This is a genomic window from Parasphingorhabdus pacifica (genome assembly GCF_054779195.1).
The window spans coordinates 1-114,560 of sequence record NZ_BAAGYS010000010.1 but is presented as its reverse complement, the minus strand read 5'-3'; the positions used below and the strand labels follow the sequence as shown (position 1 = coordinate 114,560).

At 65.8% G+C, this 114,560-nt stretch carries 103 protein-coding genes and 4 pseudogenes; 44 read left to right on the top strand and 63 right to left on the bottom strand.

The window, feature by feature from the left end; translation table 11 throughout:
* Positions 1-391: 391 nt before the first annotated feature.
* The 14 genes from ACYVAN_RS15850 to ACYVAN_RS15785 form a co-directional block, all read right to left on the bottom strand.
* Positions 392-532 (bottom strand): hypothetical protein, encoded by a 141-nt coding sequence (locus ACYVAN_RS15850; RefSeq protein WP_460960297.1) that lies wholly within the window; start codon positions 530-532, stop codon positions 392-394.
* Positions 533-794: 262 nt separating this feature from the next.
* A complete protein-coding gene (locus tag ACYVAN_RS15845; protein WP_460960296.1) occupies positions 795-2,009 on the bottom strand; it encodes an NAD(P)/FAD-dependent oxidoreductase in 1,215 nt (404 codons plus the stop codon).
* Positions 2,006-5,530: a molybdopterin-dependent oxidoreductase gene (locus ACYVAN_RS15840; protein ID WP_460960295.1), complete on the bottom strand. Its 3,525-nt coding sequence runs from the start codon at positions 5,528-5,530 to the stop codon at positions 2,006-2,008. The genes ACYVAN_RS15845 and ACYVAN_RS15840 overlap by 4 nt, the downstream gene beginning before the upstream one ends.
* Before the next feature lie 557 nt (positions 5,531-6,087).
* On the bottom strand, positions 6,088-7,677 hold the full coding sequence (locus ACYVAN_RS15835) for a tryptophan halogenase family protein (protein ID WP_460960293.1): 1,590 nt from the start codon (positions 7,675-7,677) through the stop codon (positions 6,088-6,090).
* Positions 7,678-7,702: 25 nt separating this feature from the next.
* Positions 7,703-8,920 carry a cytochrome P450 gene (locus ACYVAN_RS15830; RefSeq protein WP_460960291.1) on the bottom strand — a complete coding sequence of 406 codons (1,218 nt, stop codon included), beginning with the start codon at positions 8,918-8,920 and terminating at the stop codon, positions 7,703-7,705.
* Positions 8,917-9,684 carry a thioesterase II family protein gene (locus ACYVAN_RS15825; RefSeq protein ID WP_460960289.1) on the bottom strand — a complete coding sequence of 256 codons (768 nt, stop codon included), beginning with the start codon at positions 9,682-9,684 and terminating at the stop codon, positions 8,917-8,919. The genes ACYVAN_RS15830 and ACYVAN_RS15825 overlap by 4 nt, the downstream gene beginning before the upstream one ends.
* On the bottom strand, positions 9,684-11,468 hold the full coding sequence (locus tag ACYVAN_RS15820; protein ID WP_460960287.1) for a non-ribosomal peptide synthetase: 1,785 nt from the start codon (positions 11,466-11,468) through the stop codon (positions 9,684-9,686). The genes ACYVAN_RS15825 and ACYVAN_RS15820 overlap by 1 nt, the downstream gene beginning before the upstream one ends.
* Before the next feature lie 279 nt (positions 11,469-11,747).
* Entirely contained in the window at positions 11,748-12,338 is a 591-nt protein-coding gene (locus tag ACYVAN_RS15815; RefSeq protein WP_460960286.1) for a TIGR03086 family metal-binding protein, read from the bottom strand.
* 41 nt (positions 12,339-12,379) lie between these two features.
* On the bottom strand, positions 12,380-14,038 hold the full coding sequence (locus tag ACYVAN_RS15810) for a class I adenylate-forming enzyme family protein (RefSeq protein ID WP_460960284.1): 1,659 nt from the start codon (positions 14,036-14,038) through the stop codon (positions 12,380-12,382).
* Positions 14,039-14,203: 165 nt separating this feature from the next.
* A complete protein-coding gene (locus tag ACYVAN_RS15805) occupies positions 14,204-15,688 on the bottom strand; it encodes an aldehyde dehydrogenase family protein (RefSeq protein ID WP_460960281.1) in 1,485 nt (494 codons plus the stop codon).
* Positions 15,689-16,087: 399 nt separating this feature from the next.
* Complete coding sequence (locus ACYVAN_RS15800; RefSeq protein ID WP_460960279.1) at positions 16,088-17,758, bottom strand: NAD(P)/FAD-dependent oxidoreductase; 1,671 nt, start codon at positions 17,756-17,758, stop codon at positions 16,088-16,090.
* Between the two features lie 68 nt (positions 17,759-17,826).
* Entirely contained in the window at positions 17,827-18,432 is a 606-nt protein-coding gene (locus ACYVAN_RS15795) for a flavin reductase family protein (protein ID WP_460960277.1), read from the bottom strand.
* Between the two features lie 521 nt (positions 18,433-18,953).
* On the bottom strand, positions 18,954-20,141 hold the full coding sequence (locus tag ACYVAN_RS15790) for an acyl-CoA dehydrogenase family protein (protein ID WP_460960275.1): 1,188 nt from the start codon (positions 20,139-20,141) through the stop codon (positions 18,954-18,956).
* Between the two features lie 273 nt (positions 20,142-20,414).
* The gene (locus ACYVAN_RS15785) at positions 20,415-20,849 is read right to left on the bottom strand and encodes a hypothetical protein (protein WP_460960273.1); all 435 of its coding nucleotides are present in this window, start codon (positions 20,847-20,849) and stop codon (positions 20,415-20,417) included.
* Between the two features lie 143 nt (positions 20,850-20,992).
* Between ACYVAN_RS15785 and ACYVAN_RS15780 the strand changes: the two genes are divergently transcribed.
* A complete protein-coding gene (locus ACYVAN_RS15780) occupies positions 20,993-21,169 on the top strand; it encodes a hypothetical protein (protein WP_460960271.1) in 177 nt (58 codons plus the stop codon).
* Positions 21,170-21,329: 160 nt separating this feature from the next.
* Here ACYVAN_RS15780 and ACYVAN_RS15775 read toward each other — a convergent pair whose 3' ends face one another.
* Both ACYVAN_RS15775 and ACYVAN_RS15770 read right to left on the bottom strand, forming a co-directional pair.
* On the bottom strand, positions 21,330-21,527 hold the full coding sequence (locus ACYVAN_RS15775) for a hypothetical protein (protein WP_460960269.1): 198 nt from the start codon (positions 21,525-21,527) through the stop codon (positions 21,330-21,332).
* A gap of 87 nt (positions 21,528-21,614) precedes the next feature.
* The gene (locus ACYVAN_RS15770) at positions 21,615-22,469 is read right to left on the bottom strand and encodes an NAD(P)H-binding protein (protein WP_460960267.1); all 855 of its coding nucleotides are present in this window, start codon (positions 22,467-22,469) and stop codon (positions 21,615-21,617) included.
* Positions 22,470-22,552: 83 nt separating this feature from the next.
* Between ACYVAN_RS15770 and ACYVAN_RS15765 the strand changes: the two genes are divergently transcribed.
* A complete protein-coding gene (locus ACYVAN_RS15765; protein ID WP_460960265.1) occupies positions 22,553-23,509 on the top strand; it encodes an AraC family transcriptional regulator in 957 nt (318 codons plus the stop codon).
* 593 nt (positions 23,510-24,102) lie between these two features.
* Here ACYVAN_RS15765 and ACYVAN_RS15760 read toward each other — a convergent pair.
* Both ACYVAN_RS15760 and ACYVAN_RS15755 read right to left on the bottom strand, forming a co-directional pair.
* Entirely contained in the window at positions 24,103-25,266 is a 1,164-nt protein-coding gene (locus tag ACYVAN_RS15760) for a DUF711 family protein (protein ID WP_460960263.1), read from the bottom strand.
* Positions 25,267-25,345: 79 nt separating this feature from the next.
* On the bottom strand, positions 25,346-26,383 hold the full coding sequence (locus tag ACYVAN_RS15755; protein ID WP_460960261.1) for a hypothetical protein: 1,038 nt from the start codon (positions 26,381-26,383) through the stop codon (positions 25,346-25,348).
* Between the two features lie 822 nt (positions 26,384-27,205).
* On the opposite strand from ACYVAN_RS15755, the gene ACYVAN_RS15750 reads away from it, so the two are divergent.
* Positions 27,206-28,426, top strand: coding sequence for a cation:proton antiporter (locus tag ACYVAN_RS15750; RefSeq protein WP_460960259.1), 1,221 nt, complete (start codon positions 27,206-27,208; stop codon positions 28,424-28,426).
* Here ACYVAN_RS15750 and ACYVAN_RS15745 read toward each other — a convergent pair.
* A complete protein-coding gene (locus ACYVAN_RS15745; protein WP_460960257.1) occupies positions 28,380-28,961 on the bottom strand; it encodes a hypothetical protein in 582 nt (193 codons plus the stop codon). The genes ACYVAN_RS15750 and ACYVAN_RS15745 overlap by 47 nt on opposite strands.
* A 633-nt stretch (positions 28,962-29,594) precedes the next feature.
* A complete protein-coding gene (locus ACYVAN_RS15740; RefSeq protein ID WP_460960255.1) occupies positions 29,595-30,257 on the bottom strand; it encodes a dihydrofolate reductase family protein in 663 nt (220 codons plus the stop codon).
* Positions 30,258-30,610: 353 nt separating this feature from the next.
* On the opposite strand from ACYVAN_RS15740, the gene ACYVAN_RS15735 reads away from it, so the two are divergent.
* Positions 30,611-30,790, top strand: coding sequence for a DUF6346 domain-containing protein (locus ACYVAN_RS15735; RefSeq protein ID WP_460960681.1), 180 nt, complete (start codon positions 30,611-30,613; stop codon positions 30,788-30,790).
* A 7-nt stretch (positions 30,791-30,797) separates the two neighbouring features.
* Here ACYVAN_RS15735 and ACYVAN_RS15730 read toward each other — a convergent pair whose 3' ends face one another.
* From ACYVAN_RS15730 to ACYVAN_RS15720, 3 genes are read right to left on the bottom strand one after another with little or no spacing between them, the layout of a single operon-like run.
* Positions 30,798-31,109, bottom strand: a complete 312-nt coding sequence (locus tag ACYVAN_RS15730) for a 3,4-dihydroxy-2-butanone-4-phosphate synthase (protein WP_460960679.1) — start codon at positions 31,107-31,109, stop codon at positions 30,798-30,800.
* A gap of 19 nt (positions 31,110-31,128) precedes the next feature.
* Complete coding sequence (locus tag ACYVAN_RS15725) at positions 31,129-32,400, bottom strand: ATP-grasp domain-containing protein (RefSeq protein ID WP_460960253.1); 1,272 nt, start codon at positions 32,398-32,400, stop codon at positions 31,129-31,131.
* A 49-nt stretch (positions 32,401-32,449) separates the two neighbouring features.
* On the bottom strand, positions 32,450-32,644 hold the full coding sequence (locus tag ACYVAN_RS15720; RefSeq protein WP_460960251.1) for a hypothetical protein: 195 nt from the start codon (positions 32,642-32,644) through the stop codon (positions 32,450-32,452).
* Between the two features lie 639 nt (positions 32,645-33,283).
* On the opposite strand from ACYVAN_RS15720, the gene ACYVAN_RS15715 reads away from it, so the two are divergent.
* Entirely contained in the window at positions 33,284-33,805 is a 522-nt protein-coding gene (locus ACYVAN_RS15715; RefSeq protein ID WP_460960249.1) for a VanZ family protein, read from the top strand.
* A gap of 156 nt (positions 33,806-33,961) precedes the next feature.
* Here the strand turns inward: ACYVAN_RS15715 and ACYVAN_RS15710 are convergent, their stop codons facing one another.
* From ACYVAN_RS15710 to ACYVAN_RS15655, 12 genes are all read right to left on the bottom strand, one after another.
* Positions 33,962-34,474, bottom strand: a complete 513-nt coding sequence (locus ACYVAN_RS15710; protein WP_460960247.1) for an STAS domain-containing protein — start codon at positions 34,472-34,474, stop codon at positions 33,962-33,964.
* Between the two features lie 172 nt (positions 34,475-34,646).
* Positions 34,647-34,988, bottom strand: a complete 342-nt coding sequence (locus ACYVAN_RS15705) for a hypothetical protein (protein ID WP_460960245.1) — start codon at positions 34,986-34,988, stop codon at positions 34,647-34,649.
* A gap of 190 nt (positions 34,989-35,178) precedes the next feature.
* Positions 35,179-35,889, bottom strand: a complete 711-nt coding sequence (locus tag ACYVAN_RS15700) for a YqjF family protein (RefSeq protein WP_460960243.1) — start codon at positions 35,887-35,889, stop codon at positions 35,179-35,181.
* 364 nt (positions 35,890-36,253) lie between these two features.
* Entirely contained in the window at positions 36,254-36,589 is a 336-nt protein-coding gene (locus tag ACYVAN_RS15695) for a gas vesicle protein K (protein ID WP_460960241.1), read from the bottom strand.
* The gene (locus ACYVAN_RS15690; RefSeq protein WP_460960239.1) at positions 36,582-36,809 is read right to left on the bottom strand and encodes a gas vesicle protein; all 228 of its coding nucleotides are present in this window, start codon (positions 36,807-36,809) and stop codon (positions 36,582-36,584) included. Before ACYVAN_RS15690 ends, ACYVAN_RS15695 begins: the two co-directional genes overlap by 8 nt.
* Positions 36,806-37,582: a GvpL/GvpF family gas vesicle protein gene (locus ACYVAN_RS15685; protein ID WP_460960237.1), complete on the bottom strand. Its 777-nt coding sequence runs from the start codon at positions 37,580-37,582 to the stop codon at positions 36,806-36,808. The genes ACYVAN_RS15690 and ACYVAN_RS15685 overlap by 4 nt, the downstream gene beginning before the upstream one ends.
* Positions 37,575-37,952: a gas vesicle protein gene (locus ACYVAN_RS15680; RefSeq protein WP_460960235.1), complete on the bottom strand. Its 378-nt coding sequence runs from the start codon at positions 37,950-37,952 to the stop codon at positions 37,575-37,577. The genes ACYVAN_RS15685 and ACYVAN_RS15680 overlap by 8 nt, the downstream gene beginning before the upstream one ends.
* Complete coding sequence (locus ACYVAN_RS15675) at positions 37,949-38,359, bottom strand: gas vesicle protein GvpO (protein WP_460960234.1); 411 nt, start codon at positions 38,357-38,359, stop codon at positions 37,949-37,951. Before ACYVAN_RS15675 ends, ACYVAN_RS15680 begins: the two co-directional genes overlap by 4 nt.
* A gap of 5 nt (positions 38,360-38,364) precedes the next feature.
* The gene (locus tag ACYVAN_RS15670) at positions 38,365-38,616 is read right to left on the bottom strand and encodes a gas vesicle protein GvpG (protein WP_460960232.1); all 252 of its coding nucleotides are present in this window, start codon (positions 38,614-38,616) and stop codon (positions 38,365-38,367) included.
* A 1-nt stretch (position 38,617) separates the two neighbouring features.
* On the bottom strand, positions 38,618-39,400 hold the full coding sequence (locus ACYVAN_RS15665) for a GvpL/GvpF family gas vesicle protein (protein WP_460960230.1): 783 nt from the start codon (positions 39,398-39,400) through the stop codon (positions 38,618-38,620).
* The gene (gvpJ, locus tag ACYVAN_RS15660) at positions 39,397-39,960 is read right to left on the bottom strand and encodes a gas vesicle protein GvpJ (protein ID WP_460960228.1); all 564 of its coding nucleotides are present in this window, start codon (positions 39,958-39,960) and stop codon (positions 39,397-39,399) included. The genes ACYVAN_RS15665 and gvpJ overlap by 4 nt, the downstream gene beginning before the upstream one ends.
* Positions 39,961-40,103: 143 nt before the next feature.
* Entirely contained in the window at positions 40,104-40,490 is a 387-nt protein-coding gene (locus ACYVAN_RS15655) for a hypothetical protein (protein WP_460960226.1), read from the bottom strand.
* 1,042 nt (positions 40,491-41,532) lie between these two features.
* Between ACYVAN_RS15655 and ACYVAN_RS15650 the strand changes: the two genes are divergently transcribed.
* Together ACYVAN_RS15650 and ACYVAN_RS15645 are read left to right on the top strand one after the other, a co-directional pair.
* Positions 41,533-43,002 (top strand): alanine/glycine:cation symporter family protein, encoded by a 1,470-nt coding sequence (locus ACYVAN_RS15650; RefSeq protein ID WP_460960224.1) that lies wholly within the window; start codon positions 41,533-41,535, stop codon positions 43,000-43,002.
* Between the two features lie 54 nt (positions 43,003-43,056).
* A complete protein-coding gene (locus ACYVAN_RS15645) occupies positions 43,057-43,740 on the top strand; it encodes a GntR family transcriptional regulator (protein WP_460960222.1) in 684 nt (227 codons plus the stop codon).
* Between the two features lie 606 nt (positions 43,741-44,346).
* On the opposite strand, the gene ACYVAN_RS15640 is transcribed toward ACYVAN_RS15645, so the two are convergent.
* From ACYVAN_RS15640 to ACYVAN_RS15630, 3 genes are all read right to left on the bottom strand, one after another.
* Positions 44,347-45,855, bottom strand: coding sequence for an aminobutyraldehyde dehydrogenase (locus ACYVAN_RS15640; protein WP_460960220.1), 1,509 nt, complete (start codon positions 45,853-45,855; stop codon positions 44,347-44,349).
* Positions 45,856-46,066: 211 nt separating this feature from the next.
* Entirely contained in the window at positions 46,067-46,948 is an 882-nt protein-coding gene (gene dapA / locus ACYVAN_RS15635; RefSeq protein WP_460960218.1) for a 4-hydroxy-tetrahydrodipicolinate synthase, read from the bottom strand.
* Between the two features lie 90 nt (positions 46,949-47,038).
* Positions 47,039-48,415, bottom strand: a complete 1,377-nt coding sequence (locus ACYVAN_RS15630) for a protoporphyrinogen/coproporphyrinogen oxidase (protein WP_460960216.1) — start codon at positions 48,413-48,415, stop codon at positions 47,039-47,041.
* 301 nt (positions 48,416-48,716) lie between these two features.
* Between ACYVAN_RS15630 and ACYVAN_RS15625 the strand changes: the two genes are divergently transcribed.
* Entirely contained in the window at positions 48,717-50,558 is a 1,842-nt protein-coding gene (locus ACYVAN_RS15625; protein ID WP_460960214.1) for a helix-turn-helix domain-containing protein, read from the top strand.
* 153 nt (positions 50,559-50,711) lie between these two features.
* On the top strand, positions 50,712-50,966 hold the full coding sequence (locus ACYVAN_RS15620) for a hypothetical protein (RefSeq protein ID WP_460960212.1): 255 nt from the start codon (positions 50,712-50,714) through the stop codon (positions 50,964-50,966).
* A gap of 238 nt (positions 50,967-51,204) precedes the next feature.
* Here the strand turns inward: ACYVAN_RS15620 and ACYVAN_RS15615 are convergent, their stop codons facing one another.
* Together ACYVAN_RS15615 and ACYVAN_RS15610 are read right to left on the bottom strand one after the other, a co-directional pair.
* Positions 51,205-52,092 carry an intradiol ring-cleavage dioxygenase gene (locus tag ACYVAN_RS15615; protein WP_460960211.1) on the bottom strand — a complete coding sequence of 296 codons (888 nt, stop codon included), beginning with the start codon at positions 52,090-52,092 and terminating at the stop codon, positions 51,205-51,207.
* Entirely contained in the window at positions 52,089-53,144 is a 1,056-nt protein-coding gene (locus tag ACYVAN_RS15610) for a maleylacetate reductase (protein WP_460960209.1), read from the bottom strand. The genes ACYVAN_RS15615 and ACYVAN_RS15610 overlap by 4 nt, the downstream gene beginning before the upstream one ends.
* A gap of 148 nt (positions 53,145-53,292) precedes the next feature.
* On the opposite strand from ACYVAN_RS15610, the gene ACYVAN_RS15605 reads away from it, so the two are divergent.
* From ACYVAN_RS15605 to ACYVAN_RS15590, 4 genes are all read left to right on the top strand, one after another.
* Positions 53,293-54,732, top strand: coding sequence for an APC family permease (locus tag ACYVAN_RS15605; protein ID WP_460960207.1), 1,440 nt, complete (start codon positions 53,293-53,295; stop codon positions 54,730-54,732).
* A gap of 258 nt (positions 54,733-54,990) precedes the next feature.
* The gene (locus tag ACYVAN_RS15600) at positions 54,991-56,442 is read left to right on the top strand and encodes an aldehyde dehydrogenase family protein (RefSeq protein WP_460960205.1); all 1,452 of its coding nucleotides are present in this window, start codon (positions 54,991-54,993) and stop codon (positions 56,440-56,442) included.
* 11 nt (positions 56,443-56,453) lie between these two features.
* A complete protein-coding gene (locus ACYVAN_RS15595) occupies positions 56,454-57,008 on the top strand; it encodes a nuclear transport factor 2 family protein (RefSeq protein ID WP_460960203.1) in 555 nt (184 codons plus the stop codon).
* Entirely contained in the window at positions 57,005-57,619 is a 615-nt protein-coding gene (locus ACYVAN_RS15590; RefSeq protein ID WP_460960201.1) for a response regulator transcription factor, read from the top strand. The genes ACYVAN_RS15595 and ACYVAN_RS15590 overlap by 4 nt, the downstream gene beginning before the upstream one ends.
* Positions 57,620-57,728: 109 nt before the next feature.
* Here the strand turns inward: ACYVAN_RS15590 and ACYVAN_RS15585 are convergent, their stop codons facing one another.
* The 4 genes from ACYVAN_RS15585 to ACYVAN_RS15570 all read right to left on the bottom strand — a co-directional run bounded on the left by ACYVAN_RS15585 (position 57,729) and on the right by ACYVAN_RS15570 (position 61,476).
* On the bottom strand, positions 57,729-59,012 hold the full coding sequence (locus tag ACYVAN_RS15585) for an amidase (RefSeq protein WP_460960199.1): 1,284 nt from the start codon (positions 59,010-59,012) through the stop codon (positions 57,729-57,731).
* Positions 59,009-59,290, bottom strand: coding sequence for a hypothetical protein (locus tag ACYVAN_RS15580; protein WP_460960197.1), 282 nt, complete (start codon positions 59,288-59,290; stop codon positions 59,009-59,011). The genes ACYVAN_RS15585 and ACYVAN_RS15580 overlap by 4 nt, the downstream gene beginning before the upstream one ends.
* Positions 59,291-59,319: 29 nt before the next feature.
* Positions 59,320-59,826, bottom strand: a complete 507-nt coding sequence (locus ACYVAN_RS15575; protein ID WP_460960195.1) for a flavin reductase — start codon at positions 59,824-59,826, stop codon at positions 59,320-59,322.
* Between the two features lie 132 nt (positions 59,827-59,958).
* Positions 59,959-61,476, bottom strand: coding sequence for a PAS domain-containing sensor histidine kinase (locus ACYVAN_RS15570; protein WP_460960193.1), 1,518 nt, complete (start codon positions 61,474-61,476; stop codon positions 59,959-59,961).
* Between the two features lie 156 nt (positions 61,477-61,632).
* Here ACYVAN_RS15570 and ACYVAN_RS15565 point away from each other — a divergent pair, with 156 nt between their 5' ends.
* The 6 genes from ACYVAN_RS15565 to ACYVAN_RS15540 are packed head-to-tail and all read left to right on the top strand — an operon-like array spanning position 61,633 to position 66,771.
* A complete protein-coding gene (locus ACYVAN_RS15565; RefSeq protein ID WP_460960191.1) occupies positions 61,633-62,811 on the top strand; it encodes an acyl-CoA dehydrogenase family protein in 1,179 nt (392 codons plus the stop codon).
* A 39-nt stretch (positions 62,812-62,850) separates the two neighbouring features.
* Positions 62,851-63,231 (top strand): hypothetical protein, encoded by a 381-nt coding sequence (locus tag ACYVAN_RS15560; RefSeq protein WP_460960189.1) that lies wholly within the window; start codon positions 62,851-62,853, stop codon positions 63,229-63,231.
* 20 nt (positions 63,232-63,251) lie between these two features.
* Positions 63,252-64,529 carry an aromatic ring-hydroxylating oxygenase subunit alpha gene (locus ACYVAN_RS15555; protein ID WP_460960187.1) on the top strand — a complete coding sequence of 426 codons (1,278 nt, stop codon included), beginning with the start codon at positions 63,252-63,254 and terminating at the stop codon, positions 64,527-64,529.
* Positions 64,522-65,055, top strand: coding sequence for an aromatic-ring-hydroxylating dioxygenase subunit beta (locus ACYVAN_RS15550; protein ID WP_460960185.1), 534 nt, complete (start codon positions 64,522-64,524; stop codon positions 65,053-65,055). The genes ACYVAN_RS15555 and ACYVAN_RS15550 overlap by 8 nt, the downstream gene beginning before the upstream one ends.
* Entirely contained in the window at positions 65,052-65,798 is a 747-nt protein-coding gene (locus tag ACYVAN_RS15545) for an SDR family NAD(P)-dependent oxidoreductase (protein ID WP_460960183.1), read from the top strand. Before ACYVAN_RS15550 ends, ACYVAN_RS15545 begins: the two co-directional genes overlap by 4 nt.
* A gap of 16 nt (positions 65,799-65,814) precedes the next feature.
* Complete coding sequence (locus tag ACYVAN_RS15540) at positions 65,815-66,771, top strand: PDR/VanB family oxidoreductase (RefSeq protein ID WP_460960181.1); 957 nt, start codon at positions 65,815-65,817, stop codon at positions 66,769-66,771.
* Positions 66,772-67,434: 663 nt separating this feature from the next.
* On the opposite strand, the gene ACYVAN_RS15535 is transcribed toward ACYVAN_RS15540, so the two are convergent.
* Positions 67,435-67,614, bottom strand: a complete 180-nt coding sequence (locus ACYVAN_RS15535) for a transposase (protein WP_460960179.1) — start codon at positions 67,612-67,614, stop codon at positions 67,435-67,437.
* Between the two features lie 30 nt (positions 67,615-67,644).
* Between ACYVAN_RS15535 and ACYVAN_RS15530 the strand changes: the two are divergent.
* The 4 genes and pseudogenes from ACYVAN_RS15530 to ACYVAN_RS15515 form a co-directional block, all read left to right on the top strand.
* Positions 67,645-67,761 (top strand): annotated as a pseudogene (locus ACYVAN_RS15530) (IS5/IS1182 family transposase); the annotation flags it as partial.
* Positions 67,762-67,779: 18 nt separating this feature from the next.
* A pseudogene (locus ACYVAN_RS15525) lies at positions 67,780-68,007 on the top strand (transposase); the annotation flags it as partial.
* A pseudogene (locus ACYVAN_RS15520) lies at positions 68,001-68,691 on the top strand (integrase core domain-containing protein); the annotation flags it as partial. The pseudogenes ACYVAN_RS15525 and ACYVAN_RS15520, both read left to right, overlap by 7 nt.
* Positions 68,692-68,737: 46 nt before the next feature.
* Entirely contained in the window at positions 68,738-69,301 is a 564-nt protein-coding gene (locus ACYVAN_RS15515) for a TetR/AcrR family transcriptional regulator (protein ID WP_460960177.1), read from the top strand.
* 600 nt (positions 69,302-69,901) lie between these two features.
* On the opposite strand, the gene ACYVAN_RS15510 is transcribed toward ACYVAN_RS15515, so the two are convergent.
* From ACYVAN_RS15510 to ACYVAN_RS15480, 7 genes are all read right to left on the bottom strand, one after another.
* Entirely contained in the window at positions 69,902-71,344 is a 1,443-nt protein-coding gene (locus ACYVAN_RS15510; RefSeq protein WP_460960175.1) for an aminotransferase class III-fold pyridoxal phosphate-dependent enzyme, read from the bottom strand.
* A gap of 91 nt (positions 71,345-71,435) precedes the next feature.
* Complete coding sequence (locus tag ACYVAN_RS15505) at positions 71,436-71,561, bottom strand: hypothetical protein (protein ID WP_460960174.1); 126 nt, start codon at positions 71,559-71,561, stop codon at positions 71,436-71,438.
* A 577-nt stretch (positions 71,562-72,138) separates the two neighbouring features.
* Positions 72,139-73,347 carry a cytochrome P450 gene (locus tag ACYVAN_RS15500; protein WP_460960172.1) on the bottom strand — a complete coding sequence of 403 codons (1,209 nt, stop codon included), beginning with the start codon at positions 73,345-73,347 and terminating at the stop codon, positions 72,139-72,141.
* Positions 73,348-73,362: 15 nt separating this feature from the next.
* Positions 73,363-74,337, bottom strand: a complete 975-nt coding sequence (locus tag ACYVAN_RS15495) for a PDR/VanB family oxidoreductase (RefSeq protein WP_460960170.1) — start codon at positions 74,335-74,337, stop codon at positions 73,363-73,365.
* A gap of 13 nt (positions 74,338-74,350) precedes the next feature.
* The gene (locus ACYVAN_RS15490) at positions 74,351-74,581 is read right to left on the bottom strand and encodes a hypothetical protein (protein ID WP_460960168.1); all 231 of its coding nucleotides are present in this window, start codon (positions 74,579-74,581) and stop codon (positions 74,351-74,353) included.
* Between the two features lie 8 nt (positions 74,582-74,589).
* Positions 74,590-75,642, bottom strand: coding sequence for a Rieske 2Fe-2S domain-containing protein (locus ACYVAN_RS15485; RefSeq protein ID WP_460960166.1), 1,053 nt, complete (start codon positions 75,640-75,642; stop codon positions 74,590-74,592).
* A gap of 256 nt (positions 75,643-75,898) precedes the next feature.
* The gene (locus ACYVAN_RS15480; protein ID WP_460960164.1) at positions 75,899-76,666 is read right to left on the bottom strand and encodes an IclR family transcriptional regulator; all 768 of its coding nucleotides are present in this window, start codon (positions 76,664-76,666) and stop codon (positions 75,899-75,901) included.
* Positions 76,667-77,010: 344 nt separating this feature from the next.
* Between ACYVAN_RS15480 and ACYVAN_RS15475 the strand changes: the two genes are divergently transcribed.
* The 4 genes from ACYVAN_RS15475 (at position 77,011) to ACYVAN_RS15460 (ending at position 82,200) form a co-directional block, all read left to right on the top strand.
* Positions 77,011-78,321 carry an MFS transporter gene (locus tag ACYVAN_RS15475; RefSeq protein WP_460960163.1) on the top strand — a complete coding sequence of 437 codons (1,311 nt, stop codon included), beginning with the start codon at positions 77,011-77,013 and terminating at the stop codon, positions 78,319-78,321.
* 147 nt (positions 78,322-78,468) lie between these two features.
* Complete coding sequence (locus ACYVAN_RS15470; protein ID WP_460960161.1) at positions 78,469-79,227, top strand: Type 1 glutamine amidotransferase-like domain-containing protein; 759 nt, start codon at positions 78,469-78,471, stop codon at positions 79,225-79,227.
* 534 nt (positions 79,228-79,761) lie between these two features.
* Entirely contained in the window at positions 79,762-81,102 is a 1,341-nt protein-coding gene (locus ACYVAN_RS15465; protein ID WP_460960159.1) for an NAD(P)/FAD-dependent oxidoreductase, read from the top strand.
* Between the two features lie 42 nt (positions 81,103-81,144).
* Positions 81,145-82,200, top strand: coding sequence for a 2,3-butanediol dehydrogenase (locus ACYVAN_RS15460; protein ID WP_460960158.1), 1,056 nt, complete (start codon positions 81,145-81,147; stop codon positions 82,198-82,200).
* Positions 82,201-82,337: 137 nt separating this feature from the next.
* Here the strand turns inward: ACYVAN_RS15460 and ACYVAN_RS15455 are convergent, their stop codons facing one another.
* Positions 82,338-84,017, bottom strand: coding sequence for a phospholipase D family protein (locus ACYVAN_RS15455; protein ID WP_460960156.1), 1,680 nt, complete (start codon positions 84,015-84,017; stop codon positions 82,338-82,340).
* Positions 84,018-84,351: 334 nt separating this feature from the next.
* Between ACYVAN_RS15455 and ACYVAN_RS15450 the strand changes: the two genes are divergently transcribed.
* The 3 genes from ACYVAN_RS15450 to ACYVAN_RS15440 all read left to right on the top strand — a co-directional run bounded on the left by ACYVAN_RS15450 (position 84,352) and on the right by ACYVAN_RS15440 (position 86,261).
* Entirely contained in the window at positions 84,352-84,933 is a 582-nt protein-coding gene (locus ACYVAN_RS15450; protein ID WP_460960154.1) for a TetR/AcrR family transcriptional regulator, read from the top strand.
* A gap of 182 nt (positions 84,934-85,115) precedes the next feature.
* Positions 85,116-85,334: a DUF2267 domain-containing protein gene (locus ACYVAN_RS15445; protein ID WP_460960152.1), complete on the top strand. Its 219-nt coding sequence runs from the start codon at positions 85,116-85,118 to the stop codon at positions 85,332-85,334.
* 603 nt (positions 85,335-85,937) lie between these two features.
* Positions 85,938-86,261 carry an antibiotic biosynthesis monooxygenase family protein gene (locus ACYVAN_RS15440; RefSeq protein WP_460960150.1) on the top strand — a complete coding sequence of 108 codons (324 nt, stop codon included), beginning with the start codon at positions 85,938-85,940 and terminating at the stop codon, positions 86,259-86,261.
* An 839-nt stretch (positions 86,262-87,100) separates the two neighbouring features.
* On the opposite strand, the gene ACYVAN_RS15435 is transcribed toward ACYVAN_RS15440, so the two are convergent.
* From ACYVAN_RS15435 to ACYVAN_RS15425, 3 genes are all read right to left on the bottom strand, one after another.
* A complete protein-coding gene (locus ACYVAN_RS15435) occupies positions 87,101-87,937 on the bottom strand; it encodes a hypothetical protein (RefSeq protein ID WP_460960148.1) in 837 nt (278 codons plus the stop codon).
* A 532-nt stretch (positions 87,938-88,469) separates the two neighbouring features.
* On the bottom strand, positions 88,470-89,807 hold the full coding sequence (locus ACYVAN_RS15430; protein WP_460960146.1) for a flavin monoamine oxidase family protein: 1,338 nt from the start codon (positions 89,805-89,807) through the stop codon (positions 88,470-88,472).
* Between the two features lie 735 nt (positions 89,808-90,542).
* Positions 90,543-90,809: a hypothetical protein gene (locus ACYVAN_RS15425; RefSeq protein ID WP_460960144.1), complete on the bottom strand. Its 267-nt coding sequence runs from the start codon at positions 90,807-90,809 to the stop codon at positions 90,543-90,545.
* Position 90,810: 1 nt separating this feature from the next.
* On the opposite strand from ACYVAN_RS15425, the gene ACYVAN_RS15420 reads away from it, so the two are divergent.
* Positions 90,811-91,071 carry a hypothetical protein gene (locus tag ACYVAN_RS15420; RefSeq protein WP_460960142.1) on the top strand — a complete coding sequence of 87 codons (261 nt, stop codon included), beginning with the start codon at positions 90,811-90,813 and terminating at the stop codon, positions 91,069-91,071.
* 150 nt (positions 91,072-91,221) lie between these two features.
* Here ACYVAN_RS15420 and ACYVAN_RS15415 read toward each other — a convergent pair whose 3' ends face one another.
* The 4 genes from ACYVAN_RS15415 to ACYVAN_RS15400 form a co-directional block, all read right to left on the bottom strand.
* Entirely contained in the window at positions 91,222-91,521 is a 300-nt protein-coding gene (locus ACYVAN_RS15415) for a MoaD/ThiS family protein (protein ID WP_460960140.1), read from the bottom strand.
* A gap of 40 nt (positions 91,522-91,561) precedes the next feature.
* Entirely contained in the window at positions 91,562-92,677 is a 1,116-nt protein-coding gene (locus ACYVAN_RS15410) for a WD40/YVTN/BNR-like repeat-containing protein (protein ID WP_460960139.1), read from the bottom strand.
* Between the two features lie 58 nt (positions 92,678-92,735).
* Positions 92,736-93,527 (bottom strand): helix-turn-helix transcriptional regulator, encoded by a 792-nt coding sequence (locus ACYVAN_RS15405; protein WP_460960137.1) that lies wholly within the window; start codon positions 93,525-93,527, stop codon positions 92,736-92,738.
* A 222-nt stretch (positions 93,528-93,749) separates the two neighbouring features.
* The gene (locus ACYVAN_RS15400; protein ID WP_460960135.1) at positions 93,750-94,529 is read right to left on the bottom strand and encodes an IclR family transcriptional regulator; all 780 of its coding nucleotides are present in this window, start codon (positions 94,527-94,529) and stop codon (positions 93,750-93,752) included.
* Between the two features lie 145 nt (positions 94,530-94,674).
* Between ACYVAN_RS15400 and ACYVAN_RS15395 the strand changes: the two genes are divergently transcribed.
* The 10 genes from ACYVAN_RS15395 to ACYVAN_RS15350 all read left to right on the top strand — a co-directional run bounded on the left by ACYVAN_RS15395 (position 94,675) and on the right by ACYVAN_RS15350 (position 106,451).
* Entirely contained in the window at positions 94,675-96,096 is a 1,422-nt protein-coding gene (locus ACYVAN_RS15395) for a malic enzyme-like NAD(P)-binding protein (protein WP_460960133.1), read from the top strand.
* A gap of 59 nt (positions 96,097-96,155) precedes the next feature.
* Positions 96,156-97,406: a DUF6986 family protein gene (locus ACYVAN_RS15390; RefSeq protein WP_460960131.1), complete on the top strand. Its 1,251-nt coding sequence runs from the start codon at positions 96,156-96,158 to the stop codon at positions 97,404-97,406.
* Positions 97,407-97,776: 370 nt separating this feature from the next.
* Positions 97,777-97,920 carry a hypothetical protein gene (locus tag ACYVAN_RS15385; RefSeq protein ID WP_460960129.1) on the top strand — a complete coding sequence of 48 codons (144 nt, stop codon included), beginning with the start codon at positions 97,777-97,779 and terminating at the stop codon, positions 97,918-97,920.
* A gap of 262 nt (positions 97,921-98,182) precedes the next feature.
* Complete coding sequence (pucL, locus tag ACYVAN_RS15380) at positions 98,183-99,088, top strand: factor-independent urate hydroxylase (protein ID WP_460960127.1); 906 nt, start codon at positions 98,183-98,185, stop codon at positions 99,086-99,088.
* Between the two features lie 14 nt (positions 99,089-99,102).
* Positions 99,103-100,566 carry a nucleobase:cation symporter-2 family protein gene (locus ACYVAN_RS15375; RefSeq protein WP_460960125.1) on the top strand — a complete coding sequence of 488 codons (1,464 nt, stop codon included), beginning with the start codon at positions 99,103-99,105 and terminating at the stop codon, positions 100,564-100,566.
* An 81-nt stretch (positions 100,567-100,647) separates the two neighbouring features.
* Positions 100,648-101,481: a hydroxypyruvate isomerase family protein gene (locus ACYVAN_RS15370; RefSeq protein ID WP_460960123.1), complete on the top strand. Its 834-nt coding sequence runs from the start codon at positions 100,648-100,650 to the stop codon at positions 101,479-101,481.
* Between the two features lie 41 nt (positions 101,482-101,522).
* Positions 101,523-102,434, top strand: coding sequence for a 2-hydroxy-3-oxopropionate reductase (locus ACYVAN_RS15365; protein ID WP_460960121.1), 912 nt, complete (start codon positions 101,523-101,525; stop codon positions 102,432-102,434).
* Between the two features lie 40 nt (positions 102,435-102,474).
* Positions 102,475-104,250, top strand: coding sequence for a glyoxylate carboligase (gene gcl, locus ACYVAN_RS15360; protein WP_460960119.1), 1,776 nt, complete (start codon positions 102,475-102,477; stop codon positions 104,248-104,250).
* A 10-nt stretch (positions 104,251-104,260) separates the two neighbouring features.
* On the top strand, positions 104,261-105,403 hold the full coding sequence (locus ACYVAN_RS15355; RefSeq protein WP_460960117.1) for a glycerate kinase: 1,143 nt from the start codon (positions 104,261-104,263) through the stop codon (positions 105,401-105,403).
* A gap of 175 nt (positions 105,404-105,578) precedes the next feature.
* Positions 105,579-106,451 (top strand): fumarylacetoacetate hydrolase family protein, encoded by an 873-nt coding sequence (locus tag ACYVAN_RS15350; protein ID WP_460960115.1) that lies wholly within the window; start codon positions 105,579-105,581, stop codon positions 106,449-106,451.
* 162 nt (positions 106,452-106,613) lie between these two features.
* Here the strand turns inward: ACYVAN_RS15350 and ACYVAN_RS15345 are convergent, their stop codons facing one another.
* Positions 106,614-107,732 carry a 5-methyltetrahydropteroyltriglutamate--homocysteine S-methyltransferase gene (locus ACYVAN_RS15345; protein ID WP_460960114.1) on the bottom strand — a complete coding sequence of 373 codons (1,119 nt, stop codon included), beginning with the start codon at positions 107,730-107,732 and terminating at the stop codon, positions 106,614-106,616.
* 283 nt (positions 107,733-108,015) lie between these two features.
* On the opposite strand from ACYVAN_RS15345, the gene ACYVAN_RS15340 reads away from it, so the two are divergent.
* The 3 genes from ACYVAN_RS15340 (at position 108,016) to ACYVAN_RS15330 (ending at position 112,965) form a co-directional block, all read left to right on the top strand.
* Positions 108,016-108,795 (top strand): IclR family transcriptional regulator, encoded by a 780-nt coding sequence (locus tag ACYVAN_RS15340; protein ID WP_460960112.1) that lies wholly within the window; start codon positions 108,016-108,018, stop codon positions 108,793-108,795.
* Between the two features lie 266 nt (positions 108,796-109,061).
* Positions 109,062-110,348, top strand: a complete 1,287-nt coding sequence (locus ACYVAN_RS15335; RefSeq protein ID WP_460960110.1) for an Nramp family divalent metal transporter — start codon at positions 109,062-109,064, stop codon at positions 110,346-110,348.
* A gap of 166 nt (positions 110,349-110,514) precedes the next feature.
* Positions 110,515-112,965, top strand: coding sequence for a beta-glucosidase family protein (locus tag ACYVAN_RS15330; RefSeq protein ID WP_460960108.1), 2,451 nt, complete (start codon positions 110,515-110,517; stop codon positions 112,963-112,965).
* Positions 112,966-113,039: 74 nt separating this feature from the next.
* Here the strand turns inward: ACYVAN_RS15330 and ACYVAN_RS15325 are convergent, their stop codons facing one another.
* Positions 113,040-114,053 (bottom strand): GlxA family transcriptional regulator, encoded by a 1,014-nt coding sequence (locus ACYVAN_RS15325; RefSeq protein WP_460960106.1) that lies wholly within the window; start codon positions 114,051-114,053, stop codon positions 113,040-113,042.
* A 169-nt stretch (positions 114,054-114,222) separates the two neighbouring features.
* Positions 114,223-114,560: pseudogene (locus ACYVAN_RS15320) on the bottom strand (hypothetical protein); the annotation flags it as partial.

Genomic DNA, 114,560 nt, shown 5'->3' with positions numbered 1-114,560 from the left:
CACGAAACGTGTCCTGAGTCACACTTAATGTGACTCCAGACGCTACGTAGCCGGTGGCGGACTTCCTACGTCCCGCGGAGACGAACTTCCCGTCAGGAGTTGTACGTTATGCACAAAGCGGGCCGAGGGACGTGGAGGAAGGGCAACGATCCCCAGGTCAAGTGTTCTGACTTGGGGATTTTCACATGAAGCACAGGTTCGCCGTACTCGGTCACATACGCCGCGCCCACCTTGATCCGCACTCGGGCGGCTGGCCACACGACCGGCACCCATGCGGTGATCCGGTAAACCCGGCTCGGCTACACCGGGATCGACCGCGCGTATGAGTCGAGCGTCTGAATGTAGGGGCCGACACCGCGCGAGCGCATGAGGTGCTGGAACGCCGCCACGCTCACCCGCCCCGTCCGGCGTCAGCGACGAAGCGCCGGACGCAGTCCCTGGCGCAGGGCAACGGGCTTCGGTCCGGGGGCAGGACACCGAGGACGAGCCGGGTGTCGTCGGCATCGATGTCGTCCGGTGCCGCCCGTTTCACCAGGAGGCTACGCGGCAGCTACTACGGCCTGGAAGCCCAGAAGGCCGTCGCGTTGGCCACCGTCGCCGAACTAGCCCTGATCTTTCAGGGGGCTGATGTGTTGGCGATTGGCTGTTTGGTGATCTTGAAGGTGTGTATGGCTGGCGCTGGGCGTGTTGGGGCTGCCGGTCACGATTTTTCCGGATCGTCCACTGTGGTCTTTCGCATAGTCGGCGGAGTGGACGTGCGCCACTCCGATCGCGCCGGGCCCGTCTGTTCCGGGTCACAGGACCGACCGCAGCAGCATGTTTCTTAGCGGTTTGGGGATTTCGCGGCCGATCAGGGGTACCAGGGTCGAGTAAGCGCTCGCATCGCCGACGAGCACACCGCCGAGCAGGATCCGGGCATCGTCAGAGAGCACCAGCTTGGCGTAGGTGCCGGCGGCGTTGTCGGCGTGGACGACCTCCATCGCACCCTCCGTGGTGCTGTGGGCGTCGCCGAAGCTGGCGACGTCGACGCCGACCAGTTTGAGCTTGGTGGACAGGTCGGCTCCGGGGAAGCGACCCTCGCCCTGTCCGAGGAGCTGGTCGGCCACTCCCTCGGCCATGCGGTAGCCGGGGGTGACCAGCCCGTGGCAGCGGCCTTCGACGGCGGCGCACTCGCCGACGGCGTGGATGCGCGGATCGCTGGTGCGGCAGCGGTCGTCGACGAGGAACCCGCCGCGCTCGCTGCGTTCCAGCCCGGCGGGTTCGGCCAGCTCGTCCTGGGGTCGGACCCCGGCGGAGAACACGACGAGGTCGGCTTCTACCACGGTGCCGTCGGCGAGGGTCACGCCGCGGACCCGGCTGGAGTCGCCGGCGTCGACGGAGCGCATGGCCGATCCGCAGTGGACGACGAGGCCGAGGTCGGTGACAAGCCGGTTGAGGACGCTTCCGCCGCCCTCGTCGACCTGGAGCGGCATCAGGTGCGGGGCCACCTCGACCACGTGCGCGGTCATGCCGAGCAGGCGCAGCGCGTTGGCGGCTTCCAGGCCGAGCAGGCCGCCGCCGACCACCACGCCGTGGCCGCCCTGGGTGGCGGAGGCACGGATCGCGTCGAGGTCGTCGATGGTGCGGTAGACGAAGCAGCCCTCCAGGCCGTGCCCGGGCACCGACGGGACGAAGGGGCGGGAGCCGGTGGCCAGGACGAGCGCGTCGTAGACGAACACGTCTCCGTCCGGTGTGGACACCGCGCCTGCGGTCCGGTCGATGTCGGTCGCCGGCGTGCCTAACCGTAGGTCTACCCGTGGGTCGCTCAGGAACTCGTGGCTGACCAGACCGAGGTCCTCGGTGCTCCTTCCGTCCAAACAGGACGACAGTGCGACGCGGTCGTAGGCTGGGCGGGATTCCTCAGCGAGGACGGTGATCCGCCAGGTTCCGGCTTTGTCGCGGGAGCGCAGCTCTTCCACGAAGCGGTGGCCGACCATGCCGTGGCCGACGACGACAAGCGAGTGGGTCACGCGGTGCTCTCCTGCGCTGCCGCTCCGTTGAGCGACTCGCTGAGGCGCCGCACGTCGTCGGCGCACGCGCCGCAGCCGGTCGTTGCCCGGGTCGCCGCGACGAGTTCGCCGACTGTGCACGCCCCGCGCCGATTGGCGGCGGCGAGAGCTTTCTTGGTGACGTTGTTGCAGCGGCAGACCACCGTGTCCTCGGGCAGCTCGACTGGGTCGCGGTGGACCGCTGGTGGGGTACCGAGCAGCAACGCGAGCCGGTCGCCAGGCACCGGCAGGTCGCGGTCGTGCAGTTGCGTGATCGAGGCGATGGCCTGTGGGAAGCCGAGAAGCACCGCGCCGGTGATGCGCTTCCCGCGCAGCGCGAGCTTGGCGTAGCGGCCGCGCGCAGGGTCGGATAGCGCGACGGTCTCGGCCTCGGGGCCGGTGAGCTCGTCCAGTGAGCCGAGCGAGACCAGGTCGATGTCGCGGGCCCTCAGGCGCGCGGCGGTGCGCGCACCCTGGTAGCGCGCAGTGCCGCCGGTGAGCCGCTGTGCCAGCGTGTCGGCCTGCTCCCACGCGGCTGCGGCCAGGCCAGGGGTGTCGCCGCCGTGTTCGGCGCAGTCGCCGATGGCGAAGATCCGCGGGTCGCTGGTGCGGAGCTGTTCGTCGACGACGACGCCGTGCCGGACGGCGAGACCGGCCCGCACGGCGAGCCCGGTCGCGGGTCGCGCTCCGGTGCAGACCACGACCAGGTCGGCGCCCACGACATCGCTGTTGTCCAGGACCAGCTGGCCGGGCCGGTAGGTGGTGGGGCGGCGGCCGAGCCGGAGATCGACACCGAGCCCGTCGAGCCGGTCGGCCAGCAGGCGGCCCCCGGTCGCGTCGAGCCGGCGGTCCATCGGGTGGGGGCGTGGGTGTACGAGCGTGACGCCGGGACCTCTGCTCAGCAGTGCACGAGCGGTCTCGACCCCGAGGATCCCGCCGCCCAGCACGGCGATCGGCCCTGTCACGGTGGCGATGCGCTGGCAGTCGGCGAGCGTGCGCGGCGTCCGGACGTGATCCCCGTTCAGGCCCGGGATCTCGGGGACCAGCGGCCGAGCGCCGGTGGCCAGCACCAACACGTCGTATCGGTGGTGGGCACCGTTGTCGGTGTGTACCACCTGCTGGCGGCGGTCGATCCCGGTCGCGGTCACGCCCAGGTGCACCTCGGCGTCCACGGCAGGCAGCGTCACGGCTTCCGCGGTCAACGTGCCGTCGAACACCGAACCCAGCAGGGCCCGGTTGTACGCCGGACGGTGTTCCTCTCCCAGCACGGTGATCGGACCATCGTGCCCCAGCTCGCGCAACCGCGCCACGAGCCGGTGCGCGGCCAGGCCGTTGCCGACCAGGACGACGCGTGTCGTCTCTGCGCGCCGCCGCGGGGAAGGCAGGTTGCGTGGGGTGCCGCTCGGGGCGGCGTTCTCGGCGGGTTCGATGCGCACGGCGCTGACCTTGAATTCGGGCATCTGGCTGCGGGGGTCGAGCGCGCCGTTGGTGAGCAGGTTGGCCCGGGCCCGTCCGGGGAAGTGGAAGGGCAGGAAGACCGTGTCGGTGCGCAGTGCGGGCACCAGCCGCACGCGCGCGACCGTGCTGCCGCGCGGGGAGGTGACGCGGGCGAGGTCGCCCTCGGTCACGCCGTGGCGTTCGGCGGTGTCCGGAGCAACCTCGACGAACGCCTCGCCCGCTGCCTCGGTGAGTTCGGGGACCCGGCGGGTCTGGGCGCCGGACTGGTAATGGGCTGGCACCCGGCCGGTGGTGGCGGTCAGGGGGAAGGGCTCCTGCGGGGTCTCTGCCGCGTCGCGGTGCTCGACCGTTGCGAATCGGGCCCGCCCGTCGGAGTGGGCGAAACCGTCGAGGAACAGCCGCGGCGTTCCCGGGTGGCCGGTGTCCGGGCACGGCCAGTGCAGCGCCTCGCCGGACTCCAGGCGCTCGTAGCTGATGCCGGAGTAGTCCGCCTTGCCGCCGGCGGAGGCGCGGCGCAGTTCCTCGAACACCTCGCGCGGCGTGGTGGGGTAACGGTGGCCGGCTTCGCCGAGCCGAACCGCCAGGCCGTGCAGCACCTCCAGGTCGCTGCGGGCGTGTCCGGGCGGCTCCCGCAGGCGACGGCGCCGCAGGACGCGCCCTTCGAGATTGGTCATTGTGCCGTCCTCTTCGGCCCACTGCGTGACCGGGAGGACGACGTCGGCCATCTGCGCGCTCTCCGAGGGCACGAAGTCCGCGACCACGAGCATGTCCAAAGAGGACAGCCGTTGGGTGACGTGTTCGGAGTTGGGCGCCGAGACGACCGGATTGGAGCCGAAGACGAGCAGCGCCTTCGGGCCGTCCTCGGTGCCGAGCGCGTCGAGGAGCTCGTAGGCGCTGCGGCCCGAGCCGGGCAGTGCGGCGGGATCGAGCCCCCATACGTCGGCGACGTGGGCCCGGTCGGCAGGGTTGGTAATCAGGCGGTAGCCCGGCAACTGGTCGGCTTTCTGGCCGTGCTCGCGGCCGCCCTGGCCGTTGCCCTGTCCGGTCAGGCAGCCGTACCCGCTGCCGACGCGCCCCGGCAAGCCGAGGGCGAGCGCGAGGTTGATGAACCCGGCGGCGGTGTCGGACCCCTTGCTGTGCTGCTCGACGCCGCGGCCGGTGAGCACGTACGCGCTGCCGGCCTCGGCGAGCATGCGCACCGCGGTTCGCATGCTGGCCACCGGCACGCCTGTGACGCGTTCGGTGTGTTCGGGCCACCACGCCAGGGCGCACCGCCACGCGGCGTCAAAACCTGTGGTGCGCTCGGCGACGTAGTTGGTGTCGACCAGGCCGTCGACCACCGCGGCATGCAGCAGACCCAGTACCAGGGCCAGGTCCGTGCCCGGTGCTGGCTGCAGGTGCAGGGCGGCGCGCTCGGCCGTCGCGGTGCGCCGCGGATCGATCACGATGAGGTCGCCGGTCAGGTGTTGCATCAGCGGCGGCATCGTCTCTGCCGGATTGGCCCCGGCCAGTAGCACCACGTCCGCGCCGTCGAGGTCGGCGACCGGGAACGGCAGCCCCCGGTCGACACCGAACGCGGCGATACCCGCGACGGCGGCCGAGGACATGCAGAAGCGGCCGTTGTAGTCGATCTGGGACGTTCCTATCGCCGCGCGTGCGAACTTGCCCAGCAGGTAAGCCTTCTCGTTGGTCAGCCCACCGCCGCCGAACACCCCCACCGCGTCCGCACCGTGCTCGGCCCGCAACGCTGCGATCCGCTTGGCCACCGTGTCGAGCGCCGTGTCCCAGTCCACCGGCACCAACCCACCTGCCCGGCGCACCATCGGATCCATCAACCGGTCGGCGGCGTCCAGCACCTCCGGAGCGGTCCAGCCCTTCTGGCACAGCCCACCCCGATTGACCGGGAAGTCGAGCGGTCGCACCGACACCCCATGGGGTTCGCGAGTGAGCCGGGTGCCGCACTGCAAAGCGCAGTACGGGCAGTGGGTCGCGACCGTTCCTGGGCGCTCCGGGTTCCACGCCTCGGTCCCACGGCCTGCGAACATCGAACAGCTCACTCCTTAGTGTCCCTTGGAGTCGGCCCGGTGCGCTTGCATCGCCGCCACCTCCCGCACAGCGCGCTGTGACTCCTCCAGTGATGAGCGCCGCGGCCACGAAAAACTCGACAACGGCGAGCACGGGTGAAAAAGCAGTGATAGCTACCGTTGGCCCAGAAGTTGTTGAGTCTCCGCCTCGAAGTTGCCGCAATAACCCCTCTCGTCGGTCAGCGGCGGGTTCGCGGGCACACGCCCGCTTTGTACATGCCCGCCTTCTCAAGGATTCCATCGGTCAGCGCAAGTTTCATGTTGTCCTACCAGAACGGCGTGCCGGTGCGCGTCGAGTAATCCTGGATGTCGCGGGCGGCGATCAGCGAAGGGCGACGATGTCTCCGGCCAGTCCTGCCCGAAGATCGCAGGAAATGGCCGGGAAACATCGTCGCCGGTGCACCAGGGACTTCGTGGGATCTACCTCGGTGCAATGCTCGGCCAGTGCGGTGATGTGGTCACCGATCCGAGTGAGCTAGTTAGTTCCTGGTGTGGTCTTGAGTGTATGCCACCGGCGGTCACCGTGTGGAGGTAGTCAGATGAATGGTCTCCAGGTACTGCGTCGTGCTGGGAAGGTGTTCGGCGAGGTAGCGCCCTTCTTGGCGAACCTGATCGAACAGTTCCTTGCTCTCCGCGGCACCGTCGCGGTGTGCCAGCGATGGCAAAGGGGCGTCGGGTAGAACGCCGAGTCCAGCAAGGATGCAATAGTAGCTGCCGTTAGTCCAAAAATTCCGAAACTCAGCTTCGAAATTTGTGTAATATGTCCCGACGTCTACTACTGGAGCGTTGACGGGAAGCCCCGCGCGGTAGGTCTCGACCTTCTCTTGGATGTCGCGGCTGAGAACTAGTTCCTTGTTGGCCTTCCAGAACGGCGTGTCCGTACGTGGCGAGAAGTAGTAGTGCGCCTGGAGAAAGTCTTTCGAGTCCTCGAACATCGCCTCGATCTCACGATTGAACGCGTTGATGAGAAGCGGATGGAAGGATTTGTCGGGAAAGTGCTTCGCTAGTTGATAGATAGATGCAGTAATGAAGTATATGCCGCTCGACTCAAGCGGCTCAATGAAGCACGAGGATAGCCCAATAGAGACGCAGTTCTTCACCCACGCCCGCCGATTACGGCCGACGCGAAAGCGCACGTGGTTGAAACTTGATGTCGGATCGAGTCCCCAAAGTCGACTGAACTCTTCGGTTGCTTGGTCCTGGTCGACAAAAGAACTGGAGTATACGTAGCCGGTGCCGAAACGGTCCAACAGCGGGATCTTCCAGGTCCAACCGGAGGGCATCGCGATAGCCGAAGTGTAAGGTTCGACGGCCGTCCCCTCGTGCGGCGCTGCGGTAGCTACCGCACTGTCGCACAACAACTGGTCACTCATGTCGATGAATGGCTCTTCCATCGACTCATTAATGAGCAAGCCGCGGAACCCTGAACAGTCGATAAATAGGTCGCCACTTATTTCCTCGCCAGCCTCGGTCAGCAGTGCGGTAATGTATCCATTCGCATCTTTCTGAACCTGAGACATGACTCCTTCGACGTGCACCACTCCGAGTGTCTCGGTAGAGAAGCGACGCAAGAAATCAGCGACCAAATGGGCATCGAAATGCCAAGCGTAGCTCACGGCGGGATTACCGTCCGGCCAGCAGGGTGCGCAGTTCGCGTCCATGGCTGCGGTCTGCGGGAAACAGGCATAGTCGAATGGCTGGGTCGAAGTGCCGCTGAGTCGATCGCGGACCCAGTAATGCGATAACGGTAGCCGGTCGGACTCCGGAAGAAGTCCGAACGGATGGTAGAAGTGATCAGAGCCGGTCGGGGTCGCCCGCGGATCGGGCTGTCCCGGCCCTGGGGTGCACCAGTTGATGAATTTCACCGCGGTCTTGAAGCTGGCGTTGCACTCGGGCATCCAGTCCTTTTCCTTCAGCCCGAGGAAGTCGAAGAAGACACGTTGCAGGTTGGGGACCGTGGCCTCGCCAACCCCGATGCGGGAAATGGTCGGCGCTTCCAAGACGGTGACTCGTACATCCTCACCGAACGCCTTGGCGAGGTACGACGCAGTCATCCATCCCGCAGTGCCTCCGCCGAGAATCACGACCTTCTGGATCTTGTGGTCCACTTGCTGTCTCCAATCTGCAAGCCTCTCAGGGCACTTTCTGTTTCGGTGCGAGTCGTACTGGTAATTTGCGAAGTCCCCACGTGAAGTTGGAGGCGTTATACTGCGGTTCTCCGCACAGTTCGATCTTTTCGACCCGGTCGAGGAACTCACTGAGGAAAGCGGAGAGCTCCAGCCGTGCCAGCCGGGCACCCAGGCACAGGTGGCGACCGGCGCCGAATGTAATGTGGCGATTGGGCGAGCGATCCACCACGAACCTGTCGGCGTCGGCGAACACGGCCTCGTCCCGGTTGGCCGAGACGTTCCAGATGGTGACTCGGTCGCCGACTTCGAGCGGCTGGCCGCGGATGGTGGCCGGCCGAGTGACGGTACGTAGTGCGTGCACGCCCGGCACCGTCCACCGTAAGATCTCTTCGACGGCGTCCGGGATCGCGGCCGCGCCGCCTGTGCGTAGCTTGCGCCACTGGTCGGGATTTTCCGCCAGCGCGAGCACGCCGCCGGCCGTCGAGTATCGGGTCGTCTCGTTGGCGCCGGCGAGTACGCCGTTGCAGTTGAAGATGATCTCCTCATCGGTGAGCAGCCGGTCCTGTTCGGACACGTCGGTGGCCCGCCGATCGCGCGCTACCCGGCTGATGAAGTCCTCGCCGGAGCCGCCCCGGCGCTGCCGCAGCAGGTCGTCGAAGTAAAGGAAGATTTCGCCGTGAGCGCCGCTGCGGGTCTCCTCGTCCTCGCCCTCGAACGCGTTGGTGGTTGTTCTGCCGACCCAGTCCCAGTCCTCGCGGGGCAGGTCCATCACCGCACACACCACGTAGTTGGGGATCAGCTTGGCCACTTCGAGGAGATCGATCTCGCCCGCCTCAACGGCGTCGGCCACCACCTCGCGCACCACGTCCCGCACCAGTCCTTCCAGCCGGGACATCTCGCTGGCACCGAAGGTTTTGGACAGCACTCGCTTGAGGTGGGTGTGGTCGGGTGGATCGGACACTATGAGCATTCGCTGCGACACCGCGGATACTGCGTCGCCATTGCTGCCGAGTCGCATGCCGAACCGGGAACTGAACGACTCGGCGTCGGCATAGACGGCGGTCACGTCGTCATAGCGGGTGACGACCCAGAAACCGGACCCCTCAGCGTCCGGGTGCCAGTGCACCGGGTCATTGGCCCGCAACCAGGCCAGCACCTCCCAGAACCTGTTGCTGGAGAACAGCTCGGGGTCGGTGAGGTCCACGGTCGGCGCTTCGATCACTGCGTGCTTCCCTTCGTGTCGGTTGGCGACTGACGAGCCATCGAGCACAGCAGTTCCAGAGCGGGAGCAGGCGTCTCCAGGCAGAAGTAGTGGCCACCGGGAAATTGCCGTTCCTTGAACTCACCGCCCGCATAGTCCCGCCAGCCGGCCACGTGCTCGTGCGAGACGGTGAGGTCATCCCGACCACCCCACGCCTCCAGCGGGCAGTCGACCACCGGCTGGTCAGGTTCGGCGAAGCTGAGCGACAACCGGGCGTCCTGCCGAAGGACTTCGAGCATCAACTCCCGGCTGTCCTCATCCATGTCCTCGGCTTTCAGCCCGCGGGCGTCAAGCAGGTTGGTCAGCTCGTCCTCATCGTCGGCCAGGCCGCGGCCCGCGCCGACCCACTCCCTGGGCGGTTTGCACGCCGCCACCACGAGGGCACGCGGCCAGGTTCTCCCTTGCCGCCACAGCGATCTGGCGACCTCGTAGGCAAACAGCCCGCCGAAACTGTGTCCGAAAAGGATGATCGGGTGGTCGGTGGAGACCAGGTCGGTCAGCTCGGCCACCACTGCCCCGACTGCTTCCCCCATCGTGGACGGTTCCGGGTCCGCCCATCGGGTTTCCCGGCCAGGCAGCTGAACCCCGACCACTGAGACGTCGTCGCCCAGCGCGGTTTGCCACGCTCCGAACTGCCTACATCCCGCGCCCGCCGGCGGCATGCATACCAGCAGTGGACGCTCGTCGGGGCGTGGATGCCAGGGCACCAGCCAGGAGCCACCCATCACGAGTCTCCCGACTGGGCCAGCGCGAGCAGATCCAACTCACGGGCTAGAGCGGCGACGGTCGGCTCGGCCAGTAGATGCTTCACCGACACTGGCAGTCCGGTGCGCTGGCGCAGGGCTCCGACCGCACGTGCAGCCAGCAGCGAGTGGCCGCCAAGCTCGAAGAAGTTCGCCGTGACGTCGTGGACGGTATGTGGCAGCAGGCTGCTCCATACCTCGCAGACCTGATGCTCGCGTTCGGTTCCAGGGGCCCGTCCTGTGGTCACCACGCGAGAAGTCCGAGCCAGCTCTGCCCGGTCGATCTTGCCGGTCGGCAGCGCCGGCAGGACGCTGACCACTTCCACCGCCGAAGGCACCATGAAGTCGGGCAACCGGGAGGCGCAATGTTCGCGGATCTGCTTGGTGCACTCGGCTTCATCCGTACCGGGCGCCGTGGTCACGGCCAGGCCCAGACTGTCCCCGGTGGACATCACGTACGCGGCGGCCGCCTGCACGACGTCGATGTCCAGGGCGGTGCTCTCGAGCTCGCCGACCTCGACCCGGAAGCCGCGCACCTTGAACTGCTCGTCGGCCCTGCCACGGAACTCCAGTTGTCCATCGGGTCGTTCCCGCACCAGGTCACCGGTGCGGTACATATGGGCGTCGCCGTCCATGAACGGATCGGGCAGGAACCGCTGTGCGGTCAGGCTGGGACGGTTGCGGTAGCCACGCGCCACCGCGGGGCCGCCAACGTAGAGTTCACCCTCGGTGCCACGCTCGACCGGCCGACCGTTCTCGTCCAACACATAGGCTAGGTAGCCGGGCAGCGCTCGGCCGATGGTCGCCGGGTCGTCGCCATGGGTGCTATCGGCCCAGGTGGCAGCGATCGTCGTCTCGGTGGGGCCGTACACGTTGAGCACGCGAGGGATGTGGGAGAGCCGGGGGAGCAGGCTCGGCGGGCAGGGCTCGCCGGCTACCACGATCACATCCGCGGCGGGAATCCGCTCCAGAGCCGACACCAGGGTCGGGGTGAGGCACACGGTCGTCGGTTCGTGCTCGGCGACGAGCGCGGACAGGTCGCCGGAGCCTTCTACGGCCGCGAAGTCGATGACTGCCATGCCCTGTCCGTGCAGCAGGTACAGCAGCGTGCACCACAGCCAGCCGTCGAACGCGGGGGAGACCGCGTTGACGCCCATGCCGCCTGGCTTGAGTTCGAGGCTCGCAAGTGCGTCGAGGAAAATCCCGAGGTTGCGGTAAGTTACTTCCACCCCCTTGGGCCAGCCCGTGGTGCCCGAGGTATAGACGATGTAGGCGCAGTCCTCCGGATTCGGCGTCACCGGCTCGGCCGGCTGTACACCAGTGATCTCTGAGCTGATCGTGCGGACCCGTCGCGGTGCCGCACCTGCTGGGAGCTGATCGGCAAGCAGCAGCTGTGCGCCGGCGTCGCGCAGCATGAAGTTGATCCGGTCCACCGGGTGCCGCTCGTCGATAAGCACCGCTGTGGCGCCGAGCGACCAGACGGCGAGGAGGGCGGGCAGCCCCACCCGGGATCTGCCCAGGAACAGCCCGACGGATGTCTGCGGGCCAACCCCCTCGGCCGCTAACTTGCCGGTGAGCATCCGCGTCCGATCCTCCAGTTCAGCGAAACTGAGGACCCCGTCGAATGCGCGGACAGCAGTTCGCGCGCCACTGTGTTCTGCCCACTTCGACACCGCATCGGCTAATCGGTCGGTTCCGGACACAACCGAAGAATGTTCTGCAAATTGCGTCATTTGCTCTCCTTGGGCACGCGAGTGCCAGCCCACTAATAAACTCGCACAACCGGAAGAATTCCGCGAGCGGCCAATTGAATATAACCAAACATGCGAGTTAACGCAAACCCGCCAGCGTGGTCCTGGCATCGGTTTCGAACGATCTGATTTAGTCGCGGACAAGGACACGGGTTCGACGCAAGCGCCTTAACAACAATTATTGGATACCCGGCGGGCGTTCACAAGAACCAGGGCGTGTTCAGGTGTGGAAATTCCGGGCTCGGTCAGCGGGAATCCAGCATTCTGCGGGCCGACGCGGACGGACCCGCCACCTCAAGTGACTGGGGCAGCCCAGTACGGGTTGCGGCCGACCAGACACAGCAGCCGATCGAAATCGCTGGCGTTGGAAACGGGCTCGACGACCGGGCTGAATGCTCCCCCGGGACCGCGGGCCTCGTCGGGAATCCGGGATGCCATCCCGAGCGCGGCACCGGAGAGCTCAGCCGGCGGCTGGAACGGTACCCCGATGGACCTTGCCACATCCCAGCCGTGCACCAAGGAATCGGTGAAGTGGAAGCTGATCGCCACCGGCGCGGGTAGCGGTCCCGGCAGTTCCTCCAGCACCATCCGCCGGTCGGCGATGTCCTCGACCAGGTACGCCGCGACGGCCAGGTCAGCGGAATCCCGGTAGGTCGCCGCCGGATCGTCACCGAGCTCGGCGCCGTCCAACGGGCAGGCTGCGTCGGCCTCCTCTCCTCTGGCCGCGGCCGCGAATCGCTTATTCTGACTGATCATGTGGCGCAGCAGGTCGCCCACGGTCCATGCCGAGCACGGCGTGGGCAGGCCGAGTTGTTCCGGCCGGATGGCGGCAATCACCTCACTGGCCAGGGCCAGCGCCCGACGGTTCAAAGGCTGCACATCCATGCGACGTTGAGTCCCCTCATCGTCAGACCGTTTCAGATTACTCACCGTACTTGGTTGTTGACGATGACTTCCTCTCGCAGCAGGCGGGTGAGCTCGCGCCTGCGGATCTTCCGCGTCGCGGTGTAGGGCAGCTGCTCGTGTCGGCACTGCACTACCGGCGCCATCGTCGGCAGGTCTCGGGTCGCTTGCTGCCAACGCTGCTCGTCCAATGGCTGTTCTCCCGTCGTGGCCACCACCGGAACCGGCTGGCCGTGTGCCCCGGCCACAATCACCACTTCGCGCAGTTCGTCCAGCCGGGACATGAGGAGATCCTCGATCTCCAGGTTGCTTTTCATCGACTCGATCTGGTCGGCTTCCCGGTCGCGCAGGTACAGCCGGCCCCATCGATCCAGGTAGCCCATATCGCCCATCCGCCACCAGCCATCGTGCACTTCCCTGGCGTAGCGTTCCTCCTCGCCGAGGTAAGTCAGGATCTCGCTTGGGCCGCGCACCTCGATATGACCGGGTTGGCCGGCGCGCCGCCGACGACCGTCGGGCCCGACAATGCGCATCGAGATGAAGCCGAACAGCGGGAAACCGACGCACTGGCCGATGGCGTTGGGGGCGCTGCGCCGCGTATACCAGTAGCCTGACACCGGACCGATTTCCGACTGGCCATAGAACCGGAAGAACAGTGGTCGGGACCGACGGGATGCATGCAGCATCCGGCTGATCGTCCTCGGGTGGATTGCGTCGAACGCTGCGTTGAAGAAGCGCACACTGGACAGTGGTGCGCCGGGCGCATCGGCGAGTACCTCCCAGTCGACGAAGGTGTTGGGGTGGGTCTCCAGGAATCCCGGCCGGGTCCGTACCAGCAGCGGGCCGATCTTCGCCGGGTCCGGGTCGACGGCCACCAGCATCGAGTTTCCCCGATCGAGGAACATCTCCAGTGCCATGTAGAACCGGGCGTGTACCAGAGTCATGCTCAGTGCAGCCTTCTCCCGGCCGCGGATCGGCCAGGCAATGAGCTTCTGCGGAGCCTGCCGGTGCCAAAAACCCTCCGGGCAGTGCACGGCGAGCTTGGGTAGTCCGGTGGTGCCCGAGCTGTGCGTGATCACCATTGGGTCGCGCGGGCGCTGACGCACCGGCTGACGCCGAGGTGCACCGGCGTGCGAGCTCAGCGAGATCGCGTCCGGCCGCGACGCTCCCGCGGACAGCAGGACCGCCCGAGTGATGTCGGCGACCGGCATCTCCCGCAGCTCACCGTCCAGCGTGTCACCGTCCGTGATCAGCCACGGCTGGTCGATCCGGTCCAGGAGCTTGGCGACCACGTCCCCATCCAGAGCCGGGGAGAGCAAGGCGGGCACGGCACCGATCCGGGCAGCCGCGCAGGCCAGCAGCACGATGTCGAAGTTGTCGGTCTTGTAGATCGCCACCCGCTCGGACGGTCGAACCCCCGCCGCCCCTAGCCGCGCGGCCAGCTCGTCGACCAGCTCGGCCAGCTGCGTGACCGTGAAGTGCAGCCCGTGCTCGGCGAAGCACTGCAGCGGACGGTCGAGCTCCACTTCGGTCCCGGGGTGTTTGCGCGCAGCGTTGCTGAAGATTTCGCCGAGCCAGAGACCTTTTCCGCTGAGAAGCCGCCGAAACGTGGAATGCCACAGTCCACCCAGCCGAATAAATCCGTCGTCGGCGCGGCCAGATCCGTTCTGCTTTAGGTTCATCGCATGTACTCCTCGAAGGCCACAGATATCGTGAAATCCGCCGACAGAGCCGTCGTAACGATCGCGCGGATGGTGCCACACCACCGTCCCGGATGAAACGCGTCCGGCTCCTTCAAAGTTGATCCTGATGAGTTCGGTAGCTGATGCGATCGGTTAGGCGCATGGCTATTTGTCTTCACGCAGGTGCGGACCGACCAGCTTAGCCGAGCGGTCAGGAAACTGGAGTGACTTGAGTTCGCAAAACCCGTCCAATCCCTCGACGCCGCATTCCCGGCCGATGCCAGACTGCTTCATCCCGCCGAATGGTGCCAGGACGTTGAATGCACCGCCGTTGATTTCCAACTGTCCGGTGCGCACCTGCCTGGCCACCCGTTGCGCGCGGTCTAATGCACCTGACCAGATTGAGCCGTGCAGCCCGTACGGAGTGGCGTTCGCGATCCGGATCGCCTCCTTTTCCCCGTCATAGGGCAGTACTGACAGCACCGGCCCGAAGATCTCCTCGCGGGCTATCCTCATCGACTCTGTGACGTCGCCGAACACCGTCGGCCGCACGTAGTAGCCGGCCGGAAGTCCCTCCACCATTTCCGTTCCCCCGGCCACCAGCCGGGCACCTTCCTCGAGGCCGGTACGGATATATCCGCGCACCCGCTCCAGACCGGAGGACGAGACCAACGGGCCAAGGTCGGTGGCGGGATCCCTCGGCGGGCCGACCTTGTACTGACCGGCGATCTCCCCAGCCAGCTCCAGTGCCTGCTGCTGAAGGTGCGACGGCACCAGCAGCCGACTCCATTGCAGGCATGTCTGGCCAGTGTTGAAGCAGACCTGATCCACCGTGGCGCGCACCGCAAGCTCCAGGTCGGCGTCGTCGAGCACGATGCTCGCGCTCTTGCCACCCAGTTCCAGGTGGAGCCGTTTGATCTGCTCCGCGGCCTGTCGGCTGATCTCACGCCCGGCGCGCACCGAACCGGTGAACGACACCAGGTCCACCTCGGGGTGGCCGGCCAGCGCCGCACCCGCCACCGCGCCCTCACCGACCACCAGGTTGAACACCCCCGGCGGCAGGTCACATTCAGCGATGATCTCGGCGAGCAGGTAGGAATTCAACGGGGCAAGCTCGCTGGGCTTGTGCACCACGGTGCAGCCGGCCATCAGCGCGGGCACGATCTTCTGGAGGCTCAGCAGCAACGGTACGTTCCACGGGGTGATCGTCACGACCACGCCGGCCGGTTCGCGCACCACCAAAGAGTTACCGACCCGTCGCTGGAATTCGAACTGCCCGGTGATGTCCGCAAAGGACTCAGCAATTTCGATGGCCAGGCCAACCTGGGCTCGCTGTGCCACCTTAGTGGGCACGCCGGCTTCGGTGATGATCGAATCGGCGAGTTCGTCCGCCCTGGCCTTCAGGCCGGCTACCAACTGTTCCAGGAATCGGATCCGTTCCGTCACAGTGGTTCGCATCCACGAGTCGGCAGCGGCACGGGCCGCTGCCACCGCGTGCCGTGCATCGGTGGTAGTGCCGGCCGGCACTGTCGCCACGGTGCTTTCATCACTCGGGTTGATGACGGGGATTCCGCCGTCGGCGTCGGAGGGCACCCACTCGCCACCAATCCACTGCGAGCTGACGGTTCTGGCAGAGGTGGCCGCGATCATTACGTCCTCCCGGGTAGCGCAGTCAAATCGACTCTGGGCTCAGGGCAGGGTTCCGGGGACAGGAATACGATGGCACCGACGGGCAAACTTTCGGAATACCGTAAACTGTTGTGGGATCGCTACCGCGCCGGGCCATGTGCTCGGAATAAATTAGATCCGTCCGATCCGGCGAGGAGTGGCGACGCGCCGAGGCGCTGGATTTTCCGCTGTGGTGTCCACCGATCTTCTCATGTGGCCGGAGTCTATAACAAAACTCTCCGCGCATCCCGCGAGCGCGCGGGATGCGACGAACTCTTCCTGATCAGCGATTCTGGTGACCCGGAGCGCTTTCAAAAGTGCGAACCAGAGTGATTACATCGTCTTCCGTTGCGGACGATCGGTCATCATCTGCGCAGCGGCTTAGTACAGCTTTTGTCCCTTGACCCGGGCCTTGAGTGCCTCCTTGGCATTGCCGATGGTCAGTTCGCGCAGCTTGGGGTCACCTTCACGCATTGCCCAACGCACCGTCTTGATAAACTGCAGTGGCGTGGGGTTGATGAAGCGCTGTCCCCGTTCAGCGAAACCGAAATGCTTGGGTACAAAGTCGGCCTCGCGCAGTTGGGTGTAGATGTTGTCGGCTGCCTGCCGCGGGCTGAGCATGCCCTGCTCAACCGAGTCACACTGGCTGACCATGGATTCGAAAAACTTGGCGAAACCATCATGGTCTGGCCAGTACAACCCCAGGTGCGCTGGTTCCTCCAAGGCCATGAAGTGTTCGTCGCGGCCGTCCTTGTTGAACTCGGTGATGGCCTTGGACAATCGATAGCTGCCGGCATTCGTACCACTGGCCCAGGCACGAAACACTGCGGTCCACAGGTCGTAGTCGCACCAGGAGATGAAGGCTGCGTTGACGAGCTCGTCGTTGTGGTCGAGCAGGCGCTGCTGCAACCGGTTGACGTACTCGAAGCGTTCGGCGGAGAAGTCGTCGTCTTTGACAGCGCGTATCAGTCGCCAGGACAGGGAGTTTATCGCCTCTGCGGTGTTGGACAGACCGCGAGAGAACAGCGGGTCGATGAAGCCGGCCGCGTGCGCGAGCAGGCACCATCGGTCACCCACGGTGTTGCTTGATGAGTACTGCAGCCGAGGCGTCGAAACCCATTCTCGCGCCGGCTTGGCGCCGTCGAACTGTCGGGCGACATCCGGGAACCGTGCGGCGTGCCGGTAGAAATCCTCTTCGGGCGAGATGTCGGTAGGCTTGGGGTACCGGCGCTCGTCGAGGGTCAAGCCCACGCTACACAGGGGGTTGCTCGACAATTTGTTGTTGTCGAAGGCAATGACCCAGAACCAGCCCCGTTCGAACATATGGTGGACAGTGCCTTCATACCAGGGAACCGGCGGTCGGTGCTCGCGCGGGCGGTCGAGGACTTTGTCCGTTGGTGTGACGTCAAGCATGTGGTTCCACAGGGACCGGGAATGGTGCTTGAACCTGCAGGGGTCCTCCCGTAGCCCGAACTTCTCCGCTAAGGGGGACCGGGATCCGCTGGCGTCCACGAGATAACGGGTGCGGAACTGCTCGCCGTTGACCGTATCGATAGTCACGCCTGAGTCGTCGAATTCCACGTCGGCCACTCGACAGTTCTGCCGGGCCGTGCAGCCATAGCGTATCGCAACGTGGAACAGGTAGGCGTCGGTGTCCTGCCGGTGTAGATGTGCGGCCTCGTGCAGGAGTCCGGGGGTGTTGAACTGGCTGACCTCTCGTGGGTCCTGCGGCTCGTTCTCGTGATGCAGCAGGAAGCCGAAGTGCTTCTTCACCCCGAAGGTGTTACCGATGGTGCGGCTCGCGTCGGTGAAGGTTGCCAACTGTTTGATCTCTGGCACGTCATATCGATCAGCGAGGATCCGCAGGGTGAGCAGAGTGTAGGGAATGGTCGACTCGCCGATCGCGAACCGAGGGTGCTGACCGGCGTCGATAAGCAGTACCTTGGCACCGTGACGGGCCAGAATGGCACCGAGCATCGACCCGCCGATACCAGTGCCGAGAATCGCGACGTCGTAGGGTTCCTTGTTGTTACTGTGGCGTTGTGTGGTCACCGTTTCATTACTCCGTCCGCGATTGTGATGCCCGGCCGAGAAGATGGACTCATTGACGTGCTGTTGGCTTAGGCACTGTTGGTTGATCTTCCCGTAAGCGCTGCGTCCGGCCAATTGGAATAGCCACGGTCCCAATACATGAGCGGACGGCCGGCCAGTGGGGGTACGCCGCCTACGATCATGCCGACGAGGATGGCATGGTCGCCGACCTGGAGGTCGGCCACGATGCGACATTCTGCGTGCACGAGTGCGTCGGTGGTCAGTAACGGGAGTTCGAGCACGGAGCTCGGTTCCCAGAAGACTCCGTCGAACTTGTCAGGGGAGCGGGAAGCGAACGATTGAGACACCCGGCGGCGATCCTCGCGTAGCACATTGACCACAAAGCCACGGCTGCCGCGAAGTGCGTTCAGACTTTCGTTGAGCAGGTTGACGCATACCAGTACCAGCGGTGGGTCCTGGGACAGACTGCAGACCGCGTTACAGGTCAGCCCACGCGGCTCGTTGTCCTGGTCGATCGCACTGACCACACAAACGCCGGTCGGCAGGCTTCCCATAATCGCACGAAAGGTATCGCTGTCGACGGGTGGCATGTCGTTCCCCATCGAGGCGAGCGAGACGGTGCTGGGCTGGACGGGGGTAGCCGGGTGCTCTGACGGATCGTCGAGCATTGGCATGACCTCTCCTCTTCGGTACTAAAGTAAGGGACGGCGGTCAAAGAAGGCACCGGATGTCAGTATTGAGCCACGCTACGACTGTCGTGGGTGTTTCCCTAGCTGTCCTTCATCGCTTCAGGTACCGGCGCATGTTCCCTATGGCACGCGAGCTCTGGTGATGGCAAACAGAAGTTTCCGTGTCGACATACCATTTATGCTGATCGTGGCACAGCCGGTAATGCGATCAACCCAGCACTCGATGGGAATCTAAATTCCTGCATTACATGTCGTCAAGATCGGGCCGACGGAAAGGTTCTCGCTCAGTCGCTCGCTAGCCTTACTCGACCGCGCGGGCTGTGCAACGGCGGCGTTGAGCCGTCCTTGCCTACCTTGCTGGTGGTCGAGTGGGCATTTTGCGCAGTCGACCACTCGACACCTCTTACCGGCGGTCCTTGCTGAAGGGTCGGCGAAAGCGGCGCTCTTCTGGGGTAGATCACAGATCCCTCTCGGTTCTCCATGCTCAGAAGCGAAGCGAGGGACCACTAACCGGCCGGGTCCAATCCCAGAGCGACACGGCCGGTGAAGACGTGCTGACGTTTCTCTTGAAGGGGGTGGTACTGGCTTCCGTGCACGTCGCGCAGCAGGCGCTCCAGTCCAACGCTGCGAAAGTAGGCGCCTCCGCCTGCCACTTCGAGCGCCTTCTCCACAGTTTGGACGCAGGCGTTGGCAGCGATTGTCTTGCGGACCATCGCGGCGTCGGCGGTGGCGACGGTCGGTTCGAACGCGTAGTCGTTGCACAGGTCCACCAAGTTCTGCACCGCGAGCTGCGCCGTCACCAAGCTATTTTCCATCTCGCCAAGCAGGTACGGCAGGTTGGGGTCGTGGCCTGCCTTGCTTTTTTTACGCGCAATGCCGAGCGCCATATTTGAGGCGGTTTCCGCGAGACCGGTGTAAACTGACATGATCAGCGGCTGGGAGATTGCGGCGACGGTGGTGAAGAAGACGTGCCACTGGCCCTTTGGACGGCGCAGCCAGACGTCGCTTTCCTGGACGAAGACATTCTCGAGCACGATGTCGTTGGAGCCGGTAGCGCGCATCCCCATGGTTCGCCAGTTATTCAGTACGGTCATGCCTTCTGTGGCAATAGGTACTGGAAAGTGCAGCGCGGTCGGCCCATCCTCAGGATCCTCATACACCGCACTGGTGAGAAGCAGCGTGCCGGCGGGAGAGCCGCTGCCAAAGAACTTGTGCCCGGTGATGCGGTAACCGCCCTCCACTTTTTTGGCCGTGCCCGAGGAGTCGACCCAGTCTGAAGCCCCGGTGCCGACCAAGACGATCTCGTCTTGAGCGACACGTCGCAGCAACGGCTCCACGGGTTCTCCCTGGCGCCGGCGCCACAGAATCGTGCCGAGGAGGTGGGTGTGCATCGACAGCGCGAGCGCGGTAGAACCGCAGTGACGGGCCAGCTCGCGCAGCATGGCACTCAGCTCCGGGTGTGAGGCACCGCCGCCACCCAACTCAGTCGGCACACCGGCGGAGAAGAAGCGGTGTGCCTTCAGCTCGGCGTAGTTCTCGGCAGCGAATGCATCTCTCTCGTCAAAGTCAACCGCCCGCGCCGCGAACGCTGGCCCGACTTCGCGTGCCAGGGCCACCCAGTCCGTGCGACCCGGCGCCTCCTGCGCTTCGTCCGTAACGCTCGTCGATGAGCTCATAGCATCTCCAGTCAGCATGATCCTCCTTACGGCTCTCCCGTTCCTCACGGCTATGCGTGGACAGTTCGAGAACGCTGAGCAATGAACCACCGGGTCGGTCATCTGAGTTGGGGGTCGGGCTCACGCGCACTCGGCTCGTTCTGCGGGTCTTGGTTTGCCCGGCGCGGGGCGCGAACAGCAACCAGGGAAAGAAAAGAATATCCCGGCGGTTTGCGACTGAGGCAGACACTGACCTGCGTTTGCCATGCCTCGCCTGATGGCGGGCTGGACTACTTCAGAGCGCCCGGCCTGCTACTTGACGTTCAGCTTACCGACGTAGCGCGCTGTACCCTTCATTCCATTCAAATTCCCGGTGGCCTGCAGGTAGCCGGAAGCACCGGCCCATTTCCCGGTGCCACCGGTGATCTCACAGAGGAAGACGAACTCACCATCGACCTCACCATCGCTTCCCGGAGCAGTGTTGAGCAGTGAATCCTCAATGCAGGTAATGTCTCCATGAACGTCGTGAATGACGAAGTTTCCATTGATTAACTTCATGCCCGTCTGTGAAGTCTGCGTAATGCTTTTTCCGACGAACTCGGCCGATCCTTGGAGAGTTCCCTCGAAGGTGGCGACAAAGCATCTGCCAACCGGCGACTTGCACTCAGGCCCAGTGATGGTCTGACTCGTAATCGAGCCGTCAGCCTGGAGGGACTTGGGGCCTGCCCTCGTCTGGTCGGCGACCACACCCGCTCCCAGTACAACAGCAAGAACGGCTGTCAATGACACATATAGAATCGGACGCACCCGGGGATACTTTAATTTTGACATTGCAGGTCACTCTCCGAGGTCCTGGCGTCGGTGATGCAGGGCACTCATGATTTGCCGGCTTGCACGAGAAGGAACGTGATCAGCAAGTCCAGTTGATTGTCGTTCTCGTCATCGTTTCGCGCGATGTAGCCGAACCCGCTGTCGTTCGTCTCGACATAACCATCGATCGCACCAAGGTCTCGATCAAGACCACGACCACGGTTATCGCTCGCTATGCCCCCATTCGGCGGCCCTGACTCCCTCGGTGACGTGATCAACGAGCACGACAAGCAACGTAGTCGGCTGAGAAATGCCTGGTCACGCGTTTGTATCGAGTATTGGGCGGTACAGGGGGTCGATTCGTGGTACGTAGCTGGTGCTACGGGCGGACCGAGTATCCGATGAGAGCTCGGCGCATCACGACTTTGCCGATGACTTGACCCGGGTCGCGCGCTTGAGCGCGTTCGTGACCAAGGGGATCAGTACATAGACCATGGTGGGCACGAGTACGGCGGTCAGGATGAGCGTGCGCAGCGGCAGGGCGAGCTGCGACAAGCCGAAGTGTTCGAAGAGCCACAACGCGAGGGTCAGGGCCGGGTAGATCGACAGCCACATGACGAATACCTGACCCAGGCGGTGAGGACCGTGGCTGCCGGTGGTCATGTCGGGCCTAGCGAGCTGTGCTCCGACGTCCCGAGCACGTCAGGCTCCACGAGAGGACTCAGCAGGGGCATCCCAGACTCCGGTTGCGGCGGTTTCACGGGCATACTCCGTGAAGTCGTGGGGCGGGCGGCCGAGAACACGCTCGACGGTGTCGGTCACGTGGGCCCTGCGGCCGTCGAAGACCTCGACCATGAGGTCGGCCAGTTGCGTCGCGTACTCGGCCGGCACACCTCGTCCGGTCAGCGACGAGATGAACTGCTCGTGCGTGACCGGAAGATAACGAAGCTCCCTGTGGGTCGCCCTCGCTAGCTCGCCGACGGCCTCGGCGAACGTGAGCAGTCGTGGTCCGGTTATTTCGTGGATCTGGCCGGCATGGCCGTTCTCGGTCAGCGCCGCGACGGCGACATCCGCGATGTCCTCTGCGTCGGTGAACGGTTCCGCGACGTCGCCGGCCGGAAGCGCGACCACACCGGCCCGGACCAGATTTGCGAGGAACGCCTCGCTGAAGTTCTGGGTGATGAACCCGACCCGCACGATGGTCCACTCCGCACCCGAGTCCCGCACCGCCTGTTCGCACCGCTCGGCCTCGGCAGAACCGCGGTCAGCAAGCAGGACGAGGTGCCGGACGCCGCAGTTCACCGCGAGGTCTGCGAAGGCACCCACGGTCCTAGCCGCACCGGGGAACGCCGCATCGGGGTAGTAGGCCACATACACTGCGTCCACGCCTCGCAGCGCGGGTTCCCATGTGGTGTCGTCCTCCCAGTCGAACGGCGGGTCAGCACGCCGTGAGCCAACCCGTACCGGCACGTCACGCGCTACGAGCCCGGACACGACCCGGCGTCCGGTCTTGCCTGTCCCCGCGAGGACTAACGTTGTCGGTCCAGTCGCTGTCATGATCCACAATTTACCCGGAGGCCGGGTTACGAGCCCATGGTCGAGGCTCGCAGGCCCATAATGGTGCGTCTTATACTGCGCCGGTGGATCCCTTGTCGATCTTGCTCGACGGAGCCAGGGCCAAGGACGCGTTGGTCCTGCGGTCCATCCTGAACCCACCGTGGTCGGTGCAGGTGCGGGACGGGGCGCCGCTCAACGTAGTTGCCATCCTGCGAGGGACGCCCTGGGTTGTACCCAGCACTGGCGATGCGGTGCGACTGGATGCAGGCGACATCGCGGTGATGCGTGGCCCGGACGCGTTCACCTTCGCCGATGATCCCCGCACGCCGATCCAAGTGGTCGTTGAGCCCGGTCCCCGACGGACGACCGCAGCGGGTGTGGAGCTGCCCGAGGTCGCGGACATGGGTGTGCGCACCTGGGTCAACGGCATGCGAACCTGCGAGGACGGTGCGGACGACTCGTCGGTGCTGCTGATCGGCAAGTGCCGGGGACCGGGCGAGATCGCCACGCGCCTGCTCAGCGCGTTGCCCCCGCTTCTGGTCATCCCCAGGGCCACCCACGGCGAGTCCGCGCTGGTGTCGCTACTCGCCGAGGAGACCGTACGAAACGAGCCGGGTCAAGATCTCGTGCTCGAACGACTTCTGGATCTCCTACTGGTCGCCATCCTCCGCGAATGGTTCACCAGGCCCGATACCGATGCGCCGCCCTGGTACCGAGCCAACGGGGATCCGGTCGTCGGGCCCGTCCTGCGACTCATACACAGCAACCCGGGCCATGCCTGGACGGTGGCCGCGCTCGCCGGGCGGACCGGGGTGTCCCGAGCGACGTTGGCCCGCCGCTTCACCGACCTCGTCGGCATGCCACCAATGGCATACCTCACCGAGTGGCGAATCGACCTGGCCGCCGATCTCCTCAAGAACTCGGACACCACGATTGACTCCATAGCCCGTCAGGTTGGTTATGGCAGCGCATTCGCGTTCAGCGCCGCCTTCAAACGAGTCCGCGGGGTCAGTCCACAACGCCACCGTGTCCGGACATGACCGCCGGCCCTGGGGCGAACTCAAGAGCATCGGCACCACAGGGCGCGTCCGGTGTTCCCACTGCCTCGCCCCCGCGCCTCCAGTGGCACAGGACATGATGAAGTGGCCCCCGTCCAGGGGAAGCCACGGGTCACACTCCCTTAGGTCACAGTCCCTTCGGGAGGAGTTTCCGCACGGGGACGGTGGCCTGCTCCGGCGACAAGCGAACCGGATCGGGACTCGTCGAATATCCGTAACGGGACACGCACCAAGACGGTGGTCTCGGACGCGGTTGGGCGGGGTCGAGATCGCGGTACCGCGAGACCGCGAAAGCGGCAGTGGTGGCACGTCCCGGCTTTGTCAGGGCTGCTCCAAGCCTCCCCGGCACCTCCCGGATCAGCCTGCCCTCAGCTCCTGCCGGATCGCTGCGACGACCCGACGGCGAAGGTCTTCCACCTCCACTCAAACCACAGCACCTCACGGCGCACGAAACCCGGGTTGAACGCATTCGCCAGCAGCTCAGTGACCGCTGGCCGGCCGCTGAAACCTACTGGTCGAACACGCGGGAAACACCTTCCAGTTGCAGGACCGGACCGAAATCGGTCTCTTCGAGGTCACGGCAGACGCAGGTTGATCAGGTACGGCGAAGTGAACGTGGTGTGGTCACCGGATTGCTTGCCGGGCAACGGGAACAGCCGTGCGGACAGCGGCTTGGCTAGCCGGATGGCGAGAGTCGCCGTGTCCAGGAGCAGACCGGCGATGTCGTCGACGGAGGTGTCCCCCGGCAGCGGCACGGTGTCCAAACCGGTTCCGCAGACCGTTGAGTAGGCCAGCAACTGGTGCATCCTGAGGCGACCCTCGGCCCACTCACGCGCCAGTACGGCGTCCTCCATGACCGGTAGCATCAGTCCGTTGTAGCCGCATTTCGGCAGGTTCGTGCTGCGCAGGGCCTCGGTGATCGCTCCCACCACCGCTACTGTGCCGGGAGCACCGAACCTGCCGACGAGGCCGTGTTCTATGGCCGCACCGATGCTGGTGTCGACGGATGGTGCCGGTGAGAGGTCGATGCCACCGAATCGCAGGCCGGACTCCTCAGCCAGTCGCTGGCCGAGTCGCACCACGGGGGTCGCTTCGGTGATCATCGCTTCGCGCACTCGCGCAGTGATCGACGCAGGGTCGAGACCATTACCGTGGGAGAGCGCAGCAGTCACGATTCCGGCTCCCTGCAGGCCGATTGTGAGTGCGTCCGGTCCCTGGTGGTAACTGGCTGGAAAAAATGGGTGGTCGGACGGCACGCAGGCAAGAGCCGCGAACCGGAAGTTGCCTATTCCTTCCTCGGTCCGCTGCGCGATCCGGAGCATCGTGCGGGCCGTCGGCACCACCGCATCGACCAGGATGCCGTGCTGTGCCGTGGCAATCTGGACGGCGCAGTTCAGCGCAGGGAGGTCCGGTATCAGGTCTTCGATCACCGCGATCTGCTCCAGCAGGATATCCCGCCGGGTTGCCTGCGCTGCCCCCAATGAGAAGTGGTCGATTCCGAGGCGATCGAGGTCGGCTTGTAGGCGGCGGGCGTAGGAGATCAGCTCGTCGGGTCGGCCGGGGAAGTCGTCAAACACCGGAGGGGTGGTGATACGGACCGTCTGCACCTCGTAGCCGGCTTGCCGGTAGGCGGCCTCCACCTCCCGCAGCCGGGTGGCAGCGTCCGCGAGTCTAGGCTCGGACAGCGGGTGGGGACCCGTGAGTCCCAATGTGATAGTCCGAATCACCGGCTGACCCATGGCCGCTCCCAAACCCTCTGACCGCTTGCATCGGTGCACGTGAGTAGTGCTAAACGGGCAATCACGAAAACCGGAGGAGTCAACGTTCTTCGAGCTGTTCTGCGAATTCGCTCCACACCCGTGCGTACCCGCGTGCCAGTTTCGCCACCGAGGCCGCGCAGTGGTCGGGGACCATTTCGGCGATCTTGTTGGGTCCCGTCATTTCTACCCGGTTCTGGTCCAACCATCGGAGCAGAAACCGACCCGCCTCTTTGAACCGGAGCGACGGGTCTGCCTTCAGAGTGGCCAGGATGGCGGCAACGTCACAACCACGTGTGGGGCCCGGCTTCTCGGTCGTTTCTCCAGGAGCGCAGATCTCAAGCGGCCGGGGTGTGGCTGGTGATCCTTGGGATCCCTGCCGCTGCAATGTTGGTTCCTGGCCTGCACGCACGCGTTGCCGCACGTTATGCACGGTGGAGTGCGACACACCGGCCTCGTTCGCGATGGCGCGGATCGACGCGGTGGGTTTCTCGGCCAGTAGCTTGGTGACCTTCAGTCTGGCCGCGGAGCTACTGGCAGGCCGTGCTCGGCCGTCTTTACCCACCCTCGTGGTTGACTGGGCATTGTGCGAATTTGAACGCCAGCGCAGCTTACCGACAGTTCCTGCGGAGAGACCAGTAACGGTGGCGATCCTCCGGTTCGACCACTGCGGGTGCAACTGAATAATCCGGGCCGCTGCCGTGGTCCGATCAGCATGGGTCAGCGGCAATCCGTGCGCGATGTTCATCTGCACGGCGAGCAGAAAAGCGTCGCTATCCGTGCCATTATACACTTTTGCTTCGATTTTGTCTTCGCCACGCAGGGTTGCCGCGTGGACCCTGTGTATTCCATCGATGACCCGTCCGGATCGACCGTGTACGATAATGGGGGGTAATCGTTCCTCCGACTCGGAGAGCAGCCTAATGTGCTCGTTATTCGCGCCGGCTCGCCGCGGGGAACCATCCAGCAACAAAGAGTTTATCGACAGAAGGACGGTCCCCGGTTCATCCGACCGAATGGGCTGCGGCTGCCATTCGGTCCGCTCGGCGACATTTTCCCCATGCGAACCTTCGCGGCTCACCGTGGAAACTTCAGACATCCTTGTCCCTTCACGATAACGTATCCCCACTCGGGTGCGCATGGTGGTCGTCTTTCGGTTACGCCCGCGAAAGCGTCGAAATCGGCGCACAAGGCTGCAACGGGATCGACATTGACGGGCCGATGTGCCCGGAACGCTTCATAAAGGTGCACGTCGACATTGTTTTCGCCAAGATGTACGCGGCGGTCGCGGCGGCGGTTCCGGCCCCAATGGCAGCTGCTCTTCCCGTTTACGTTAGCCTTCCGCGGAGGTCGTGATCCGCACTGAAGTCGACGCAAGCAACGTGTCGCCACTCACTGTTCGCTCGCGTGCCCCGGCACTGAAACAGAAAATTGGGAATTTCGGTCGATGGGTGGATCTTAACGCGTCCGGGGTTTACTTATCTGTACTCCAAAAGAATGAAAATTGTCCGAAGTGTGCTGTCGGGTGGCGTGCTTGCGCATAAGCCCGTCAGATTGGCGGACGGAATTCTGAGTAATCTGATCAGTCCAGGAGTGACGTTCGTGTGTTTGAATATGTCGTGACCAGATTGGGGGAGGAGCTCTAAATGCCAGGGAAACCTCCTGGTGATCTGCCGCCGGTGCCACGAGGACATCCAGAAGACGTCGAGGGAGCTATACCGTCGAGTTCGAGGTGCACTCGCTTGACGTCTCCGGCCGCTGTCGCCGCGACCTGGCGGCTGCGCCGCGTGCACCGGTATGGGCGCTGGTGGCCCGATATTTCGCAGGTCCCGACTTCGAAGACGACAGTGCCAAGGTGACCGCGCAGGTTGCGGCTTTCCGTCGAGTTGCCGCGTCGCCCGGCACAACTTAAATACGAGCCATGGCGCAGCCCGGGACGCTCATCTTGATCATGGCCATCGCGGTCCTCGCTCCTGTCTTCGCGTACGGCATCGGCCGCTGGATACCCGTTCCGCTGGTCATCTTCGAGATCCTGCTGGGCGTCCTCATCGGCCCTGACGTGCTCGGCTGGGCCCATCAAGAGCAGTTCATCGACGTCCTCGCCGACCTCGGCCTGACCATGCTGATCTTCCTCGCCGGGTACGAGATCGACTTCGCCGCAGTGCGCGGGGAAACCCTGCGCCGCTCGATCTTCGCTTGGTTGGCCTCGCTCGCTGCCGGGCTCGCGATCGCTTTCGCCCTCACTGGGGGGCGGGTGACCACGAGCTTCGTCATCGGCACCGCGCTCACGAGCACCGCATTGGGCACGGTCATGCCGATACTGCGCGATTCTGGCGATCTGCGCGGTCGCTTCGGCTCGGTGGTCCTCGCGTTCGGGGCGGTCGGTGAGTTCGGCCCGATCATCGCCATGGCTTTGTTGCTCAGCGGTCGAGAGCTCGGCAAGTCCACGGTGCTGCTGATCGGGTTCGCCGCAATCACTGTGGCGGCCGTGTTCTGGGCGCTGCGACCCCGCCCGCCCTGGTTCTCCCGGCTGGTCGCCAAGACCTTGCACAGCAGCGGCCAGTTCGCGGTTCGATACGTGATGCTGGTGCTAGCTGCGATGCTGGGCCTGTCCCACGTCTTCGGTCTCGATATCCTCCTCGGAGCGTTCGCGGCCGGTGTCATCACGCGGTTGGTCCTGCGCGGTGCCGCCCCCGACGACAGCGGCGAGGTGCTCAGCAGGATCGAGGCGATGGGGTTCGGTTTCCTGGTCCCGATCTTCTTCGTCGTCACCGGTATCGAATTCGACCTCGACGCCCTGCTCGGTGACGGCCGCGCTCTCGCTCTGCTCCCGGCCTTCCTGCTCCTCTTCATCCTCGTCCGCGGCCTGCCCCTGTACCTGTTGGCCCCGTCTGACCTGCTCCGCCGCGACCGCACGGCCCTGGCCTGCTACGGATCGACCTGTCTGCCCCTCGTCGTCGCCATCACGACCATCGGCCTCGACGGCAAGGTGATTGGCGCGGGCGAGGCGGCAGCACTGGTCGGCGCAGCCATGGTTTCGGTCCTCACCTTTCCCCTCCTCGCCCTCAAGCTTCGCTCCGCGGGCCGTGAGGAGCTCATCCGGCGGTACCCACGATTCGACGAGAGCTCCGAATCGTGGTGATTCCCGGCAGGCAGGTCATAGCGGATCGGGTCGGCAAGCTGACGGCGCAGGACCGGTTCTCATGCAGTAGCACGAGCAGTGCCGCGTGTTTGGTGGTGCCGCGGCGCAGCAGCGCCGACGGGACGGACAGCAACTCTCGGGTCACCTTGGACAGCAGGGACACGATCACCTGCACATGCTTCCAGCCGGACAAGACCACACCGCTGCCACCAGCGACGATGATTTTTCGAGCGGCACACGGTTCCAACAGTTCATGAGCAGTCGCTTGATCGGCACGGGCGGGTCGACTCACCGGGCGGCGCACCTTTTGTGCTCGCACTGCGATTGAAACGATCGCGATCAAGATGCCCCGGATGGTGAAATCGAAGCGGATGGTTTGCTCCGTCCCTGCTGTGGACCACAGCATCAGCCACAACAGTGAGCAAAAGTAAAGCCCTCTGGCAACCCGGGTGCGCATCGAAGGCATCCGTCGCCACAGCAACAATGAGCGGAATATCGTTCCCAGCGTGGGACGCCCGGCACCGTGCTCGGCCATGACCTCAGCGAACAGGTCATACGCGTGCTCGAAGGATGATGAGCTGCAAAAGCGGCCCATATGCGCTGGGTAGACGGGGATTTGGCGGTGTTTCCCAGCTGTCCCGCGGCCCGGTGTGGGGCACGGTGAGACCCCCTGAAGCTGGGACGGGACACGTACACGGCACCGGTGCTCGCAGCGATCGGGGTATGGCTGCAGGAGACACGCCGGCGTCGCCATCGCGAACAGATCGTCAGCGGTGTGTGGATCACGCTCGGCAACAGGTGGCTTTTATCGAAGGGTGGCTCTCAGCGCGCGAGCGAGTGGGCCACGGCCGATGCTACGGATCAATTCCGAGGTCGGGCTCGATGCGATCTCGACGCCGCCACTCGTCGACAAGTACCCGAGCCCGCCTGAGCGAACCAGCACGGGAACTCCACGAAGCAAACGACGCACTGCGATCACGCCCGCGGTGCGCCGCTTTGTTCTCCGCCCATCGCACTCCACGAACGGCACGTTGAAATCGGTCGTTTGTTGAACACCCGCCGGACTCGCCCCTGGACCGGCCACGCCACGAAGGGCGGAGTCACTGTCCAACAAAGTGTCGAAAAGATCGAGTGTTCAGGATTGCATGCGCTCAACGGCCGCGGGCGGCTATTCCGATGGGAGATTCTCGGCTTCGTCGGTTCCGCGCTCGGCGAGCTGGTCGAGCACTTCGGGCATGGCCCTGGTGGCTGGACGACCCTCGACACGGCTGTAGCGCAGCAACACCGCACCCGCCGGGAAGGCCGTGGCTGGCTCAACCAGTTCGAAGCGCGACGGCACGGTTCCGTCAGGGAAAAGCTTCTGTCCCTGACCGAGCACGATCGGATACACCCACAGGTTCAGCCGGTCGACCAGACCCTCGCGGAGCAGCGTTTGGAGGAGGTCGACGCTGCCCCACAGGTGCATCTGCTTGTGCTCCTCACGCAGCGCCGGGACCTCTGCTGCTACGTCGGTGATCTGGGTGGTTCCGGACCACGACAAGTCCGGATGGCCCCGTGAAGCGACGTACTTCGGCACCCGGTTGAACACGTGCCCGATCTCGTCCGTCGCGCCCGGCCAGGCGCGACGGAAGATGTCGTAGGTTCTGCGGCCCAGCAAGAGCGCGTCGCTCGCCCGCACGTCGGCAATGACCTGGGCTTCGCTTTCCTTGTCGAAGTGCGGTCCCTGCCAGCCGGCGTACTCGAAGTCGGTTTCGTGCTCCGGGGTTGGACCGCCGTTTTCTTCGATGACGCCGTCCAGGGTGGCGTACATGTTCACGTGAATCTCGCCCATCAGACAGACACCTCCTCGCGAGCGCTTGGTCCTTACCGAAACAGACGACCGCTGCATGGAAAACTCATCGGTAGGACCGCGCCCGCGTCACCGATCGGTTCGGCACCACCGAGGAACTTCTGGCCACCATCGATCGCCTGGGTTCCGCTGACGGGCCCGCCACTTCCGAGTGCTGATTCGGATGAATCCCAGCGTCCGACCGGACATGATCGCTGACATGACGTGCGATCTGTGGGTGAACACCGGCAAGTTGGCATCGTCAAAGATCCAGACCTCGGACGCGATGGGGTCGTCAGCACGTTTCCCAAGAGGAGCCGTCAACGTCCCCGAATCGCGTCTGGCGCACCGGCTACATCGCCTCGCAGGTCTTGGTCCGACTGCTCGTGCTCGCTGTGCTCCACACGGTGATGGGCGCGACCGGAACCATGGCCACCGACGGCACGCCGGCCGACCGGGGAACGGCACTGGCTACTCGGCGCGAGAGCGTCGGTCCGGTCAGCATGTCGGGATTGGGCTGGTGGTGGACGTGCTAGGCCACCATCACCTGGAGCGGGCGAGTTCGGCTACCTCGGACCGGCGGGCGGCTCGTCCCACACCCGGCTCGCGGTTAGTGATGAACTCGGCGATCAGACCGACCGGGGGCAACCCCGCGATGCGGCACAGATCCACCGCCGCTTCGGTGTGCCCGCGCCGTTCGAGGACACCACCGGTCCGGGCGCGCAACGGCAGCAGGTGGCCGGGGCGACGCAGACCTTCGGGCGCGGAGGTCGGATCGACCAGCACACGAGCAGTGCAGTCACCACGAGTCTGATTACCCCGGCCGGTGGAGACCTGGAATACGGGGGGCCTTATAAGCAGCGGCCCCGGACGGTTACTCGTCGAACTCGAAGTGCAGCGCTTGCACGGTTCGCTCGTAGGTGTCGATCAGTTCGGCATGGTGGTTGGCGCCGATGAAGATATCGGCGAGTTCGTAGCTGTAGCTGTCCTGGCCGGGCAGGTCGGCCAGCCGGTCGCCGGGTTTGGGCACCACGTCCACGGTGACGTCGGGAATCTCCTGGGACAGGCGCTCGAGCTCCTCGGTGCTGGGGACTCGGCGCACCAGCCCGTCGGCAAACCGGCGTAGGAAGCACTTGCCTGCGATCGCGTAGTCGCCCTGGCGGTAGGGCAATTCCGGGTCCTGGCCCAAGGCCAAGCGCACCATGCACTGGTGGTTGGGGGCGCCGTCGACAGCCTCGAATAGTCGGGCGTGCGACTGTGACAGGCGGGGGTTGACCTCCAGCAGGTTGATCGCGCCGGTTTCGGGGTTCCAGAAATACTCGATGTTGAAGGTGCTGTTGTCCAGCCCGACCTGGGTGAGCACCCGGTGGGAGATGTCGACGAGCCGTTCGCAGACCTCGCCGGGCAGCTGGGAGGGGTACTGGTAGCGCAGGAAGCTGGAGGTTCCCTCGTAGTTGATTGAGTCGATCACCCCTTGGGCACACACCTGCCCGTGGCGAATGTAGCCCTCCACGGTGACCTGTTGGCCGCCGACAGCCTCCTCGGCGAGACAGGCCTGGCCGCCGACCTCGGCGATCTCATCCGGCAAGCCCAGAAATTCCAGTAGGTAGTCGAACGGCTCGCCCACCTTGCCGATGCCGTCGCGGATGGCCGCGACCGCCTCGGCGAACTCGGTGCGGTCGCTGACCTTGAACGCCAAATCGGAGGAAAACGACTTGACCGGCTTGAGCCACATCGGAAAGCGCATGTGCTCCGGTGGCTCGGGCGTGCCTGCAAGGTCGACGATCCCGAACGCGGGGTGGGCGTCGGTGACCTTCTGCTGTTCCAGGCGGCTCCAGTACTTGTGCTCACACTTGGCTACCGCCTGCAGGGAGGTCGTGGGCAGCCCGAGGCGCTCGCACAGGATCGGCACCATCGAACTGACCGGGAAGTCCCAGTAGCCGATGATCGCATCAACGGGTCCGTCGAAGGACTCCAGCTGTCGTTGGGCCTTGGACAGCAGCGCTTCCAGGTTGATCTCGTTGGACTCGGTGAGCTCGGCGACGCTCAACAGCGGGTGAAACCGGTACTGCGACAGATAAGGCATTTCCTGCAGGGACTCGAGATTCAACTCGTCCAGGCCAAGCACGAAAACGTTGGCTGGCATGCAACATCCTTTCTACGGCCATCCGTTCCTCTACCGCGGGCGGCGGGCGTCAGCTACCCGCCTTTGTCCCTGCCCACTCAGCTTGACGTGTCCAACCTGCACTGTGCAGTTCGGTGTCGGCCTCGTCCGGGGTCGCGATGGGGGCAAGCGCCACTTCGGACCTCGCGCCACCGTGCACGTCACGCACCACGACGGCGGGCTCCGGCTGGGTGGTCATGGTCAACAAATGCGCTGTACAGGCCATGGTCCGTCTTCCCTCTCACGCACACCGGGTTCACTCCGGTGATCACAATGGACAAACACTGCACTCTTGTACCCACCGAAGTGGCTCCGTACCCCGGATCGGTTCGGGGGTTCGAGGCGTCGGCGCGTAGCGCCGCCGCTGATTTGAAAGCTAGCGCTCTCGTCGGGCGTGCGAGCGATCTCTCGGGAGGTCTTTACCCGGACCAGAGTCGGGTCAAACGCGTCTTCCTGGCACGGAAATCTCGGACGGAGAGAGGTGGTCGTGGCGAACACCGGAGTGGGCACCCCGGTCGGGATTGATCGTTCGGAGGCTGGGTATTCCTCTTACCGTGATACTGATGAGCCCGCCGGGCGTTTACCGGGTACAGGAGGCAGCCTTGTTGCTGCGCGATGTGCTGCGTCAGCGAGGCCAGGTCGCCGGCCGCTCGATCTCGACGCGACCTGCCTGGACACCGGTAGCACCGTGTTCTTCCCGCCCTGCGTGGAGCGGGCCCTGCGTGCCTCCGAGTTGACCGGGCACTTCGCTACCTACCGGTGCTGGGACCGGCAGTGTCCGAACCAGCCACCCGGGATACGCACATGTTTGCCAGCGGGCCGCGTCCTTTTCGGGCTCGACATCCGAGGTACGGAGGGACACGAAGTGCTGAGTTCAGTGACAGAAGGCGTGCTCGGTCAGCAAAGCGTGCTGATTGTCTTCGTAGTGAGCGCGGTGGTGCTGGGCTCGCTGGGCTGGCTGATGTCTGCCCGGCGAGGCTGGTTTCGGATGCCTGCCATGCTCGCTGGAATAAGCTTGGCACTGGCCGTGTCGGTGACGCAGGGACGCCAACCGTTCCAGTTCGGTGGGCTGAATTTCTCCGAGTGCGTGCTGTTCTCCGCCTCCGGAGTGGCTGAACTGGCCTTGAACGTCGGCATGCTGATGCCATTGGGGCTGTTCGCTTCCTTGGCCACCGGGCGTATCGTCGCGCCCGCTCTGTTCTGCCTCGCCGCCTCGATGGTGTTTGAAGCCGCACAAGGATTGTTCGCTACAGGTTCTTGTGTCGGGCAGGACGTGGCCAGCAACAGCATCGGCGGAGCATGCGCGGCCGTGGCCGGGGGCATGACAGCCCAACGGTGGCGCCGTCAACCTGACCACACCCCCGAAATGCCCGTTACTTCCCGCTGATTCTACCGGACCGCCAGGGGGTTGACTCGTGAACAGGGTGCGAGCGTGCGCCAGCTCGCCGAGCACGCCAGTATCAGTGAGCAGGCAGCCGCCGCGCGCTACGAGAGCGCGCGGCCGAGCTCTGCTACTGACGGGAAGGTATCCGCGGCCGGGACCTCAACCGGTGGGGGCGGTACGTGACGACACTTCCGCCGGAACTGTCTCGAGGGTCGCGGGCGGGGGATGCGGGGTCCTTGGGCGTGCGGGGGCTGCGGTCTGGGCGCGCTCGGACACGGGCTGGTCGGCGTAGGTGAACCGGGTCGTGAGGTCCAGGGCTTGCAGCGGCCGGTCGACGGCGTGGGTATCGGTGATCAGAGTGAGATGTTGACCGGTGGTGCGGGCGTGGCGGTCGGCGTGGAGCAGCTCTTCGATCGCCGCGGCGCCGAGGAAGGTCACACCACTGAGGTCGAGCACGAGCGCGCGCGTGGTGGCGCGTAGGCGTGCGTGCAGTATCTCGGTGAACCGGGCAGTGGTGGCCAGGTCGAGGGGGCCGGCGACCGTGATCACGGCCTTCTCTCGGTGCGGCCGGTGCACCCGCAGGCGGAACGGTCCTTCGCCGGGGGGTGTGCCGCGGCTGGTGGCCGGGGCGGGTTCGGTGGTGCTGTCGTCGAATAGCTCTTCGAAGTTCATGGGCCCTCGCTTGGCGACGAGTCTCTGCTGCCGGCCGCTACAAGTCACGCGGGCGCAGCAGGCGCTGGCGGGGAAGGGCTCGCTACTCAACCCGAACGGGGGAGGAGGCTCTGCTCACTCCGCCGACTTCCACCATAACGCAGCACCGTGTCGTCAGCAGCAAGGCCACTGGTCAGGTCCCCCCGGTGGTGCAGGCCTGGAGCTGTCCGGCGAGCAGGTCGCCGCGGTGCGCGCGGCGCTGGTGCAGGATGCCGACGGTGGCCACGTAGGCCAGGGCCAGGCCCAGCTGGGTGCTGGCCTCGTCGACGGCGACGGGTTCGGTGTTGAGCAGGGTTGGCGCGCCAATGACCTCGCGGCGGGACCGCAGCGGGACCGCGGTGGGGCGCCAGCCACCGCCTTGGTCGGAGAGGATCACCCCGCCCGCGGTCACGTCGAGGAGTTCGGCGGCCCGTTCGGTCAGCAGGGTCAGAAAGTCCAGGATGTCGCCGGAAGCGAACGCGTCAAGGCACGGCACGGCCCCATCCAGCGGCCCACAGGCGTCTCGCAATTCGGTGGCACCCCCGGATCATGCGAGCGACCAGGGGGGACATAGTCATGCCATTCCGGAGGCGACCAGGAGCTCCAGGATCGAAGTCACCAACAAGGTAATGGGGGCTCCGTGGACGGTTGCTCGCGAAGCTGGTGCGTGTTCATTCCGGTAGCGGTCATAGGCACTGTGGGAGTCCGAGCCGTCCGTACGCTACCGGGGCGTAGAGCACGCTGGACGGTGCGGTGGTGGGGGCAGGAAGACCGGCTGCGGTGATGAGTTGGTCGTCCAGTTCGAGCAGCTCGGCGTTGTGCAATGGCCAGCGGTCGTGGGACAGCTGGGTGGTGAGGGTACGGCCGGGCACGCGCAGGTGAAGCCGCCAGCGGGCAGTCAGGAAGTGCTCGAGTGGGCTGCCATCGGTGGGTGGCCCGACCCGAACTTGGATCCGGCTTCTGGGAGTGGGCCGGCCCGGCCAGCGCCGGGCACTGTCGTAGGTAAGGACGTAGGCGTCGCGAACCAGGCTCATCCGCGACCAGGCGCAGGGCAACCACCCCGCACGGGCGGCCAGGATCCAAGGCAGCCGGTCCGACTCGATGCCCAGGAAGACGATTCCACGACGGCCTTTGTGGTCGACCGAGAAGACTCGGACGTTGGTCTCGAGGAAAGGACCGTACGAGCGCATCCGGAAGGCGACCAACCCGACGTAGGTGCGCCCGGCGTACGTGTCGGGCTCGGTGCCTGGGGGAAGCAGCGAAGCGATTTGCTCCCTATCGGCAGACCAGTGCATGAATGTCACGTCGGTGAACGCCATCCTGATCGGCGCGAGCCACGCCTGCGACGGGGGCTCCACGGTGACCGGCTCGGGGTCGGGGCGAGACGCGGACCTCATCTCAACGTCTACCCGAACAGGCACCAACCGAACCAAGACTCATTCGACGAGCATGTCGTCGTCCCAAGGCAGCAACATGACCAGGTGGGGATGCAGCAATGTGACTGCTGGTCAGAAGACCACAGTGTGGTCTGTGATCGACTCGATGAGCACGAGGACGGCGCGGCTCTTTAATGGACCGGTCTGCGTGACCCGCTACCCGAGCAGTCACAGGGATCGGGTGCGCGAGCCGATGCTCCGGTAGAAGCCGAAGGACCTAACACCTGTGTTTCGCGCCTTCTCCGCCATCAGTTCCGCTGATCCATACCGGCTGGCCGCGGGTGGCAGCCCGGGGTCGGACCTCCGGTGGTTGCTGAGTGTTCGGCTACTTTTCGTCTTCCCTGGGCAGGAGTGGCCCCAGCGGGCCCAGGTCGAGGTTGAGGTCGCTGGGGGAGAGTTCGAACCGGTCCTGGAGTTCGGTCATGGCCTCTTCCAGTTTCATCAGTGAGACGCCGAGGTCTTCGACCTGATCCTCGGTGAGGTCTTCCTGATCGATCCGCCGAAGGGCTTGGCGTTCCATGAGCTGGCGCACCAGTTCGATGATCGTCAGAACCAACCTCATGAGGTCCTGTTGGACAGATTCGGAGTCGCTCTCGATGCGCCGCGACAGCCCGCTGGCCTTGTGAGCGTGCGGGACTTCGTCGCCGGTCGGTTCAGTCATCAGTATCGCGCTCCCAGTCTTCCGGGGCCGTGTTGTTCTCCCGGATCGACGTGATGATCGCCCGCAATGAGACGCGAACGAGGTCCACGCCCGCCAGCGAAATGGTGACGTCGCCGGTCAGCACGACTCCGCCGGCCAGCAGGCGGTCGAGCAGGTCGACGAGCGCGACTTCGCGGGAGTCGCGGACGACATCGCGGTCGCCATCGGACGCCAGCGTCATCCGTGTCCCTTCTGGAAGGTGGCGAACGAGTACGCGGGCCAGGGGCCGGTGAGTTCCAAGCGCAACGCGGCGCTGCGCTGACCGAGGTCGTGCACATGGGAGATGAACTCGTCGTTGCGGGAGTTGTCCACCAGGTAGGCCCCGTTGAGCACCATGACGCCCTCGTAGCCCGCGAGCTCACGGTTCTGGGCTGGATGTAGACGGCTCGCCTGGGCAAGACCGACCAGCGCGGCGTGCGCCTCTTGAGCGAGCCGCCACGACTGCTCTTCAGCTTCCGCACGACTCTTGCGCTTTTCGCGCAGCTTGTTCAGGTAGGCCGCACCGGGCCGCTGCTCAGATTCGGACTCGCCCGCCTGTCCGCTGTTGAATGCGCCTAGGTCCGCATACCCTTTGACCCCCCATTCGGTTCGTCCGGTGATCTCGTCAAGTACCTCTGTGAAGGCTGCGGCGCGGTCGGTGAGAGCGTCCCGCACCCGGGAGTCCTGGTAGTAAACGGTCGCCAGGCCCATCGGGGCAACGGCAGAGCGTGACCCGACCTGGTCGACTATCCGGTTGTGCTCGCGCACGGTCTTTTCCAGCCACCGCATGTCCTCGAGGTTCTTGCGCAGCCCCTGTTCGCCGAACTCCTCGGCGTCGACAGTGCTGACCACCGCCGCGATGTCGCCGGAGGTGACCATTCGCACGGCCGAACCTTCGATCCCTTCGAGGTCGCCCAGCGCGCCCGGCGGGAGATCGCGGGTGATCGCGTAGACGTACACCACCGAGTCAGTCATGGCCGTCCTCTTCTCCCCGGTCTTGCCGGTCGGCGCCGGATTCAAGTTCCCCGACCTGCTCGCGAAGACGCTTGTTCTCCTCCACCAGCTCGCGATGTCCGGACGAGAGCGTGGGATCATGCTCCCACCAGTCGATGCCCATCTCGCGGGCTCGGTCGACCGAGGCCACCACGAGCCGGAGCTTGATCGTCAGTAGTTCGATGTCCAGAAGGTTGACCTGGATGTCACCGGCGATGACGATTCCCTTGTCCAAGACGCGTTCCAGGATATCGGCGAGGTTGGCGGATTCCTGGCGCGCCGGCTGGGCGTTCTGCTGTCCGTACCACGCCGGCGGGCGTGCTCCGCTTTCGGTGCCGCCGTCCTGCGTCATCGTTCGTTCCCCCTTCCTCGTGGGTATCGCTCCACACGTCGATACCCGAGGAGTTCGCCGGAGGGGTCCAGGGTGGCTTCGTATACGGCGAGGATGTCGGTGGTGTCGGGGATGCGGTGGCTTTCGACCACTTCGACACCGACCTGCCACCCGTCCTCGTTTCGCTGCACGGAGGTGGCTCCTTCCACGTCTCGACCGGTCAGCTCGTGGATCTCCAGAATGGCCGCTTGTGCGGCTTGGGAGGCTCGTAGCCGAGGTCGAGATTGGCGGGTGTGTCCGGAGTCGGCGTCCTCACGGGAGCGTGCGGGACGCTGTGCACTTGTATCGCTCGTACTGCGCCGGGGGCGTTCACCCCTGCCGGTTCCATCGCCCCGGTCCTTGGCTTCGCCGTCGCGTGCGGTATCCACCCGCGTCACACCTCTCCGGCCCGGCGACGCCGTTGCGCTTCGAAAAGCCGGCCGAGCAGTTGTTCCTGAAGATCGTCACGTTGGGTCTCGGTGAGCTCTCCTGCCTCGTAGGCTTCGTCCACTTCGGCGAGTTCACGTTGGATCACCAGCGGATCGAAGTGCTGTCGCTCGGCCTGATGTCGCACCTGTTCAGCGACCCACACGGCACCGCGTACGGGTGCCAGCGGCAACGTGAGGATTCCTGTGAGTAGACCCATCTCAGCCATCCGGAAGGAAGTCGTACGGCGCCAGCGGGCCGAGCAAGCGAAGCTGGATCCGGTGAGTCCACTTCTGCCCCAACTCGTCGAGAGCGCGTTCGAACTCCGCCTGGTGGCCACGGTCGACGAGGAACGCCATGCTGACCGCGTCCCGTTCACCGCCGACCTCGTGCGTGACAGTCGCGACCGCATGCGGGCTGACAGTGGCGTTCAAGACATCGGCATCGGCCTGGCGTTTGTGCGCCACGGCGTTGTTGACGAGTTCTCCGAGTCTCAATCGCTCGGCATGGCCGGCGTCGTCGGGAATCCCTTGTAGTGCCTCGCGAAGCTCCCGGATTTCCTGCTGTTCAGCGACGATCTCGTGTAGGTGTTCGTCCTCCACATAACGGCCGCGCACCGTGAACTGCACCAGTCCGGCGAGTTCCGACAACACTGACTCGAAATGCTCGTGGTGCGGCTTGAGCAGTTCGTCGACGACAGCGTCTGCATCCTCGACGACCGCCCCGAAACGCATCGGCAGCACGGTACTGTCCGCGGCCAGGGTGTCCAGTACGCGCTCGTGGGCGAGCAGATCGTCTCGCGTGCCGAGCGGTCGACTCAGGTGCACGTCGCTGACCAGGGCGGACAACTGCCCGTATGTGGCAGTGCGGACCTCCTCGTCTGCGTCTCCGACCGAGGGCAGACCTTCCGGCAACGACGCCGGTTCGGGTAGCAGCCCGTACACGTACACGCCCTGGACTACACCGGGCTCTTCCGAAGTCTCTTGTTCTGCCCGGGTGCTCATGATTCACGCTCCCGGTTGCGCGGGCGGCGAGGTCGTGCCGGTTGCTTTTCTCGTTCCTCTTCGTCATCGCCGCCCCGGAACTCGTCGACCTTGTTCTTCGCGGCGTCGAGCACGCCCTTTGTCTTACCCTGGGCTCCGCTCTGCGTCATGCCTTCCATCATTTGCGGGAGGTCCTTGCCGCCCTTTTGGTGTAGGTCCAACCTGTTGGTGGCCTCGGCGAAGCGCAGGTACGTGTCCACACTGGCCACGACGATTCGCGCGTCAATCGTGATCAACTCGATCCCCACCAGTGAGACCCGGACGAAAACGTCGATGACAAGCCCCTTGTCGAGGATCATCTCGACCACATCCGCCAAACTGCCCGACGAACCCCGCTGGACCGGAGACCCCCCACCCTGAGTGTTTGCAACCGTCACGGTTACCTCCTCCTTCCGGTACGGGCAGGCTCGCGGCGTTCGCTCGTCGTAGTAGTCGCCCTCTGCGTCATACTGGTCGCTGTCGTACTGGTCGCCGACCTGAATGTTTGACGCGTACCCGTTGGTGTCAGGAGCGAAACCCAAGATATGGGCCGCACCTTGATCATTTGTTCGTATGCCACGCCACGAGGCCTGGCACAACGCTGCAGGCGCGTGTCCCAACCCATGAGGTGCTGTCCACGGTCTGCGTATTCGATCAAGCAGAACGTTCGCAGTGTGGTCGTTTACTACAGCGGCAGAGGGGGACCGTTCCCGCTTCGGGCGAGCGGACCGTCGTTGACGCCGACACCGCGGCCGACGCCGCGCACCAGAGGGCCGCCGAGGCGGAGTCCGACCGGGGCCAGGCAGTTGCCGACCGGGGTCAGGCCGTCACCGCACAGGAGCGAGCCGAGGCTCTGCTGAAGGACGCGCGGGACCGCGAGAAACGCGCCGAGCGCCGTGCCCACGAGGCCGCCGACCGCGCGGCCGGCGCCGAGAACCGCCTCGCCACGCTCACCTCCGAGCGGGACGTGCTGAGCGAACAGCTCACCGGGCTCCGCGTCGACCTCGATGCGGAACGGGACCGCGCGGCGCAGTCCGCCCGCGAAGCCCAGGGGAAGATCGACGCTCTCCATGGGCGGGCTGGAGGTCGAGCGTGAGCACACTGCCGCCCTGAACCATGGTCGATGGTCTGCGAGGTCCTTCGACACCCCGACCGGGCGTGTAGCGCTGCTCAATGTCGCCGGGCGCGCCGTCGTCCGCTGTGCCTCGTGAGTACGGCGGCGCAGCCCCCACGTCCGCGCGACCGCGCCACGGCAGTCGCGCGGTCGTGGTTGGGAACCCGTTCGGGGCGTCGGGTGACATCGCTCCGCTGCGGCATCTCAATTCGAATTCGTGGCGGAACGAGCAAGAATTCCGTGGTCTTCCGGCGGGAAAGGATTAGGAGATGTAAATTTCGTACATCGAACGAGGCTTGATTGGATACAAGATCGTAACTTCGTTGTGTGGTTGGCCACCATGTCGGTGCTTTCTGGTGGCAGGAACCATTGACGCAAGCAGATGTTTGCGGTTCTGGCGCAGGGTTCTGGCGCAGAGTTCCGGCGCAGACCTGAATCGTTTCTTTTTTGCGGTCATGGCCGATCGAGTGGTTGCTGCGCCGTCGTCGCTTCATCGCTCACGAAATGACGACAAAGCCTGCTGCAGGCGGAGCGAGGTGCCCTGCAGCTCAAGGGGGACAGGCCGCAGGGGGTCGGCCAAGACGCCAAGTTGTCGGAGCCGGCTAGCTTGGCGCGTGGACTGGAGGCCGCATGCGTCCGCCTTGCCGGCGATGGCGCCGTGGTGACTGGCCTCCTCTCATGTCCTGTGTGCTGCCAAAAGTCGGGTGTGCGGATCCTTCGGGGCGGGTGTCAGGTGGTATGGATCTGCACGGCTCTGCGGTCGCCGCTACATGCAGCACTGTAAGATGTGATCACAGATCACACAACCTTGTATGTGATCTGGATCAAAAACTCAGAGGTCCTGCGGGTCGCTTCGAGCGCCTACCGGCGGCGTGGCTCACACGTGGTGCGCGGCCCGAGCGGATGGGGATTTGAAGGTCTGTTTGACTCAGCGAAGATTCCGCGTATAGTTCCGCCAATCTCCGGGGTGGGTGTCACCGAACCGCTGGAGAGTCCCGATATGGAAATGTTGTCCACCATCAGCGGGTGGATCTGGGACCCGATGGCCTACTTCGCTTTGGGGATCGGTGTGTTCTTCACACTGCTAACCAAAGGGGTTCAGTTCCGTCGGCTTCCGGATATGTTGAAGCAGCTCCGGACGAGCAAATCCGGGGACGGTGGGCTGTCCTCGTTCCAGACCTTGGCGTTGACCATGTCGAGCCGGGTCGGGGTCGGCAGCATCGCCGGTGTCGCGACTGCGGTGGCCGCAGGCGGTCCCGGCGCCATCATGTGGATGGCGATCACGGCCCTGGTGGGCTCCACTTGCGCGTACGCCGAGGCCGTGCTGGCGCAGGTCTACAAGCGCCGGGTCCGTGGTGAGGATCGGGGCGGCATGCCGTACTACATCAAGTACGGGCTGCGCGCGCCCTGGTTGGCCGTGATCGTGGCGGTCGTGACGATGATTGGCTACGGCTTCGTCTTCCCCGGTATCCAGGCGAACAACATCGCCTCCAGCGCCCAGCTCGCGTTCGGCCTCGACGCGTGGATGACGGGCCTGTTCATCACCGCGGTGCTCGCGTTCGTGATCGTGGGCGGCACTCGACGAGTCGTGCATGTGGCCCAGGCGGTCGTGCCCTTCATGTCATTGGGGTACATCCTCACCGCGTTCGTGGTTATCGGTCTGAACTTGGATGAGGTGCCGCATGCGCTGCTGGTCATCCTGTACAGCGCCGTGGGGGTCGACCAGGTCTTCGCGGGCGTGCTCGGGTACGCCGTGGCCTGGGGTGTGCGCCGGGCGGTGTTCGCCTCCGCGACCGGGTTGGGCGAGGGAACCTTCGCCGCGGCGGCGGCCCGCACCACCCACCCAGGCAAGCAGGGCATCATCCAGGCCTTCAGCATCTACATCGACATTCTGCTGATCTGCATGGCGACCGGCCTGATGATCGTGATCACGGGTGCATACCACGTGAAGAACCCCGCTGGTGGTTTCATCGTCAACAATGTGCCGGGAGTCGTGGCGGGGCCGAACTTCGTGCAATCGGCGATCGACACCAGTCTGCCGGGATGGGGATCGACCTTCGTCGCACTGGCCGTGCTGCTGTTCGCCTTCACATCGCAGGTGTTCTTCTTCTACGTCGCTTCCACCAACCTGGTGTTCCTGCTCGGCGAACGGCGCAACCGGATGCTGGAGGCGGTGCTGAAGGTCGGCGCGCTGGCGATCTCGTTCTTCGGGGCGGTGGCCAACGCGGACGCCATGTGGGCCGCCGGAGACATCGGCTACGGGCTCATCGGCTGGATGAATATGATCAGCGTTCTGCTGTTGGCCCCCGTCGTGCGCAAGGTCATCAGGGACTACGACGACCAGCGGCGGAGCGGCCTCGACCCGGTCTTCGACCCGCACCGAGTGGGCATCCAGGGCGCGGAATACTGGGAGCGCGAGGTCGCAGCGCAGCGGGCAGGCAGTTCCGGCGCCGACAAGGCAGGCAGGTGAGCCGCCGCTTCACAGGGAGTCGTGCCTGCTGGTACGGGGCCTAAGATGACGTCCATGGTGTTGCGCAGGCTGGAGCCAAGTGCCCGGATGGGAGATCAGGTCTTCGAGGCGATTCACGCGGCGATCCTCAATGGTGAGCTGCCCGCCGGCTACCGGCTGCGCATCCGGGACCTCGCCGATGAGCTCGGCACCAGCGTCATGCCGGTCCGGGAAGCGATCCGACGCCTCCAGGACATTGGTCTGGCCGACTCGGCCCCGTACAAGGGCGCCGTGGTCAAGAGCTTCACCTCTGAGGAGCTGCTGCACGTCTATGCCGTGCGGCGGCTCCTCGAGGTGGACGCCGCGAAGCGCGGCGCGACGGAGGTCTCCGCGAACGGACTGGCGAGGCTGGAGGGGGAGTACCGCAGTATGGAGCGGGCCGTCGCTGAAGGAAGGGTGGTTGAATACCTCGACCACGATGAGGAGTTCCTCAGCTTCATCTACGAGGCATCGGGCAATCCGGTTCTGCTGGAAACGATCCGCACCCTCTGGCACCGCTGCCGTTCCTACAAGATCGTCGGAGCGCAGACCGCCCTCGACTCCGGCGAATCCGAGAGGCTGCTCATGTACCAGAAGAGCCTGCTCAAAGCCTTGACCGCCGGTGATCCGCAGACAGCCGCCGACATGACGCGGGAGTCGTTGGATGTGGCCACCAGCCGAATCCGTGAAGCGCTCCCGGCCACTTCTGCCGAAGACTAGTCGGGCGGTGGCCAGGACGTGGGAGGGCCCTGCTTGGCCGGCCAACAACGCTGCTGAGGCGGTGGATACCGGCACTCCCGGCCGCGCGAACGCGCACGGCCGGGAGTGCCGGTGTTCTTCAGGGCAGGTGAGGCGCGTGGCGTCCCGTCCGGCTGCAGAGCTCGACGAGCAGGTCCGCTTGCCGGGCGAGTGAGTCGACGGGCACGGCCTGCTGCTCACCGGAGCGACTGTCAGGAAGCCGTACGCCCGAGGCGGCCAGGCGGCCGAGGCGTTCCTGGACGCGAGCGGGATGATCGGCCGTGAGTGCACTGTGCGCCACGGCGAGGGCGAACATTCCGATGCCGGGTTGTTCGGATGTTATCCGCAGTTCCCTGAGGTCGTAGTTCCCCGGTGTTGTGGCGTCCGTTACGCACGCATTCCTGCATGACGTGCCAGATGTGCGGCAGTTCGCGGCGCACGGTGGCTTCGTCGCGACTGCTCGGCAACCCGGTCGCCGAGCCGGCTTTTCGCTTCCGCCAACGCAGCGTCCGATGTCGACACTCGCCGTCCACCGAGCCGCGAAACCAATTCGGCAGCCGTCGGTTCCGCGGCTCGGCGGGTCGAAGGTCAACGTTCGTGGTTGTGCATGACGTGCTTGGTGCGGGAGTAGTCATCGAGAGCGTAGATCGACAGATCGCGGCCGTAGCCGGATCCCTTGAACCCGCCCCATGGGACGTCGTTGGCGAGGACGAGGTGTGAGTTGACCCAGACCGTTCCGGCGTCCAAGCGGTCGGCGACCGTGTGGGAACGGCGGGCGTTTTCGGTCCAGACCGACGCGGACAGTCCGTAGGCCACGTTGTTGGCGCGACGGACCGCCTCGTCTTCGTCCCGGAAGGTTTCGACGGTGACGACCGGGCCGAATACTTCTTCACGGGTGATCTCGGCGTCTTCGGGGATGTCGACGAGCACGGTGGGCGCGACGAAGTAGCCGGGGCCGTCGAGCGCGCTGCCGCCGAGCACGGCCCGGCAACCGTCGCGTTGGGCGCGGTCGAGGTAGCCGAGCACGCGGTCGTAGTGGGGTTTGGAGACCACGGGGCCGAGTTCGGCATCGTCGACGGCTGGTTCGCCGGTGACCAAGGTGCCGACTTCCTGCACCAGGTGCTCCACGAACTGGTCAGCGACCGACTCGTGCACCAGTACGCGGCACCCGGCACCGCATTCCTGACCGGAGTTCCAGTACCCGGCGGTTCGCAGGGTGGCGGCAGCGGCGGCCAGATCGGCGTCCTCGAAGATCACCACGGGCGCCTTGCCGCCGAGCTCGAGGTGCACGCGCTTGAGGTCATCTGCGGCGGCGCGCGCGACCGCTCGGCCGCTCGGGACGGACCCGGTGAGCGCGATCAGTGCGATGTCCGGATGCGACGACAGTCGGGCGCCGACCACGTCGCCGCGACCGGTGACGATGTTGAGCACACCGGCGGGGATCAGGTCGGCGACGAGTTCGGCGAACTTCAGCGTGGTGACCGGGGTTTGCTCGGAGGGCTTGAGCACGCAGGTGTTGCCCGCGGCGAGGATCGGAGCGATCTTCCAGGCGGCCATCATCAGCGGGTAGTTCCAGGGCGTGACCACGCCGACGACGCCGACGGGTTCGCGCCGGATGATCGAGAGGTGGTCATCGACGTAGTCGTCGGCGGCCATGGAGGTAGTGGCGCGGACTGCGCCGGCCATGAAGCGGAAGGTGTCGATGGTGCCGGCGACGTCGTCCTGGGAGACGGCAAGGGGCTTGCCGGTGTTGGCGGATTCTAGGCGGGCGAGCAGGTCGCTGTGGCCGGTGACGCGGTCGGCGATGGCGTGCAGCAGGTCGGACCGCTCCTTGGGCACGCGTTTCGCCCAGGATTCCTTGGCCGCCACGGCCGCGGCTACGGCTTGGTCGACGTCCTCGAGCGTCCCGTCGGGTGTGTGGCACAGCACGTTATCGGAACACGGATCCCCCACGTCGAGGACTTGCGTGGAGCTGGAATCGACGTAGCCACCATCGACGAAGTGGCGCGAGGGTGGGAGGTCGGCGGTGGCGAACAGCTGAGCTGCATCAGTCGCTCGGCGAACCGCGGCCGTGGTGGACTGGGCTGAGGTCGTCATGGGGTCGCTTCCTCCATCGGTGCGTCGATCGTGGAAACCCGGGCGGGATTCGGCCGGCAATCTCCTGCGGTCGCGGTGCAGGACCACCGGCACTGTGCGTTCGCGGGGCCGGTATCCTGCTGTCCGTGTGCGGGAGGACCGGAGGACAGGTTCGCGAATCCCGCCCGGGATCGCGCCGCGGCTCGGCCGCGGCGCGGGGTGTCGTGCCGGGTCAGTCCAGTTCCGCGAGCAGCTTCGAGATCGTCTCGGCCGTGGCGGGATCCGTCTCCAGCAGCGGGCTGCGCGGCTTTCCGGCTGGGAACCCGCTGGCGTTGAGCGCTGTCTTGATGGCGGGGATGAAGGGAGCGGACATCATCGCGTCCATGAGCGGGTAGATCCGAGCCCACTCCGAACGTGCGCGCTCGAGCTCGCCGGCCTGCAGGGCCTGCTGGACGGAGACCAGCTCGGCCGGGATCACATTGGCGGTCCCCGCCATGACACCTGCAGCGCCTTCGGTCAGCGCCTGCAGCAGCAGGCTGTCCCACCCGACGAAGGTGGAGATGACGTCGCCGTGGTGGTGGATCAGCTGGCCGACCTGCGACATGTCGGCACTGGTGTCCTTGATGTACTGGATGTTGTCGACCTCGCGGGCGAGCTGGCCGACGATCGACGGCGAGAGGTTGACCCCGGTGGCACCCGGCAGGTTGTAGAGCATCACCGGGATGTCGACCTTGCTGGCCACCGTTCGTAGATAGTGCAGGGTCTCGTCGAGGGTGAGCGGCTCGTAGTACGGGGCGACGACCATCAGAACCGAAGCACCGGCGTCCTGCGCGTGCTGGGAGAGCTCGATGGCATCCGCGGTGCTCACGGCACCAGTCTGAGCCACGACCGGTACGCGCCCGGCCGTTTGCTCGATCACGGTCTCGACGATCAGCCGGCGCTCCTGGTTGCTCATCGCCGCGGACTCGCCGGTGGAGCCGCAGGCGACGACTCCGCCGACACCGCCGTCGATGGTGCGATCGACCAAGCGCCGCAGGTTGTCCACGTCGATCTGCTCGTCGGCGGTGAACGGAGTGGCCAGGGCGGTGAGAACACCGCTCAGTTGGGACTGCATGGTGAAGAAATCTCCTCGAATGGTGATGTGGGCGTGTACCGCCCGATCGCCGTCGGGCGGCCGGTCGGTGCGGTTTCGAATCCGGTGTGGCTATTTGATGTGCGATTCGGTGTGAGTGGACTGGCGCTCGGTGGCCAGCAGGCTCCGCGCTTCCTGGGCGGCGGAAAGTCCTGTTTGGACCGCCGTCTCCGAGTAGAGCGTGCCGAGGTAGTCCCCGGCCAGGAACACCCGCCCGCTGCGCTTGGTCAGCGCCGGTTGCAGCTTTCCGCGACCGGGGAAGCAGTAGGGCGCACCCGTTGGCCACCGCTGCACCTGCGCCTCGACGACCTTGTCGGCCGAGCCGGGTAGTACCTCGTCCAGGTCGGCGAGGTAGATCTTGCGGATCTCGTCGTCGTCGCGCTCGAGAAGATCGCGCGCCAGGCTGCCGGGGGAGAAGGTCATGATGCTGCTGCCGGGGCGGCGTTGCGTCTCGACCGCCCGAGCGGTGCTGGACATGTTCAAGGCGATGTTGAACGAGCGCTTCGGCGTTGCGATGCCGTACGCGCCGTCCCAGGGCTGGGGTTCGGTCTCATTGGTGAGGAACGCGGCGCTCACGTACGGTCCGTAGACCACCTTCGACAGGGCTTCCCGCACGACGGGGTCGAGGTCGCCCGCGATCTGATGGGTGACGGTAGCGGGCGTTGCCAGCACCGCGCACCGGGCTTCGATTTCCTTGTCGACTCCGTCCTGCCGGTAGCGGACGACGACCGAATCCTTCTTGTGCACGATCTCGTTGACGGTCGTATCCAACTCGACACGGTCGGACAGGGCGGCGGCAATGCCTTCGGTGAGCGTGGCAGGCCCGCCGAGGATGTTGTGCGTGAGGCCACTGCCGATGTTCCACACCAGGCTGAAGTACCCGACGCCTGCCCCGGCGGAGAGCTCGTCGATGTCCGCAGCAGAACGGGTCACGGTCGGTTCGAACAGCGCTCGCGTGTCGTCGGGCACGTCGCCGATGAAGTCGGCGAAGCTGCGATCGTTGAGGAAGTTGTAGATCCGCTGCTGTCGCGACGCCTCGTCTTCGCCCGGCCGTCGCCGGACGATTCGCGAGTACCGGGCGACGGACAGACCGACCTTGGCGCCCGCCTTGAGCACTCCGAGACGCGCGGACCAGCTCATCGGGATCCGGAACGGGTAGCTCTCCACCCGACCGTTCAGCAGGAGCTTGCCGTTCATCGACAATCCGGCCAGCGATCCCGGCACTTCCATCGAGTCGGTACCGGTCTCGCCGAGCAACCGGGCGGTCGCCGAGTTCCCAGCGGCGAAGACATGGCCTCCCCAGTTGAGCCAGTAGGGGCCGCGGCGTTCCGATCGAATGCGCCCACCGACGCGCCCTGCGGATTCGAGCAGCACCGAGTCCCAGTGGCGCAGCCGCCACGCGGCCGCCAGTCCGGCGATACCGCCTCCTACGATGACGACGTCTTTCATCGAAATGGCCTTCCTCGAACTTGGTTCTGCTGTACCCACCGTTCCCACCTGCGCTCGACCGAGGCATCGAACACCGGGCTGGAGGGCCGGGCGGCCTCGAATCCGGTGCGTGCGTCGAGCCGTCAAACGGGAGGGCCGGGGGTGGTGGTCGGTGCGAGCTCGTGGGGGTCCTGTGGGTGGCGGCGGGGTGTCCGCCGACTTGCGACGAAGTATGGGAAGAAGCTCGAAGGGCAACAATGTCCGTGCAGCCCATCCCGACCGGCCTCTTGTATTGAGTCGGAAATTCACCTAGGTTCCCAGCATGACCGGACGTCAACCCGTCCCGGTAGCCCTCACCGAAGAGGAACGAGCCACGCTCCTGAGCTGGGCACGAAGCCGCAATTGCTCGCAAGCACTGGCGTTGCGCGCACGGATCCTGCTCGCATGCGACGGAGAGGGGACCAACAAGGCCGCCGCCGAGCAGCTCGGCGTATCCCTGGACATGGTGCGCAAGTGGCGTTCCAGGTTCGCCACTGAAGGACTGGCAGGACTCGCCGAGCGGAGCCGCCCTGGGCGTCCCCCGCGCGTCGGCGACACCGTGGTCACCGAGGTACTGATCCGCCTGCTCGGCCCAGCGCCTTCCGGCCGCCGGTGGTCCACCCGTTCCATGGCGACGGCGGTCGGTGCCAGCCAGGCAACGGTAAGCCGCATCTGGCGCACTTACCGCCTCGTACCGAGTCAGGAAGGGCCCGAGACCGACCGTGCCCTGCTGCCGCATGGGGCGCGCGAGGTGGTCGGACTGTTCATCGACCCGCCGGTACGGGTGCTGGCGGTTGCCGCCGTCGCGGAGTCGGCCTCCTCGCTGGACGGTGGAACTCCGACTGCAGCGACGCCAGCGGTGCGGCGCCGCACCGCGCAAGCCCGCGAAATCTTCGCGGTGGCGGACGCATTCGCACAGGTCAGCGAAAGCACACCAGCCGGCCCTTACATCGACGGCGGCTCGCTGCGAAACTTTCTGGAGCGTCTCGAGCGCAGCGTGCCCGCGAGCATGACCGTTCACCTGCTGGTCGACGGCCTCACCGTGCCGGACGAGCACGTGCTGGCGAACTGGATCGAGACGCACCTCCGGTTTCGGCAGCATGCCGTCGCTTCGCGAGGAGCATGGCTCGATGAGATCGACGTCCTCTTGACCCGCCAGCCGCTGCCCAGCCACGAGAACGTGCTCGGCTTCGCGGCGTCGTTGACGGGCCTGCGAGAGGAGCTCCGCACTTGGTGCAGGGCGTCGAACCCACCGGCACAGCCGTTCACGTGGACCAAGAGTCCTCGCGCCCTGTGGCGCGGCGATCGGGATTACCACGGGCTTATTAATGACTCGAAACAGCGGAATGATGTCCAAACCGGTGCCGCTGGCGCAGCCGAGGACGACACCTCCCAGAGCTCGGGCGCCATCGCCCCGCGGATCGCGGACCGCGTGGCGGAACTCGTCCGCGAGGAACTCACGGGTGGGCGGTTCAAACCCGGCGAGCGCGTCAAGGAAGCACCCTTGGCAGTCAGGCTCGGCGTCTCCCGCGGCCCGGTCCGCGAGGCCCTACGGGTCCTTGCCGAAGAGGGGATGCTTGAGTTGCTCCCCAACCGCGGGGTCGCCGTTCCGCACGTGAACGCCGAGAACATCATCGACCTCTACGCGTTGCGCGCCTCGGTGGGCGGCCTGCTGATGCGCCGCATCGCCATGCGATCCCGCGTCGTGCTGGGCCCGGTGGCCACCGCTTTGGCCGAGGTCCGGTCCGTTGCCCGCAACAGGGACCACGCTCAGATCGGGGAAGCCGACCTCCGCTTCCAGAACGAGATCGCCCGAACAGCGCAGCTGCCGCAAGCAGGAGTGATCTTCGAACGCCTGTCGATGCGCCTGCGCATGTTCAACTCCGTGCTGCAGCTGGACTGGGCCGAAGCCGTCGACCTCATCGCCCGCGAGGACGCGGGCCTCTTCGAGGCGATCCGCAACGCCGATGGCGACGAAGCAGCCCGCCGGTGGCGGGTGAAGGTCGAACGCAGCGTGCGCTACATGGTCGCCCAACTACCCCAGGACCACTTCGACCCTCAACTCTGGGTCACGCTCGCAGGCAAGCCGCCCCTCCGCAGCGGCGACTCTCGCGGAGGCCACTGAACCCGGGGCGTCGGTGTCGGCTGGCGGGCCGTTCTTGGTGGTTTCAACACAGGTGATGTCAAGTTCACGAGGAACGCGGTCACGGCGACATGGGGCAGGGGGTGCCATGACGGTGACCGGCCGATGAGCAGGAATTCCAAGGAGCCGGCGCGGGTGTCAGAAGGATGGCTCGGCTGGCCGCAAGCCGTTTGTTTCCGGGTCGCGGACGCGAGCGAGTTGGTGCGGTCGGAGGAACAGGGACGCCTGACACCGTCGATCTTGTTGAAGAAGCCGCCGATCTTCTGCTGTAGTTCCAGGTGGCCGAGCAGCGCCGCACCCTGGGGCAGTCGTCCGGAAGACCTCGCGGCGCCGCTCATCTTCGGCACTGAGGGGACCGTGGGATCGATCCGCGCCGTGAAGCAGTCCTGATTCTCGACCAGAATACCGGGAGGTTTGAGGACCGAACGTCCGATATATCCCGGTATGAGCGCCAGCCGGACGGAAAGGTCGGCATCGTGTTCAACGGTGGCCGGAGTTACCGGTACGGGCAGGCGCGCGTGCGGATCCTCGGCAATACCAAGCACGTGGCGCGACGGCGCGCCGACGGCGTGAAAGGGCGGCCGTGGCGACCGCCGCACGGTTCACCACGACCGCCGCTGTGGGGAGCCTACCGTCTGGTGGGCGCGAGCACGATGTCGAACCGTGCCCTCGACCAGGTTCCCCCGATCTCCCGACCGTCCGGAGCGGATGTTCCGGCCGCCTGCCGGTTGAAATCCTTGACGAGGGAGTCCTTAACACCGAAGACGCTGTCGTGGCCAAGGAGTTCGTCTCCGCGGACGAATATGTGGGTGACGAGGGTGCGGTGGCCGGGGTGGCGCACCAGGAAGTGCAGGTGCGCGGCGCGCATGGGGGAGCGGCCGACCGCTTCCAGCAGCTGTCCGACGGGGCCGTCGTGCGGGATGGGGTAGGGGGTCGGGGTGATTCCCCAGAAGTAGTAGCGCCCCTGTTCGTCGGTGTGCAGGTGGGCGCGCGCGGCAGTGCGGTTGTCGGTGTACTGCACGTCGTAGAGGCCGTCTTCGTCGGCTTCCCAGATCTCGATCACGGCTCCGGAAAGGGGAATGCCGTCGGTGTCGGTGATCGTGCCCTCCACCCAGCATGGTTCGCCCACTGCGCCGGCGGAGATGTCGCCGCCGAGGGGGACTTCGGGTGAGCCTTCGAGGAAGAACGGGCCGAAGACGGTTGCCTCGGTGGCGTCGCCGTAGGCCTGGTTGTTCACGGTGATTGTCTGCATCGACGCGCCGAGGACGTCGGACAGCAGGATGAACTCTTGGCGCCGGTCGTCGGTGATGTGCCCGCATTGGGTGAGGAACTCGATGGCTGTGTCCCATTCTTCTTCGGTCAGCCGTACCTCGCGGATGAATGCGTGCAGATGACGCACCAGGCTGTGCATGAGTTCGCGCAGTCGCGGGTCCGTGCAGCCGTCGAGGGAGCGTAGGACGCGTTCGACGAGTTCGGCCTCGCGGGCGCTCTGCGTGGCGTGGAGCGAGTCGGTCATCGGGAAAAGTCTCCTTCCCAGGCGGCGCGTACCAGCGCCGTGAGGTTCTCCGTGGTGATGGGGGAGGGGTTTCCGGCGGGGACGGCGGCCAGCACGGCGTCTGCGGCAGGGCCGATCCCGCTCTCGGGCATGCCGTAATCCCGCAGTGCGACCGGAGCTTCGAGCGCACCACGCAGGGCGACGAGTCCCTCTTCCGCTGACGGCGTGTAGAAGGCCGCGGCGATGCGGCGTTCCGCATCGGGCGCGAAGGGGCCGTTGAAGGCCAGTACATGGGGGAGCACCACGGCGTGCGTCTGCGCATGCGGTAGGTCGAACATCCCACCTAGGACATGGCAGATCTTGTGGTGCAGACCGGAGCCGGCCGAGGCGAACGCGACCGCGGACAGATACGCGCCGTAGAGCGCCTGTTCGCGACCGGGGAGTGCGGCGGGGTCGGCTACGACCTTTGGTAGGCCGAGGTTGAGCGCGCGGATCGCCTCACCGGCGAGCGCCGCGTTGATCGGGTTCGCTCGTGGCGCCCACAGCGAGTCGATGCAGTGCGCGAGCGCGTTCAATCCAGAGGCCACCGACATCGGTACCGGCAGGGAGAGCATCAGCGAAGCGTCGTACACGACCGTCCGGGGAAGCACGCGATCATCCGCTCCGGTGGTCTTGCGGTTGTCCTCGGTCAGACCCCACACGTTGGTCGCCTCAGAGCCCGCGTAGGTGGTGGGGACGGCGACGATCGGCAGGCCGGTGGTGAGGGCGACGGCCTTCGCCAGGCCGGTGGTCGAACCACCGCCCACGGGCACGAGAACGTCGACATCGTGGATGGCCGCCACGTCACGCGCTTGCTGGGTAACTTCGAGGGGGACGTGCATGGCGACCTCGTCGTGCCAAACCGCGACCGAGATGTCGGCCGCCACCCGCTGGGCGAGCTCCTTCTCGGGGTCTGCCGCGATCACCATGGCCCGGGAGTAGCCGTGCCTGGAGATTTCTTCGGCCAGTTGCGCCGCCGCGTCCCCGGAGGCGAACCGGATTCGTTGCGGCAGCGTGTCGTGCACGAAGCGCATCGCTGCTCCTCGCTAGGTGAGTGTTGGCGAAGTGAACCTATAACCAGAACTATCCACTTGACAAGTTTGGTTTGTGAGGCGGATTGTTGTCTGCGTTGTCGGCGGTCGCTATCGGCGCCGCCATGCCAGTTCCCGGCGGAGGCGCTCAATGACGAACGCGGAAATCCCCCACCACACCAGCCTGAAGCGGGATGCCTTCGGCGTTCCGGGGATATTGTTCTTCGTGCTTTCGGCCCAGGCGCCGCTTACCAGCATCGTCGGTGCGGCCGCGCTCGCCGTAGCTCTTGGCAATGGCACCGGGGCTCCTGGCGCGTACCTGATCGTCGGTGCCGTGATCGTGTTATTCGCAGTCGGGTTCACCACGATCACTCGCCATCTCGACACACGCGGCGGCTTCTTCGCGGTCATCCGTGCTGGCCTGGGTTTCCGCACAGGGGCTGGAGGCTCCGCACTGGCCATGCTGTCCTACAACGCGGTCCAGGTGGCGATGTACGGACTGTTCGGTTCCAGTTTCGCCGGGCTGCTGTCCCGCCATTTCGGTATCCACACGCCCTGGTGGGTGTGGGTCGCGGTGGCTATCGTGCTTGTGTGGTTCCTCGGATCCCGCAAGATTGAGCTGGGGGCCCGCGTTCTCGCCGTCCTGGTGGCATTCGAACTGCTGCTGTTGATCGCGTTCGCGGTTGGCGTGATCGTGACTAAGGGCTGGTCCGCGCTCGACGTGTCGGCCAGTTTTGGTCCGGATACCGTGCTGGCAGGCGCGCCTGGAGTGGCGATCATGTTCGCGATCGCCTCGATGTTCGGATTCGAGTCGACCGCGATCTACTCAGCCGAGGCCAAGGACCCGCACCGCACCGTGCCGCGGGCGACCTATATCGCGGTCGTGCTGATCGCGGTGTTTCTCGCGTTCGTGAGCTGGATGTTGATCTGCTTCTACGGCGCGACGCGGGCTCAGGACGCGGCGTTGGCGGCGCTGTCCGGTGATCCCGCCACGTTCGCGGTGAACCCGGTCAGCGCTGTGCTGGGCTCGTGGGCCGGAACGGCTGCCGACGTGTTGCTGTCCACGTCGTTGTTCGCCGGGATCCTGGCCTTCCACAACATGATCATCCGGTATTTCCACGCGATGGCGGGCAACAGCCTGTTCCCGCCGATCTTCGAGCGCACAAACCGACACCAGGCGCCCGCGGTCGCGTCGCTGGCCCAGTCGATCCTCGCCGCGTTGGTGATCGCCTTTTTCGCGATCACCGGGATGGACCCGGTCAACCAGCTGTTCAGCTGGTTCAGCGGGCTTGCCGTCGCCGCGCTGATTGTGCTCTACACGCTCACATCAGCGGCCGTGATCGGTTACTTCCGCCGCAACAGGGTGGAGCGCAACATCTGGACGACGCTCCTCGCGCCTGCCCTTTCTGCCGTACTCATGATCGGGGTCCTGATGCAGGTCGTGCTCAACTTCGGCGTGCTCACCGGGGGTAGCGCGGCCACCGTGGCGGTGCTGTTGGCAGTGGTCCCGATCGTGTTCGCCGCCGGTGTGCTGCGCTCCCGCAGCCTGGCCCCGCGCGAGACACCGGTCACCGTCGCCGAACGGGTCTGAGTTTTCCGCGCATTTCGAAAAGAACCGACGAAGGAAGGGCCATGTCGATTCAAGCGCTGCCCGTCGAGTCCACCGAGGGCGGGGGAATGCCGTGCCGCATCCACTGGGAGCCACAGTGGGGCACAGCGCCGCGGCCGACACCCCTCACGCGTCTCTTGCTGTGCTGGCGGTCGTCGAATGCGGCGTGGCCTCCTGTGCGGGTACACGGCGTGCCAACAGAACCGCGTTTCACCTCGAATCAGGATCAAAGGAGAATCCATGGCCGACGTAGCCACCTTGACCACCGATCTGTATCTCGACGGCGCTTGGCGGAAGGGTGGCGCAGACGCGTTCACCACCCTTAATCCCGCCACTGGCGAGCCTCTGGCCGAGATCGCCTCGGCTGACGAAGCTGATGTCGACCGGGCCGTCACGGCGGCCACGCGTGCGCTGCGCGGTGGATGGGCGGCAACCTCGCCGTCCCAGAAGGGCGTCCTGCTCACAAGGTTGGCGGATCTGGCCGAGCGTGACGCGCAGGAGCTGGCGCGGCTCGAGGCGCTCGACATGGGCGCCCCGGTTGCGGTCGCCGAGGGTCTGTTCGTGCCCAACCTGATCGCCTCCCTGCGCTACTACGCGGGCTGGGCCGACAAGGTCAACGGCGAGGTGCTCACCACCGACGGCTACTTCGGTGCGCCGACGCACTCCTACACCCGGCGCGAGCCGGTCGGCGTGATCGCCGCGATCGTGCCCTGGAACGCGCCGTTGATGATTCTGGGCTGGAAGCTCGCGCCCGCGCTGGTTACCGGTAACACGGTGATCGTCAAGCCGGCCGAGGACGCCTCGCTGTCGAGCCTGCACTTGGCGAAGCTCGTGGAGGAAGCAGGTTTTCCGGTCGACACGGTGCAAGTGCTTCCCGGCCTCGGCAGGGTCACCGGCGAGGCGTTGGCGGTCCACCCGGGTGTGAACAAGGTGAGTTTCACCGGCTCTACCGAGGTGGGCCGCCGGATCCTGCGCGACTCCGCGGGCAACTTCAAGCGCACCACGCTCGAGCTGGGCGGGAAGTCGCCGCAGCTCGTCTTCGACGACGCCGACCTGCGGTCCGCGATCCGCGGCCTGGCGACGGGGATCTTCACCAACCAGGGTCAGGTCTGCGCTGCAGGCACCCGGATCTTCGCGCACCGCAAGGTGCTGGACGCCGTGCTCGACGGATTGAAGCAGGCCGCTGAGGCCCAGGTCCTGGGCGACCCGTTCGACTCCGCGACCACAATGGGCCCGTTGATCAACGCGAAGCAGCGCGAAAAGGTTCTGGGATACGTCCACAAAGGACAAGAAGAGGGAGCTGAGTTGGTCGCCGGCGGACGGACTACCGACGGACCCGGCTTCTTCGTCACGCCCACCGTTTTCGCCGGTACCAACGAGCTCACCATCGCTCGTGAGGAGATCTTCGGCCCCGTCGGCACAGTGATTCCGTTCGACGACGACGCAGAGGCGATCGCACTGGCGAACGACAACGACTACGGCCTCGCCGCCACCGTGTGGACCTCCGATGCCAGCCGGGCGCACACCGTCTCGGCGGAACTGGAGGTCGGCGCGGTCGGGGTGAACGGCTGGTCGCCGCTGGCGCCCCAGCTGCCGTGGGGCGGGCTCAAGGCCAGTGGTGTGGGCCGTGAGCTCGGCTACGAAGGAATCCTCGCCAACACCGAGTCCAAGACCGTCACCATCGTGCTGTGAAGGAGATAATGATGACCGAGCCAACCCTGCAAACGCTGGCCCGTCGGGTGGAAGTGCTGGAGGCGGAGGCTGAGATCCGCCGGGTGCAGGCGCGATACATGTTCCTGTGCGATACACCGCAGCCGGAGTTCGGGGTGCGCGATGACGCGCACAGGATCGATCTGATCATGGAGTTGTACACCGAGGATGCGGTGTGGGAAGGCGTGGGCGAGTACTACACCGGGCAGTTCGGGCGCGCGGAGGGCGCAGAGGCCATCCGCAAGCATTTCCAGAAGTTCTGGGGGGAGAAGCAGGATCCGGCTCTGTTACTCAACGCGCACTACCTGACCTCGGAGCAAATTCATGTGGAGGGCGACGAGGCGACGGGGCAGTGGATTCACATGCAGCCGTGGTTGTTCTCCGATGGTAAGTCCCTGTTGCGGTCCAGCCGTCTGAACAACGCCTTCCGCAAGACCGACCAGGGATGGAAGGTCACCCGGACCCGCACTGAGAACGTGTTTGTCGCCCCCTTGTCGAGCAACTTCGCCAGCGACTACCCCATGGCCTCGGTACTTATGAAGCCATGACCGAGGACGCCGTCGTCCATATCGTCGACGACGATGACGACCTCCGGAACTCCCTCGCCTTTCTGTTGGGAAGCGTGGGCATCCAGGCGCTGACCTACCCGGATGCCCCCGCCTTCCTGGCGGAGTTCGACCCGGACGAGCCGGCGGTCGTCATCGTCGACGTGCGCATGCCCGGTATGAGCGGGTTCGGGTTGCAGGAGGCGTTGACCGAGCGCGGGTATCCCGCGCCGGTCATCTTCTGTTCGGCACATGGAGACATCCCGATGTCGGTGCGGGCGCTCAGTCAGGGGGCGGTGAACTTCCTGGAAAAGCCGTACGAGCCGCAGCGGATTATCGAGGTGGTGCAACAGCAACAGCACGAGGCGCGCAGGCGGTTCGCCGAGCACACCGCACGGCAGGAGGTCGTGCGGCGGCTCGACGGGCTCACCCAGCGGGAGCGCGAGGTGCTCCGGCTCGTCATCGAAGGTTTGCCCAGCCAGATGGTCGCCCACTGGCTGGGCACCAGTGTGAAGACCATCGACGTGCACCGCGCGCGGATCAAGGCCAAGACCGGGGCGGAAAGTCTCGGCACGCTGGTGCGTGACATCCTCGCGTATCGCGTCGAAGTCTGACGCGATACGCGAGGAAGTTTTGGTCCGGCAGGTCACCGCTGGTGGCGTGGGTCCTGGTGACCCCTGCTCGACGGGGCACCGGCCGGGAAGCGGTTCCGATGTGGCGTGTTCAGTCGCGGTCTCGTCCCGCCAGCGCCGCTTCTGTCCAGCAGCCGGTGCCGAGCAGCGCGGTTTCTCCGCGGCGGCGCCCGATAAGCTGCAAACCCAGCGGAAGACCGTTCGGTGTGGACAACCCTGGCACGGCGACCGCCGGGACGCCGAGCGCCTGCCATGGGCGGCTGAGCACCGGGTCGCCGGTCGCATGCAGCCCGACGGGCGCCGGTCCTGGCGCAGCTGGGCCGAGGATCGCGTCGTAGGAGTCCAGCAACGCGGTGACCCGCTCGCCCGCCTCTCGCATGATGCGTTGTGCCGCCGAGTAATCCTCATCCGGCGTATCGGCCCCGGTCCGGAGCAGATTCGCCAGGGGAGCGCTCAGCCGCGACGCCTGCGCCAGCTCCGTGGCCCGTTCCCGCGCCGCTTCATAGCCCATCACTACCGGATGCGCCGCCGCCACTTCGGCGGCCAGACGCTCGGCCGGGAATTCATCGATGACCGCGCCCGCGGTCGACAGGCGTTCGCGGGCTGTGCCGAGGGCGGCGCGCATCTCCGGCTCGACGACTTCGAGCGGTGCCGCGCGCCACAGGAGCAGCCGGGGCGGCCGCACCAGGGTGCCCCCGGCATCCGGTTCACCTGTGAGCGCAGAGAAAGCCACCGCGAGATCGGAGACGCGGGCGGCGAAGACGCCGTGGCTGTCCAGGCTGGAGCTGAGCCCGGTGACCCCGTCGACGGGGAAGCGTCCCTGGCTCACCACCAGCGAAGCGACGCCGCAGTACGACGCGGGTCGGGTCACCGAGCCCGCGGTCTGTGAGCCGAGGGCAAGTGGTACCTGTCCGGAGGCGACCGCGGTTGCCGAGCCGCTTGAGGAGCCGCCCGGTGTGTGTCCGAGTGCGGCCGGGTTCTGCGTGGGTCCGGGGGAGAAGAACGCGAATTCGGTGGTGACCGTCTTGCCGACCGGGATCGCCCCGGCCCGGCGCCACGCGGTCACGATCGCTGCGTCGGCGTCGGCCGGCGCAGCGTGGGCCCGCAGCCGCGAACCGCACCGAGTGGGGAACCCGGCCACGTCGATGATGTCCTTGACACCAAGGGGAATGCCGCCGAGCTTGCCCGAACCGGTCACGGCGGGATCCGCGTCCCGCTCGACCCAGGCACGCAACCAGGGTTCCGTCTCGGCGATCCGTTGCTGCGCGCGCGCCCAAACTTCGAGGGGAGTTGTGGCGCCAGCGGTCAGCGCGATGACGAGGTCGCGCAATGGCCACGGTCGGTGCTTGTCCAGCGCGGTGGCGGTCACGGTCATGCTTCGTCCCATGCGGCGTCGGCAACCCAGTAGTCCATCCCGCTCTCGCTCACCCCGTGCCGCCACTCGGAGGTGCGCCGTAGTTGCGGCTCGACCTTCGCGGTGACGGCATCTGCGGCGTCGGGGCCGTCGTGGGGCACGTGCCAGTGCACCCAGTTCAGCTCGCGGCCCTCGGCGTCGTGGACGAACAGATCTACATGCCGCCATCCGTAGCCGTGGGTGTCGTTGTAGCAGGTCAGCGTCATACGATGGCTGAATAGGCTGGTTGGTGCGTTCACTCGGGATCTCCTCTTCGAGTCCGGAGCGGTCAGGCGGCCGAGGTGGTCAGGCTGTGGAACTGGCGCTGGAAGTACACCAGGGCGCCGATGTCGTCGCTGGTGACCACCGCCTCCACTTCGACGAATAGCACCGAATGCGAACCCAGCGTCCGCTCCGCTACGACATTGCCGACCACGGAGGCGGCCGCGCCCTGCAGCACCGGGACACCGTGGGTAACCAGGTCCCAGGGACCGTCGTCGAAGCGATCCGCCGTGGGCACCTTGGTAGCACCGGCGAAGTGCATCGCCAGGTCTCCGTGCCCAGAGCCGAGCACGTTGACCGCGATGCGGCCGTTGCCGACCAGGATTTCGTGTGAGCGGCTGGACCGGTTGACGCAGACCAGGACCGTCGGTGGGGAGTCGGTCACCGAGCATGTCGCGCTCACCGTTATGCCCGCTCTGCCTCGGGGGCCGTCGGTCGTGATGACGTTGACCGCTGCCGACAGATTCGCCATCGCGGCGCGGAACTCCCGCTGCGTCCGGGTCAGTTCGGGCACGATTCCTCCTGGGACAATCGGGCGGGCAAACACGGAGCCCACAGCGATGTACTATCGGATAGGCGTCGAACGTACGCATGGCGGCGAGGGCGGGGGTATTGAGAGTTAGCCCGGCATAGCTAAGAAATTCCCTTACGCGGCGCCGCTTCCCTCCGTCTCCGCTAGCGGGAGTGTCAAGCCGAAGCGTGAGCCGCCCTCCGGGCCCTGCTCGGCCCAGATCCGGCCGTGCTGCCGAGTGATGATGCGGTAGGATAGCGCCAGCCCGATTCCACTGCCGTGCTCTTTAGAGGTGAACGACTCCGCGAACGGGTCGTGCGGCAGGCCCCTGCCCTGATCATCCACGGTGATCACGCCCTGATCGCCGTCCACGCCGGTGTTGATCACGATCCGGCGCCGATCGGGCGGGCACGCGGCCATCTCGTCGATTGCGTTGAAGCAGAAGTTGAGCAGCACCTGCCCGGTGAGCACCCGCTCGCACCGGACCGGTACCGGCTCGGAATGCTGGCGGACGATAATCTCGACCGCAGCCGCGTCCGCGCGAAGCCGCACGAAATACAGGCACTCGGCGACCACCTCGCAAAGGTCCACAACCTGCCGGACGTGCTCGATGTGCCCTACGAAAGCGCGCACCGCGCCAACGATGGTGCTGGCGCGGTCGACCTGCCGAACGGCGCTGCCGATACCGAAGGTCAGATGGGCTGCCGAGGAGCTGGAAAGCTCGCCCGCCGCCTCCAACGCCTCGGTGCGCCGAGTGGCCCCGGCGAGGAAGTTCCCGGCTGCTGCGAGCGGCTGGCCGAGCTCGTGCGCGATCGCCATCGCCATGTCGCCCATGGCGTTGTAGCGCGCCAGGTAGTTCTCCTGCTGCAGCTCGCGCTCCCTGCGCACTTCCTCGTGCACCCGGCCGGACACGTCGTGCAGGATCAGCAGGAGCGCGTCTTCTCCGGCCTCCTGCAGCCGCTCCAGACTGCCTTCCAGCCACACCGGCGCGTCCTCGTCGCCGGGGATCGCCAGCTGCACTGCGGTCACCGGGTCGGCACGTCCGAGCACCTCGTCCCAGCTGCTCGGACGGCCGTCCAACCGGAGTGTGCCGTAGCGCTCCAGATGGCCGAGTGTTGCCGTGGAATCCGCCCCGAGCAGCGCCAACGCCGTGTCGGTGGCGAAGCGCAGTGCGCCGGTGGCGTCCAGCATCAGCGCGATCGTGGAAGTGTGGTGAGCCAACGCGTCGATGTAGGACGTGGTCAGCCTGAGTTTCTGCTCGATCTCCTGCTCGCGTTCGATGTCCCGGAACTGCACCATCACAGCCGGCCCCTGCGCCAGCTCCACCCGCATGCCGATCGCGTCGGTGGGGATCACTCGGCCGGTCCTCGTCCGATAGTGCCACTCGATCCGGTTCGTGCCTTTCTCCACGGCTTGCTGCAACCAGGCCCGCCCGAGCACGCGGTCGTACTGCTGCGCGGAACTGCTCATGTCGTTCGCCTTGAGCGGCCGCAGTTCGCTGACGCTCCAGCCGAGCATCTCGCACGCGGCAGGGTTGGCCCACAAGATCCTCTTGGTCTCGGCGTCGTGCACGAGCACGCACATCCGGGTGGCGTTCATCATCGCCACGAAGTCCTTCGTGACCAGCTCGGGCGCACGCGGATCCACCCACATTCCAACAGCGTAGGTCAGCCGCACGCATTCGGCGCGTAAAGAATTCCCCTACTTCTGAAGAGGAAACCCCCAACCCGGGCATGGGCACTACCAATTACGCCCGCCCCGCTCGGCTGCCTACCGTCGATACACAACCTGCAATGACGAGGAGGTGCGATGGTGCACACACAGGAGGCTCATCCTTCGGCCGCCGTGAACGCACAGGACTCCGTGAGCCATGCCGCCGATTTGGACGACGTGCTCGCCGAGCTCGCCGAGCGAAGGCTCGAGTTCCGCGAGCAGCGCTACGTCCCCAAGGACTTCATCGCTCGTCTCAAACAGGTCGGAATCTACCGCGCCGCAGCGCCCAGCAAGTTCGGCGGTAAACCGCTTCCCCCTGCCGAGTTCCTGGAAACAATCGAGCGAATCTCCGTCGTGGACGGCTCTACTGGCTGGGTGGCAAGCTTCGGCTCCGCACTGATCTACCTGGCCGCGTTGCCGCTGGACACCCAGGCGGAGCTCTATCGCGACGGACCGGACGTGGCGTTCGCCGGCGGACTGTTTCCGATGCAGACCGCCGACCCCACCGAGCGCGGATTCCTTGTCGACGGTCACTGGAAGTTCGCCAGCGGCTGCATGGGCGCCGACGTGCTCGGGGTCGGTCTTCCGGGGGACGAAGCCTCCGGCGGCAAACCGCGCACCGCGGTGCTGCGGCCCGAGCAGTGCGAGATCGTCCAGGACTGGGACGTGGTCGGCATGCGCGCCACCGGCTCCTTCGACATCGTGGTCCGCGGGGTGGAGGTACCCCGCGAATGGACCTTCATCCGCGGCGGCGAGCCCACCGTGGACGAACCTCTCTACCACTATCCGGCGATCGCCTATGCTTCCCAGGTGCTGGCTGTCGTCGGCGCCGGAGTGGCTCGCGCCGCGCTGGACTACGCCAAGCAGGTCGGCGGCGGCTACGTCGGCATCACCGGCGCCCCGAAGCTCGCTGAGCGCCCCTACTACCGCACCGAGGTCGCCCGTGCTGAGGCGGCGTTGCGGTCCGCGCGGGCCTGGTTCTACGACCTGAGCGACGAAGTGTGGCAGACCGTCCTCGCTGGGAATACCGCCAGTGACGAGCAGAACGCAGCACTCCGGCTCGCTTCGGCGCATCTGGCCAAGATCTCGTCCGATGTCGTGAGCGGCCTGGTCGAGATCTCCGGAACCGCACCGATCTACACCGACCACCCGCTGCAGGACCTGGCTGGCGATGCGCTGGTGCCCAAGCAGCACGCGTTCCTCGGGCCGTCCATCTACGACTCGGCCGGTGGCGTCCTCATGGGCCTGCCGCCGACGATCCGCGGTTTCCGCTGACTACACGACAAGCCTGCCCCCCAGCTCAAGGAGATCACGATGAGCACATCGCCACTGCGCGTGCTCTTCTGCATCGGCATCAACCAGAACTTCTTCGACCTGCCCGCTGACGGAATCACCCATGGCCATGTCTGGCAGGGATTTGTGTCCATGATGGACGGGATCAAGGCGTTGCCGGGTGTGGACTTCATCGGCGACATCGACGACGACTCCCACATGGTCGGCCCGTCCGACGGCTGGCCGTGGACCTGTTACATCCTGGCCGACGTCGACACCCAGGAAACGGTCAAGGCGGCCTGCAACCTGTTCCGCACCACGTCGGTCGGCAACGGCGAGGCCAAGCTCTGGCGGTTCGCCAAGATCGAGGCCCGTATCGGCCGCGCTCTCACCGTGCGCGACGACGTCGAGCTGCCCGAGTGACCCCTGGACGGAGACCACTGATGACCGAGAACGTCTTTGCCGATGCCTCCGCGGACCTCGTCTTGGAGGACCGGGTCGCCGGCCGCCTCTACACCGATCCCGGGATCTTCGATCAGGAGATGACGAAGATCTTCGAGCGCACCTGGGTGTGGGTCGCGCACGAGAGCGAAGTGCCCAAGGCGGGCAGCTTCAAGTCCACCTTCGTCGGCCGCCAGCCGGTCGTGGTCACCCGCGACCGTAAGGGGAACATCCACACGTTGCTCAACCGCTGCCGCCATCGCGGCGCGAGCATCTGCGAGAAACCACAGGGCCAGGCGAACGGCTTCACCTGCCCGTACCACGCGTGGTCCTACGGCCTCGACGGCACACTGCGCGGAATCCCCTACCCCGAAGGGTACGAGGGCGTGATGGACAAGCGGGACCTATCGCTGCGGAAGCTGCGGACCGAGGCTTACAACGGCATGGTCTTCGCGACCTTCGACGAGGACATCGAGCCGCTGGACGAGTTCCTCGGCGACGTCAAGCTGTGGATCGACCGGTTCATGAAGCAGGGCGGCGGCTATCCGATCAAGGTCCTGGGCAAGCATCAGTTCAAGTTTAAGGGCAACTGGAAGATCCAACTGGAGAACACCACCGACGGCTACCATTTCCCGATCGTGCACCGGTCGTGGATGGCCTCGGTGGACTCCGAGACCGCGAACATGATGTCGTTCATGACCGACCCTTCGGCGATCACGCACTCGCTGCGTAACGGCCACAGCGTGATGCAGATGGTGCCCGAGCACTCCGAACTGGACGACGACGACGGCAGCGAGCCGCTGCAAGGCCGGTTCGCCCACCTCGTCGAGGAGCTGTCGACGACCCTGGACGAGGCTCAGGTGCGCAAGCTGATCCGCGCCATGCACGGCACCGGGTTCAACCTCAACCTGTTCCCGAACGTATCGATGTCCGCGGCGTTCTTCCGGGTGCTGCGCCCGGTTGCAGTGGACGAGACATGGATCGAGCACATCGCGATCGGTCCGGACGGACCACCCGAGGTCGACCTCGTCAACCGTGAGCGGCTGCGCATCCACGAACATTTCCAGGGCCCGTTCGGCTTCGGCACCCCGGACGACGCAGAGGGCTGGGACCGGGTGCAACGCGGTGCGCAGGCGGCCCCAGATATGCCGATCATGGTCAACCGCGGTCTCGCACGGGAGAAGTCGAGTCCGGAAGGCTGGACCACCTCCCACGTCACCGACGAGACCGGTATGCGCGCGGCCTACGACAAGTGGAAGCAGATGATGACCGATGACTGAGGCGACCGTCGCGGCCACCCCGGCCGTCGAACCCATCCCGACGACCGACCCGCGGGTGCTGCGGGCGATCGAGCTGATCTGGCGCGAAGCCGAGCTGCTCGACCGCAAGCAGTACCTCGCCTGGAACGAGCTCTACACCGAGGACGGGTTCTACGTCGTCCCGATCGACCCGGACACCGAGGACTTCGACGGAACGCTCAACATGATCTACGACGACGCGCGCATGCGGCAGATGCGCGTGACCCGGATGATCGAGGGCTACGCCATCGCAGCGGTGGACGCCGCGCGTACCGTCCGCACCGTCTCGCGGTTCGTGCCAGAGTCCACTTCGGACACCGAGATCGTGGTCCGCTCGGCGCAGGTGCTCATCGCGTTCAAGCGCGGCCGACACGACATCTGGGCCGGTGACCTCGATCACCGCGTCCGGCTGTCGCCCAACGGACCGGCGGGGGACCGGATCGTGCGGAAGGTGATCCGGCTGGTCGACAGCGAGGACGCCATACCGGCCGCGGGATTCCTGCTGTGAGCGCCGCGCAAACCGCTGTGATCACCGGCGGGGGCACAGGGCTCGGCGCGGCAATCGTGCGCCGCCTGCATGCGGACGGCTACCGCGTCGCCATCGCCGATCTCCACGGCTCCGCCGCCGACGCGCTCGCCCAGGAACTCGACGGCTCGGGCGACACGGCGAAGGGGTACGCGGTCGACGTGAGCGACCGCGCCGCCCTGGAAGGCCTGCTCGAGGGCATGCTGAACGACTTCGGCGAGGTACACGTCCTGGTCAACAACGCAGCCCGGACGCAGGCGAAGGCGCTGCTGGAGATCACGCCCGACGAGCTCGAAGCGGTCATGAAGGTCAACTTCAGCGGCACCTTCAACGCCTGCCAGATCTTCGGTGCGCATCTGGCCACCCAGGGGTATGGGCGGATCGTGAACATGGCGTCGCTGGCCGGGCAGAACGGTGGTACCGCGACCGGCGGGCACTACGCGTCGTCCAAGGGCGCGATTATGTCCGCCACGAAGGTGTTCGCCCGCGAACTCGCGCCTCGGGGCGTCACCGTGAACGCGGTTTCGCCCGGTCCCCAGGACAGCCCGATGGTCCGCTCGATCGTCGGAGAGGAGAACCTCGAGAGCTATCTCAAGAGTATCCCGGTGGGCCAGCTCGGCGACCCGGCCTTCATCGCGAAGATCGTCGCCCTGCTCGCTTCCCCCGACGCTGCCTCGGTAACCGGCGCCTGCTGGGACGCCAACGGCGGCCTGTACCTGCGCTGAGAAAGAGGGAGGGACGATGACGAACACCCTGGTCCACGTCGCGGAAATCACCGAGGAGGCTTCCGGAATCCGGAGCCTGCGCTTGGTCCGGGAGGATGGCACGCCGCTCGGTCCGTACGAAGCCGGCGCGCACATCGACGTCGTCGGCCCGACCGGCGTGCTGCGGCAGTACTCGCTGTGCAGCCCACCCGACGATCCTTCGTCGCTGCTCATCGCGGTCAAGCGGGAGACGCGGTCCCGCGGCGGTTCCGAGGCGCTGCACACCGTGGAGGTGGGCGACAGCCTGCAGATCGGTGAACCGCGCAACCTGCTCGCCCTCGCCGGCGACGCGGACAAGCACGTCCTCGTCGCCGGCGGGATCGGGGTGACGCCGCTGCTGAGCGTGGCCTATGAGCTGCACCGGCGCTGCGCCGAGTTCGAGATGCACTACTTCGCTCGCTCCTGGGACGAGGCCGCCTTCGCGGACTTGCTGGAGAACCGGGTTGAGTTCCGTGAGCGGGTGCGCTTGCACTTCGGAGTGCCCCGAACCGACCAGCCCGCGTTGCTGAGCGAGGTGACCTCCACGCTCACACCGGCCAGCCACGTCTACACCTGTGGACCGGACGGGTTCATGGATCAGGTCACGGCGGTATGCGCCCCGGTGGTCGGAGCCGAGCACCTACACGTGGAGCATTTCGTCGCGACCGAGATCGACACCAGCGGGGACAAGTCGTTCGTCGTCGAGCTCGACACGGGAGAGGCCTTCGAAGTCCCGGTGGACAAGTCCGTCCTCACTGTACTGAGCGAGAACGGTATCGACGTGTTCAAGTCCTGTGAAGAGGGCATCTGCGGTTCGTGTGTGTCGGGTGTGCTCGAAGGCGTGCCCGACCACCGTGACAGCTGCCTGTCCGCCGCGGACAAGGCGGCCGGGGATCAAATGGCCCTGTGCGTGTCCCGTGCGCTGAGCGAGCGGTTGAAGATCGAGCTGTACTGACGGTCGTGCCTCCGCCCGGCATACGAGGTGGGTAAGTCCGATTGGGTTCGTGCTCCAGCAGCTCTTGTTGTGTAGGTAGTGTCATCGCTGGGTAGTGGTCGAGTCTGACTTCGTTTTTGGCGGTCTGGAAAAATTCCTCGATCGCCCAGCGTGCGGCGGCTACGCCGACGAGTTGGTTGTCGGTGGTGGCGGTTGGGGCGAAGCACAGGTAGTAAGCCATTCGGGTTCGGTGTCGTGGCTGGTGATTTGGCCGCGCACGAGCAGCCATCGTTGCGATCTGGGTGGGGTGGTGTCCCGTAGAAGGATAGCTCGGCTACGGCCCAGTGGTAGAGCCGTCGGCCTCTGATGCCTGCTCCGGCCGAACGGCGTTTCCAGGCCTGTTCGGGTGCCCGGGAGACGAGGTGATCGGCGCGGGTCGGCGACGGCGGGGATGGTCTGGTTGCGGAGTACGGCCACGACATAGCCATGCGCCGTGTTTCCAGCCAGGTACGGAACTTCGAGTCTTGCCCGGAGGGCTCGTCGGCGGTGACCCAGCTTGCCGGGACACCTTGCTTCGGGCCAACACAGCTTTGGTGGCGAACTCGATGTCGTCGCCAATGCCGGCTTCGCGGCAGCGATCCCGGACGGCGATCCAGGACCTCGGCACATACAACTCCCAGTCGATCAAACCCCGGTCTTTCCCTGCTGTGAACCGTCGTTGGCCCACCGGTAGAATCGGCCCTGCACCGTTTGCCACGGCCCGAAGCGCTCCGACAGGTCCAGCCAGGGACGCCCGGTGCGGTCTTTGAAAACCATGCCCTCAACTACCTGCCGATGATCACGCCACCGACCTCGCTGCCGCACCGGACGGGTGGAGAACTGCCAGTTGGGTGTACATGGCACCGGATTCTGACCACATTGCAAGGGGATGTGGATGCCGCTGGCGAGTTGGGCTGGACGGTGAGCGTGGATTCCACCGTGGTGCGTGCACACCAGCACGCCGCCGGAGCCAAAGGGCTCTGCCAGGCTTTGGCTGATCGCGAGGCGGATTAAGCAGCAAGATTCACTTGGCTGTCGACGGGCATAAGCGACCGTTGAGCCTTCTGGTCACGACTGGCCAGACAGGTGATGCACCGCCGTGTATCCCACTGCTGGACAGGCCGCACGTTCCCCGCCTTGCCTCCCAGAACGAGGCCCGAGCACGTGATCGCCAACAGGGCCTATTCGTCCCGGGCGATCCGGGCCTACCTGGACCGGTGCGCCTGGCCGCCCAGTGCGGGGTGGCGCCCTCGACCGCCTACCGGGTGCTGGTCCGCTACCAACATGCCACCTCTGGCCTGCTGTGATCGAGCCACGGGCGAGCCTGTGCGTCGCTACGAACGTCACTACCCCGGTGAGCCGGTGCACGTGGACGTGAAGAAATCTCGGTCGGATTCCCGACGGGGGCGGTTACACAGTCCTCGGACGCGCCGCCGGCCGGGGCAACCAAGCCCGGGGCCACGGTGGTGGGTATCTGCTCCTGCACACCTCTCGACGATCACAGCAGGCTGGCCTACACCGAGATCCATACTGATGAGAAGGCCGCCACCTGCGGAGGTTTCTTGCGTCGCGCAGGCCTGGTTCGCCCAGCACGGTGTGGTCATCGAACACGTGCCGACTGACAACGCCTGGGCCTAGCAAACACACCTGGCGCGACACCTGCCACGAACTTATCGGCCGCCGGTTCACCCGGCCCTGGCGACCTCACACCAACGGCAAAGTGGAACGGTTCCACCGCACCCTGCTCGACGAATGGCCTACCACCAGCCCTACACCTCCGAAACGCTCGGCAGGCCACCTTCGATGACTGGCTGGACTGGTACAACTTCCACCGACCCCAACACCGGCATCGCAGGCACCACCCCAGCCGACCGCACCAACCTCTCCGGATCACACACCTAAGATTTACTCGTCTAGTATTCATGAAGGAGACGGCGGGAAGGACGCGATGGCAAGGGTGGCATACGGCACCGGTCGACCCGCACTGTTGGAAGCGGCGGTACGAGTCGTTGCCGCACAGGGGCTGCGGGGGCTGACCTACCGGTCGGTGGCTGCCGAAGCCGGGGTGACCCACGGTTCGGTTCGGTACCACTTCGGGGATTGGTCCACCCTGGTCGAGGAAGCACTCGCGTTCGCCGCCGAGAACAGTGTCGAGGGTGCGCAGCTGACCTCAGACGGGACCGGGTTCGATGGGTTCGCCACCGGCCTGGTGTCCCTGGTCGCCGACAACCCGAACGCGCAGGTGTTCCAGTACGAGTTGACCATCGAGGCCCGGCGTCGCCCTGAGCTGCGACCCGCGGTGGAACGGGTCAACGATATTTACCGAGCTGCGGTCTACCGCGAACTCGCGCGCAACGGGCTGGACGATCCGGACCTCGCCGAACTGGTCTTCGTCACGCTCGACGGTCTGGTGTTCCACCAGACTGCCTTCGGCGACACCGTGCGCACCGAACGTGCGACGGCGGCGCTGCGGTCGCTGCTCAAAGCCTACGCTGGGCAGCGGGGCGGCTGACCAGCCGCGTCCCACCCGCCAGCATGCACGCGGCGAAACTGGTGACAGCGCTGGCCGGCAGCACGTCCCGATCGAGATCCGCTGCGCGCACGCAGACCGATAAGGGGTGCTCAGACTCCGCGGGGCGCTCGTCAACGCGGACATCGGTACGAGCTAGGCAGTACAGCGGAGGCCGGTGAAGCCGCGAGCCCGCTGTCTCGGACACCGCGAGAGCGGTCGGCCAGCGTCGGGGCGAACCACTGTACGGGCGTCTCTTCGGCTGGCGGGGTCGAGCCCGCACCGGTGCCATTATTCGGTGCTGGGCTCCCCAGGCGACTTCCCGGTGGAGATAGCTCGTGCCCTTGAAAGTCCAATGAGGACGAATGCTGTTCGTCAGTCCCGAGCTGCCGAGTTTCCTGGCGGGACTTCGGCCGCCGCATGTCGGTGCTGCCCAACCTACAGCCGATCACTTCGCTCCGGCTTGCGTTGGTTGTAGGACGTGCGTAATGCAAGCCGGAGCGAGTGGACATGATGCTGAATGTGACGCAACGACACCAGGTGCGGAGATATTGATGTTCTCGGCGGGTGATCCGGACCCGTGCTCGGTCCGGTGCTGCGGCCTCAGGCGACCGAGGCGAGGGCAGAGTCGAGGGCAGAGTCGAGGGCACGTACGATGGTGCGGGCCTCTTCGGCGGAGAGGGTCAGCGGCGGCGAGACGATGATCTTCGTCCCGGCCGGCCGCACCACGACGCCTTCCCGGCGTGCCTGCGCGGCGATGCGCTGGGCGAGACCGGTGGTGGGATCGATGGGCTCGTGGGTTCGCTTGTCGGCGACGAGGTCGACTGCGGCCATGAGGCCCTTGCCTCGGGTTTCGCCCACCAGGCTGTGCCGTTCGAGGTCCTTCATCGCGTCCAGGAGCACGTTCCCGACGCGAGCGGCGTTGCCGGGGAGGCCCTCTGCTTCGACGATATCGAGCACGGCCAGGGCGGCGGCGCACGCGGTGGGGTGCCCGCCGTATGTGTAGCCGTGCATGATGACATGCGAGAAGCCGGGGCCGTTCTCGATCGTGCCGGAAACGCGGCCGTTGAACACGGTCGCTGCGAGCGGGATGTAGCCGGCGGTAATGCCCTTGGCGAAGCAGAGAATGTCGGGGGCCACCCCCCAGCCGCGGCTTCCGAGGATGTTGCCGGTGCGCCCGAAACCGGTCACGACCTCGTCGGCGATGAGAAGGATGTCGTGGCGGTCGAGCACGTCGCGGACGCGACGCCAGTAGCCGTCCGGAGGGACGATGACCCCACCGGCTCCCAGGACGGGCTCGGCCACGAACGCCGCGATGGTTTGCGGCCCGAGGAACTCGATCTGGTTCTCGAGCTGGCGGATCAGGTGATCGGTGAGCTCGTCCGGGTCGCGGCTATCCCACGGGTTGCGGTACAGCCACGGCGCGTCGAGTAGGTGTACGCCGGGCAGCAGTGGGCCGTGGTTGTAGTGATAGACGGCGTTGCCGCCGATCGAGGTGCCTCCGATGTGCAGGCCGTGGTAACCGTTGCGTAGCGACAGGAAACGGGTCCGGGTCGGCTGGTCTGCGGCGACCCAGTACTGTCGGGCGAGCTTGAGTGCGGTCTCGACCGCGTCGGACCCGTTGCAGCCAAACAGCACGCGCTGCATGTCTTCCTGACTGAACATGCCAGTGAGTCGGTCGGCGAGGTCGTAAACTCGCGGGTGCGCGACGCCGTCGAACATCTGGTAGTAGGCCAGTTGGTCGAGCTGGGCGTGGATGGCGGCTTTGACCTCGGGGCGGTTGTGGCCGACGTTGACGTTCCAGAGGCCCCCGACGCCGTCGAGTAGCCGGTTGCCCTCGTTATCGGTCACGTAGTTGCCGTCGCCGGCGACGATGATCAGCGTCTCCTGGTCCGGGTCGGGCGCCGATGGCCCCATGGGGTGCCAAAACCGCTTGGTGGCACGCGCGTAGTCAGGGGCCACAGCGGGCGTTCCGGGAGCGATGAGAGACATTGTTTCCCTCCTTGGTTGGCCAATTTCAAGTCCGCAGGCGGCCGTGCCATGCACACCACGGAGCGCAGGAAGCGCCGCCGATAGTGGAAGACGGCCCATGAGGCCGCGATGTTGCCGTCAAGCCTCCGCCGAACCGACAAACTTGTCAAGTGGATAGTTTTCGGTAGGTCACGGCTCCCGTGTTGCGGGTTTCCCAGCGGATCCGTAGGCGGCTGAGTTCGTGCAGTTGAGCGATCGCCGCGCTGAACATCTCGGTCAACGCAGCGCGCATCTCCTCCGAGGAGCTGCGACCGAAGCACACCTCTTGTCCGTGAGCACTCTGACGCCATCGCCACCGGAGATCAGCCAGCGGTTTAGAACCTTTACCCACCGTTTCCCCGGTCGGGCGCGCTCCTTCGCGAGGACGACGTACACGGCCACCTGGTGGGGAGGTGTCCAAGTTCAAACTTCCCGCCGAGATCCGGATTGTGGACTCCCTGTCCAAGAGCCCGGTAGGGAAGATCGACACGAGCTGACCTGATCCAGAACCACACCAGACCCACGACGATCGTCAAGTTCAAACCCATGACGGATGGTCGTTCTTGGACTGCGCGGGGTAGCTGGGCATCCGCGCTGTGGGCGTTCGCCCCGGGGGCTGAGGCCATCAACGGGGTGAAGCGGCCGACGACGAACCAGGTCGAGCAGCTGGAGGCGATGGGCTATCCACCGAAGGTCGCCGAGATCACCATGCAGCAGACCAGGTCAGTGACCAGTACCCCGTGCGAAGAGAGTTCATGGACAATGCGATCGACGCCGCCAACCGTGAGCAAGTATGCGATGACGATGCTGACTATCGGGCTGGCGGAGGGTCAGGCTGTGCGGGCCTGGACGGGCACACTGCTCCAACCTTTGAGTGTGTTGTTCAGCTTGGAAACCGGTTCGCCTGCTGGTTCGAGACGTTCGATGCGTTGTGCGAGTGCGGTGAGCACCAGTTCGACCTCCAGGCGGGCGATGGGCTGGCCGACGCACTGGTGGGTACCCATTCCGAAGGCAACGTGTCCGGCTGCTTTGCGGGTGATGTCCATCTGGTCGGCGTCCGGTCCCCACTTGCGCGGGTCGCGGTTGGCGGCACCGAGGAACAGCAGGACCTTTTCTCCTTGGGGGATGCGTGTGCCCGATACTTCGACTTCGCGTGTGGTGGTTCGGAAGAAGGTCTGTACCGGGGATGTGTAGCGCAGTGCTTCGTCGAAGGCGAAGCGCGCCAGTGCTGGCTTCTCCCGTAGACGTGCCCATTGGTCAGGGTTGGCGGCAAGCGCCTGCACGGCGTTGCCGATGCCGTAGACGGTGGTGTCGACACCGGCGGAGAGCAGCGACCGCACGAGCATCGGTGCCTGGTCGTGAGTGATCTCGCCGTTGTCGGCAGCATCCCAGAGACGCGCTCCGAGCCCATCGGGCGAAAGCGCGTCACGTTGACAGCTGGCCCAGATCCACTCCTGCACGGGTGCGGCCTCGGCCAGAGCCTGTTCGAGGAGATGATTGCGGGGACCGAAGGCGTTGAACGCGAGCGCCCCGTAGGGCAGCAGGTTTTCCCTGCCCTCAACCGGCAGCCCAACCGCATCGGGGAAGACCTTGAGCGGATAACGTTCCGCGAGGTCCGTGACCGCATCGAACCGGCCTCGGGCTACCAATTCGTCGACGAGTGCTTCGGCTTCGGAGCGGAAGGTGCTGCGGAAGCCGCGTACAGTGCTCGCCGAGATCACCTTTCCCATGGCGCTACGTGCGACGGTGTGTTCCGGTGGATCGGCTTCGAGTAGCAGGCTGGGTGGGCGCCACGGCTCTTCCTTGTGAAAGTCGCTGAGGCCTGCTCCGCGACTCGAGCAGAACGTCTCGTGGTCAGTCAACGAGGCGTGAACCTCGTGGTGGCGGGCCATGGCCCACACCTGGTAGCGGTCGAGATAGACCACGGGGCCGGCATCACGCAGCCGTTCGTGCATCGTGTATGGGGCGACAAGGTTGCTCTCTGCGAAAGGATCGACGTCGAGAACTGCGGCAGTACCGCCCGGGGTGGTAGTGGACATCGGTGTCTCCGTCGGTTAAAGGTCGAGGACCAGGCGCGGGGTGCACGACCGCGACACGCAGATCATCAGCGTGTCCGCGGTGTCCCTTTCCTCGTCGGTGAGGACGGAATCGCGGTGATCCGGTTGACCGGAAACCACCGTGGTTTCACAGGTACCGCAGGTGCCTTCTTGGCAGGAGGACAACACCGGCACACCGGAGTCCTCGATGATTTCGAGAATGGAACGGTCGGCCGGGACTTCCAGGACGGTGCCGCTTTGGGCCAGCTCGACTTCGAAGGTTCCTTGAGGCCCGTCAGTCGCACCGGCCTTCGGGGCGAATCGCTCGAGGTGCAGTGCACCAGCGGGCCAATCCGTGCGTTGCTGCTCGACGGCGAGCAGCAACGGCTCGGGGCCACAGCAGTAGATCGCGGTGTCGGTGTCGTTCTGCCCGGGCTCAGCCAACAACGTGGGCAGGTCGAGCAGCCCACGCTCGTCCTGGGGATGAATGTCGACGTGGCCGGGATAGCAGACTTCGAGCTCGTCGCGGAATGCCATTGAGGATCGGGTCCGTCCACCGTAGACGAGCTGCCATTCCCGTCCCCAAGTCGCGATCTGCGCAACCATCGGCAGGATCGGGGTGATGCCGATGCCACCGGCGATGAACAGGTAGCGCTTGGCGTCCACGAGCGGAAAGTGGTTGCGAGGACCGCGCACGCGCACCGACTGCCCTTCGACGAGGGTGTCGTGAACCTGCTGTGAGCCCCCGCGGCCGATTTCCTCCCGCAAGACGGCGACCTGCCAGGCCGACGAATCCTGTGGGTCTCCGCACAGCGAGTACTGCCGAACGAGGTCCTCGGGGAGCACCAGGTCGACGTGCGCACCCGGCTCCCAGGCAGGCAACGGCTGCGAGTCAGGGCGCCGCAGGGTCAGGCGGACGACACCGTCGGCGACGATGTCCTTGCGCTCGAGCACAAGGTTGAGCTCTTGCTCGGTGTGTGGTGCGGTGGTCATGGCGAATTCCTTTCTAGCCTCCAGTCGACGCCAGAATCGGCTCAGCGACCGGTGACGGCGCTCGTTCGGCTCCGGTTGTGTCGTGGCCGACGGGATGGGCGAGCAGCCATTCCCAGAGTTGGACGGGATCGTCGAACTCGCACTCGGCCGAGCAGTGGCACACGGCGCGAAGCCGGTCGGTGCCCAGTACCCAGTGGATGCGGTACACCCGACCACCGGAAAGCATGGCTTGGTTGGCGGGCACCTGGCTCATCATGCGTCCGTCGTGATGTGCTGCGGGGTGCGCTGCCGTTGAAGAAGACGTCGCGCGGCGAGTCCGCCGGTGTCGATGTTGATCGACAGCTCCTGGTAGCCCTCGGGCTCGGAATGGATGACCTGCTCCAGGACGTCGAGGGCCTCGACATCCTGCAAGACGACGATCTTGTTTTTCTCGGCGAGAAAGTCCGACACCGCTTGGTCGTGGAGGGCGAAGTCGCGGGCCACCGACCAGAAGTCGTGCGTGGAGTGCTCGGTTTCCGGCGTGATCGCATAGACCACCTCGACGTGGAAGGCGTCCGGGTCGCTGCCGTCGGAATTGGGTACTGAACCCACCGGGGCGATGCGACTGTGTAGCTTGTACAGGCATGGCGGGGTGTACTCGATGTCCTGCCAGCGCGCGATGCGGCCTTGCAAGCCGGTCGACTTCGCGTAGAACGGCGGGCATTCGGTGTCGTTCATGTGCCGCGAGACGTAGACAATGCCGACCTCGTCGTCGACCTCGGTCGTGATCGGGGTCGCGGCGACCTCCGGCGTGCCGATGTAGCCGCCGTGCAGGTAGGTCTCGTGCGAGAGGTCGAGCAGGTTGTCGACCAGCAGCGAGAAACGAGCCTGCAACGGCTCCATCCCTGCCACGGTCGTGTAGTCCGCCGAGTCGAGGTAGGGAGCCCGCGGGATGCGCGTCGACTCCGCCTTCGCTGGATCGCCGATGAACACCCACAGGAACGAGTCCTGCTCGACCAGTGGATACGGCACGAGACGGGCGGTGCGTGGGATGCGGTTTTGCCCCGGAGCTGAGACGCACTTGCCGTCGATGCCGTAGGTGAACCCGTGGTAGCCGCAGACCACCTGGTCGTCCACCAGCCGGGAAGGCGCCTGCGACAGCGGGAAACGACGGTGCACGCACCGGTCGGGCATAGCCGTGACCTGCCCACTTTGGGTGCGCCAGAACAGGATCGGCTCGTCGCAAATGGTGCGGGAGAACAGCTCGTGGCTGATCTCGGAGCTGTACGCGGCGACGTACCACTGGTCGCGCGGTATACTCGTCATGATCATTGTCCCTCTCGAGGTAGAGGTCGGATGTGTCCAAGCCAGGGCGACGGATGATCGGGTTCTGGTCTTCGGCTCCGTAAACGGCCAACGGGCAGGACACGTGAACCCGAAACGGGCATCCGTTGGCGGCGATCAAAGTGACCTAGAGCTCAGTGACCTAGGACTCACAGACTGCCGGTGTCCCCTCGCACACCGAACAGGGTTTCCAGAAAATGGAAAACTCTTTTTGGGGAGGGACTACTGGACTATGTGGCTACAGCGGCGCCTTCAAGGCACGCGAGATCGCCCGTGCACTGGTGCGAACCAGCGGGGCCAGGGCATGGGGTGAGCTGCTGCCGTGCTGGATGACCAGGGACACCGCGGCGATCACCTGGTTTTGCGCGTTGTAGATCGGTGCCCCGACCGACATCGTGTCGAGCGTGATCTGCCGGTCACTGATGGAGAACCCGCTGGTGCGGACATCGGCGAGCATGCGACGTAACTGGGCGGGATCGACGACTGTGCGACTGGTGTAGCGGTCGATCGGCTTGCTGAGAACCTCGTCCTGTACCTCGGCGGGGGCATGTGCGAGCAGGGCCAGGCCGACTCCGGTCGTGGTCAACGTGAACCGCCCACCGACCCGGGTGAGCACAGGTACGGCGTCGGAGCCGGCAATCCGTTCGATGAACACGAGCTCGGCGTCCTCGCGGACGGCAAGCTGAACGTTCTCCTTGGTGATCTGCGAAAGATCTTCGAGGAACGGCAGAGCGCGTTCCCGCAGGCCCTGTCCGCGCGGCGCGAGCGAGCCGAGCTCCCACAGCCGCAGCCCGATGCGGTATCGCCCGTCGGCGCCCCGTTCGAGCGCGCCCCACGCGAGGAGTTCGGTGAGCATCCGGTGCACCGTCGAGACCGGCAGGCCGGCCTGCCGTGACAGGTCACTCAGCGTCATCGCCGCACGTTGCGCGCTGAACGCGCTGAGAATCTGCAGCGCGCGGGCCAGCACGGGACCCGTGGCCTGCTCGGAGCGGCGCCCAGATGTCATCAGCTCCACCTCTCGGGTATGACCGTGCAGCGTCACGAGGACGTTGGGCCGCGAAACGCTCAAACAGCAAGAATCGCTCGCGAATATAAATTGTTTCCCGATATTCGGAAAGACTGTTCGCCCGCGCCCTGCGCCGCAACACGATGGTGCGCACCACGCTGAGTGAGACCCAAGTCACTGACACTGCGGTCTTCGTGCGCAGCCGCAGCCGCCGCAATCATCTGCCCGAGTAACCACCAATCCTTCACCTCAGGGAGTACTGCCATGTGTCCGTCAGCCCATTTCACACGGCCGGAGAGTCTCCGGTGACCCTCTCGTTGCGCGCCGCCCTCGATGAGGGGCCGATGAGCCGCTTCCAATGGAGCGCGGTGGGTGTGTGCGTGCTTTTGAACGTGCTCGACGGTTTCGACGTTCTCGTCATGGCGTTCACCGCCAATGCCGTGGCCGATGAATGGGGGTTGACCGGAACCCAGCTCGGGATCCTGCTGAGCGCGGGACTGGTGGGAATGGTGGTCGGGTCGATGCTCGTCGCCCCGTGGGCCGACCGTGCCGGTCGCCGCCCGATAATCCTCGGCTCGCTGGTGGTGGCCAGCGTCGGGATGCTGCTGTCATCGGTGAGCCAGTCAGTCCTGCAACTCGGGCTGCTGCGTGTGCTGACCGGGATCGGAATCGGTGCCATCCTGGCCAGTAGCAACGTCATCGCCAGCGAGTACGCGTCCCGGCGCTGGCGTGGCCTCGCGGTCAGCCTGAACTCCACCGGTTACGCGCTGGGTGCGACCGTCGGTGGTCTGGTCGCTGTCATCCTGCTCGCCGAGTTCGGTTGGCGCTCGGTGTTCGCTTTCGGTGGCGCCGCGACATCCCTGACGATCCTGCTGGTATGGGTGCGCTTGCCCGAGTCGCTGGACTTCCTGGTGACCCGCCGACCGCCCCGCGCGCTTGAAAGGGTCAACGCCCTCGCCGGCCGCCTCGGGCACGCGCCGGTGGACCGTCTGCCCGAACCGAGCACCGCCTCGTCCGCAGGCGGTAGCGCGATCCGCAGAGTGTTCGCACCTGAACTCCGGCGTCCGACGTTGATGTTGTGCAGCGCCTTCTTTCTCGTCATGGCGGGCTTCTACTTCGTCACCAGCTGGACACCGACACTACTGGTCGAGGCTGGTCTGTCGAACACGCAGGGAGTTACCGGCGGGATGCTGCTCAATCTCGGCGGGATCTTCGGCGCTGCCCTGCTCGGCGCTCTTGCCGCCTACTTCGCCCTGCGTTCGGTGCTGATCACGTACTTGATCGCGACCGGTGTGCTGCTGGCCGCGTTCATCGCCGCGACGTCCTCGCTGGCCGCCGCGTTCGTTCTCGGTGCGGTGATCGGACTGTTCGTCAACGGCTGCGTTGCAGGCCTCTACGCTCTTACACCGACCGTCTACGATGCCGGGCTGCGTACCACCGGCGTCGGTACCGCGATCGGGATCGGCCGGATCGGTGCTATCGCCGCCCCTGCGGTGGCTGGGGCGCTGCTCGACGCCGGTTGGTCCCCGCAGAGCCTCTACCTGGCCGTCGGGGGGATCTTCGTGGTCACCGCACTCCCGCTCGTCTTCCTGCGCCCTGCCACCGCAGACACGCAGGCGCGTTCCGCGACAGAGGAGCGCACCACCGCTTACTAGCACCAAGCGCTCCAGAACTGTTCTACGGTCAATGCTGGACGAGGCGACCAGCGGGCGGACGCTGTCGGGGAGGTTGGCACGACGTTCCCAGCGGACGTGCAGTCGCCGGGGCCAGTGCAGCCAGCCCAGGCAGCGTTCGCCTTCGAGGTGTCCGAGCTCGCTGCGGTTCTCGGCGGTGGTCGGCCAGAAGTCGCAATCGCACTTCCTGATTGGCTCGACTGGTACAACACCGACCCCACACCGGAATCGCAGGCACCGCACCCGCCCACCGCCTCCCCAACCTCATGGAACAGCGCACGTGACACCATCTTCCAGGTACGGATGTATTTGTCCTCGTGGCGTCTAGGTACGGCCACCGGCCAGCTGCTGGCCTTGACCAGGGGGGCCGGTTCGGCGGCCGTCATCGGCAACGCGCTTGACTGCACCGACGCGCAGACTCGTCGGGACGGGGTAGCCTTCGAGATCTCAGCGTTGAACAGTCTCGGCTACAACGCCGTCGAGGTTGATCTTCGTATACCTGGTGCAGCACATCTGCTTGCCGACCATGACTTGGTTTGGGTTCGCGGCGGAAACGTCTTCGCACTGCGGGCCGCCATGGCAGTCAGCGGCGCGGACGCGGTACTTGCCGATCTCATCGCGTCGGACACCATTGTTTACGCCGGATACAGCGCGGGCTGTTGTGTATTGTCCCCGAGTTTGCATGGGCTCGAGATGGTGGACGATCCGAGGGTCGTCGATAGGCCGCGCTGGGACGGCCTGGGTCTGCTGTCATACGCCTTCCTACCGCACTACCGGTCCGACCACCCGGAAAGCGCGGCGATCACGCTGGTCGCGGCGGACTACACGGAACGCGGCGTACCCTTCCGAGCACTGTGCGACGGGGAAGTCGTTGTAATCGGGTCCTGAGTCGTCCCAGAGTTTCTCTGGCGACAGCGATGCAGCGGTGATGCGAGCGCCGAGCGCACGAAGAAATAGCCAGAGACAATCCACGTGCGGCGAGTCCTTCTGATGATCGATGCGCGGCGATCGGCGTCCGCAGCACGCCCGACCTTGTCGCAGGAGTCCTAATCGGGCAGTTCTCTGCGAAAACCGATTAATCGCGGGAAAATCGTGTAGATCGATCTAACCTCATCGGACGGTTGACGAAGAACGGCCGTGTGTACCTTCGGGCTGCTTCGCGTGCATTGCATCGGGGACAAGGGTTGCCAGGCTGCTGTGCGGTAGGACCTTTCGCGCGCGAGTGCCCCATGCCTTCGCGGGCAGGACGCAGCATGAGCTTGGTGGCGGCCGCCCTCGTGTGCGGCCGTTCTGGTTGGCGTCGAACGGCCAGTGGCGCGTGGGCGTGTTCGTCGTGAGGAGCCCGGTGCTCTGTACGTCCTTGGTTTTGATCGACCGGGCGGGTGGGTAGTCGTGAACTGGATCTTTTGAGGAGGGTATGCCATGGAGCGCAATAGAGTGGTGATCGTGGGAGGTGGGTTCGCCGGCTATCACGCGGCGGAAAACCTCGCGAAAAGCGTAGACCCGAACGAGACCGAGATCGTTCTGATCAACCCCACGGACTACTTTCTGTACCTTCCGCTGTTGCCCGAGGTCGCGTCCGGAATCTTGGATCCTCGGTCGATCTCGATCCCACTGCCCGGGGCGTTCCCCGGTGTGCGGTTTGTCCTCGGTGAGGTCACCGCGGTGGACCCGGATCACCAGGAGCTGACCTATATCGACCCCGAGGACAACACGGGCTCGCTGTCATTCGACCGCGTGGTGCTGGCTGCGGGAAGTGTCAACAAACTGTTGCCGATCCCGGGGGTTGCCACGCACGGACACGGCTTTCGGGGTGTTCCGGAGGCCCTGTACTTCCGCGATCACGTGACTCGACAGGTCGAGCTGGCGGCTGCCACCGACGACCAGCAGGAGCGCGACGCCCGCTGCACGTTCGTCGTGGTCGGCGCCGGGTATACGGGGACGGAAGTCGCTGCCCAAGGCCCGTCGTTCACCGACATGCTCGCGAAGCGGCACCCGGAACTCAGCGATCAGCCGATGCGCTGGCTCCTCTTGGACGTCGCACCACGCGTGTTGCCGGGACTCGACCGACGACTTTCCCAGACGGCTGACAGTGTCCTGCGCAAACGTGGTGTCGAAGTGCTGACCGAGACGTCGATCGGGGAGGCGTCCGATTCGGGCGTCACGCTCAAGGACGGTCAGTTCGTACCCACGCGCTCGCTTATCTGGTGCGTGGGTGTCCGACCGGATCCCCTTGTGGAGGCGCTCGGTTTGGAAACCCAGCAGGGCAGGCTTGCCGTGACCGAACGGTTGTCGGTGCCCGGACACCCGCATGTGTTCGCATGCGGAGACGCGGCCGCGGTACCGGACTCGCAGAATCCGGGTGAACTGACACCGATGACGGCCCAGCACGCCGTGCGGCAGGGCAAGCTCGCGGCCCGCAACGTTGCCGCGTCCCTCAAGCAGCAAGCGTTGACCCGCTACCGCCACCGGGATCTCGGTTTCGTGGTGGATCTAGGAGCCCGAAAAGCCGCGGCGAACCCGCTGCACGTCCCCATGTCCGGGTTGCCGGCGAAAGCCATCACGCGCGGCTATCACCTCATGTCCATGCGTTCCAACCGGATACGCGTCGCCACCGATTGGATTCTGGACGCCACGAGCCGCCGTCAGCTGGTGCAACTCGGCATGGTCCGTTCCGGAACCGTGCCGCTGGATACCGCGTCGCCCGAGGTGCCGGACCTGCGCTCGAACCAAGGAACCGAGCAGTCGAGTACCGAAGGCTGAATCACGTCCGACCAGGACTCATCCCCGCGAGAGGATCTGTTGATGAAGGCTGTGCGTTTCCACGCGCAAGGTGATCTGCGAGTTGAGGATCTCGACGAGCCGACCGTCGGTCCTGGCGAGGTGAAGCTGAAGGTCGAGTGGTGCGGTTTGTGCGGCACCGACCTCCACGAGTACACCGCCGGACCGATCTTCGTGCCCACTCAGGACGCACCGCATGCCGTCACGGGTGAGAGCGCCCCGGTGGTGCTGGGACACGAGTTTTCCGGACAAGTTGTCGAATGCGGTGAGGAAGTCACGCGGGTTTCCCGCGACGACAACGTCGCCGTGGAACCACTGGTCCGAGACAACACGTGCAACGCTTGTCAACGCGGTCTCTACAACGTGTGTGACAACGTCGGGTTCCACGGTCTCAGCGGTGGTGGGGGCGGCCTCTCCGAGCACACGGTCGTCCCCGAGTTCATGGTGCACCGCCTTCCGGACGGAATGAGTACCGAGACCGGCGCGCTGATCGAGCCGATCGCAGTGGGTTGGCACGCGGTTCAGCAGGCGAACTTCCGGGCTGGCCAGACCGCGCTCGTGGTCGGGGCCGGACCGATCGGTCTGGTCACCGTGCTCGCGCTCAAGGCGGCAGGTGCCCGGTGGGTGGCGGTCAGCGAGATGGCTGATGCCCGCAAGAAGAAGGCAGAGCAGTTCGGTGCGGATCTCGTGCTCGATCCGCAGGAGGACGACGTCGCTGTCAAGATCGACGAAATCACCGGCGGAGGTGTGGACGCGGCGTTCGAATGCACCGGCAAGAAGCCGACACTGGAGACAGCAGTGCACTCCACCCGTCGGCACGGCGTGGTGTGCAACGTCGCCATCTGGGAACAGCCCACCGAGCTGCAGATGAACGACTTGGTGTTCACCGAGGTCGTGTTGACCTCAAGTTTGGCCTATGCGCACGACTTTCCCGCCGTGCTGGCCGCGGTGCAGGACGGCAGGATCGACGCGAGCCAGCTGATCACCGCTCGAATCGATCTGGAAGACGTGGTCCAGGGAGGATTCGAGGAGCTCGTCAACAACAAGGACCAGCACGTGAAGATCCTTGTGCGGCCCTGACTTCGTGTAGAGCTCACCGCAAGCAGGGAACCAGGACCCCGGGAATGCATGGTGCCGAGCCACCGGTTCCTGGGTCCTGCTCGGGCGGCTGAAAACTTGGCAGCCAAGGGCCGTTCGGGTGGGCGCGCGATCCGCCCCTACCACCGTTCGCGGCCGCGTCGCCATGGTGGTTGCCCGTCCGGGTCCATCACCACCCGCCCGAGTGGACCGGCCCACGCTCGGGTCAGTCTCGAGACCCGTGGCCGGGTGTGGAAGCGTAGTTGTCCTGGCGGCCGGGTGGACGCCCGTCCGCTGGTGTGCCACTTTTCCAGAGCGGTCGCCGACCCGCGCAAGACCTCAGTTGCCTGTTCCGGATCGACGAGGTCTTCGTCTTCGTCCGCCTCCCGACCCAGGTGCTCCCGCAAAAGGCGCAACCGCATGTCTTTGGCGAATCCGTGCGAACGCGAGCCGTCAGGGCACGACTCCTCGACGACCGCGGCTGTGAGCTCGGAATCATACGTCCACGATCTGCGGTTGAGATTGGCCGAACCCACCGTGGCCCAGACGTCGTCGACGACGCACACCTTCGAATGCACGTAGATCGGTAGTCCTTCGGTGTTCTCCAGTTCGTAGACGTCCACGCGATCGCCCCCAGCCGCGTACAGCAGATCCAGGGCTTTCCGGTGTGCCACGTCGCTTGTCGCGACATGCACCTTGCCCGCCTTGTCGGGCCTGCTGGGCAGCACGGCGACCATGCGCAGTGCCGGCTCCCGGCGCAAGGCGTCGGCGAAGATCTCCGCAACCATCGGCGACCACAGAAACTGATCCTCGACGTAGATGAACCTGCGGGCGTTGCGGAGTGCTTTGACGTAGCCACGGGCGACGCTCATCTCCCCGCGTGGCGCGAACGGATATCGCGGGATCTTGCTCGGATAGGTGCGCAACAGTTGTACCGCGTGCGAACCGCAGGGATGTGGCGCCGGGAGCTGGTTCGGAAGTGCAACCCGTCCACGCTTGTTGGTACGAAGCTTCTGGCGGATCCGGTGGAACGGCTGGCGCCGTGAGGACGTCGTGTCGTGCCACCGCTCTCGGAAACAGTGTTCGACCGCGGCCACGGCCGGCCCGCGCACTACGAGGTGCGCATCGTGCCACGCCGGTCGCGAACCGTAGATTCCGGCTATCGAGGGCAGCACCTGAGGATCGCCTTGATGGCGAGAGTCGTCGCGCCGGCTCGGGCACGGATCGATACCTCCGATCAGCGCGACATCGGAATCGGGGCGTCCGGGCCGACGAATCACGACGAACTTCTGGTGGTGGGACCCGAAAGCCCGTATCCGCTGGTCCAGCACCGCGAAGCCGCCGAGGCGGTCCAGCAGGTCGACGAAGCTCCTGTTCTGCGGGACGAAGTCTTTGCGCACGTCCAGGTACGGGCACCAGAAGAGCCCACGGACGATGACGCCGGCATCGAGGGCCCGCGCGCACTCGGCGCCGATCGATGGTTGGGACGCCTCGAGCCGTTGAGCCGGATCGCCGATGAACGCGGAGACGTAGACTTGGTCCCCAGCGGTGGTATCGGCGAGTTCCGCTCGCAAGAGGTGAAAATACTCTTGTCCGTCCACCAGGAGCTGCACCTGATTCTCGACGGACCAAGCGGCGTCGTCCGCCTCTCGACGATCGAGTTCCGTTGCCGGGTTGCCGCGTTCGGCAGCTGTCAGCAGCCACTTCCGCGCAGCGCCACCTTCGGGCACGGAGTCCAACGGTGCTACGACCTCCTCGTTCCCGAGCGCGACCAGCGACCTTCGCGGCCGCTGGCGAGCCTTCCACACGATGGTCCGCACTCGTGAATCACCCCGGCCGTCGTCGGTCAACGATGTGGCGCGCGAGCACAACGCAGGAGCACCGCGACGGAACGGGGACCACCATCGAAAACGGTCCAGGGCAGCTCAGCGACGAGCTGCTGGGCGCGGCCCATGAAGCGGCCCGAGCGCATGTTTGCTCGTCCAGTGCGGACGATATGCGCTCGCGTTTCGGCGGTCACGATCAACCGCGTTTCTGGGATGATGGCCAGTTCGGGCGGCGCAGCAGGAGAGCCGCTGTGCCGGCATCGGAACTTGACACGAGCGTCCAGAAGTTGGAAATCTAGTTGATCTAGGCGCAAAGAGGAGACCAGGCATGTCGACGGACAGCGCGGTTACACGCAAGCGAGGACCTGGGCAGAAGGACCCCGGTCGACCCGCCCGGATCGTACGCGCCGCCATCACGGTGATCGCCGAACACGGCATCGAAGCGCTCACCCATCGCAGGGTGGCCGAAGCCGCCAATGTTCCCCTGGGCTCCACGACCTATTACTTCACAGGTCTCGACCAGCTCGTCGAGGCAGCTATGGATGAGGCCGTGCACCATAGTGTGGCCCAGTTACGGGAATGGGAGCAGAAGCTTCTCCCGGATGCCGACCTGCCCACCGCACTAGCAGACTTCGTCGTGACCTCTACAACCGAGCAACGTGATTACACTATCGCCGAGCACAACCTTTACACGGTCGCGCTGAATCGCCCCAATCTCCGTTCCACCGCAGCCGGGTGGGACGACGCATTCGCCGAACCGCTGATCGCCCGCACCGATGGGGTAACCGGCTGCATGCTCGGCACCCTGACATGCGGACTGCAAATGCAAGTGGTTCTCAGGGAAGAGGAACCCGATCGCGACAAGCTTGAAGCCCTCGTCCGCAGCGCGCTCGTGAGGCAAGGCCAGTAAGCAGTTGCTGGGGCTTTTGGAGCGAGGTGAGCTGCGAGCGACCGCTGAGCTTTTGCATACGCACCTGGACCGGGTGCGCTGGATGAAGACCGGGGTCGGACCGGAACCACCGCCACCGCAGCTGGATGTCTGGGGGCGGCAGTAAAGTACCGCGAATATCTCAGCGGCGAGCAGCCCTGCAGGTGCAGGCCGACAGCGCAGGTAAGCAGGTCGGTGTCGAGGAGTTCCTGCGGGAGGTCGCCACCCGGCTGGGCACGGCCAGCATCGAAACCGCTCGGTGGGATACCAGTGCGGTGCTGAGCACGCTTGCCGAGGGCATCTCCGGCGGGGAGCTCAACCAGCTAATCAGCGATCTTCCGAGCGGTTATGCACCCTTGTTCGGTCATCCCGAGTTGGCCTGAGCGCGGTCACGACGCTGGGGTGGTGCTGCTCCGCTGCCACCGCGCCGAGGCGGAGCAGGCAGAGGCGAAAATCTGCCCTGCACTGACGGGGATGGTGGTACGAGGCAGAGCTGCCCTCGCTTTCTCCGACCACGACGGCGGCCGGGTGCCAAACACGAAGGGGTCCGCCGCCCCAGTGAAGAGGTCGGCATTCGGCGGGCTCCAGCGCGCCGCCCGGACTTCCACTGGGAAAAGCGCAGCGAGCAACCGGCCGGGCACGCCCGCAGCTGGTGCGAGAGAATTTCCCCTGCCTTGCCGCTTGTTGAGCCTCCCGTTGCCGTGATCCTGGTAGGTAGACTGGTCTACCTACCAGGATCACGAGATGCGCGAGGAGGAGACCACCACCACGTCCGCGCGATCGACGCTGATTCGCGGAACTCATCTTCCTGGTCTGGAAGGAGCTGCCGTCCACGATGGACTCGGCCATCGCAACGAACGCCTTACTCGCGCACTCGCCTACATCGACGAGCTGATTGATCATGCACTGTCAGGCCTGGGGCCAGAGTCATAGCACCGGATCAGTCGGCACTGCCGGACCGACTTTCGAATACCTGCAGAAGAGTCATGGTTCTCGAATCCGCTGTGCTCAACGTTCGTCCCGGTCAGGAAACCGAGTTCGAAGCCACCTTCAGCGAAGCGAAGCACATCATCGCCGATATGCCAGGGTTCTCGGGGCTCGGACTCCAACGCTGCTTTGAGACACCGAACCGCTACTTGCTGCTCGTCCGATGGCGCGACCTCGCAGACCACACCGAAGGATTTCGTCGATCATCCGACTACCAGGAATGGAAGCGACTCCTCCACGACTTCTATGATCCGTTCCCCACCGTCGAGCACTACCAATCGGCAGAGACGATTGAGCCCGATGCCGCACGGCCGCAAGGGTGAAACGCCTTGCCGCACGCCGACTCGACGCCTCCTCCCTGTCTCTCCGGGAGCAGCTCTACTGGTTACGCGATGGCGGCGCTGAATCCTGTGGCCATCACCCGCTGACCTATTCCCGTCAGACTCCTGGAAGGAAAGCACCTTGGCAACGTTGATCTTCTTCTTGCTACTCGGCGCCGTACTTGCCGGCATCGGACGCGCTAGCATCCCGACACGAGAACGGTTGCCCCTGACATCCTGGTCATGGCGCGATCTCATCAGCAATGCGGGGCGTGGCATGTACTTGCTCCACAGCCTCAACAACGCAAGCCCCGACGAAAGACATCCCCGCCGAGGCCAGGATGACCCTTGAGAAGCCGTCCGCTTCGTGGGTCGCTCGCTGTGCGCGGCCTTCCGTGGTGCACAGGTTTCGCTGCGATCGACATAGCAGCTGCACGAGCGAATTCCCCACCTATTTCTGCGTTTCGCCCTCGATCACACGACCGTCCTCAGTGGAACAAGTCGTTCCTGGATTCGTGACGGGACCATGTGAGCAAGTCCAAGCGCCGACCGAGACGGGGCCACGACCACCCGCCCCCGGTCCTTCGCCGCGTTCCAGAGTACGGTAGTAATCGTCCATCACCCGCACCGCGTTCTCACACTCGACGTTCTCTGAAACGATGTAGACGCTCTCCTGAATTCCCGCGGCTGTTCGAACTCGTTCCTCGCACCGCGTTCCCGGCGGGTCGCCGGTGAATCCGCAGCCGATTGTCACCAGCAGGCTTGCCAGCAACACACCTGCCAGCAACGTAGGGGACACATGCCGGTGCGTCATCTCCCAACTCCCTCGGTTGCCGCAAGCGTTAGTCGTCGCCCCACAGGGAGTGGTCGTAGCTCGCGAGTCCGCCCGTTACGGCGCTGCTCCGGAATGGTTCGTCACCGACTTTGATGATTTCCGTGCCTGATCCCTCGGGTGAGGCCCAGTCGAGTTCGAGATGCCAGCGACAGGCGCATTCCTTGGTGGTCGCCACGATCTCGAAGACCTCTGGGTCGGTGGATGAGACCCGGTACGGAAACTCCGGGGTGGGGTCCAAATCGTCCCCCGGTTCGTACTTGTCCCCCCTCCGGGGAACGGCTTGCGGTTGCGGACGGTCCAGGTCGATCAGGAAGGATCGCCGCATCAGATCACCGGCGCCCGGGCAGGTGGAAACCACGGTTCCACGGGTGGGGGCGGGTTCCCGGGAGAGAACCTTGACCCTGAGGTCCTGCAGCACCACAGCCCCATCCTGCGAGTTGCCGTGCACGGTGAACTCGGCTCGGAACCCGGATGCTGTGGACGCGCCGAGTTGATACGCGGAAGCGTTGTTCAGTCCCTCACGGGGCGGCAGATCGGCGAGCTCGAAGTTGTCGGGAAAGACCCACCGGCCCGACCCCGCGCACCCTGGCCCGTCCCGAACCTGGATGCTCAACGGACTCCGATCCGGCGTGCTCGTCCGCACCCAGATACCGGCTGCGGCGACCAGGACGACGGCAACCGCGACAGCACCCCAGACGCCCGGCCGGCGAAAACGACGCTGTGGCCCGTGGAAGTGCACCCCGCCGCTGACCTGGTGTGCTTGCACGCTGGCGCCCGTGCCGTGGAACTCGTTGTGCAGCGTTTCGGGATGCTGCTCGCTTTCCGGCTCGGGTGGAACACTCATACTAGGACTCCGCGGCTTCGCTGCCGACGATGCGCTCTGTCTGATCTTCGAAGGTATCGCAACGGGGATGCCCTCGGTTGCCTTTTTGAACGAAGCTCAACAGTCGTGGCTCGGACCCGTCGATACCCGAGCCACGACTACGTCACGCGGAAGTCCGCCGCGAGCCACCTACCGGTCAGCCCTGCTGCAGCGATTGCTGCGTCGATGATCTCCTGCGTCATCCTCCTGACGTTCGAGAACCGAACCTGTTCGGATCCGGCTGCTCGGCCGTCCGTGGTTGGATTGCTCGGCTGCGGCGTGATGGCCGGGGTAGGCGCTGCGGTCAACACCGGCGAGGTCGGCCCCCGAGCTTCCGTTGCCGTCATCGGGTGCGGTGGCGTCGGGGACGGGGTGGTGGCGGGTGCCTGCATGGCTGGTCCAGAAGCCGCTCTCGAGGATTCGAGGAACGCTGTCCAGCGAAGCGCGGACGATGGAAACGGTGCTTCGTCGGATCTGCGGTTGGACCGCGTGACCGGGCGTGGGCGCTGACGCCTCACCGTTCGGCGACAACTGCCATGGCGCTCACTGCGTCAGCGATCCGTTTGGCTTCGCCTAGAGCACCGTGCGTCCCGGCAGATGGCGAAGTCCAGTCACCGGCGAAGTGCATGGCACCGACCGGCTGCTGGAGCTCGTCGACCACGGCTGCGCGCTCGGGGCTCAACAGAGCGAAGCAGTGCTCCCAGGTCTGGACGTGTGTTCCGACGATCCGATCACGTAGATCGGGGGCCACAGCGACGAAGTCCGCCAGCCATTCCGCCTCTCGTTCTCGGTTTCCCGGCAAGTCGGGTTGGTACCCCGCCGAGTTGCCGAAGCAGACGAAGTGGACGATGTCCGGCTCGTCGCGGGATTTGATCCGGCCTGGGGTCGGGTTGATGATGCAGTCGAACCGGCTTCCGACGGTGGTGACGAAAGCCCAATCGCGGTGGTGTTCGAGGCCGCGGACGTCCGCGGCCACGACCATGGTCGTGCTGCCCGGCGTTTTCGCGCGTGCCAGAGCCTCGCGCTTCCACGTCGGAAGGTCGCCGACCAGAGGGGCGACGAGTGGAGCGGGCACTGCGAGCAACACCTGGCGAGCGCGGTACTCGACGTCCCCCGCGGGGCCCGTAGCAGCGATGGCATAAACACCCGTGGTGTTGTCGAACGTCACCTTCGTGACCCGGGTGGAAAGGTCGAGCGTCCCCGGTGCGAGACGTGCGGCCATACCGGTCGTGAGCGCCTGCATGCCGTTCAGAACAAACAGTCGGTTTTCCTGCTCGTGGGCCGGGTAGCTGGCAAAGTACCGGAGGGCATAGCGCGCGCTCAGGTTTTCCGTGTCGCCCACGGATCCGCCGCGCACGGCTGTCTCGAGCACCTTCCGCGCTCCTGCGGGCAACGAGCGGAATCGCTGTGCCACCGTTTCCCCATCGAGGTGGTCGGCCTGCGGGGTGAAACGACCGCCCCGCGTGGTGTCGCGGTACTCCGCGACCGCTCGATCGAGGGTCGCCAGCAACGCTTCACGATCGTCAGCGGGGAGCGGCAAGCCGTTGACGACATCGGCGTTGCTCGCGCCGATCGATGTGCGGCCGTCAACCGAAATGCCGTACGTGGTCGGTTCGAAAGGCACGGCGTCGAGTCCAAGTTCGGCGACGAGTTCTTCGCTCGGCGTGCCGCGATAGGCGAAGAGCGCGCCTGTGTTGGCCATGCCACCGGGGAGTCGGAGGCTCTTGGTCCGCCCGCCCGGATCAGGTTGTTCCTCGACGACCTTCACGTCCAGTCCGGAATCGCGCAGCTGGTAAGCGGTGCCCACGCCAGCAGGGCCACCACCGACGACGACGAGGTCACGCACGATCATGAGTCCCCTTCTTTCCCTTGTTGATGGCGCTACGGAGCGGCGCGGCCGGGGCCCGACCGCGGAGATCGGCGACTACGTTTGTGCGCGATGTCAGGCAGCCGTGCGCCCTGTTGACTGTGTGATGTGTGCTCGTGTCATCGAGTTGCGAGGTTGGGGCGGTCGGAGCAGGTTCGCGATTTGCCTTGCGAGGGCCGGCGGTATGGCCTCCGGCTAGCGTCGAAGTATGCGAACAGCTCGTGCTACGAACAATGCCTGGACCGCCTCACTCGAGGCTGGAGTCCTTCTGAATCAAAAGTTCGCTTACGCATTGGTGGTGGTCGAATCTGAAACGACGTAATCGGCACATCGTCACTGATGGCGGCCCTACCACGCTGCTGCGGTGCACCTCAGTCGCGCCTGCCCGCAGAAGCAGGCCCTGCGCGGTGTCGCTCCGGTTCGCGTGCGAACCCGAGCCCTCAGAACGGCTTGTTTCTCGTGGATCAAGAATCCCGATCCGGTGGGCCAGTGGCCTCCACCAGCCGTTGCTGAATTAACGACTCGAAAACGGCGAGACCGCATCGTCCCGAGCCGTGGTTATCCCGACCGAGACGTGGACCGGGCACCTGAAGGCCGCACCGCGGCCCCTAGATGTATTCCTGCTTCGCACCCGCCTGGGCAGGTCACGCATCCGCGGCCGGCCGGGGTCAAGTGCATCGTGAGCGGGGCTCTGGGATACGCGGCGCCTGAGCAGCGTTGTCAGCGGAGACGCTTTGCGGGGTCGCCGGGGCGCGGGCTGGGTTTACCGGCGATGGTGAGCCAGAGGCCGGGGTCGAAGTGACCCTGGGGAAGTTGGGTGACCATGTAGCGGACGGAGCGTTCGATCTTCACACGCCAGCGGCGCGCGGCCTCGTTGCCGTCGCCGTCGTGAAGTGCCTCGAAGATCGCCGCGTCCTCTCGGGCGATGAGGTCTCCCGCCTCGACGTAGCGGATTTGCAGGACCGCGATGAACATCCGCAGGCGCATCGTGAGGCGTTGGAAGAACCGGGTCGATCATGTCGTCGTCGAGCACGGAACCTTGCCCAACGTCGAGCTCTACGATCGGATCAAACCCCACTCGACGAATGACGGCGAGATCGACTACACGAAGTTGCTCAACCGCTCTCCACAGGACCGACTGCGCAATGAGGACGGCAGGTTTCAGCTGTTCCGGGTCGGCGACGCGGTCAGTAGTCGCAGCGTCCACGCCGCCGTACTGGACTCCTTCCGGCTCTGCTCGGCCATTTGAGAGCACCTCCAACGAACAAGCGTCGGACTTTCCGACGATATGCTGCGGTAGGCGAATCGGCGGAGTTCGCGACTAGCTCTCGCGACGGCGGTGATCAACCACGTTTTCCCGGTGGATCGAGTCCGGGACAGGTGGCGGGGCCGTCCTGCCTCAACCGCCCGCCATCGCGCCGACGACGAGGAACGGTTCGTCGCCCGTCGCGACCTCGTGCGGCAGTGGTGCGTCCGGGGATTCATGGGACAGGTCCTGCTGAGAAGCGAAGAACCGGACGAACGCTCGGCGTCGCTTCGTGTCCGGATCCCGGATCGTGCCGTGCAGCATCGGAAATCTGGCTTCGAGGGCGTCCAGGACGGTGTCCTGGGTCGGGTCGCCGTCGACGTGAATTTCGACTTCTCGCTCGGAGACCTTCGCCAGCGTCCGCAGGTGTGCGGGAAGTGCGACTCGGACCATTTGAATTCCAATCAGCGACCCCGCAAGGCGGGGGAGAAACTCAAGGCAGGGTTTGCACTTCGACGGAGAGAACGGCGGGGAGGTCACGGACGATGGGCTCCCAGTTGTTTCCGGAATCGGCCGACGCGTACACCTGTCCGCCGGTGGTGCCGAAGTAGACGCCGGACTCGTCGAGCGAGTCCACGGACATCGCATCCCGCAGCACGTTGACGTAGCAATGGCTCTGCGGCAGGCCGTTGGTCAGCGGTTCCCACTCGTTTCCGCCGGTGCGACTGCGGTACACGCGGAGTTTGCCTTCGGGTGGGTAGTGCTCCGAGTCGCTCTTGATCGGAACGACGTAGACGGTGTCGGGCTCATGCGCGTGCACGTCGATCGGGAAACCGAAGTCGCTGGGCAGGTCACCGCTGATCTCGTACCAGGAATCTCCGCCATTGTCGCTGCGCATGACGTCCCAGTGCTTTTGCATGAACAGCACTTCGGGTCGTGCGGGATGGACCGTCATGCGGTGGACGCAGTGGCCGACCTCGGCGGTCTCCGCGGGGATGCCGTCCGAGCGAAGACCGTGGTTGATGGGCTGCCAGCTCTTGCCCGCGTCGTCGCTACGGAAAGCACCGGCGGCCGAGATGGCCGTGTAGATCCGATCCGGATCGGCCGGGTCCTGGAGGACCGTGTGCAGGCACATCCCGCCGGCGCCCGGTTGCCAGCCGGGTGCGGACTCGTGCTGCCGCAACTTCGGTAGCTCCTGCCACGTCTGTCCGCCGTCGATGGTGCGGAACAGCGCGGCGTCCTCGACGCCCGCGTACACCATGTCCGGATCGTCCGGGGACGGCTCCAGGTGCCACACCCGTTCGAACTCCCACGGATGCTGCGTGCCGTCGTACCACTGGTGCGTGCCGGGAACACCTTCGTAGGAGAACCGGTTGCCCACCGGTTCCCACGTGCTGCCGCCATCGTCGGAGCGTTGGATCACCTGGCCGAACCAACCGAGCGACTGCGAGACGTACAGGCGGTTCGGATCGGCGGGTGACCCCTTGAGGTGATAGACCTCCCAGCCCCCGAAATGCGGGCCACTGATCTCCCACGTCTCCCGCTTGCCGTCCGCGGTCAAGATGAACGCGCCCTTGCGGGTGCCGACGAGGACTCGAACACCACTCATGCCTACCCCCTGGAGCTGTGCGGACCCGGGATTTCCGCGCTGAACGTGCCGTCGTCCATCAATCTAGAGCGGGGGCCGACGCGTGTCTTCTCCGATCTTGCGCGATCGGTGACGCGAGTGGGGGCAGCGCGACCAGTACCGGCGCCATCCAGTCGGCCGCGATGTCGAGGTACACCTCGCGGTGGTGCTGAACGGTCGGCGCGGACACGTGCACCGGCCACGGGGAGGAGCCGAGCACCTCTTCGGTGGGAACCAGCTGACTCCGCGCGTCCGCGGGAAGAGCGGATGCCAGAAGCCAGTAGTCACCTGGTGGGGCGCCGTGCAGCGCGAACTCGCCGGATTCGTCGAGCAGCGATCCGGCTGCCGGGAGTCCGCGAGCGGACCGGCGCGGGAACAAGCCGACATAGATCGCCGGGGAGCAGCCGAGGGCGAGCTGCGCCCCCGGGCTGAGATGGACGGTTCCGGTGACGACGCCACCCCCTCGTGCTCTGCCGGGTACGTGCACGGGCCGGGGTGGTGCGTCGGCGAGGGCGTCCGGAAGCCTGCGGAACTCGGTGGGGCTGATGCCGACGTCGGCGGCGAACCGCCGGGTGAACGTGCCGAGTGAGGTGAACCCGACCGCGAAGCAGATGTCGATGATCCGGTCGTTCCCCCCGAGGATCAGTTCCTTGGCGTGTTGGAACCGGTGGGCGGCCAGGAACTGTCCCGGCGGCACGCCGATCCGCTGCTCGAACGACCTGGCCAAGTGGAAGGGGCTGTAGCCGACGTGGTCGGCGACGTCGGCGAGTTTGATCGGCTCTTCGGCATGGGCCACGACGAAACGCGCGGCTTCGACTGCGACGTCCTGCAAGGTCCTCAGCGCCCCTCGGTCGCGACCCGGTCCACCACGCCCGCCGCAGGCAGGCGCCTGCCCGAACTGTAGTGCCGCGCTACGACAGTGCAGGGTGACGAAGGGGTTGGGGCGACGGGGCGACGGAGTGGGGCTGGGTCGAGGAGTTGTGAACCGAACCGCGGCCCGCGAACGTCGAGGACGCGGTGGAGTGACGTCCGGCGCGGCAGGGGATGCGCGCGATCAGTTCAGATCGTCGGCGAGGTCAGCGCAGGCCCGCGTGAGCAAGGGAATCGCGCGCTCGACGACCTCTTGGGTCATCCGGGTGGCGGGACCGGAGACGGACATGGCCAGGCGCGTGGGGGTTTCCGGTACGGCCACGGCGACGCAGCGCACGCCGACCTCCTGTTCACCTTCGTCCAAGGCGTGACCGCGATCGGCGCTCTTGGACAGCGCTTTGAGGAAGTCGTCCGGGTGGGAGATGGTCGATTCGGTGTACGGCCGCATCCCGGTGCGCTGCAAGATCTCTGTTACCCGGTGCTCCGGCATACCGGCCATGATCGCTTTGCCCACGGCGGTGCAGTGCGGCAATACTCTGCGGCCCACTTCGGTGAACATCCGCATCGACTGCCGGGACTCGGCCTGGGCGACGTAAACGATCTGGTCGCCGTCGAGCATCGCGAGGTTGACCGATTCGCCGAGCGCGTCCACGAGGGATTCCAGATGCGGCCGGGCCCAGATGCTGAGGGTGCCGGAGGCGCTCTCCCCGAGGCGGATCAACCGGGGTGCTAGCACGTACTGGCGGTTGGATTCCTGGCGGAGGTATCCGAGTTCGACGAGGGTCCGAACCACGCGATGGATGGTGGGCATGGGCAGCCCGGACTCCGCCGCGAGCTGCGAGAGGCCCATCACGCCGCCGTTTTGCGCCATGGTCTCGAGCAGGGCGAATGCGCGACCGATAGACCGCACGTTCCCCGCCTGCGGCTGTTTCGCGCCGCTGGATGCGGGCTCATTGGTGGCCATGCTGCTGGACTCCTGCGCTCGACATTTCGGAGAACGGAATCCTACTAGCGAGTTCGGTGTGACTGACAGCACCGCCCCCGGGTTGATTTTCCGCACAGCAGACTCTAAAGTCCGCTCTGCGAAATCCGGCGAAGGAGGAAGGTTCATGGCGTCACCGAGTCCGGGATGTGCGATCACCGTCCGAGTCGAGGGGCCGGCGTCCGCCGATGCCACGAGTGGCCTGGTAGCCGCCGTGCACGCTGCGGAAGGCGCGCTGACCGCGCTCGACGTGGTGGAGTCGAACGCCGATCACCTCGTCGTCGATGTCACGTGCGATGCCATCGACAGCGGCCACGCGCAGCAGATCGAGAAGGCGCTGGACGCGGTCTCCGGTATGCGGGTTCGCGAAGTCAGCGACCGCACCTTCCTCATGCACCTCGGCGGCAAGCTCGAGGTGGCCCCGAAGGTGTCGATGAAGCACCGCGACGACCTCTCGCGGGCTTACACGCCAGGTGTCGCGAGGATCTGCAAGGCCATCGTCGAGAACCCCGAGGACGTGCGCCGCCTCACGCTCAAGCGCAACACCGTTGCGGTGGTCACCGATGGATCCGCCGTGCTCGGACTGGGTAACACCGGCCCGGCTGCGGCCTTGCCGGTCATGGAAGGCAAGGCGGTGTTGTTCAAGCAGTTCGCAGGGGTCGACGCATGGCCGGTGTGCCTCGACACCCAGGACACCGAGCAGATCATCGGCATCGTCAAGGCGATGGCGCCCGCGTACGGCGGCATCAACCTGGAGGACATCGCCGCTCCGCGCTGCTTCGAGGTCGAGCGGCGATTGCGGGATGAGCTCGACATTCCGGTGTTCCACGATGATCAGCACGGAACCGCGATCGTCGTGCTCGCGGCGCTGACCAACGCGCTGCGAGTGGTCGGCAAGGAGATCGGCGACGTGCGGGTGGTGGTGAGCGGGGCCGGGGCCGCCGGTCACGCGATCGTCTCCCTGTTGCTGGCCCAAGGGGTCCAGGACATCGTCGCCTGCTCGCGTGTCGGTGCGATCCATCGGGAACAGGAAGGCCTGGATCCGTCGCGCCAGTGGATCGCCGACAACACCAACCAGGATCGCCGTTCGGGACCGTTGCGCGAGATGTTGGTGGGAGCCGACGTGTTCATCGGCGTCTCGGGGCCGGACCTGCTCGGGGGCGAAGACATCGCGCGGATGGCCGAGGACGCCATCGTGTTCGCGCTCGCCAACCCGGACCCGGAAGTCGATCCGCTGGCGGCGCGCGAGCACGCCGCCGTGGTGGCCACAGGTCGTTCCGACTACCCGAACCAGATCAACAACGTGCTGGCCTTTCCCGGCCTGTTCCGCGGATTACTGGACGCGGGGTCCAGGGACATCACGCTCGGCACGATGCTCGCCGCGGCACGGGCCATCGCCGATTCCGTGGCGAGCTCGGAGCTCAACAGCAGTTACGTCGTTCCGTCGGTGTTCGACCCCGATGTCGCCCCGGAGGTCGCCGCCGCGGTCCGCGAATCAGCGAAGGAATCCGAGGCAGCTGTGCCCGGGAGTGCCGTACCCAACTCGTGACCAGCAAGAAAGGTCCTGGTTCCCGCTGTGAGGCGAATCCGAAGGAGACGGGAGTCCGCATGAGCAGCATCGACGATCTGGCGATCGAACTGGACGAGCGATTGGCCGCGGCCGACGGCGCACTGGAGCGCGGGTATCCGGGTGACCGTGGCGCGCGTCAGCCCGTTCACACCGTCTACGTCCCCGCCGACCGCTTCTCGGCGACCACGGCAGGGGAGTGGGGACGACAGGCGCTGGCGGTCCTGGAACAGCACGGCGGCGCGGACGAGGACGCGGGAGAGTCGTTCGGCCTCGCCCCCGAAGCGTTCGCGGAGGTCCGCGAGAGGGTGGTCGGCAAGTTGACCGCCGAACCGATCGAGGACCTGCGAATCGACTTCGAGGATGGCCTCGGTGATCGGCCTGATGACGAGGAGGACGCCGCGGCGCTGTCGGCGGGATCCGAGCTGGGGAAGGCGTTGCGGACTGGTCAGGCTCCACCGTTCCACGGCATCCGGTTCAAGTCCTTCGAATCGCCGACGCGTCGGCGGGGACTGCGGACCCTCGACCTGTTCGTCGGGGAGTTGGCGCGGCAAAGTGGCGTGACATCCGGTTTGGTGGTGACCCTGCCGAAGGTCTCTTCCGTCGAGCAGGTCGAGGCGATGGTGCTCGCGAGTGAGTGGTTGGAGCGGGAGCACGGGTTGGACGCGGGACGGCTGCGCTTCGAGATTCAGGTGGAGACGCCGCAGTCCATCCTCGGCGCGGACGGCACCGCCCTGGTGGCTCGCATGATCCACGCCTCGGATGGCCGTTGCGCCGGCCTGCATTACGGGACCTACGACTACTCGGCCTCCTGCGGTGTCTCGGCCGCGTATCAGAGCATGGAGCACCCGTCGGCCGATCATGCCAAGGCCGTCATGCAGGTCGCCGCCGCCGGGACGGGGGTGTTCGTCTCCGACGGGTCGACCAACGTGCTGCCGCTCGGTGAGCGGGAGCAGGTGCGGGTGGCGTGGCGTCTGCATCACCGGCTCGTGCGGCGTTCGCTGGAACGCGGTTTTTACCAGGGCTGGGATCTGCATCCAGCCCAATTGCCGACTCGGTTCTTGGCGACCTACGCGTTCTATCGCGAGGGGTTCGGGTCGGCGGCGGCGAGACTGCGGGCGTACGTCCACGGCGGCGATTCCGGGTTTCTGGACGAGCCGGCGACCGCCGCCGCGCTGGCTGGTTTCGTGTTGCGAGGCCTTGAGTGCGGGGCGCTCGGCGACACCGAGGTGGTTGAGCTGATCGGGATCGATTCCGGCCGTCTCGCGAAGTTGGCCAAGCGTGGTGCGTGACGGTAGCTGCCGGCCACGGGGGGCTCGTGGAGTTCGTCCGTCGGTTCCGCGTGGATGCCCGAACGGTCCGGCCGCAGCGCGAACACACGTAATCGGACCGCTGGTAGGCGTGCCTGCCGGCGTTCTTGCGCAGTGGGGTCCCTTGAACTGCCAGGAGCCGACGTGCTCGGCCGAAACGCGGGTTCGCCCTCGCGGTCTTCGGGCAGGGGCAGCGGTGACATCGCTGTCCTCCTGCTACTACACACCGTTCTCCGGAAGCCGGCGAGTTGACCCACCAGGTACTTCAACAAACTGTTGACATGCCGGAGTGGCGGGTGCCACTATTCCGTCAAACGAAAACAAGATTCTGTTGTGCGATACGGTGTGGGGCGTGCCACTGGCCCGGTTGCTCCCGGAGCAGGTGGATCCCCTCGATCGCGGTCCGGAGCTGTCCGAAGCGACCGGGTGCGCGGTCACGGCCTATGAGCTGCGCCGCGTCGCCCCCGGCGAGTCCGAGAACGTGCTCGACGCATGAGCACCACCGCGATGCGGGGTGTCTGTGGGCAGGCCCGCTAATGGCTACGGCGGCCACCCAGATGGATGGCCTCGGAATCGGGCACTGGCCGCGCCGCGCGGCGTACCGACCGGTGTTCGGCTCTCCGAGTGGTTCGCCGTTGCCGGTCGACCGAGGCACTGTCCGGAGGTCGGCGCCAGTCCGCGAAAACCCGCACCGGAGCAGCACCGGCATGTGCCCACCCTGCTCAACCCGAATGCCAGCTGTCGAAGGAGCTAGATCAATGGCCACCAGGCTCGGAACCAACCAATACGGCAAGGCCGAGAACCACCTAGTCCGAGTCCAACGCGACATGGCCCGCCACAGAATCACCGACCTGACGGTCTCCACGGCGCTGCGCGGTGATTTCGCCGATGCCCACATCGGCGGAGACCAGGGAGAAGTGCTGCCCACCGACACCCAGAAGAACACCGTCTTCGCCTTCGCCAAGGAGAAGGGGATCGAGTCGCCCGAACAGTTCGCGCTCGAACTCGCGGACCACTTCATCTCCGCCACGGAGGCAGCCAGTGGTGCGCGCGTCGAGGTCGACGAGGCCACGTGGGACAGGATCCAGGTCGACGGGGAAGGACATGACCACTCCTTCGTCCAAACCGGTGGGGGTACTCGCACAACCGTGGTCAACGTCGACGGCTCCGGTGCCGACCGCCGAGCCCACGTCGTTTCCGGCGTGAAGGACCTCGTCGTGCTCAAGTCCACGGGGTCGGAGTTCCGCGGATTCGTCAAGGACCGGTACACGACGTTGCGGGAAACCGATGACCGCGTCCTCTCCACCTCGCTTGTCGCACGCTGGCGATTCACCCGCACCGACGTCGACTGGAACAAGTGCTACGACGGCGTGAAAGCGCTGCTGCTGGAGCAATTCGCGGTCGTCCATTCCAAAGCACTGCAGCAGTCCCTGTACGAGATGGGTGAGGCCGTGGTCGAGCGATTCCCGGAGATCGCAGAAATCAAGTTCTCGGCGCCCAACAAGCACCACTTCCTCGTCGACCTAGCACCGTTCGGGGTCGACAACCCCAACGAGGTCTTCCACGCGGCCGATCGGCCCTACGGACTCATCGAGGCGAGCGTTCTCCGCGACGACGCCGAAGATGCCGGATCGGCGTGGCACGCCGTCCCAGGGTTCTGCTGAAACGAGGCCGCACGATGAAACTCCCGCAGTTCAGAAGAAATCCGAAGTACCGCGGCCGCCCCGAAGACCAGTCGTACGGGGCCGGAAAGCTCGTCGTCTTCGGTACCCAGCACATCCTCACGATGTACGGAGGTGTCATCGCACCGCCGATCATCGTCGGTGGCGCGGCAGGCCTCAGCCCGATGGACCAGGCGACCCTGGTGACGGCCGGACTGCTCATCAGCGGGTTGGCGACCCTCTTGCAGACACTCGGGATCGGCCCATTCGGAAGCCGATTGCCGATCGTACAAGGAATCTCGTTCGCGAGTGTGTCCACGATGGTCGCGATCGCCCAGGACGGCGGTGTGCAGCCGGTGTTCGGTGCCATCATAGTCGCCGGGCTCATCGGTCTCGTGGCGTCGTCGTTCTTCGCCCAGCTGGTACGGCTGTTTCCGTCGGTGGTCACGGGTTCCGTCATCACCGTGATCGGCCTTTCGCTCATGCCTGTGGCTTTCGAGTGGGCGATGGGCGGTACCGGGGCAGAAGACCTCGGTTCGATGTCGAACATCGGTTTCGCGGGGCTGACGCTGGTCATCATTCTGGCGATCAGTCGCATCTTCCAGGGCGCGATCTCGCGATTGTCCATCCTCGTCGGCATGATTGTGGGAACTCTGATCGCGATTCCCGCCGGAAAGGCGGACTTCTCCGCGGTCGGGGAAGCCGATGTCGTCGCGTTGCCGCAGATTCTCCACTTCGGTCCGCCCACCTTCCAGGTAGGAGCGATCGTGTCGATGACGATCGTGATTTTCGTGATCATGATCGAGACGACCGCCGACATCATCGCCATCGGGGAGATCGTCGACACCGAGGTCGATGCCAAGCGGGTCGCCGAAGGGCTGCGAGCGGACATGGCCGCCACGACGCTTTCACCGTTCTTCAGCAGTTTTCCGTGCAGCGCGTTCGCGCAGAACGTCGGACTGGTCGCGTTGACCGGAATCAAGAGCCGGTTCGCCGTGGCGACCGGTGGCCTCGTGCTGGTCGTCCTCGGCTTGCTGCCCGTGGTGGGAGCCATCGTGTCGGCGATTCCGCTCCCGGTACTCGGTGGGGCGGGGATCGTGCTGTTCGGCTCCGTCGCGGCGAGCGGAATCCGCACCCTTGCCCGCGTCGACTACCGCGACAACCTCAACATGGTTATCGTGTCGGTGGCCATCGCGGTGGGCATCATCCCCGTGGCCGCTCCGGACTTCTGGGAGAAGTTCCCGAGCTGGTTCGGCGTGATCATGGATTCCGGCATCAGTGCGACCGCGGTCGTCGCGATTCTCCTGAACCTGCTGTTCAACGAACTCAAGGCCGGGAACAAACCAGGGCCATCGGTATTCGCCGCGGCGGAGAACGAACTGGACGAATTCGGCGACAGCTTCGACGATGAGCTGCGCAGCGAACAGCAGACACGGCCGCGGCACCGCGAGGTGCCCGGTGACGAAAGCACCGCGCACTGACCCGAGCGCTACGCATCGGCCCAGCACCGCGCACTTATGAACAAGGCCGTTCCCACAACGGAGAGAAAGGAAGCAGAGACGATGACCCACTCTCTGCCGTACGAAGTCAACTGCTCGATCCTGTTCACCGAACTTCCCCTGTTGGAACGCCCAGCAGCGGCCAAGGAAGCCGGTTTCGATGCCGTCGAATTCTGGTGGCCGTTCCAGACCGCGGTCCCGGCGCAAAGCGAAGTGGACGCCTTCGTGCATGCGGTCGAGGATGCGGAAGTCCAGCTGACCGGATTGAACTTCTTCGCCGGTGACATGCCCGCCGGTGAACGAGGCCTCGTCTCGTGGCCCGCCCGGCTCCAGGAATTTCGGGACAACATCGACGTCACCGTTGCCATCGGTGAACGCCTGGGATGTACGGCGTTCAACGCCCTGTACGGAAACCGCGTCGACGACGCCACCGACCAGGAACAGGACGACACGGCCGCGGAGAACCTCGCGCTCGCCGCACGGGCCGCCGCCCGCATCGGCGGCACCGTCCTGGTCGAGCCGGTGAGCGGTCCGCAACCGTATCCGCTTCGCACCGCTGCCGACGCGCTCGCCGTCATCGACCGGGTGCAGGCCGAGTCCGGTGTGACGAACCTCGGACTGCTGGCCGACCTCTACCACCTCGCGGTCAACGGTGACGATGTGGAAAAGGTGATCGCCGACCACATTGGACGGACCGCACACGTGCAGATCGCCGACCACCCCGGTCGCAGCGAGCCGGGAACCGGTTCCCTTCCGCTGCAGCAGCAGCTCGCCGCACTCGAAAGCGGTGGCTACCGCGGCTGGGTCGGCCTCGAGTACAAGGCCGCCAACGATACGGAAAGCAGCTTCGGCTGGTTGCCGCGTGAGCGTCGCGGATCCGCCAGCGGACGTGGCTGAACGGTTCCAGCCGAACCCCGGACCGCCAACGGCGGACGACGTTGGATCAGAAATTGGAGGAGGAAAGAATGAGCTCGATCGCATTCATCGGCCTGGGAGTCATGGGCAGCCCCATGGCGGTGCACCTCGCCAAGGCCGGCCACGACGTGACCGGATACAACCGCACGCCCGGCAAGGACGGCCCGCTGCTGGATGCGGGCGGCACCTCGGCGGATTCCATCTCGTCGGCGGTCCACGGCGCCGACATCGTCTGCGTCATGGTTCCCGACAGCCCGGACGTCCGTGACGTGCTGGCCGGCCCTGACGGAGTTTTCGAGAACAGCAAGCCCAACACGCTGATCATCGACTTCTCCAGTATCCGGCCCGATGTCACCGTCGAACTCGCCGGCCAAGCTGCGGAGAAGGGATTCCGGCTTCTCGACGCTCCCGTCTCCGGAGGCGAGGCCGGCGCCATCAACGCTGCCCTGTCCATCATGGTCGGTGGCGACACGCTCGACTTCGAGGCCGCTTCCGAGGTCTTCGACCACGTCGGCAAGACGGTCGTCCACGTGGGGCCCAGCGCATCCGGGCAGACCGTCAAGGCCGCCAACCAGCTGATCGTCGCCTCGAACATCCAGGCGCTGTCCGAGGCCATGGTCTTCCTCGAAGCCTACGGCGTGTCCACCCGTGCCGCGTTGGACGTGCTCGGGGGCGGTCTCGCCGGATCCAAGGTGCTGGAGCAGAAGCGCGAGAACATGCTTTCCCGCTCGTTCGAGCCCGGATTCCGGATCGAACTGCACCACAAGGACATGGGAATCGTCTCCGCCGCCGCACGTGAGGCGGGTGTGGTCGTGCCAGTGGGATCGCTGGTCGCTCAGCTGATGGCTTCCGCGAACGCGGTCGGTGATGGCGGACTCGACCACTCGGCTCTGCTGCGCGGGGTCGAGCGGCTCTCCGACCGCGAATCCACCTGATCCCACCACCAACGGTTCAGCTGAAACGAGGACGAACGACATGACGCGCATGCGCACCGTCGACGCCGCGGCCCTCATCCTGGAGAAGGAGGGGGTCAGCCAGACCTTCGGTCTGCCCGGCGCCGCGATCAACCCGTTCTACAGCGCCATCAGACAACACGGCGGAATCGGCCACGTGCTTGCCCGCCACGTCGAGGCGGCCTCGCACATGGCCGAGGGCTACACCCGGGCCGCCGCGGGAAACATCGGTGTCTGCGTCGGCACTTCGGGCCCGGCCGGAACCGACATGATCACCGGTCTGTACTCGGCTTCCGCCGACTCGATACCGATCCTGGCGATCACCGGTCAGGCGCCGGTCGCCAAGTTGCACAAGGAAGATTTCCAGGCCGTCGACATCGAGTCCGTGGCGAAGCCGGTCACCAAATGGGCGGTGACCGTCCTCGAACCGGCACAAGTCCCGGGGTCCTTCCAGAAGGCGTTCCAGCTGATGCGCTCGGGGCGGCCCGGCCCGGTACTCATCGACCTGCCGATCGATGTGCAGCAAGCCGAGATCGAATTCGACATCGACACCTACGAGCCGTTGCCGGTGGCGCCTCCCGCGGCGACACGTGCGCAGGCGGAGCACGCCCTGGAGATGCTCAACGGCGCCGAGCGTCCGCTCATCGTCGCGGGTGGTGGAATCATCAACGCCGACGGTTCGGACCTGCTCGTCGAGCTCGCCGAAACGCTCGGCGTCCCTGTGGTCCCCACGCTGATGGGCTGGGGCGCCATTCCGGACGACCACCCGCTGATGGCCGGCATGGTGGGTCTCCAGACCGCCCATCGCTACGGCAACGCGACGATGCTGGAGTCCGATTTCGTGCTCGGCATCGGAAATCGGTGGGCCAACCGGCACACGGGTGGTGTCGACACCTACGTGCGGGACCGCACGTTCGTCCACGTCGACATCGAACCCACCCAGATCGGCAGGGTGTTCGCGCCGGACTACAGCATCGTTTCCGATGCCAAGGCGGCTCTCGAGGTTTTCGTCGAGGTGGCGCGGGAGTGGCGGGGCGAGGGCAAACTCGCCGACCGCGGCGAGTGGGGTCGGGCGTGCAGGCAGCGCAAGGCGAGTCTGCACCGCAAGACCCACTTCGACACGGTTCCGGTCAAGCCCCAACGGGTCTACCAGGAGATGAACCGGGCGTTCGGGCCCGATACCAGGTACGTGTCGACCATCGGCCTGTCACAGATCCAGGCAGCGCAGATGTTGCACGTCTACCGACCCCGGCACTGGATCAACGCCGGTCAGGCCGGACCACTGGGTTGGACGGTTCCCGCGGCGCTCGGGGTTGCGAAAGCTGACCCGGATTCCACAGTGGTCGCCCTGTCCGGGGACTACGATTTCCAGTTCTTGGTCGAGGAACTCGCCGTCGGTGCACAGTTCAACATCCCGTTCATCCACGTCCTGGTGAACAATGCCTATCTCGGTCTGATCCGGCAGGCCCAGCGTGGTTTCGACATGGACTACTGCGTCCAGTTGTCCTTCGAGAACATCAACGCACCCGAGGTCGGTGGGTACGGCGTCGACCACCTCAAGGTCGCGGAAGGCCTGGGGTGCAAGGCGCTCAGGGTGTTCGAACCGGACGGGATCCTCGACGCGCTGGAGGAAGCGAAGAAGCTCATCGTCGAACACCGCGTTCCCGTCGTGGTCGAGGTCATCCTCGAACGGGTCACCAACGTGTCGATGGGAACCGAGATCGACGCGGTGAACGAGTTCGAAGAGTTGGCCCAGGGGCGCGAGGACGCGCCCACTGCCGTGACGACGCTGGATTGACCGGAGCGTCATGACCACAGTGCTCATCGCCCCGGACAAGTTCAAGGGTTCACTCACCGCCGACGAGGTGTGCGGAGCCTTATCAACCGGACTGCTGCGGTACGACCCCGGACTCGAGGTACGGTCCGTTCCCATCGCCGACGGCGGGGACGGAACCGTCGCGGCCGCCGTGGCCGCCGGATACACCGAAGTCCGCGTGGTGGCCGGCGGTCCGACCGGTGAACCGTTGACCACCACCTACGCCCGCAGCGGCGAGCGCGCGGTAGTGGAACTGGCGGGCGTATCCGGACTGTCCCGGCTTTCGGATGGCGTCCATGCGCCGCTGACCGCGACCAGCAGGGGAGTGGGGGAGGTGATCGACGCCGCCGTCGAGGCCGGTTGCCGGGACATCGTGCTCGGCATCGGCGGCAGCGCCAGTACCGACGGCGGGGCCGGGCTCGTCCGGGCCCTTGGGGCACGGCTGCTGGATGCGGCCGGTGAAGAACTCGGTTCCCGCGGGAGTGATCTGTCCCGGCTCGACACCGTCGAGCTGGGACGGCTCGCCGAGCGGTTGCGCGGTGTCCGGATCACGGTGGCTTGCGATGTCGACAATCCACTCACCGGTCCGCGCGGAGCGGCAGCGGTGTACGGGCCGCAGAAGGGTGCGTCTGTCAGTGCCGTCGCGTTCCTGGATGCCGCGCTCAGCCGCTGGGCGGACGTCGTCGCCATGACCACCGGACGTGATGTGCGCGCTGTCCCTGGGGCGGGTGCTGCAGGCGGCGTCGGTTTCGCGGCGCTCGCGTTGATCGGCGCCGAACTGCGGCCCGGAATCGAGCTCGTGCTCGAACTGGTCGGCCTCCGGCGACACCTCGGGGAGGCGGACCTGGTCATAACCGGTGAGGGCTCCCTCGACGAGCAAACCCTGCACGGCAAGGCGCCTGCCGGGGTAGCGGAGTCCGCCCGGAAGTGGGGTGTCCCGGTCGTCGCGGTCTGCGGCCAGACCTCGTTGCTGTCGGAGGACTTGCGGGCGGCCGGGATTCGCGCGGCGTACGCGCTCACCGACATCGAACCCGATCGGGCCCGCTGCATGACCAACGGCGCAACGCTGCTCGACGAGCTCGGAGAGCGCATCGCAGGCGAACATCTCAACGAGCACGGAAGGAGCTTCGCTTGAGGGACATCGGAAACCAAGTCACCGCACCCGGTTCTGCGGAACAGGGGCAGTCAGGACCCGGCAGTGGTTCCGGCACGGCCCGCATCGAACCGACCGATTCCCGACGGATCGCGCGTGCGGGCGGACCGAACGCACCAACCGGCCCGTCGACCGGACGAATCACCGGAAGTGCACCGTGAAACTCGTCCGGGTCGGCGAGCCCGGGTTCGAACGTCCCGGTGTCCTCGACGGCGACGACCGCATCCGCGATCTGTCGGCATTCGCCACCGACGTCGACGGGGCGCTGGTCGCCGATACCGACAGGTTGAATGCCGTGCGGGCCGCGTTGGAGACCGGCGAGCTACCGGTGCTGGAAGGCGTGCGGCGATTCGGGCCGCCCGTCGCGCGACCGGGCAAGGTGGTCGGCATCGGGTTGAACTACCACGATCACGCCGATGAAGCGGGAGTTGATCCGCCGGCCGAACCGATCGTGTTCTTCAAGCCGAGCAGCAGCATCATAGGGCCGTCCGACCTGATAGTCGTTCCCGAGGACAGCGAGCACACCGATTGGGAGGTGGAGCTTGGGGTGGTGATCGGTTCCCCGCTCCGTGCGTGCGGTGATCCCGATCTCGCCACGCGAGCGGTCGCCGGCTATGCCACCGCGAACGACCTCACCGAGCGTGCTCACCTCCAGCAGGGACCCACCTGGGCCAGGGGGAAGTGCCACGACACGTTCTGCCCCCTCGGCCCGTGGCTGGTCACCGCAGACGAGGTCGCGGACCCGCAGGTACTGCAGCTGGACTTGTGGGTCAACGGCACGCGACGCCAGCGCGGTAGCAGCTCGGACATGGTATTCGGCGTCGGCGAGGTGTTGGCCCACCTCAGCGGGTTGATGACCCTCGAACCGGGTGATCTGGTCCTCACCGGCACACCGGGTGGTGTGGCGGCGCTGCATCCCGAACCTCGCCCCTTCCTGCGAGCACGCGACGTGGTCGAGGCCGAGGTGCAGGGGCTCGGCCGCCAACGAACCGCGGTGGTGCGGGCCACGGGAACGTTGGCGAGTGGTTGACGACCGGAGATTTGGTGGCCCCGGAGATGTGGCGGGCACCGGTGGTGGACGGCGGTATCGGAGCCGTCCACCACCGAGCACTGCGGGTCGGCGCAGTCAGTGCGCGGACGCATCCCGGCACAGCGCCGGGCCGGAGCGCCGGAGACCGGGTCCCTGCCGGGCTCAGCCCCAGATCTCCTCCGCGGTCTCGACCACGAGCTCGAGTTTGGCCCACTGCTCGTCCTGCGTCAGCGAGTTTCCCTCCACAGTGGAGGAGAAACCGCATTGCGGCGACAGGCACAGCTGGTCGAGCGAGACGAACTTGCTGGCCTCTTCCACACGGCGCTTGAGGTCGTCCTTGCTCTCCAGCTTGCCGTGCTTGGTGGTGACGAGACCCAACACCACCTGCTTGCCCTCCGGCACGTACCGCAGGGGCTCGAACCCGCCTGAACGTTCGTCGTCGAACTCCATGAAGAAGCCGTCCACCGAGAGCTCGTTGAACAGCACCTCGGCCACGAACTCGTAGCTGCCTTCGGCTGCCCACGAGGACTGGAAGTTGCCCCGGCACATGTGCGTGGTGATGTGCAGTTCCTCGGGCCGGTTCGCCAGCGCCGCGTTGATCTGCCGGATGTAGCGCTCGTGCTGGTGCTCGGCGTCGTCGCCGCGGTTCGCGATCAGTTCACGCTGAGCGGGGTCGTTGAGGTAAGCGAGACTCGTGTCGTCGAGCTGCAGGTAGCGGCATCCCTGCTGGGCGATTCGCTGGATCTGTTCCGCGTACGCCGAGCTGAGGTCAGCCCAGAACTCTTCCTCGTCCGGGTAAGCGGTCCGGTCGATCTGCGCCCGGCCACCTCGGTAGTGGACCATGCTCGGGGATGGAATGGTCAGCTTCGCCACCGAATCGGTGTTGTCCCGGAGAAAGCGGAAATCTTCGGCGAAGATCGTTTTGTCCAGGGAGATCTTGTCGCTGACCCGGAGCGCCGCGGGGGAGAAGTCCACCTTGCCCTCGGCGTTCTTGAACTCCACGTTCATGTGCTCATCGGAACGGGTGATGCCGCCGAGCTGGTAGATGAAGTCCATGTGCCACGAATTGCGGCGGAACTCCCCGTCCGTTGCGCTGGACAGACCGATGTCGGCCTGCCGCCGCACCGTTTCGCGGATCGCCTCGTCCTCGACCTCGTGCAGGCGTTCCGCGCTGATCGCCCCTGTGCCGTACTGCTTCCGGGCATCGAGCAGGTAATCGGGACGCAGCAGGCTTCCCACATGGTCGGCGCGGAAAGGTGGGTTCGTTCGGGCATTGGGCATGGAATGGCCTCGCAAGGGGTCTGGGGGTCGGTGCACGACGCGTTCGCTCGCGGCGCCGAACCGCGGCTGCTCACCGTGGTGGGCGTGGAGCTGCGGCTGTCGGGACTCTCGCCGTGCCATCGATGTCCGGTCGACCCCTGTTTTCGATGAGTGAAAGACTCTTGATGACGCTGTGCGGGTGTAGCGGTGTGATCGGCCGTGCGGACACGTGCGTTCCGGCGGGTGGGGTCGGCCGGTCCGCGGGCTGAAACCCCATGTGCGGGCGGGCGCCCATAATGGGTTGATGGTGGCGGGACGTGCGGAGCCGGAACCGATGGCCGAGAGCAACGGCGGTCACCGTCGCTCGGTCACCAGCAAGGTGCTGGCGTTGTTGGAGGCCTTCACACCGGCCTGGCCGGAACTGACCCTGTCCGAACTCGCCCGGCGGGCCGGCCTGTCGCTGCCCACCGCACATCGGCGAGTGGCGGAATTGGTCGAGTGGGGTGCCCTCGAACGCGGCCCGGACGGCAGGTACCGCGTCGGCTTGCGCCTGTGGGAGGTGGCGTCGCTGGCACCGCGAGGTCTCGGCCTGCGGGAAGCGGCGATGCCGTTCCTCGAGGACCTTTACGAGGTCACCCACGAGAACGTGCAGCTCGCGGTACGCGAGGGCCTGGAAGTGGTGTTCGTCGAGCGCATTGCCGGTCGGAGCGCTGTTCCGGTGCTGACTCGGGTCGGCGGCCGGTTCGCGTTGCACGCCACCGGGGTGGGGATGGCACTGCTCGCCCACGCCCCGAGGGAGGTGCAGGACGAGGTACTCGGTGCGCCGCTGCGGGCCTACACCGAAGCGACGATCACGAAGCCGGAACGCCTCCGGGAGGTACTCGCCGGGGTCCGCCGCAACGGTTACGCGGTCAGCAACGGGCAGATGACGGCGGACAGCGTCTCGGTCGCGGCACCGATCACCGGTCCCGACGGTTCGGTGATCGCGGCGGTGTCTCTGGTCGTACACGCCGACGGTGCGCGGGCGGGCGCCCTGGCTCCGGTGGTGCAGGCGGCGGCTCGCGGTATCGGCCGGTCGCTGTAGGCGCGCAGCAGCCGCTCAGCAGCTCAACTCCAGCGCGTCGAGCAGGTGGTGGTCGAGGGTGGTGTGGTGCCGTGGGAGTGGCACACACCCATCTGATCGATGGGAAACGTCGATCGGTGTGGTGGCCGCTCACCGTGGGAGACCAGATGGTCACTCCCGCCGGGTGGTTGGGGAGAGCGCGACAACGGGTCACTCCGACTTTGGATTCTTAAGATTTTATCCAATCCGTCTTCCGTGTGACCGTCCTCACCCATACGTTGTGGGTCATGTCTGTCGATGCGACCTCCCACAGTCCCGCAGGGCCCGGTTGGCGGGCTCGACTGAAGCAGATCGGTCCCGGAATCATCGTCGCGGCCACGGGTGTGGGCGCCGGCGACCTTGTGGCCACGATGGCCGCGGGTTCGCGATACGGCTACGCGCTGTTCTGGGCGGTCATCCTTGGAACCGTGTTCAAGCTCGGCCTCGGTGAAGCGGTCGGCCGGTGGCATCTGGGTTCGAACCGCACGATCCTGTCCGGTTGGCGCACCCTCGGCAGGTGGGCGACCGGCTTCTTCGGGATCTACATCGTGCTGTGGGGATTCGTCTACGGCGCCACGGCGATGTCGGCAACGGCCTTGCCGCTGAACGCGATGTTCCCGGTCTTCTCCGTGCGGTCCTGGGGGATGCTCTGTGGGCTCGTGGGTCTGGCGATGGTGTGGTTCGGGCGCTACTTGGTGCTCGAGAAGATCATGACCGTGCTCATCGGCATCATGTTCGTCACGGTCGTCGGCACGGCGATCCTGGTGGGCCCGAACCTCGCAGCGTGGGGTGGTGGTCTGGTTCCGTCGCTGCCCGACGGTTCCATCACCTACGTCCTCGGACTGATGGGTGGTGTCGGCGGCACGATCACGATGGCCGCGTACGGCTACTGGACCTTTGCCAAGGGGTGGAACTCACCCGCGTGGATCCCGTTCATGCGTACCGACAACGCGGTCGGATACATCACGATGGGTTTGTTCGTGGTGGCGATGCTGATCATCGGCTCGGAAATGCTGCTCGGCCAGCAGGTGATCGACGGCGATGAGGGGCTGCTCTACCTCGGCGACGCGTTGGCCGCCGACTACGGACAGTGGGCGCGAATCCCGTTCCTCGTCGGCTTCTTCGCGGTCACGTTCAGCTCGCTGATCGGTGTGTGGAACGGCGTGAGCCTGCTCTTCGCTGATTGGTGGCGGACCTGGCGGCTTCCTCGGGAAGCGGCATCGGAGACCGTCGACTCCTACGACCACAAAGCAGGGGAGCACAGCACGCCTTTCCGGATCTACCTGCTGTGGTTGACGTTCCCGCCCATGATGTTGCTGTTCCTGGACAAGCCGTTCCAGGTCACCATCGCCTACGGAGTGCTGGGTGCGCTGTTCATGCCGTTCCTCTCGGGAACCTTGCTCGTCCTGTTGAACTCGAAGAAGCTGATGCCCGCTCCGTACCGGTCCCGGTTGTTGTCGAACACCGTGCTGACGATGTGCCTCGTGTTGTTCGTGGTACTGGCGGTGCACAAGATCGCGGGCTACGCCGCTTGAGCTCCGGCAGATAACGAATGAGCATAGTCCTCTGCTGGATTACTGGTGATCGCCCAGGATTCCTTCCGAGTACCAGGCACGACTGAGTACCGGGTCACCGAAGTTCGTCCCCCAGGACGGCTCGCGTACCGCGTCTTCGGCAACATCGTGTAAGGGAAAGGACCCCGTGCGGACCTACGATTCCGCCGTCGAGGCGGCCCTCGGTCAGCTCGACCTCGACGACAAGTCGCGGCTGCTGGCCGGTCAGGACATGTGGTCGCTGCCTGCTCTGCCCAAGATCGGCCTGGACTCGCTGGTCATGTCCGACGGTCCTGTCGGTGTGCGCGGAGTGCGCTGGACGGCCACCGATCCGTCGATCGCGCTGCCCAGCCCTACAGCGCTGGCAGCCAGCTGGGACGTGGATCTGGCGCGTCGCGCCGGACACCTGCTGGCCCAGGAAGCCCGTCGCAAGGGCGTGCACGTCGTGCTGGCCCCGACCGTCAACTTGCACCGTTCCCCGCTCGGCGGACGCCATTTCGAGTGCTACTCCGAAGATCCACATCTGACCGGCCGGATCGGCACCGGCTACGTGCGAGGAGTTCAGGAAGGCGGTGTCGGGACGACCGTGAAGCACTTCGTCGCCAACGACGCCGAAACCGAACGATTCACCGTCGACAACGCCGTCGGCACCCGCGCGCTGCGGGAGCTGTACCTCGCTCCGTTCGAGACGGTCGTGCGGCAGGCCCGTCCGTGGGGAATCATGGCTGCCTACAACTCGGTCAACGGTTCCACCATGACCGAGCATGGCCACCTGTTGAACGAGGTCCTCCGAGGAGAGTGGGGCTTCGACGGGTTCGTCGTCTCCGACTGGTTCGCCGCTCGCGACACGGTGCGCGCCATCACCGGAGGGCTGGACGTGGCCATGCCCGGACCGCGGACGGTCTACGGCGAGACGCTCGCACAGGCGGTGCGCGCAGGGGAAGTGGACGAGTCCGTCGTGGATGGTGCGGTCCGCAACGTGCTTCGGCTCGCCGCCCGGGTCGGCGTGCTGACCGGCGTTCCTGCCGCCGTCGAGCCCGAAGATCGTCCGCCGCACATCGAAGGCCGGACACTCGCACGGGAGGTGGCGCGCCGTTCCTCGGTACTGGTGCGCAACGAGTGCGGGATCCTGCCACTCACTCGGTCCACGACTCACCGCCTCGTCGTCGTCGGTGCCGCCGCTCAGGACCCCCGCATCCTCGGCGGAGGTTCCGCCGAGGTCTTCCCCGACCACATCGTCTCTCCGTTGGAAGGGCTACGCGAAGCATTGCCGTGCGGCACCGTGACGCATGCGGTCGGCGCCGACCCGGGGGGCGAACTCGTCGTCGCGGACAAGGGATTCGACCTGCGCGCCGTCGTCCGTAGCGCAGATGGCCGCATCCTCGCGGAGGAGGGACTGCCCAACGGCTCGGTCCAATGGCACGGCGACTTCCCCGATGGGGTCGACTACCAAGAGCTGCACACCGTCGAGGTGGTCGGCGCCTTCACTCCGCGCGAGACCGGTCGGCACCGCTTCGGCCCCAAGGGTCTGGGCGGATTCCGGCTGGTCGTGGCAGGGACCGTCCTGTTCGACGGAATCCAGCGGTCCGAGAGCAGTGGTCTTTTCGAAGCCGTCTTCGATGCGCCCGTGGTCCGGGGTCACGTGGAACTCGCCGCAGGAGAACGTGTCGACATCAGTCTGGTTCACACCGTGGACAAGACGGCCGGCCCTCTGCCGTTGGACTCGGTCGGTTTCGGATTGGCCCACGGCGAACCGCAGCGAGACCCCGATGAACTCATCGCCGAAGGCGTCACCGCCGCGCGGAAGGCGGACACGGCGGTCGTCGTGGTCGCCACCACCGAACGGGTGGAAAGCGAAGGTTTCGACCGGAGCACCCTCGAGCTCCCCGGGCGGCAGGACGAACTGGTCCGGCAGGTGGCTGCCGCCAACCCCCGCACTGTGGTCGTGGTCAACTCGGGATCTCCGGTGGAGATGCCGTGGCGAAATGACGTCGCCGCGATCCTGTTGAGCTGGTTTCCCGGCCAAGAGGCAGGTGCGGCGCTCGCCGACGTCCTCCTGGGGGATGCGGAGCCCGCTGGGCGCCTGCCCACGAGCTGGCCCGCGCTGCTCGACGAAGCGCCGGTCACCCGGGTGGCTCCGGAGAACGGCGAACTCGCCTACGAGGAAGGCGTCTTCATCGGCTACCGGGCATGGCAGCTGGTCGACCCCACACCGGCCTACTGCTTCGGACACGGCTTCGGCTACACGGATTGGGATTACGAGAGCGTCGTGTACGAGGCGGCGGGGGAGTCGGACCTCGGATCGGTGATCGTGCGCGTGCGCAACATCGGCGACCTCACCGGCCGCGAGGTGGTGCAGGTTTACCTCGCTGTTCCCGAGAACGACGTCGTCGAACGCCCGGCCAGGTGCCTGGCCGGTTTCGCTTCCGTGGAAGCCGCACCCGGCGAAGCCGTCGAGGTGACCATCGCGCTGCCTCGACGGGTTGTCGAGATCTGGAACGAGCAGACCGACGATTGGCGGTCCGTTCCGGGCGTCTACAGCGCCGAGGTCGGCCGGTCACTCGACGATCTGCGCCTGCGCACGGCAGTGGAAGTGTGACGTGCTGACGCTCCTGCCCGAGCGGAAGGTGCGCGGTCGACACGTTGCCGAATCCGGCTGGCTCGTGCCCGGTCCTACCGCTTCTCGTCCGCGCTCACAGGTCCGCTTCCGCGCACAGTGTGGAACGTTCTGCGGTACGCGCTCGGCGAGGTGCCGAGTTTGGCGCGCAGGTGCTGGCGCATCGCGGCCGCGGTGCCGAACCCGGCATCCTGAGCCACCTGGTCAACGGGAAGGTCCGTTTCCTCCAGCAGCTGCCTGGCGCGTTCGACGCGCTGCTGGGTGAGCCATTGGACCGGTGACAGGCCCATCTCGTCCCGAAAGCGCCGGGTGAAGGTGCGGATGCTCATCGACTCGCGTTCGGCCAGTTCACTCAAGGTCACCGCTCGGTGAAGGTGACTCAACGCCCAAGCGCGCGCGTCGGCCGTGGACGATCGCTGCGGTTCGGGTACCGCCCGTCTGACGAACTGCGCCTGGCCGCCGTCCCGGTGGGCAGGGACGACCGCACTGCGTGCCACGTCGTTGGCGATCGCTGCACCGTGGTCCTCGCGGATGATGTGCAAGCACAGGTCGATTCCGGCGGCCTCGCCTGCCGAGGTCAACACAGCACCGTCGTCCACGTAGAGGACATCGGGGTCGAGGTTCACAGCGGGATGCAGCCGGCGGAAGTGTTCGGCCGAGTTCCAATGCGTGGTCGCCTTCCGCCCGTCGAGCCGGCCGGCGCTCGCCAAGACGAAAGCACCAGTGCAGATCGAAGCGATGCGGGCGTCGTCCGGTACGCGCACCAGGGCTGCCGCCAGCGTGCCGGCAAGCTGCCCGTCGGACTCGTAGTCCTCGTCGGACGCGGGGATGAACACGGTGTCAGCCTCGGCCAGCGCCTCGGGGCCGTGGGTGACCGAGATCGGGAAATCGGCGGTCGTGCGTACTTGCCCGGGAGTCACCGCACACGTCACCACCTCGTACAGCTGATCGCCGCTCGCGCTCAGCGCCTTCGAGAACAGCTGGTGAACGATGGCCAGCTCCATCGGCAGCAAACCCTGGCGAACGAGGACGGCGATTCGATGCCGATCGGGGTGCAGGAAGGCGCTCACGGCCGCATTCTGACACCTGGGCTACGTCGGGCCACACCTTCGCGCACGGCGGGCACCGGGACGGCGACGTGCGACCCGGGTCGGCTGCTTCGCACTGTGTGGCGCCCCGAATACACCTCCGCCACGCCGACGAGGTCGACGTGGCGGAGGTTCTCGGTTGCGGAAAACGTCAGTGCGAGTCGGAATCGCGGGAGGAGCCCGCGAGGTCGACCGGCGGGGAGTCCGGCACCAACGACGGCTTGGTTTCGCCTCGGAAGACGAACTGGGCCTGGTCGTCGGGACCTTCGCCGTCCCAGCCCTCGACATCGACGATGATGATCTGACCCGGCTCGACCTCGCCGAACAGGATCTTCTCGGAGAGCTTGTCCTCGACCTCCCGCTGGATCGTGCGCCGCAGCGGACGGGCACCCAGCACGGGATCGAAACCACGCTTGGCCAACAGCTTCTTGGCGTTGTCGGTCAGCTCCAGGGACATGTCCTTGCCCTTGAGCGCGGTCTCCACCCGGC

Bases quoted from the DNA above. Each gene is read 5' to 3' on its own strand.
- ACYVAN_RS15700 (WP_460960243.1), bottom strand. From the start codon at position 35,889: ATGAGGTCCGCGTCTCGCCCCGACCCCGAGCCGGTCACCGTGGAGCCC.
- ACYVAN_RS15495 (WP_460960170.1), bottom strand. From the start codon at position 74,337: ATGACCACCGCACCACACACCGAGCAAGAGCTCAACCTTGTGCTCGAG.
- ACYVAN_RS15655 (WP_460960226.1), bottom strand. From the start codon at position 40,490: ATGGAGAGCGTCGATCTTCCCCTGGGCTTCGCGGGCGGACTGCGCCGC.
- ACYVAN_RS15805 (WP_460960281.1), bottom strand. From the start codon at position 15,688: ATGATCGCGGCCACCTCTGCCAGAACCGTCAGCTCGCAGTGGATTGGT.
- ACYVAN_RS15625 (WP_460960214.1), top strand. From the start codon at position 48,717: ATGACCGGACGTCAACCCGTCCCGGTAGCCCTCACCGAAGAGGAACGA.
- ACYVAN_RS15430 (WP_460960146.1), bottom strand. From the start codon at position 89,807: ATGATCGTGCGTGACCTCGTCGTCGTCGGTGGTGGCCCTGCTGGCGTG.
- ACYVAN_RS15720 (WP_460960251.1), bottom strand. From the start codon at position 32,644: ATGGCCTGTACAGCGCATTTGTTGACCATGACCACCCAGCCGGAGCCC.
- ACYVAN_RS15630 (WP_460960216.1), bottom strand. From the start codon at position 48,415: ATGAAAGACGTCGTCATCGTAGGAGGCGGTATCGCCGGACTGGCGGCC.
- ACYVAN_RS15480 (WP_460960164.1), bottom strand. From the start codon at position 76,666: ATGACATCTGGGCGCCGCTCCGAGCAGGCCACGGGTCCCGTGCTGGCC.
- ACYVAN_RS15645 (WP_460960222.1), top strand. From the start codon at position 43,057: ATGGTGTTGCGCAGGCTGGAGCCAAGTGCCCGGATGGGAGATCAGGTC.
- ACYVAN_RS15690 (WP_460960239.1), bottom strand. From the start codon at position 36,809: ATGACGCTGGCGTCCGATGGCGACCGCGATGTCGTCCGCGACTCCCGC.
- ACYVAN_RS15815 (WP_460960286.1), bottom strand. From the start codon at position 12,338: ATGGATGTGCAGCCTTTGAACCGTCGGGCGCTGGCCCTGGCCAGTGAG.
- ACYVAN_RS15650 (WP_460960224.1), top strand. From the start codon at position 41,533: ATGGAAATGTTGTCCACCATCAGCGGGTGGATCTGGGACCCGATGGCC.
- ACYVAN_RS15695 (WP_460960241.1), bottom strand. From the start codon at position 36,589: ATGACTGAACCGACCGGCGACGAAGTCCCGCACGCTCACAAGGCCAGC.
- ACYVAN_RS15395 (WP_460960133.1), top strand. From the start codon at position 94,675: ATGGCGTCACCGAGTCCGGGATGTGCGATCACCGTCCGAGTCGAGGGG.
- ACYVAN_RS15825 (WP_460960289.1), bottom strand. From the start codon at position 9,684: ATGGGTGGCTCCTGGCTGGTGCCCTGGCATCCACGCCCCGACGAGCGT.
- ACYVAN_RS15760 (WP_460960263.1), bottom strand. From the start codon at position 25,266: ATGGGTCAGCCGGTGATTCGGACTATCACATTGGGACTCACGGGTCCC.
- ACYVAN_RS15390 (WP_460960131.1), top strand. From the start codon at position 96,156: ATGAGCAGCATCGACGATCTGGCGATCGAACTGGACGAGCGATTGGCC.
- ACYVAN_RS15500 (WP_460960172.1), bottom strand. From the start codon at position 73,347: ATGTCCACTACCACCCCGGGCGGTACTGCCGCAGTTCTCGACGTCGAT.
- ACYVAN_RS15450 (WP_460960154.1), top strand. From the start codon at position 84,352: ATGTCGACGGACAGCGCGGTTACACGCAAGCGAGGACCTGGGCAGAAG.
- ACYVAN_RS15745 (WP_460960257.1), bottom strand. From the start codon at position 28,961: ATGGCCGAGCACGGTGCCGGGCGTCCCACGCTGGGAACGATATTCCGC.
- ACYVAN_RS15465 (WP_460960159.1), top strand. From the start codon at position 79,762: ATGGAGCGCAATAGAGTGGTGATCGTGGGAGGTGGGTTCGCCGGCTAT.
- dapA (WP_460960218.1), bottom strand. From the start codon at position 46,948: ATGCAGTCCCAACTGAGCGGTGTTCTCACCGCCCTGGCCACTCCGTTC.
- ACYVAN_RS15585 (WP_460960199.1), bottom strand. From the start codon at position 59,012: ATGACCGTGACCGCCACCGCGCTGGACAAGCACCGACCGTGGCCATTG.
- ACYVAN_RS15425 (WP_460960144.1), bottom strand. From the start codon at position 90,809: ATGCGCCTGCGGATGTTCATCGCGGTCCTGCAAATCCGCTACGTCGAG.
- ACYVAN_RS15485 (WP_460960166.1), bottom strand. From the start codon at position 75,642: ATGACGAGTATACCGCGCGACCAGTGGTACGTCGCCGCGTACAGCTCC.
- ACYVAN_RS15610 (WP_460960209.1), bottom strand. From the start codon at position 53,144: ATGCGCTTCGTGCACGACACGCTGCCGCAACGAATCCGGTTCGCCTCC.
- ACYVAN_RS15680 (WP_460960235.1), bottom strand. From the start codon at position 37,952: ATGACGCAGGACGGCGGCACCGAAAGCGGAGCACGCCCGCCGGCGTGG.
- ACYVAN_RS15475 (WP_460960163.1), top strand. From the start codon at position 77,011: ATGAGCCGCTTCCAATGGAGCGCGGTGGGTGTGTGCGTGCTTTTGAAC.
- ACYVAN_RS15775 (WP_460960269.1), bottom strand. From the start codon at position 21,527: ATGTGGCTGTCGATCTACCCGGCCCTGACCCTCGCGTTGTGGCTCTTC.
- ACYVAN_RS15340 (WP_460960112.1), top strand. From the start codon at position 108,016: ATGGTGGCGGGACGTGCGGAGCCGGAACCGATGGCCGAGAGCAACGGC.
- ACYVAN_RS15640 (WP_460960220.1), bottom strand. From the start codon at position 45,855: ATGACGACCTCAGCCCAGTCCACCACGGCCGCGGTTCGCCGAGCGACT.
- ACYVAN_RS15750 (WP_460960259.1), top strand. From the start codon at position 27,206: ATGGCGCAGCCCGGGACGCTCATCTTGATCATGGCCATCGCGGTCCTC.
- ACYVAN_RS15400 (WP_460960135.1), bottom strand. From the start codon at position 94,529: ATGGCCACCAATGAGCCCGCATCCAGCGGCGCGAAACAGCCGCAGGCG.
- ACYVAN_RS15505 (WP_460960174.1), bottom strand. From the start codon at position 71,561: ATGCGCGCTGCGTTGACCGAGATGTTCAGCGCGGCGATCGCTCAACTG.
- ACYVAN_RS15710 (WP_460960247.1), bottom strand. From the start codon at position 34,474: ATGAACTTCGAAGAGCTATTCGACGACAGCACCACCGAACCCGCCCCG.
- ACYVAN_RS15345 (WP_460960114.1), bottom strand. From the start codon at position 107,732: ATGCCCAATGCCCGAACGAACCCACCTTTCCGCGCCGACCATGTGGGA.
- ACYVAN_RS15565 (WP_460960191.1), top strand. From the start codon at position 61,633: ATGGTGCACACACAGGAGGCTCATCCTTCGGCCGCCGTGAACGCACAG.
- ACYVAN_RS15540 (WP_460960181.1), top strand. From the start codon at position 65,815: ATGACGAACACCCTGGTCCACGTCGCGGAAATCACCGAGGAGGCTTCC.
- ACYVAN_RS15770 (WP_460960267.1), bottom strand. From the start codon at position 22,469: ATGACAGCGACTGGACCGACAACGTTAGTCCTCGCGGGGACAGGCAAG.
- ACYVAN_RS15755 (WP_460960261.1), bottom strand. From the start codon at position 26,383: ATGTCTGAAGTTTCCACGGTGAGCCGCGAAGGTTCGCATGGGGAAAAT.
- ACYVAN_RS15615 (WP_460960211.1), bottom strand. From the start codon at position 52,092: ATGACCGACTCGCTCCACGCCACGCAGAGCGCCCGCGAGGCCGAACTC.
- ACYVAN_RS15370 (WP_460960123.1), top strand. From the start codon at position 100,648: ATGACCCACTCTCTGCCGTACGAAGTCAACTGCTCGATCCTGTTCACC.
- ACYVAN_RS15590 (WP_460960201.1), top strand. From the start codon at position 57,005: ATGACCGAGGACGCCGTCGTCCATATCGTCGACGACGATGACGACCTC.
- ACYVAN_RS15560 (WP_460960189.1), top strand. From the start codon at position 62,851: ATGAGCACATCGCCACTGCGCGTGCTCTTCTGCATCGGCATCAACCAG.
- ACYVAN_RS15460 (WP_460960158.1), top strand. From the start codon at position 81,145: ATGAAGGCTGTGCGTTTCCACGCGCAAGGTGATCTGCGAGTTGAGGAT.
- ACYVAN_RS15725 (WP_460960253.1), bottom strand. From the start codon at position 32,400: ATGCCAGCCAACGTTTTCGTGCTTGGCCTGGACGAGTTGAATCTCGAG.
- ACYVAN_RS15605 (WP_460960207.1), top strand. From the start codon at position 53,293: ATGACGAACGCGGAAATCCCCCACCACACCAGCCTGAAGCGGGATGCC.
- ACYVAN_RS15375 (WP_460960125.1), top strand. From the start codon at position 99,103: ATGAAACTCCCGCAGTTCAGAAGAAATCCGAAGTACCGCGGCCGCCCC.
- ACYVAN_RS15840 (WP_460960295.1), bottom strand. From the start codon at position 5,530: ATGTTCGCAGGCCGTGGGACCGAGGCGTGGAACCCGGAGCGCCCAGGA.
- ACYVAN_RS15600 (WP_460960205.1), top strand. From the start codon at position 54,991: ATGGCCGACGTAGCCACCTTGACCACCGATCTGTATCTCGACGGCGCT.
- ACYVAN_RS15415 (WP_460960140.1), bottom strand. From the start codon at position 91,521: ATGGTCCGAGTCGCACTTCCCGCACACCTGCGGACGCTGGCGAAGGTC.
- ACYVAN_RS15515 (WP_460960177.1), top strand. From the start codon at position 68,738: ATGGCAAGGGTGGCATACGGCACCGGTCGACCCGCACTGTTGGAAGCG.
- ACYVAN_RS15795 (WP_460960277.1), bottom strand. From the start codon at position 18,432: ATGCCAATGCTCGACGATCCGTCAGAGCACCCGGCTACCCCCGTCCAG.
- ACYVAN_RS15665 (WP_460960230.1), bottom strand. From the start codon at position 39,400: ATGAGCACCCGGGCAGAACAAGAGACTTCGGAAGAGCCCGGTGTAGTC.
- gcl (WP_460960119.1), top strand. From the start codon at position 102,475: ATGACGCGCATGCGCACCGTCGACGCCGCGGCCCTCATCCTGGAGAAG.
- ACYVAN_RS15555 (WP_460960187.1), top strand. From the start codon at position 63,252: ATGACCGAGAACGTCTTTGCCGATGCCTCCGCGGACCTCGTCTTGGAG.
- ACYVAN_RS15570 (WP_460960193.1), bottom strand. From the start codon at position 61,476: ATGTGGGTGGATCCGCGTGCGCCCGAGCTGGTCACGAAGGACTTCGTG.
- ACYVAN_RS15335 (WP_460960110.1), top strand. From the start codon at position 109,062: ATGTCTGTCGATGCGACCTCCCACAGTCCCGCAGGGCCCGGTTGGCGG.
- ACYVAN_RS15550 (WP_460960185.1), top strand. From the start codon at position 64,522: ATGACTGAGGCGACCGTCGCGGCCACCCCGGCCGTCGAACCCATCCCG.
- ACYVAN_RS15740 (WP_460960255.1), bottom strand. From the start codon at position 30,257: ATGGGCGAGATTCACGTGAACATGTACGCCACCCTGGACGGCGTCATC.
- ACYVAN_RS15810 (WP_460960284.1), bottom strand. From the start codon at position 14,038: ATGAACCTAAAGCAGAACGGATCTGGCCGCGCCGACGACGGATTTATT.
- ACYVAN_RS15355 (WP_460960117.1), top strand. From the start codon at position 104,261: ATGACCACAGTGCTCATCGCCCCGGACAAGTTCAAGGGTTCACTCACC.
- pucL (WP_460960127.1), top strand. From the start codon at position 98,183: ATGGCCACCAGGCTCGGAACCAACCAATACGGCAAGGCCGAGAACCAC.
- ACYVAN_RS15670 (WP_460960232.1), bottom strand. From the start codon at position 38,616: ATGGGTCTACTCACAGGAATCCTCACGTTGCCGCTGGCACCCGTACGC.
- ACYVAN_RS15410 (WP_460960139.1), bottom strand. From the start codon at position 92,677: ATGAGTGGTGTTCGAGTCCTCGTCGGCACCCGCAAGGGCGCGTTCATC.
- ACYVAN_RS15440 (WP_460960150.1), top strand. From the start codon at position 85,938: ATGGTTCTCGAATCCGCTGTGCTCAACGTTCGTCCCGGTCAGGAAACC.
- ACYVAN_RS15685 (WP_460960237.1), bottom strand. From the start codon at position 37,582: ATGACTGACTCGGTGGTGTACGTCTACGCGATCACCCGCGATCTCCCG.
- ACYVAN_RS15435 (WP_460960148.1), bottom strand. From the start codon at position 87,937: ATGAGTGTTCCACCCGAGCCGGAAAGCGAGCAGCATCCCGAAACGCTG.
- ACYVAN_RS15595 (WP_460960203.1), top strand. From the start codon at position 56,454: ATGACCGAGCCAACCCTGCAAACGCTGGCCCGTCGGGTGGAAGTGCTG.
- ACYVAN_RS15790 (WP_460960275.1), bottom strand. From the start codon at position 20,141: ATGCTGACTGGAGATGCTATGAGCTCATCGACGAGCGTTACGGACGAA.